The organism is Halorussus salinus, assembly GCF_004765815.2.
GTDB classification, from domain to species: Archaea; Halobacteriota; Halobacteria; order Halobacteriales; family Haladaptataceae; genus Halorussus; species Halorussus salinus.
Map to the genome: position 1 here is coordinate 54136 of NZ_SBIS02000008.1, position 111387 is coordinate 165522.

Sequence of the window (111387 nt, forward strand, 5' to 3'; positions counted from 1 at the left end):
CGCCACCTCGAACTCGTCGTCCAGTACGAAGATGCCAACGTCGGTGTTGTCCATCACGTCCTCGGTCATCGACCGGTGGCGCTCCTCGGTGCGCTTGCGCTCGGTGATGTCGGTGTAGATGACGTAGTTGCCGGAGTCGCCCGAGACCTCGGCGTTTCGGAGCAGGAAGTCCCGAACGCCGTCCTCGGCCACGCGCTGGACCACGGCGTCCACGCGCTCGCCCCGGCCGACGCGCTCGTTGAGTTGGCGCGCCTCCGCGAGGCTGTCGTCGGGCACCAGCAAGTCGTCCAACGACTCGCCGCGGGCCGCCGACTCGTCGTAGCCGAAGGTCTCCTCGAACGCCTCGTTGACCGACTGGACCAGCGGTTCGCCGTCGCGGAGTTCGTAGCGCGCGGTCGGTTCGGGGACGTTCTCGAACAGCGCGGCGAACCGGTCGCGCTCGTCGCGGAGCGCCGTCTCGGACTCGACGCGGACCAGCGCCTCGGCGGCGTGAGAAACCAACAACTCCGCGAGTCGCGCGTCCTCGCGGTCGAACTCGCCCGGCGATTCGGACCCCGCTTGGAAGACGCCCGCGTCGCCGAACGGGATGCTGAGCAGCGACCGGAACTGTTCGGTCACCACGTCCACGTCGGATAGCTCGTGGATGTCGCGGACGACGAACGACTCGCCGGTCCGGTAGGTCTCGCCCGCTAATCCCTCGTCGGCCTCCAGAACGTCGTAATCGGCCGCGTCGAGTTTCGACGAGGTCGCCTTCGGCACGAGGAGACCGTCCTCCTCGATGTCGATGCCACAGATGTCGAACTTCAGAATCTCCTCGGCGGCGTCCACCGTCTGGCGGTAGATTTCGTCCGGCGTATCACAGCCCTCCAACTTGACCGCGACGTGGTGAAGCTCCTCGATTTTGCCCTTCTCGCGGGTCAGGTCGCGCTCCAACTGCTTGCGGTCGCTGATGTCGGTGTAGATGACGTATCCGCGGTCCGCTTGGGCCGGAACGCCCGCGGTCCGGAGCAGGAAGCTCCGACGCCCCTCGGCGGTCGCACGCACCACCTCGGCCTCGACGTGTTCGCCCGCCCGCATCCGCTCGACGTGTTCCTCGGCCTGCTCGCGGTACTCGTCGGGGACGATGTACTCGAAGACCGATTCCCCGAACAGCGCGCCGCCCTCGTAGCCGAAGGTCTCCTCGAAGGCCTCGTTGACCGACCGGAACACGGGCTCCCCGTCGCGCATCTCGTAGTAGACGATGGCGTCGCGGGTGTTCTCGAACAGCGCGGCGAACCGGTCGCGCTCGTTCTGGAGCGCCGTCTCCGAGCGAATCCGCTGGAGCGACTGGGCGAGGTGGGAGGCCAGCAACTCCGCGAGTTCGGCGTCGCTCTCGTCGAACGCCGCCGACCGCTTCGAGACGGCCTGAAACACGCCCATCTCGCCGATGGGGACGGTCAGCGCCGACCGGTAGCCGCTCTCGGCCGGGTCCACGCTCTCGGCGTGGAGGTCCGCGGTCCGGAGCGTCTCGTTCTCCCGGTAGGCGCGGGCCGCGAGTTTGTCGTCGGCCGACAGCGCGGTCGTCGTGTAGTAGCCGTCCGTCGGCACGCCCTTCGAGACGGCCTGCGGGACGAGTTCGCGGCCCTCCACGGTGTCCACCGCGCAGAGGTCGAATTCGAGCAACTGCTCGGCGGTCTCGACGGCCAACCGACAGACCTCCTCGACGCTCTCGCAGTTCTCCAGCATCACCGCGACCTCGTGGAGTTCCTTCGTCTTTCGCTTCTCGGCTTCGAGGCGCTGTTTTAGCTCCTCGCGCTCGCCCACGTCCCGGACCACCGCCGAAAAGTAGTGTCGGCCGTCCCGGACGCTCTCGCGGAACGACACCGCCAGCGGAACCTCGCGGCCCTCGCGGTGACGACCCGGCAGTTCCACGTAGTCGCGGCGGACGAGGTCGTCGTCCGCGCACAGCGACCGGACCTCCTCGTCCACGCGGTCGTGGACCGACTCGGCGAGCAACTTCTCGACGGACTCGCCGACCACTTCGTCGGGTTCCCACCCGAAGACGCGCTCGACGGCCTCGTTGGCGAACGTCACCTCGCAGTCGTCGTCTATCGTGAGAATCGGGTCGGGCGACTCCTCGACCAGCGTCCCGAACCGGTCGGCGAGTCGGTCGCGCTCGCGTTCGACCGCTCGGAACTCGGTCGCGCGCTCGACCCGACGGCCGATGCGCTCTGGCAGTCCGGCCCGCGGTCTGGTCGGGACGAACGCCACGTCAGCGGGTGCCTCCTCGACCGACTCGGCCACGAGGAGCCTCGCGATATCGGGATAGAGCCGCCCGACCGCCCCGAGGAGTTCCCCGCCGCGAACGTCGTCGAGTTCCTCCTCGGCGACGATGCAGTCCACGTCCCCCGATTCGAGTCCGTCGAGCGCGCTCGCTCCGTCGCGCTCGGCCCTCACCTCGGCGTCCGGTAGCCTCGCGGCGAGAGACTCCCCGCGCCCCTCCTCGCCGACGTACAGTATCCTACGCGCCGCCCCCGTCGCGCTGCTCGCGTCCCCCTGCGGCCTGAGCATCGTTCGCACGACAGACACTCCGTCGTTGTTAGCGTTTCGCCTCTGCTCTCTGACCGTTTCCTATCTTCCGTGACGGTATCTGTTGGAATTGCAGTTTAGGGTTTAGACTTTTTGATTTCTCGGACCTTTAATATCGTATTTGAAATATCGGCGCGCTTCGCCGGTGTCGGTTCGCGCTCCCGCCGTGGGGCACGAGGCACCGTCGGACAACCCGCGTCTTCCGAGCCGCGCCGTCCGTCGAGTTCCGGCGAGACGACGCTTCTGCAACCATTAAGAGCCGGGGGCCTCACGTCTCGGGTATGCGACTGGAGGAGTACTGGGGCGTCGGGCCCAAGACGCGCGAGCGGTTGGAGGCCGAACTCGGGACCGAGCGCGCCGTCGAGGCCATCGAGTCGGGCGAGGTCAGGTCGCTGGTCGCCGCGGGACTCTCCCGCGGGCGCGCGACCCGCATCCTCCGCCGGGCCAACGGCGGCGAGGGCATGTCCGTGCTGGCGACCCGCGACACCCGCGCCGTCTACAAGGAACTCCTCGACGTGGCCAGCGGCTACGCCGTGACCGAGGACGCGGCCGACCGCATCCGGGTATTGACCCCGCTCATGGAGCGCGAGGAGGCCGAGTCGCGGCTCGATTCGGTGATGGACGCGGCCTCCTCGTGGGCCGGAATCGACGGCGAGACCCGCGAGGCGGTCCTGTCGGCCTTCGCCGAGTACGCCGAGGACGACCGCATCGGCGACGACGAGGCCGCGGTTCGGACCGTCCTCGCGTTGCGCGAGGCGGGCCTCTCGGAGGGCGCGTTCTCGCGCGTGGCCGACATCGACCGCGCGGACCTCGACGCCGCGGCGTCGGCGCTCGCGGACCTCGACGGCGGCGACGTGGCCCGCGGCGTGGACGAGGAACTGGACTCCCTGCGCGACGCGCTCTCCGGCGTGGAATCGCTGTCTGCCGACTCGCTCGACGCCATGCAGGAGATACGCGAGGAGGCCCGCGCGGGAGCCGAGTTCGGCGAGGTCGTCGTGGACTACGTGGCCAGCGAGACCGACGCCGGGTTCCGGCGCGTCCGCGACGCGACGCCCGACGAGGCGGTGGACGCGACCGACTTCGTGAACGCGACGCTCCGGGAGTTGGCCGACGACCTCCGGGAGTCCGTCGAGGAGCGCGAGCGGTCGGTCGCCCGGCGGCTCCGGGGTCGAATCGCGGAGAACCAGTCGGCCATCGACGCCGCGACCGCCGCGGTGTCGGACCTCTCGTTCAACCTCTCGCTGGCGCGCTTCGCGGTCGATTTCGACCTCACTCGGCCCGCGTTCGCGGACAACGGGTTCGCGGTCCGGAACGCCCGGAACGTCTCCATCGAGGCCGGGGACGAGGCGGTCCAACCCGTGACCTACGCCGTCGGCGACCACGAGGTGCCGGGCAAATCCGGTTCTGGAGGGCCTGTCCCGCCGAGCGGCGACCGCGTGTCGGTCCTGACCGGCGCGAACTCCGGGGGGAAGACGACCCTGCTGGAGACGCTCTGTCAGGTCGCCCTGCTGGCTCAGATGGGCCTGCCGGTCCCCGCCGACGAGGCCGAGGTCGCCATCTCCGAGGATATCGTGTTCCACCGCCGCCACGCGAGTTTCAACGCGGGCGTACTGGAATCGACGCTCCGGAGCATCGTCCCGCCGCTGACCGAAGGCGAGAACACCCTGATGCTGGTCGACGAGTTCGAGGCCATCACGGAACCGGGGAGCGCCGCCGACCTCCTGCACGGACTCGTCCGTCTGACGGTGAATCGCGGTGCCTTGGGCGTCTTCGTCACGCACCTCGCCGACGACCTCAAGCCCCTGCCCGAGAAGGCCCGCAAGGACGGCATCTTCGCGGAGGGACTGGACGACGACCTCGAACTCGAAGTGGACTACCAGCCCCGGTTCGGCACGGTCGGCAAGTCCACGCCGGAGTTCATCGTCTCGCGCCTGCTCGCGGGCGCGGACGACCGCACCGAGCGGTCGGGCTTCGAGACGCTGGCCCGCGCCGTCGGCGAGGAGGCCGTCCAACGCACCTTGGACGACTGGCCGCCGGAAGCGAACGCCGACGACTGAGTACCTGTAGCTCCCACTTCCACGCCCCTACCCGTGACTCCACCCCGAAACCCCACCGACGCCAGAATCGTCCTCGCTTCGGGTGTCCTGCTGGGCGTCGTCGGTCTCGTCTCGACCGCGCTCCAGCACCCGACGCTGGTCGGCATCGACCTACAGGTGTACTACTTCGCGGCGAAGGCGGCGCTCGCTGGCGGCGACTTCTACGCGGTCTCGCCGCCGATGCACCCCCAGTACGGCTACGTCTACCCGCCGATTTCGATTCTGTTCTTCTATCCCTTCGGTCTCCTCGGGAGTTGGCAGGCCGCCTTCGCCGCGTTCACGCTCCTGAATGTCGCGGCGGCGCTCGGCGTCGCAGTCCTGCTGGTGCGGACCATCGAGGAGCGCCGCCCCGAACCGCTCCCGCGGCTCGACCGGGGTCTCGTCGCGGGGTTCTGCCTGCTGTCACTGCACTCGGCTTCGACGCTCCTCTACGGCGAGACGAACTTCCTGCTGTTGCTCGCGCTGGTCGCTGGCTTTCGGTGGCTGGACCGGAACCGCGGCGTCGCCTCCGGCGTCGCGTTCGCGCTCCCGGCGTTCGTCAAGTTGTTCCCCGCCGCGGTCGGCGTCTGGCTCCTGCGCGAGCGAGCGTGGCGCGCGGTCGCGGCCGCGACGGCGACCGGCACGGGCCTGTTCGCGCTCAGCGTCGCGGCCTTCGGCGTCGAGAGCCACCTCACCTACGTCGAGGTGGCGATTCTGCCGCGCCTGTCCAGCGCCGAGTTCGCTGGCGGTCTCCCGGCCGGGACGGCGATGCTCACGCTCCGGCGACCCATCTCGGTCGCCCTGCCGGGACTGAACCCCTCGCTGTACGGCCCGCTCGCGTTCGCCCTCCTCGCGCCCGCGGTCGGCTACTGCTACCGGGACGTGTCGGGAGCGGTGGACCGACTCGTCGCGGTCTTCGCCACGATGGCGGCCATCGTCCTCGGGTTCCCGTCGCTGTTGCTCTACGCCGTCTTCCTCGTCTTCCCGCTGGTGCCCCTGCTCTACCTGCTGGAACGCAGCCCGGCCCGGAACCTGTTCGTCGCGGGGGCGTTCGTCGCCAACTTCGCGGTGACGCTGGCGAACGTCCGGAGCGCGCTCGCCGGGACGACTTTCGAGGGACTCCTCGGCGTCCTGCGCCCGGTGTTGACGCTCGGGACGCCGACGCTGTACGGGACGGTCCTGATGCTCGCGGGGTGTCTCTGCTGGGCGAGGAGGTCGTCGGTCAGAAGAACATGACCCACGCGATGAGTCCCATCGTGAGGAGGGCCAACAGCGCGGGAAGCAGGGCCAACAGCGCGTTCGTCAGGCTACCGAGGCGCTGTTCGTTGTCTACCGGTCGAAGGACGCTGTAGCCACATTCGACGCACTGCTTGCGGTCCGTGCGGTGCTTTCGACCGCAGTCCTTGCACTCCCACTGCTTTGGCCCGATACCCATGTCGCGTTGCCCGATGCCACGAACCGGGGGGTGTTAGCTCTTGCGACCTCTCTTGGGACCGCTTTCGAACGGTATTTCGCGTCTGTTGGCGGCTCTCGACGCTCTCTGCGGGAGTCTCTCCTCCGAACGGGTCTGCTAAATTTTAAATAGCCCGCTGTCGATATTTCCAGCGTGGCACGTTCACAGTCCTCTCCCTCCAACACGCTGTTGGAGGGTCCGGTCTCGCCCGAAGACGTGACGCCGGAGGTGTGCGACGTTCTCGGCCGCCCTGCGGAGACGAATCTGTTGGTCATCTCCTACAGCGACGACCCCGACGCGTGGCTTCGTAACTGGCGACGCACGGCGGGCGAGCGCCCGGCGGAGTTCGGGTTCGTCAACGTCGGCGTCACGACTCGCTCGACGGCGTCTGCGAGCAGTCCGAGTTCGACTTGTCGCTCAGCCCCGACCGCTCGTTCGCCGTCGCCGGACGACACCCTGCCGGTCGCCGCCGCCGTCTCGGACCCGGCGGACCTCGCGACCGTGGGCGTCAGAGCCAGCGAGTACCTCGAAACGTGGCGCGAGGAGGACCGGCGGTCGGTGGTCCTGCTGGACTCGCTGACCGCACTGCTGGACGCGGTTGCGCTCGAACGCGCCGCCCGCTTCGTCCACCTCCTCGGGGGTCGGATAGAGAGCGTGGACGGCCGCGGCTACTTCCTCGCGGACCCGGCGGACCACGACGACGCCGCGCTCGGCGTCCTCCGCGAACACGTCGATAGCGTGGTGACCGCGGACTCGTCGCCGCCGACGTAACCCGAGCCAGTCCGTCGCTGATTTCCCGTTCTCCTCACGCCTCGGGAGGGAACACTTATCCGACAGGCGCGACACCCCGGCGTACGAATGGCAGACGGCGAAGCGGAATCCGGCGAGCGCGCAGGAGACGAGAGCGAACGCGCGGACGACGGCGACGAACACGCGAACGGTGACCAGCGCCGCCAGCGAGACCGCATCGCGACGCTCCGCGAGGAGGCCCGCGAGCGGTGGGGCCGGGCCGACGACGACGTGGAGTCGGCGGCGGCCGACCTCGCCAGCGACGACCCCGAGGAGCGCGCCGCCGCGGCGTGGACGCTCGCCGAACTCGCCGAGGACCCCGACGACTCGCGGCGCGTCCCGGTCGAGTCGGGCCTCGCGCCGCTGTTGACCGACGACGACGAGTGGGTCCGCCGGGGTGCCTCGTGGGCCGTGGCGAACGTCGCCGACCACCATCCCCACCGCGCCCGCGGCGCGCTCTCGGCAGTTACCGAGAGTCTGGACGATTCGGACCCGCTCGTCCGGGAGAACAGCGTGGTCGCGGTTGCCGACGTGGCCCGCGAGTACCCCCACGCGGTCGAACCCGTGCTGAGTCGCCTCGCGGACCTCGTGCGCGACGAGGACGGTCTCGCCCGCCGACGCGCCGCCGAGACGCTCCGGCGACTCGTCACCCGACTCGACGAGGACGGCTTCCCCGAGACCATCGAGGCGACGCCCGACATCGCCGACCTCCTCGGGGGCGACGCGGGCGTGGTCGCCGCGACCGACGACGGGGGCGAGGGCCGACCGGTTCGAGTCGGCGGCGCGGACGACTCGCCGGACGACGAGGGCGAGAACGCTCGCGGCGGTCGGAATCGCGCGACGACCGACGACCGCGGCCCGCCCGACCAACTCCCGGCCCCGCCCGAAATCGACGCGGCGCGGGGCGACTTCGAACACCTCGCGGACTTCGGCGACGGCCCGCTGACTACCGCGGCGAAGGTCCGCGCGCCGTCGCTGTCGGAGGGCGGCCAGCGCGTCGTGGTCGTCTGCCGGACGCTCCGGGCCGACGCGGGCGTCTCCCCCGCCGACTTCGAGGAGGCCCTGCGCGCGTGGGCGGCCGTGGACGACCATCCGCACGTCGCGCCCGTCCTCGCTCGCGGCCCGACGCCGCGGCCGTGGCTCGCCACGGAGTTTCTGGACGGCGGGAGCCTCCGGGACCACGTCGGCTCGGTCGGCTTCGAGCGCGCGGTCTGGTACGCTCACTGTCTCGCCACCGCGGTCTCCCACGCCCACGCTCGCGGCGTCGTCCACGGCGCGCTTCGCCCGAGCGCGGTCGGGTTCTCCCGGACGCTCGGCGCGTGGCCCGTCCCGAAGGTCGGCGAGTGGGCCTTCGGCGACCTCCTCGGGGCGGTGCAGGAGCTTCCGGCACCGCCCGCCTTCGCCGCTCCGGAACACCTCGCGCCCGACGAGTTCGGCGGGCCGGACTCCTCGACGGACGTGTACCAACTCGGCGCGCTCTGTTACGCGCTGTTCGCTGGCCGCCCGCCCTTCGTCGGCGAGACCGAAGCCGTGGTTCGGGAGGTCCGGGTGTCGGACCCGCCGCCCGCCAGCGCGTTCGCCGACGGGGTGCCCGACGAGATAGACGCCCTCCTCTCGCGGGCGCTGGCCAAAGAGAAGCAGGCGCGCTTCGAGACGGCCGAGGACTTCCGGCGGGAGTTGGAGGTCGTCGCGGGGAACCTGTCGCTGTCCTTCGAGTTGTAGACCGCCTTTCGAGTTTCAGAATCCGGATTCGACCCTCTCGCTCGGAGACGCGACGCTCTCGGGGTCGGCGCGGTCGCCCTCGCTATCGTCCGCCCGCCGGGCCGTCGTCGTGGAAGTACAGCACCCGCTCGCCCTCGCTTCTGGCGCGCTCCTCCTCCACGTCGTACCGACTCGCGCACCGCCGCGCGTACTTCGTCAGGGCGGAGAACGGCGGCCCGCCGAACACGTCCGCCCAGCGGTCGCCCCGCGAGACGACGACGCGCTGGTCGTAGGCTTTACCGCAGACCGGGCAGGGCGTCTCGTCCGGGTCGTGGGAGTGCACACCAAGCGATAGGTGCGCCGAGGCTTTCAATCTCCCGGCGCTGGCGGGGACCTCGCCTCCCGATTCGGACCGAATTCCGCCCGTATTTAAGTATCCTCGATTCGTCGCCCCGACACGAATGGCGCTCGCGCCCCTCACCGCGCACGCCTCCGGCGACCCCAGCGCCGCGGTCGTCCACTTCCTCGCGTCGGTCCTCGTGACCGCGGCGGCGGCGTTCTTTGGCTACTACGCCGTCCTGAACCTCCGGCTGAATCGGTTGGACTCCCAGACGCCGTTCTGGCGCTACCTCGCGGCGGTCGGAGCGACGGCGGGTATCTACGGTCTCCTCGGTATCGCGGCGACCGTGGTCCACTCGCGGGCGCTGACCGCGTTCGGTCACGGGGCCTTGCTGTTCTGCATCGTCTTCCTCGCGTTCTCGATGCGAGAAGTGTACTATGAGTCGGCGCTCGCGCCCGCCCCGGACGAACAGCGGTTCTCGCTGGAGACGCTCCGGCGCGTCGAGGCCGGGTTCGTCGTCGTCATCCTCGTGGAGTGGGTCGCGGTCCTGCTGGTCGAGCAGTCGCTCGTCGCGCAACTCGTCAAGGGCGTCGGGAGCGTGGCGTTCGCGGCCTACGGCGTCGTCTTCGCCGAGAAATTGGAGGCGATGGCGCGCGGGACCGCGCTCGACACCATCCGGCGACACCTCCTGCTCGTGTTGGTCGCGCTCGGGGTCCTCGGCGTCGCGGACCTCGGCGTCGTCGCGGGCCTCAGCCCCGTCGTCGTGCAGGCGACCGAGAGCGTCTTCGTCGTCCTCGTGGCTGGCTTCCTCGTGACCGCGACCGTCCGCCTCCAGCAGAACGTCGAAGGATTGGCGCGGTAGTTCTCGTCGGGCGTCTCTTTCGCCGAACTGGTCGGAAACCATTAGTATCCGTGCGTGGTGGCCAACTCCGGGGGTTGACAGATGGGAACACACGACGACACGCTATCGAGACGCACGTACCTCAGAGCGACTGCCGGGGCGAGCGCGGCGGGACTCGGGAGTCTGACGGGACTCCTCGGCCAACAGATGAACACCTTGGAGGTCCAGCACTGGTGGACCGGCGGCGACGGGGCGGACGCCATCGGGGCCTTGTTCGAGGGGTTCCAGCAACAGTATCCCGACATCCAAGTGAACCAGAACCCGGTGTCGGGCGGCGCGGGCCAGAACTTGCAGACAGTCATCAAGAAGCGCGTGCTGAACGACAACCCGCCGAGTTCGTGGCAGGCGTGGCCGGGGGCGAACCTGTTACCGTACACTCGGGCGAACAAACTGGAGGACATCGAGGAGTCGGTGTGGTCTCGAAACGGCATGAAAGACGCCTACCTGCAGGGGCCGAAAGACGCCGCCCAACCGTCGGGCAACTACGTCACGGTGCCGCTGAACATCCACCGCATCAACAACCTGTTCTACAACGTCTCGGTCGTCGAGGAGGCTGGCGTGGACCCCGCGTCCATCTCGAAGCCGAGCGACCTCGTGGGCGCGTTGGAACAGGTCAGCAACAACACCGACGCCGCGGGGATGGCTCACCAGACCCAATCGGGGTGGTCCACGCTCCAGCTCTGGACGACCGTCCTGCTCGGCGAACACGGACTCGACACCTACACGGCGTTCACGCAGGGGAACGTCCAACAGAACCAGCAGGCCATCAAGAACTCGCTCCAGATAGTCAAGGACTACCGGCAGTACTTCAACGAGGACGCCGGGTCGGTCGGTTGGACCGAGGCCAACACCAAGGTCATCGACGGGAACGCCGGGTTCTTCCATCAGGGCGACTGGGCCGCGGGGATGTACCGCGGCCAGAGCGGGTTCGAGTTCCCGGACGCGTGGAACCACGTCACGTTCCCCGGCACGGAAGGCCAGTACATGCTCAACATGGACTCGTTCCCCTTCCCGACGAACAATCCATCACCGGAAGCGACGACCCGGTTCCTGCGCTACGTCGGGAGCGTGGACGCCCAGCGCCGGTTCAACCCGAAGAAGGGGTCGATTCCGCCCCGGACCGACGTGCCACAGGACGCGTTCGGTCCGTTCCTCCAAAGTCAGATGCAGGAGTTCAAGAACTCGGAGGCACAGCCGCCCTCGACCGCGCACGGATTGGCGGTAGACCCCGAGACGCTGACGAATCTCGAAGACGCGATGGCGACGTTCATCTCGTCGTGGAACGTGGACCGGACGTATCAGGCGATGACGCAAGCGTTCTAGTAGCTCGACGGCTTTCTTTTTTCGACCGCGGCCTCCGCCTCTCCGACCGGAGCAGTCGCTACGCGAGTAGAATCAGGGCGGCGGAGACCGCCCCGGTTGTCAGAGGCACAGTTTGAGTACGACTCCCTGCCTGCGACGCCGGGGCGTCTGACAGGCGTCTCGAAATCCGTCCAACAGACGGTTAGGTGTACTGCATGGTATGCCGCTTCTTTAAGTACTCCGCCGGGGGTCACGCCGGGAGGTCGGCCTCCTCGGGAGCCTCGACGGACCGCCGCTCGTACAACCGCTTGCGTGCGTCGGGGACGTACAACTGTTCTACGACGAGTCCTTCGTCTTCGAGTTTACTCAGCGCGTCGCGGGTCGTCCGTGCTGGCAGGAGTGCCTCCTCGCGTATCTGGCCCTGCGTCAGCGGCGCGTCGGCTTGCTCTAACACCTTGTAGACGAGTTTCGAACTCGGCGGCAGGCTCAGAAGGCGCTCGAAGCGTTGCTCCGGTGTGGTCTCCGGGTCACTGCCCGTGGCAAAAACGATCACTGGTCTTCGACATAGCCAACCTCTGCTATCGTCTCTACCGACTTAGTTGTTCCGCAAACGATATCGAAAAAAGATGTTGTGCGTCCGACTCGTCCTCGTAGTTGTGGGGGTCGCGGGAAATACGACACGTATCTGATTAGAGACGGTTCGAACGGGTCGTCGGCCCTACGACCCTGCCGTCTCCGATTCGAGACTAGCGTTTTAACGCGGTGTAGCTGTCCTGAGTCCACCGATTTCTGTCGTCGGGATGGTTTCGAACGCGTAACCACAAGATATAAGTCCATCTTGTTGCATGATTCAGTCAGTAACCAGAGGCGACACGACTTCCGCCCATTACCATGTCTCCCGACCAATCGACCGTTCTCGTCGTCGACGACGAGCAAGACGTTGCCGACCTCTACGCGATGTGGTTGCAAGACGACTATCGCGTGCTGAGTGCCTACGAGGGCGACGAAGCACTCGAAGTCCTCGACGACACTGTGGACGTGGTTCTCCTCGACCGCCGGATGCCCGGCCAGTCCGGCGACGAAGTACTTGAGGTCATCCGCGACCGCGACCTGAACTGTCGCGTCGTCATGGTGACGGCGGTCAAACCCGACTTCGACATTCTGGAGATGGGTTTCGACGACTACCTCGTCAAACCGGTCTCGAAAGACGAACTCCACGAGATAGTCGAGCAGATGCTCACGCGCGTCGATTACGGCGCGCAACTACAGGAGTACTACTCGCTGGTCTCGAAGAAGGCGGTCCTCGAAGCCGAGAAAGACTCCGAGGAGCTACAGAAAAACGACGAGTACGCGGCACTCGAAGCCGAAATCGAAGATTTGGGGGAGGAAGTTGACGACACCCGCGAGCAGTTGGACGACCACGACGACTTCGTGGGCGCGTTTCAGGACCTCTGAGTGCCCGAATTCGACGTTTTCTCCTACTCCTCACTGCCGCCGGACGCCTGCTGGCCTAACACTTCCGACCGACTCCGCAGGAGCGTCGTGAGGTGGTCCTCGTCCTCGAAGACCGTCGTCTCCGCGTCGGGCAACCGCTCGCCCAGTCGTCGCGCCCCCGCGACCGGGACGTTCTCGTCGCGGGCACCGTGCCAGAGTCTGACCGGCACCGTCACGTCGGCCAGCGAGAAGTCCCACTCTTCGACCGCCTGTGCGCTCTCGGTCCGCATTCCCTCGCACCGGTCGCCGAGCGCGCGAACGAAGTCCCGCCGGACGACCGCGGCCTCCTCGTCGGGTACCTCGTCCGTATCTGCGGTGTACTGTCCGACAACGACCGAGGAGGGCCCGCGCTCGGCGACCCACGTCTGGACGCCAACGAGACCCCGGAACGCGCGCGGCGTTCGCTCGGCCAGCGTCCCCAGCAGGCGAATCGCCGCGGGGGTCTCGTCGGCGAGCGACGGCGGGGCCGCGCCCGACACGAGGTCTATCTCCCGCACTAACTCGTCGCAGGTTGCGCCGACCGCGAGCGCGTGGGCCGCCCCGCCGGAGAACGCGACGAGGCCAACATCCGAGACGCCCGCGTCGTCCAGCACCGCGCGCAGATACTCGGCGGCGTCGGTCGGCGTCCGGTCGGGCCACGGCGTCGAGTCGCCGTAACCGGGTCGCTCTATCGCCAGCAGTCTGACCCCGCGCCGCCGGGCCTCCTCGGCGTACAGTTCCCCGAGGAGGTGCGACCCCGGCGTCCCGTGGAACAGCGCGACCGGCGTGGGGTCGGTCTCGTCGGCGGTCGCTCCGGTTCCCGTCCCCGAGTCGTCCGACGCTCTAGCGGTCGCGCCGTACTCGGCGTACGCGACGGTCCGCCCGTCGCCGACCGAGACGGTCTCGACCCTCGGCTCGGCGGTCTCGTCGTCGGACTCCTCGGCGGTCGCTCGCTCGGCGGGTTCCGCGTTCATGGTCGTCGCTTGGAAGCCGAGCCCGGTGTATATTCTCCCGGATTGAGACGGTTATTTATAAATACGTCGCGTGGGTTTCCTCGGTCGTGAAGCGCGTCTCCTTCGGCGTCCGCTACTCCGGCGAACTGGCCCACCCGATTCACCGTCGGATGATGGCGGGCCACGCAGTCTCACGGATGGAGCTGCTGATGTGGGGGCCGATGTCGTCGGTGCGGACGCTCTCGTGGTTCGACGCCGCCCCCGACGAGACCGCCGACGTGCTGAAATCTGCCGAGTCGGTCGTCTCGACCCACCTCGTCGCGGGCGACGGTGGCACCTACGCGTTCCTCGGTCAGTCCGAGTACGAACTCGGCGGGCCGGTCCTCGAGTTGGTCGCGCGGTCGCGGGTCGTCTTCCTCCCGCCGGTCGTGTTCCGGGACACCGGCCGGGTCACGTTCGAGGCCGTCGGCCAGTCCGACCTCCTCGGCGCGTTCTACGACGACCTCGCCGGGACCCTCGACGCCGAAATCGAGGCGGTCCACGACTTCTCGCGGTGGTCGTCGCCGACCGACGTGACCGACCGCCAGCGCGCCGCGCTGGAGGCCGCCGTCGAAGTCGGCTACTACGAGGTGCCCCGGACCGGCACGGTCGAGGAGGTAGCCACAAAACTGGACTGTGCGAGCAGTACCGCCGGAGAACTGCTTCGACGCGCGGAATCGGCGGTGCTGACCGCGTTCGTGGCTTCGGGGTGATGCTCCGCGGACCTCCGGAGTGAGGCTGGTCCCGTTACGACTGCTCCGGATTGTCCAAGTGATAGAGCAGGTCGTAGTCGCCGACGTTCTCGCCGTTTTCGAGTACTTCCCGCATCACGCGCTCGTGTTCTCGGTCGATGGCGTGCGAGGAGTTCTCGTAAACCTCGTAGACTCGCTCGATGTCGTCGGCTTTCATGTAGTACACCAAGAAGTCGCCCTCGTCGGTGTGTTCGACGAACGCGGTCTCGGCGTGCATCCCCTCGTCTCGCAGCGTCTCGACCGCTTCCTCCTCGCGCTCGCGGATTTCCCGCGCCCACTCTTCGAGTCGTTCGGTCTTTCCGGCCGCTATCTTCTGTTTCGAGAGTACTACGTCCGCCATATACTCTCTGGAACTGACACGATTATAAACGCTCTCGTCCGAGAGGTTCGATTCTCTCCTGCCTTGTCGGTGACGCCCGACGGTCGAAATTCGTCAAGCAGTCGGGTTCAATAGATGGTAGTCGAATTCCGGTCTGTGCGCCCGTACCGTATCACGAACAACCCCGAAGCGACGAGAACCGAGCCACAGAGCGCGAGAACGCCCCCGAGAATCGCATCGAGGGTTCCCCCGAGCGTACCGAGACCGTAGCCCGACACCACGAGTTCCGTTCGTCCGGTCGCGACGAGTCCCAGCGGAACGGCACCTATCGAGATTGCAGTCACGCCGAGAACGACATCTCCGATTCGCTCCCGGTTCACGAGTGAGACGACGGCTGGCTTTCGGTTGTCTCTTTCGCTGTCCTCCGTTAGCTCTGGTGGCCGTTCTCGGCGTTCCGACTCGCGGTTCTCGACGTTCCGGACCGCAGTTCTCGGCTTACCGTCCCGCAGTTTCCGGAGGTCCGTATCACAGGATGCGATTTACGAACTGACTTCCGGTTCGCCGACCGTCACCTCGAACGTCCGCCGAATCGCGTCGGCCTGTACGTCCAGTGGGAGACTCGGCTCGACGCCGCCGCCGCTGGTCGCCTCGCCGTCTCGGGCTTTCTCCGCGGCACCCTCGGGCGTCAGCGGCAGATGCACGAATCCCATCGGCACGTTGTCGCGGTCCTCGGCCTCCAACTGCGCGCGGGTCCGGTAGAGGATGTTGTTGCACAGGTGCGTCCCGGCGGTGTTGGACACGCGGGCCGGAACTCCCGCGTCGAGGAGTTCCGCCACGACCTCGACCACCGGGAGCGTGGCGAAGTAGGCGGCGGGCGCGGCCTCGTCGGTCAGGATACGCTCGTTTCGGGGGACCTCCTCGGCGTTGTCCGGAATTCCGGCGCAGTCGGCGACGTTGACGCCGACGCGCTCGACACTGACCGCGGCTCTGCCCGCGGCGAGACCAGTGGCGACGACGGCGTCGGGGTCGTGTTCCGCGAGGAGGGCGGCCATCTCGTCGCCCGCGCGGTCGAACTCCACGGGGAGGACTTCGCCGACGACCTCGCGGTCAGCGACGGTCTCGCCGTCGAGCCTGCGAGCGAGTTCCGCGCTCGGATTGCGGTCGTGGTCGCCGAACGGTTCGTAGCCGGTGAGCAGGAGCGTCATATCGGGTGGTGGTTCGCGCCGGGTCTTGGTTCTTGGCTCTCCGGCACTCGATTTTCCGATTCGTCCACACGATATAAATTCTATGGCGATATACGAAGGTTCGTGCAGTCGTTCTCTACGCCTCTCTGAACGTCGGTTACTCGTCGGTACGCTTCACGCACGGCCGCCAGTAGACTTTCCCGCTGGCGCTCGCCTTCTTCGAGTCGAGGTCACCGACGAACACGAGGTCTTCCAGTTTGTTCCGAGCGGTGTTTCGATGGCAGTTCAACTCCTCCGCCAACTCCGGTGCGGTGAACGGTTCGCATCGGTCGTCGTTTTCTTCGAACACGTCGAGTACGTCGTCGGTAGTGATTCGCGGTTTCCGACCAGCCATTTGTTGCCGCTACGCACAATTGTGTGTTGTCAGTGCAGGAAGCGGAGAATCGAATGTGCATAGCGATATGAATGCCTGATTACGGTGTGTAGATGGCCCAATCAAAGGATTTATGATTAATGTGTGTGACGACAAGAATGGAGGAAGCCATGAATACTCCCACAACAGTCCGACGACGACTCGAACACGTACAGGCAATCATCGACACTGCAACTGAACACATCGACTCCCCCGGCGACGAGTACGCACTCACTCGGGCGCAAGGTCTCTTAGAGCAGACTTTCGCCGATTTAGACGACTTTGAATCCGACCAGAACGCCGATTCGAACTCGGACGAGTAAACGACCCAGCGAGTAGACCAACGGCAAGTTAAGTGCCTGTAGCCACTGTAGAGGAACCTATAGTTATCTCAAGCAACGCTATATGGTTCTCTCGCCGACCCCGTCATCCACTCGGGAACAGCAGGAGGTGCCCGGCGAGGAAGACGAAGTAGCCGACGACGAACCACGTCGCGTGGTGTCGGCGAAGTTCGCCGTCGGCGACGCGCGCGACGTAAACCGTCGCGGCTAGCGCGACGAGGAGCATCACCGGCAGGTCCCACAGCACCACCGCCGGGGGAACCCGGTAGCTCGAAATCGCCGCGCCCAGTCCCACCGCGACCAACAGGTTCACCACGTTGCTCCCGACCAGCGTCCCGAACGCCAAGGTGGGCCGTCGCCGCCGAATCGACTCCCCGACCGTCGAGAGTTCCGGGAGCGCCGACCCGACGCCCAGCGTGACGATGCCGACCAGCGACCCGCCGAGGCCGAGACTCGCCACCAGCAGTTCGAGCGCCGAGAGCGCGACGAACGCGCTGGCCAGCACGACCGCCAGCGCGGCGACCGCGACCGCGGCGTCGATGCGCACGTCGCCCACCTCGTCTTCCCACTCCTCGGGAAAGGTCACGCGCTGGCCGCGGTCGTAGGTGTAGTAGAGGTACACCAGAAACGCGCCGACCAGTAGCAGTCCGTCGGCCCGCGATACCGTGCCGTCGGCCGCCAGCGTCAGCGCCAGTCCGATGGCCAGCACCATCGGTACGTAACTCGACCGGACGAACGCCCGCGAGACGGTCACTCGGCCCGCGCTCAGCAGGAGGACCCCGACCAACAGCAACTGCTGTGTCGCCGACGAACCGACAGAGCCGCCCAGCACCGTCGCCGAGGCGACCTCGTAGTCCAGCGTCCCCGAGAGGATGCCCAGCGACGCGATGACGTGCGAGGAGATTTCCGGCAGACTCGTCCCGACCGCGACGACCGTCAGGCCGACGACCTCCTCGGAGACGCCGTAGCCCTGCGCGACGTTCACCGACCGCTCGACGGCGACGCGCGCGCTCGCCACCAACAGCGCGAGCGCGACCCCGCCGACCAGCACCGCGCCGATGGTCTCGGCCGTGACCGCCACGCTCCTCGGTTCGACGGACGGAGGGGTAAGCGTTCTCGTCGGCCGAAACCGGCCGGTCTCTCGTCTGCTGGTCTACTCGCTGACGAACTGACCGAGACCCACCCGGCCGACCAGCGCCAGCGCGACGAACGCGACGAACCCCACGGCTATCCACGACCACGACGCGAGTTCGAGCGCGACGACGCCGAACGCCTCCCGAACCGGCGTGTAGAGGATGGCCAACTGGAGCGCCAGCGTGAGACCGATTGCGCCCAACAGCCACCGGTTCGAGAGTGCCGAGAGGTCGTAGCGCGACCGGATGAGCTGAATCCGGACCAACTCGATGACGACGAGGAAGGTAAACAGCGTCGTCTGGGCGACGACGAGCGTCGCCAGTCCCAGCCCGTAGAAGAACACGCCGAGACCGGTTACGGTCATCAGGACGCCGATGAACCCCACCGAGGCCAGCACCCTGTCGTTGACGACGCGCTCGCTGGCCTCGCGGGGCGGGCGCTCCATTACGTCCTCGGCCTTGGGGTCCGCGCCGAGCGCCAAGGCCGGGAGACCGTCGGTGACGAGATTTATCCACAGGAGCATGACTGGCGTCAGGACCACCGCCTCCGCGCTCCCGGCGAACGTCTCGGGGAACAGCGCGGCCCCCACGAGCGCGCCGACGAACACCACCAACACCTCGCCCGCGTTCGCCGACAGGAGATAGTTGACGAACTTCCGCACGTTGTCGAACACGCCGCGGCCCTCCGCCACGGCGTCCCGAATCGTCCGGAAGTTGTCGTCGCGCAACACCACGTCGGCGGCGGTCCGGGCCACGTCGGTCCCGCGCTGGCCCATCGCCACGCCCACGTCGGCGCGCTTCAGCGCGGGCGCGTCGTTCACGCCGTCGCCGGTCATCGCCACGGTGTGGTCGTTGTCCTGTAACGCGCCCAGTATCCGGACCTTGTGGCTCGGCGAGACCCGCGCGAACACCTCGACCTCCTCGACGCGCTCGGCCAACTCGCCTTCGGACAACGCCTCGACCTCCGGGCCAGCCATCGCGCCCGCCGGGTCGAAGCCCAACTCCGCGCCGATGGCCTTCGCCGTCTCGACGTTGTCGCCGGTCGCCATCACGGTCCGAATCCCCGCGCCGCGACAGTCCGCGACCGCCTCCGCTACCTCGGGTCTCGGCGGGTCCATCAGTCCCTGCAACCCGAGAAACGTCAGTCCCTCCTCTAACTCGTCGTCCGGCGCGTCGAGGTCCACGCCCGTCTTCCGGGCGAACCCCAGCACGCGGAGCGCGTCGCTGGCCAACCGGGCGTTCGTCGCCAGAATCTCGTCGCGGCGGTCGTCGGTCAGCGCCACGACTTCGCCGTCCGCCAGCACCGAGTCGCATCGGGACAGAATCTCCTCCGGTGCGCCCTTGACGTGGGCCGTCGGGTCGGCGTTCGACGCGGAGACGCTCCCACTATCGTTTCCGTTTACGCCTACGTTTACGCTTTCATTTACGTTTCTGTCAACGCTTTCGTTTTCGCTCATCCCCGAATCGGCGGTATCGTTCTCTCCTTGGCCACCCGCTTCGCGGCCGTCGCCGCGGGTCACGACCGTCATACGCTTTCGCTCCGAGGAGAACGGAATCTCGCGCACCCGGTCGCCGTCGAAGGCGACGCCAGCCTCGTCGGCCGCCCGGCGGAGCGCCACCTCGGTCGGGTCTCCTCGGTAGCCCTCCGGCGTGCGCTCGGCGTCGTTGCATATCGCGCCCGTTCGAAGAAGCGCCGCGAGCGCGGGCGGGATTTTGTCGCTCGTCGGTGACGCGCCGTCGGTCCGCGCGTCCGCCTCCACCTCCGCGTGCGCTTGTTCGCCGCTCGACAGGACGTACGTCTCGCTCCCCGCGTAGGCCCGCCGGACGGTCATCTCGTTTTCGGTCAGCGTCCCGGTCTTGTCAGTGACGATAACGTCCACCGAGCCGAGGCTCTCGACCACCGGCAGTCGCCGGACTAGCGCGTCCCGCCGGAGGAGTCGCCGGGACCCGAGCGCGAGCGTCAGTGTGACCACGGCGGGCAGTCCCTCGGGTACCGCCGCGACCGCGAGCGTGACCGCGACCAGCAGGACTGCGATGGGCGACGATTGGGTGAACACTAACTGGACCACGGCGACGAGCGCGATGACGCCGAGTGTCAACCCCGCGATTCGCCTGCCCAGCGCGTCGACCTCCTTCTGAAACGGGGTCGGCGGCTCGTCGGTCGCGCCCAACTGCGCGGCGATGGCTCCGACTTGGGTCTCCATCCCGGTCGCCACGGCGATGGCGGTGCCCCGGCCGTCCACCGCGTGAGTGTTCATGAACACCATGTCGGTCCGGTCGGCAGGTGGTGCGTCCGCGGGGACCTCCTCGGTCGTCTTCTCGACGCTCGCGCTCTCGCCGGTCAGCGCCGACTCGTCGGCCGCGAGTCGCTGGGTCTCGACGAGTCGCCCGTCGGCCGGAATTACGTCACCCTGCTCGACGACGAACACGTCGCCGGGAACGACCTCGCGGGCGTCTACGGTCCGCTTCTCACCGTCCCGAACCACCGTCGCGTCCGGCGTCGAGAGCGACCGGAGCGCCCGAATCGACTTCTCCGTGCGGTAGTCCTGCACGAACCCGAACAGCCCGTTTGCCAGCAGGATAGCCGCGATGAGTCCGGCCTCGGCGTACTCCGGCGTCTGGCCCGGCAGGAAGCCGACCGCCAGCGACAGCGCCGCCGCGACCACCAGCAGGTAGGTCAGCCAGTTGCGGAACTGGGCGACGAACAGGCCGAGCGCCGACGCGCGCTCGGCGTCCCGTATCTCGTTGGGGCCCCACTCGTCGTACCGTCGTCTGGCTTCCTCTTCGCTCAGGCCTGCCTCGTCGGCGTCGAGACGCTCGAAGACCTCCTTCGGGGCTCGGGCGTGCCAGTCCATCGAACGGTTCTCTCCTCGAACGGTGTCCAGCGTCGAAAGTGTACGGGACGGCTCGTCGGGTCCCGGCACGTCGAATTTCACCTCGGAAAACTGGCGTCTTCGGCGTTTGCGCTTTCGTTTACGCAATCGAAAACGTAAACGCTTTTTTAGCAAGCTTAGTCGCGTTCGTTCCGACTACGAGAGTGGCGTCGCTCGTCGGTAGCGTCGAAAGAAAACACCTCGTGTACCCCTACCCGAGGTGTTTCGTTCCTCACACGGATTCTATAAATGCTTTGTGTTCGGGACCGCCGGACGAAACGCTCACCAGTTCAGCCACGACAGCCAGCCGGTCGATTCGGCCTCCGGGGGCTGGCCCTCGAACACCAACTCCGTTCCGGGACCGACGCCGGTCCGGTTGGCGAACCCGCGCGGGAGTTCCACGACGTACTTGGCCTCTCCGTCGCTCGGGTAACTCTCTAACTCGCTCGTGGAGGCGTTGGGCTGTGTCCGGGCGTGCTGGACGTTCAACACGGTGTTGTCGGGACCCACGAATATCATGTCGAGCGGAACGAGGGTGTTTTTCATCCAGAACGACACCTGCTGGGCGTTCTCGTAGACGAACACCATCCCGGTCCGGTTGGCTAACTCCTCGCGGTGCATCAGCCCCGACTGGCGCTCGCCCGGCTCGTCGGCGACCATCAGTGAGACGGTGACGTTCTCGCCGTCCTCCACGACGAACGTCGCGTTGACGGTCCGCTCTACGTCGGTCGTGGTCGGCGGCGGGTCGGTCGTCGTCCGGTCCGCCGTCTCAGGATTTGCTGTCGGCTCTACGGTCGTCGCCGTCTCCTGTCCGTTGGTGTCGTCTGTCGCCGTGCCGCCGAACCCTCCGGCGCATCCCCCGAGGAGTACCATGACCCCCACCAGAACCGCGGCGTACCTTCTCATGTCACGCTACTACTTCCCGGTCGGACAAAAAGGTTGAGCGCGACGGGCGGTGCGAGCGGGGACGCGAGACCGACCGGCGCGTCAGAGCGCGACCAGCAGGAACCCGCCCAGTAGCGAGAGTGTGACGACCAACTGGACCACCGCGGACCCGAGGACCCCGACCGCGGCGAACACCGCCGCCCGTGCCCCCTGTCCGGCGTTCCGCGTCCGGTAGTACTCCGCGGCGAAGACGGTGACCGCGATTCCGACGACGAGCGCGGCGGGACCCGCGACGAAGAACAGCGGGATGCTCACTACCGTCGCCAAGAGCGTCGTCTTCTTCGAGGCTCCTCCGGCGCTCGCGGCGAGCGCGCCCCCAAGCTGGTCGGCGAGGATGGCGGCGAGACCGACCAGCGTGAACGCGACCAGTACGAGGAGGCCCGGCGTCGCGAACCCGCTCGACCACCAGTAGAGGTAGACGCCGACGAGCGAGAGGCCAGCACCGGGGACAGCGGGAACGACGCTCCCGACGACGCCAGCGAGCAGTAAAACCACGGCGGCGACGAAGAATAGGTCCATGCGCGTCCGTAGACGCTTCGCGAGGTTAGCGGTTGTGGCTCGGTACGCGAGCGACCGGGACGCGAACCACGCGCATTTTCGTTTGCGTAAACGCATTCGAAAACGCAACCGTAAATGTTCTTTCTCCAACACTCGTCTGACGAAGGATTAAATACGTCGTTTGCGTTTGCGCAAACGCAAATCATGTCTCGGTCCATCCGCGCCTGCACCTTCCTCGACAAGGGAGGGACGGGCAAGACCACGACGGCCGCCCACCTCGGCGTCGCGCTCGCCGAACGCGGCCACGACGTGTTGCTCATCGACCTCGCGGGCAAACAGGGCGACCTCGTCAAGCACTTCGGGCGATGGGAGACCGTCGAGCGCCAGATAGACGAGGACGACGACTGGCCGAACATTTCGACGGTCTTTCAGGACCAGTGGGACGCCATCGCCGAGAAGTTGGGCGACGCCGCAGTCGAGGACCTCATCTTGGAGACCGACGAGGGCGTCGATCTGATTCCGGCCCATCCGGGCCTCGACAGCCTCGACGCCGAACTCGGCAACATCGACGACGCCCACGACCGCTACTCCCGGCTCGACTCGTTCTTGAACGAGTACGTCGAACCGCTGGGTTACGACGCCATCCTCATCGACCTGCCGGGCCTGACGAACAACGTCAGCTACAACGGCTTGTGGGCCGCGCGGAACGTCATCGCGCCGGTCGAGATGGGACCGTTCGAGTCCGAACAGGCCGAAGCGTTGCGCGCGGACCTCGACAAGATCGGCGCGAACTTCGACGTGGACGTGAAACTGGCGATGGTCCTCCCGAACAAGGTGGACACGCGAACGACACTCGCCGAGGAGTACCTCGACGCCTTCGAGGAGGCCTACCCCGAGGCGTTCGTCTCCTCGCACGTCCCCGTCAGTCAGGACATCCGGAACGCCGCCGAGTCGGGCCGGACCGCGTTCGCGCTCGAAGAGCCGTCCACGACCGCCCAACGCGCACGCGAGTCGTTCCTCGACAACGCCGAGACGCTGGTCGAGCGACTCCGGGAGCGCGAGCGCGCCGCCCCGGCGGGAGGTGAGGTGGCGTGAGCGACCCCGACCTCGAAGAACTCCGCCAGCAGACTCAGCGCACCGACCGCCTCGCGGAACCCGACGCCCGCGAGGACGGGACCGAAGACTTGGTGGAGGATTTGGTCGAAGCCCTCGGCGCTATCGACTCGGGCGAACAGGCCAAGACCTTCGCCGCCAGAGACGAGTCGGTGACGGCGCTTCTCTCGACGCTGGACGACCGCCAGCACGACCTCGAAGCCGTCGGCACCGCGCTACAGGGCGCGCTCGGCCGCGAAATCGAAACCGACTCGCTGGACCGGAGCGAAATCGTCCGCCTCGCAGTCCGGCTCGGCCTCCGAGAGGCCGCGCCGGAGTACCTCGACCTCCTCGCCGACGCGTCCGGCGAGTACGCTCGCAGAAACGTCTGACGGGGCTTTCTTCTACTGTTCACGACAACGTTTTCGCAATCGTTTACGCTTCTGTTTTCGGCTACGTTTTCGTTTTCGAAATCGGAAACGTCTCCGAGTCCGAAAACGACGGAGGGGATTCGTTCGTGACGACGCTATCGACGCCGGTTTTCGGTCTCAGTCGCGCGACGCGAGTGACTGCCCACCGCTCTCGCGGACACGTCTCTCGACTATCGGTGCGGACGGGTCCCTTACTTGACAGAAACGTTTGCGTAAACGATAGCGAAAACGCAATCGTAAACGAACTCGGTCGCCGAGGTCGCGTTCCGAACGTGGCTCGCTCCTGACACGCGGCGTGGTGATTGATAACGCACGAGGGCGTAGCGCGGGTCGTGACCGACGACGCGCCGACGTTCGACATCCCCCGGCGGCCCGAACGGGTCTACCCCCGCGAGGGCGGCGTCGAATACGAGGGCGGGACGGTGTTCCGACTCTCGCCCGACGCCGAGGTCTCCGAGGAGACGTTGGCGTCGCTCGTGGAGGCGGTTCTGGAGGGCGAGCGATACACCTACGGCGACTGGTTCGAACTCCCTGCCCCGGTGTATCTGGTCCACGACGAGCGCCACTCGACGGCGTTCCGGGTCGTGGTTCGCTACGGGGACGTGGAGTTTCACGTCCTGCCCAACACCGCCGCCGAGGCCCTGCGAGGGTTGTACTCGCGGCTTCGGGAGTCGAGCGACTTCGATTGGCGCGTCGATTGCGAGACGACGCGGCCGGAGTGAGCGTCCGGATAGAGCGAGCGAAGGAGCGGAGCGCGGTACCTTTTTATCGCCACCGCGATACCCCCTCAGTAATGACGCTTCCCACGACCGACGACGCGACCTTGCGGACGCGCGATACCGAGGAGCAGATGTGGGACCTCGCCGAGGAGGACCCCGCGGCGGCGCGCCGGGCCTACCCGAGCGGGTGGCTCTGGCTCACCGGCGAGGAGGCCGTTCGGTCGCTGTTGGCGGCGCTGTTGGACGCCGACACCGACGCTCGCTACGGCGTCGAGGACCTCGCCTCGCGCTCCGGACTCGGCGAATCGGCGGTCGAGACGGCCATCGAGGCGCTCATCTCGGTCGGCGTGTTGGTCGCCGACGAGGGCGCGTATCGCATCAACGACTGCGCCATCGTCTATCACGCGGCGACGGAGCTATCGGCCGCGGTCGAGGCGACCGGCGCGCCCGACGACGAGTCGGGCTTCGAGTATCTCGCGCGCCTCGAATCGGTGCGCCTGATGCTCGACGCGCTACTTGACGTGGACCCGGACCAGTCGCTCGAACAGGAGGACATCCACCGGTTGAGCGGCGTCTCCCGAAAGCGGGTGTGGCACCACGTCGAGAAGTTGGTCGATTTGGGCGTGGTCGAGGAGTCGGGCGACGAGTACGCCGTCGGCGGCGCGACCCCCGTGGTCCGGTGGATTCAGTCGCTCGACGCGGCGGTCGTCGGTGCGACGCTCGCTCCGTCCCACCCCTGAGTGCGGTCCCACTTTGCGGTCCCACTTCGCGGTCCGCTGAGTCGGTTACGCGGTCGCTTCTCGGGGCAAATCCACGTATTGGGTCTCCCACTCGCGGCGCGCTTCTATCTCTCGGGTTCCGCGGCGAGTCAGCGTGTAGTAGTTGGTCCGGCGGTCGCGCTGGCCCTTCTCCACGAAGCCCTTGTCCACGAGCGTATCGAGGTTCGGGTACAGTCGGCCGTGATGAATCTCTTTCTCGTAGTACGATTCCAGTTCGTCTTTGATAGCGAGGCCGTGCGGTTCGTCGAGGCCCGCGATGACGTACAGCAAGTCCCTTTGGAAGCCTGTCAGGTCGTACATCTTCTCCCCTTTTAGACCGGAATTTCCGTACCGGCAAAAGGATGATGGCCGAATCGAACGACCGGAACTGTCACGGCCGGAAGATAGCAAAATCGCCGGACGTTATCGGTCCGCGGTCGTTAAGCATTCCATACTCACGGATTCGAGCCACGTCTCCGCGACCGACGAGTCGCCGGTCCGGCTCGCACGAGGAATGGCAACGATGCGCATTTCGTCGCCGTCCGACACGCCGTCGGCCAAGTCGTGTTCGAGCAGTAGCGGGACCGCCGTCTCACCGGTAGGGTCCCGGAGGCGAACCTCTCGGGCGTCCACGTACTCACTAGCGTCTGGCGCGAACGAGAGGTAGCCGACCGAACTGCACCGCGGGCACTTGGCGTGGCTCCGGAACTCGCGCCCGCGCTGGGCGACGTATCGCGTGACCTCCTCGCACTTGGCACACCGGAACCCTGCGCGAACGACCTTCGGCCGAAGCTGGCCGGTCTCGGCGACGACTCCTCGGGTGGTGTGGAGTTGGTTCAGGTGTTCCGCCCGGAGGTCTCCGAGCGCGAGTTCGCTCTCGGCGGGGAGGTCGCTGACCCGGAGGTACACGTCCCGCATCTCGCGGTCCGCGTCGTCGGCCAGAAAGCGCCCGAGCGCGGCCTTCCCCGCCCGGAGCGCCTCGTCGGGGTTCGTCAGGAGCGGCCGGACGAACTGGTAGTCGTGGCCGAATCGCTCGCAACTCACCGACAGGGCGCGCTCGTCGGGGTACCGCTCCACGAACCGGCGCACCGACTCGCCGCGGTCACGATACACGTACTCGTACCACTTCTCGGTCAGGTCGCCGCTTCGCGCCGACATGGGGTGGCGTTCTCGCGTTGCGGCCTTTGTTACACGGCTCCTGTCGAGCGATGCGTCCGGTTAGCGCCGCCCTGTGGTCGCGGCCTCCTCGGGCGATTTCCCCGCATTTCGGTCATATCTCCGTTTTCGTTTACGTTTACGAATCCGTTTCGCAATCGTTTTCGCAATCGGCTCCGGATTCGTTTCGGGGGCGTTCCCGGTTCGTCTTCGGCTCGGTCTCCGGACCGGCGAGCGCGAGCGTTCACACTGCACCCGTAATTTATGACTCTTCACGTGTCATACGGTGTCATGTCTTCCCCTCCCGCGGACGCCCCCGACTTCGAGTCCTACCGGGACTCGCTCGGTATCGAGGTACCCGACGACCCCGACCACGCCGAACTGGCGGCCGACCTCCGGCGGGCCTGCGAGGGCGCGGTCCGGTTCGACGAGTACAGCCAGATTCTCTACGCCACCGACGGGAGCGTCTACGAGGAGCGTCCCGCGGGAGTCGTCTTCCCGACGGACGCCGACGACGTGGCGGCCGCGACCGAAGTCGCGGCCGCCCACGACGCGCCGGTCCTCCCTCGCGGCGCGGGGTCGTCGCTCGCGGGCCAGTCGGTGGGGTCGGGCTGTGTCGTCCTCGACCTCTCGCGGCATCTGGACGCGATTCTTGAGGTGGACCCCGACCGGAAGCGCGCGGTCGTCCAGCCCGGCGTCGTGCAGGACGACCTCGACTCCCGGCTGGCCGACGACGGCCTGAAGTTCGCGCCCGACCCGGCCTCCTCGAACCGAGCGACTGTCGGGGGCGGCATCGGCAACAACTCGACGGGCGCACACTCGGTCCGGTACGGCATCACCGACGCCTACGTCGAGGAGGTCGAAGCCGTCCTCGCGGACGGAAGTCGGATTCGCGCCCGCGAGGTCGAACTCGACGGGCCGGAGTGGGAGCGAATCGTGGCGAAGGACGACCGCGAGGCCGCGATTTACCAAACGGTTCGGTCGCTGGTCGAGGAGAACGAAGCCGAAATCGAGGACAAGTACCCGAAACTCAAGCGGTCGGTGTCGGGCTACAACCTCCACAAGTGTATTTACGTAAACGAAAACGGAAACGAATGCGTAAACGTTGCCAAGCTGTTCGTCGGCGCGGAGGGGACGCTGGGCACCGTCACGGAGGCGACGCTCTCGCTGGTCTCGCAACCCGACGAGACCGCGCTGGCGCTGTACTGCTTCTCGGACCTGCTGTCGGCGATGGAGGCCGTGCCGGTCGCGCTCGACTACGACCCGAGCGCGGTCGAGTTGATGGACGACGAGGTGTTCCGACTGGCCCGCGAGTCCACCGAGTACGCGCAGTACGCCGAGCCGATTCCCGACGACGCCGCGGCCGCGCTGATGCTGGAGTTCGATTCGGAGGTGAAAGTCGATTTGGAGGAGGCCGTCGCGGAGACGAATGCCGAGTTCGTCCACGCGGGCGCGGCCTTCGACGTGTTGGAGGCTTACGACGAGGAGGCCCAGTCGAAGCTCTGGAAGCTCCGGAAGGCGGCGATTCCCCTGCTGATGAGCATGGCGGGCGACCCCAAACCCTATCCCTTCATCGAGGACGCGTCGGTTCCGCCCGACGAGTTGGCCGAGTACGTGCAGGGTTTCGAGGGAGTTCTGGAGGCCCACGACACCTCGGCGGCGTACTTCGCCCACGCCGGGAGCGGGACCCTCCACGTCCGCCCCGTGCTGAACCTCAAGGAATCGGCGGGCGTCGAGAAGATGCAGTCCATCGCCGAGGACGTGACCTCGCTCGTGTTGGACCACCGCGGGTCGTTCTCGGGCGAACACGGCGACGGCCTCGCACGGACGCAGTTCAACCCCAAATTGTACGGTCCGGAGCTGTGGGCCGCGTTCAAGCAACTCAAGACCTCGTTCGACCCAGACTGGCGGATGAACCCCGGCAAGGTCGTCTTCCGGGACTCGCCCGACGACGTGGGACCGACCGGTCCCGGCGCGGCCGCCGAGCGCGGCGTCGGCGCGGACATGCGCGAGAATTTGCGCTACGGCCCGGCCTACTCGTCGCTGGAACCCGCCACCGAGCAGGACTTCTCGGCGGAGGGCGGCTTCTCGCACCTCGTGGAACTGTGCAACGGCTGTGGTACCTGCCGCCAGACCGACTCGGAGGTGATGTGTCCGTCCTACCGCGGGATGGACGACGAGATGGCCACGACCCGCGGCCGGGCGAACATGCTCCGAGCCGCGATTTCGGGCGAACTTCCGCCCGACGAAATCTACAGCGAGCGATTCCAGAAGGAGGTGCTGGACCTCTGTCTGGGGTGTAAGGGCTGTCAGAGCGACTGCCCGACCGGAGTGGACCTCGCCAAACTCAAGGCCGAGGTCAAGCACCGCTACCACGAGGAGGAAGGCGCTGGCCCCCGCGAACGACTCTTCGCCGAGGTTGACCGCCTCGCTCGCGTCGGCTCTGCGCTCGCGCCGGTCTCAAACTGGCTGGCCGACCTCCCCGGCGCGGGCCTGCTCGCCGAGAAGACGCTCGGCATCGCCCGCGAACGCGACTTCCCCGAGTTCGCGGGCCAGTCGTTCGCGTCGTGGTTCGCGGCCCGCGGCGGCCCACGGATTCCGGCCTCGGAGGCCGCGGACCGGGTTCTGCTCGTGCCCGACACCTACACGAACTACGTCTACCCCGCGACGGGCCGGGCCGCGGTGCAGGTCCTCGAAGCCGCCGGGGTCCGCGTCGAGGTGCCCGACGCCGACCCGAGCGGTCGCCCGGCGTACTCGGAGGGCTTCCTCGACGTGGCCCGAGAGCGCGCCGCGGCCAACGTCGCTCGGTTCGCGCCCCGCGTCCGCGAGGGCTGGTCGGTCGTCTACCCCGAACCCTCCGACGCCGCGATGGTGCAGGACGAGTACCGGGACCTCCTGCCCGACTCGTCGGCCGCCGACCTCCTCGCCGAGAACGCTTACGGCGTCTGCGAGTACCTCGACGTGACGCGCCGGGACGACGCCATCGACTTCGACGCGCCCGACGTTCGGCTGGCGTACCACGGCCACTGCAACCAGAAGGCGCTGGGTACTGCTGGTCACGCCGCGGGGCTCCTCTCGCGGGCGGGCTACGACGTGGCCGCGCTCGACTCGGGCTGTTGTGGCATGGCCGGAAGCTTCGGCTACCACGCCGAACACTACGACCTCTCCCAGTCCATCGGCGACATCCTGCGCGACCGGATTTCCGAAGCGGACGCCGACGAGGTGGTCGCGCCCGGCGCGTCCTGTCGGTCGCAACTGGACACCGAGCGCCCGACCCACCCCGTCGAGGAGTTGGCCGCGGCGCTTCCACGCCGATAGCGAGCCACGCGGTCGGACTCCGGCTCCCCCCTACAAATTTCATCTATATATCTCAGAAAACAAACGGTCCAGTTATCTCATTTGATAACGACCGAATAGATTTAAATCTCCAGCACGTGTCAGTTCCTACAGTAACGAAATGCAACCGATGGAAGTCGCCTACGTCGTACTCAGTGCCGTCCTCGTCGTCGCGGGTCTCACGCTGGTCGCGAAGTCGGCCCGCGCGTATCTAGAGACCGATAGTCGGTCGATGCTCCTGTTGACCATCGGGTTCTCGCTGGTCGTCGCCGCGGCGGTGGCGACGACCTACAGCGCGTTCGTGACCGACTTCGAGCGGAGTCGCGTGTTGCTCACGGTCAACTACGCGGTGACGACGCTCGGGTACGTCTTCATCGTGACGAGCGTTCGGGCGCAGTAACTGGGTTTTCTGTCTCTGATTTCCACTCGCCTTTCGCCTCCCGACACCGCCCTGCCGACTCGGAAACCTACTTGCCGGGCGACGCCCACCGTGTTCGTATGTCAGATAGCTCCACGCTCAGGCGACGACTCCGCGACGGCGACTCGGTGGTCGGCCACTGGCTCTCGGTCGCCCACCCCGCGGTCGCGGAGGTCTGCGCCCGCGAGGCCGACTTCGCGGTCGTGGACACCGAACACGCGCCGACCGACCTCGCCGACGTGGCGAACGTCGCTCGCGCGGTCGAATCCGCGGGCGAGGCGGCCCTCCTCGCTCGCGTCGCGGACAACGACCCCGTGCGAATCAAGCGCGTGTTGGACACCGGCGTTTCCGGTGTCTTGGTCCCGATGGTCGAGTCCGCCGAGGAGGCCCGCCGCGCGGTCGAAGCGACGCGCTACCCGCCGGAGGGCGTCCGGGGCATCGCGGGGTCGCGGGCCAACGACTACGGCCGGAACCTCGCCGCGCAGGTCCGCGGCGACGAGGGGACGCCCGCCGTGGTCCTCCAAATCGAGACCGACGAGGCCGTCGCCGAGGCCCGCGACATCGCCGCGGTCGAGGGCGTGGACGCCCTGCTGGTCGGCCCGGCGGACCTCTCGGGGTCGCTGGGCGTCTTCGGCGAGTACGAGAGCGACCGCTTCCGCGAGACCGTCGAGTCGGTCCTCGCGCGCGCCCACGACGCCGACACGCCGGTCGGTACGTTGGCGACCGACGAGAGCGAGATTCGACTGTGGGCCGACTACGGCTACGACTACCAAATCGTCGGCACCGACGCGGGCTATCTCGCCGACGGCGCGGAGCGCGCACGACTGACCTACGAGGACGCGATGCGATGACGGACTCGCCCGAGACCGCCCTCGATTCGCTCGACCTGACCTGCTACCGGTGCGGCGCGACCGCCTCCTTCCCCGACCGCAAGCGGTGCGACTGCGGCGAACCGCTCTGGTTCGACACCGACGGAGCCGCCGCCGAGTTCGCGTGGCCCGACGCCGAGACGACCGCGGGAGCGAAATCGGCCGTCCGGCGCTACGCCGACCTCCTGCCCTTCGACTCCGAATCCGGCGGAGCCATCGAGGGCGTGAGCGCCGCCGCGGGCGCGACGCCGCTGGTCCGCGCGTCGGGACTCGACAACGACGCGGGATGCCGACTCTGGCTCAAAGACGAGAGCGAGAACCCGACGGGGAGTTTCAAGGACCGGGGGAGCGCGGTGGGCGTGGCGTGGGCCGCCGAGGCGGGCCGCGAGTGGGTCGGTACCGTCTCGCACGGAAACATGGCGATGAGCGTCGCGGCGACCGCCGCGGGAGCGAGTTCCGGAGACCCCGACGCCGACTCGCCGCGCGCGCTCGTTCTCGTGCCCGACGACATCTCCGGCGAACGACTCGCGGCCATCGCGCAGTACGACCCCGCGCTCGTCCGGGTCGCGGGCGACTACGGCCGTCTCTACCACGAGACGCTGGCCGCCGACGCGCCCGTGGAGTTCGTCAACTCCGACACTCCTCTGCGCGTGGCCGGGCAGAAGACCACGGCGCTGGAAATCTGCGAGGCGTTCGCTCGCGGGGCGTCCGCCCGCGAAATGCGCGGTCGGCGGGACCGCGCGCCGGACGACTCCTCCGCGTCCGAGGTCCCCTCAGTGCCGGACGCCATCGTCCTCCCCGTCTCCAGCGGCGGCCACGCCAGCGCGACGTGGAAGGCTCTGCGGGAGTTGCGGGCCGCGGGTCTCCTCGCCGAGGAGGCCCTCCCGAGACTCTACTTCGTGCAGGCGGCGGCCTGCGACCCCATCGCGGCGGCGTTCCGCGACGAGCGCGAGTCGGTGACGCGAGCGACCGAGACCGGCGAGACGGTCGCCTACTCCATCGCCAACGCCGACCCGCCGAGCGGGACGCGGGCGCTCGCGGCGGCCCGCGCAACCGGCGGCGCGGTCCTCTCGGTGCCCGACGACGAGATTCTGGACGCGAAAGCCACCCTCGCTCGAAACGCGGGCTTCTGCGTCGAACCGGCCTCGGCGACCGCGCTGGCCGGGATTCGACGACTCTCCGACGCGGGCGAACTCGCGGCCGACGACGCGGTGGTCGCGGTGCTGACCGGCACGGGGTTCCGGGAGTTGGACGCCGCCAGTGCGGACCCGGAGACGGTTGCACTCGCCGACCTGCCTGACCGACTGGCGGCGCTCACTCGGTAGCGTCGCGTGGTGGCGCTCACCGGGCGACGCCGCGTAGCGCCGCGGCCTACTCGTCGGCGAAGATTATCTCGGCTATCTCGCGGCGCTCGCCGTCCGGGTCGTCGTTCTCGTACTTGTAGCGGACGCCGGACTCCTCGTCCTCGGCGGCCCGGTGCGAGCCGTCACAGAAGGGGTAGTTCTCCGAGAGACCGCAGAGACAGACCGCGACGTTTCCTTTCTCGTCGTCCAAGTCCTCCTCGTCCAGCTTGAGCGGGCCGGTTGCGTCGTGGGTGATTTCGCGGGCCATGCCGTCGGGTAGGGAGCCGAGACGCCTAATCTTTGTTCTCCTCGTCGTCTCCTCGCGGATTTTCGTCGCGGTCGTACGCGCCCTCGCGTCGCAACTCGCCGCGCTCGGCCAGCACCGCGGGCGTCCGGCAGACGCCGTTCGCGCCCGTCACTTGCGGGACGGTGCAGTTGTTGCAGTTCTCGCAGACGACCGCGGCGCGCTCCGAGTCCAGAATCCGGGCGGGCAGGCGCGGCTCAGCGTAGAAGGGCCGTCCCATCCCCACCGCGTCGCAGGCGGGCGATTTCTCTCCGTCGCTCTCGAGGAGACCGTCGATTTGCTCCCGCGAGCGAATCCCGCCCTCCAGCAGGACCGGCGCGGCCACGCGCTCGCGGACGCGCCGGGCGAGGTCGGCGTTCCACGCCGGTTCGAAGTCGTAGAGCGCGCCCTCGACGCGGTTGGCGGCCGCGACGAGCGCGGCCTTCCAGCGACTGCCGAACGCCGCGACGTACCCCTCCCTGAACGTCGAGTCGCGCCACGCGCGCTCGGGAAATCGCCCGCGGACGATGCTCATGTCCCAGAACGTCGAGACGCGGACCGGGACGAGCGCGTCGTAGCCGATGCGGTCGAGTCGAACCGAGATTTCGACGGCGTCGTCGGCCGAGAGGGTGGGACCGATACCCGGCGGAGCCTCGGTCTCGGCGGGCACCTTGGCGATAACCGGGAGGTCGCCAGCGCGTGCGCGAATCTCGTCGTACACGACCTCGAAGAAGCGCACGCCGTCGGCGAACTCGTCGTCCCGGTCGTTGTAGAACGGCGAGAGGAACTGCTGGAGAAGCCCCATGTTCGCGCCCGCGAGGTGGATGCCGTCGTAGCCAGCGTCGGCGGCGTTCGCCGCCGCGCGGCCGAACTCCGCGGCGAGGTCGTAGACCTCCTCGGTCGAGAGGACCCGCGCGTCGTAGTCGAGCAACCCGAGGCGGTCGGCGGCCCGGAGCGGCCACGGCGGTTTCGACACCGCGAGCTGGCGGAGGTCGGGGTTCGCGCGCCGGTACTCGGCGTGCCACGTCTCCATGCTCCGGAGGCCGCCGGTGTCCAACTGCGCGAAGATGCGCCCGCCGTGGGCGTGGATTCGCTCGGGCACCGACGAGAGTCCGGCGACGAACTCCGGATCCGCGAACGGCGTCATCCCCGGCGCGACCCGGCCGCCCGACTCCCGGACGGGGGCCGCGCCCTGACAGACCAACCCCGCGCCAGCGGCCGCCGCGGGTTCGAGTTCCGCGCCGAGGAGGTCGGCGGCGTCGGCCTCCTCGCCAGCACACTCCAACAGCGGTGCGCGGTAGAGTCGATTCGGGAGTTCCACGCCGCCGATGTCGAGGGGAGTTTCGAGTTTGGGCACGTTCGCGTCTCAATTCGGTGGGTCTCGGGGAAAGTGTTTGGCCGACGGTGCGTCGCGCTCGGAGGCGCGCCCGCGGCCGCCGGTCGGATAGCGAGCGGACTGAATCGCCGGTCCACCGATTTCGGCCACCTGACTGAGATAACTGTATTCGCTCTTATGTAGAAACGACACCAAAGGGTGACGTGAACTGGCCGAACGAGTTCTCTCTGAGGGGACCCTGATTCCTATGTATAAAGTACATCCAACCGGTGCAGACGTATATGGTTGAAGCGGTGAGGACTATTTTGGGGGTGATTCTACTTGCTAGCTCTTTGTGGTTGGGCTACCGAGCCATCACGGCCGGGATACTCTACCGATTGGTGTCGGCATCCGAAACCGAGAGTCCATCAACGCTCGCCGGTGGCGAGACCGTCGCCATAGAGGGGACGGTGAACGTCAAGGACTCGCCGCCACTAAGCAACTCTCTCCCGACCGATGAAGCGAAGTCGATTGGTGCGTACGTGTGGCGGCTCAAGGAATCCGAGTCCCATAATTACAATCTCGATGCCGAAGAGCCCGGAGCGGATACGAATATGGTCACGTATGCATCCGGGATCGAGTCCGGGACGTTTTCCGTTGACGACGGTCGGCGCGAGATTCGTATCGACACAGACTGGTTGGCCGAGACCCACGACAGCGCCGATATCACGACAGTGTCTCCGGATTGGACCGTATCGACCTTTCTGTCGAAGCGTAGCTGGAGATCGCAGTACATCCATCTGGAGGAACACGGGACTGTCAACCCCATTCCCATTATGAAGTACATCTTCGATGCGGACGCACCCGAGGAGATCCCCGACGACGAGTATTTCGAGGCGAGAACCATTCTCGACGGCGAGATGCTGGCCGTCTGCGGGGAAGTCACGATTGCTCAGGGGACCCCCGTGGTCCGGGGAAGCGACGAGACGCCGCTACTGCTTTCTGATAAAGGGTTTGATGAATTCAGCAGTAATCTTCGCAGGCAACTCCTAAAGTACGGACTGGCCTCGGGTGGGTTTGTGGTTATCGCCAGCCTCACGCTGGCAAACGGATTGGGGCTCGTATGAGATGCGCCGCCGTCGGTTGCTCAGCGAGAGACGGTTACAGAGGAGCGACACACACGGATGGTACATACGCGGCTGCTACTGGTACTGATATCGTCTCTCACGATTTTACTACCCTCACAGTCCGCGCTGATTCTTCATAGACTCTGTACTGACTGCATCGGGAGGGAACCCGTCACATTCTGTGGATTTCAACAGATCCGGTCTTTCCGCGGTTCTACATAAGAGTGACTGTATTTGTGTGTACAACAACTCTATATTGCTAAAGAAACGAATTTCAATTCCCTACCCAAACACTTATTACCTCCCGCAACTAATTATTACATGTAGAAAATACACGAAACAAAATCGCCGCTTTTTTCTATCAGTTTCGCGTAGCTTCTGCTCCGGCGCTCGAATCCGCGAGGTTCGGGTGCGCTCGCAGGCGAACTCGTTCCGACTCGTCTCGAACAGCCTCGCCTCTCGGTTTCGCGGCCGGACCGGTGGCTCGCCGCCGTCCGACCCGCCGAGGAGGTGTCCTACCAGTTGCGACCACCGACAGCAACGACTCTCGACAGTCACGACTCCACCATGTCCGACGACACACCATCGACCGACCCGGCAGTGACCGACGACCGACCGCCCACGGACTCCTCGGCGACCGACGCCCCGGCCGCCGACGACGCCTCGGCCGACGACGACGACCCGACGCTCGACTCGCTCGCCGACCCCGCGAGCCTGCACGACCGCGAGGAGGTCCCGTTCACCGACGAGACCGCCGTCCACGACGACCGCGACCACTGCAACATCGACGTTGACGGCAGAGCCGTCGTCGGCGTGACGAACGACGCGGGCGAGGTCTTGCTGGCGGTCCACCGCGAGGAGGCCGTCGCCATGCTCCCGCACGGCCCCGTCGAGTCGGGCGACGACTGGCTCGCGACCGCCCGCCGGAACGTCGAGACGACGACCGACCTCCCCTTCGAAATCGACGGCGTGGAGGCCGTGCGCGAAATCGACCACTTCGTGGAGGGCGAGGAGGAACCGCACGCCACGACCTACGGCGTCGTCTTCCGCGCCTCGCTCGCTGGCGACCCTGCGGACGCGGACGACTCCGCGGACGACCCGGCGGACATAGCCGACCCCGGTACCGACGACAACGACCACTGGGACGCCGACTGGTTCGACGCGGTTCCGGAGAACACGCCGCCGGGGTCCGGTCTCGTGGCCGACGACATCCGACTGTTCGTGAACTGACCGCGGCCTTCCACTCTCGCATGACAGACTCGACCCGCGACGACCCGACTCACCACGACCAAACACACGACGCGACCATCGACTGGCACCGCTTCTGGACCGACGCCGAGGGCGACCACCGCGAGAGCGCCCGCCCCGGCGAGACCCACGGCATGGCCGACCTGCTTGACCGCTTGTTCGAGCGGACTAAATATCCGGACTCGTTTGCGGCGGTGGGGTGCGGCCCCGCCGACTGCCCGCTCGAACTCGCCGAGCGCCACCCGGACCTCGACGTGTTCGCTTACGACGCCACCGAGTCGGCGCGCCGCGAGGCCCGCGAGCGCGCGGCCGACCACGACCTCCCGAACGTCACCATCGAGGAGGCCACCCTGCCCGCGTTCGACCCCGACCGGTCGTTCGACGCGGTGTACTGCTACGCGGTCCTCCACTACGTCGAGGAGGCCGCCCGCGCCGTCCGGAACCTCTACGACGCGGTGGCACCCGGCGGCCTCCTCGTGTTCAACTACCCCAACCGCTTCACGCGGGCCGAGTGGGACCGCGAATCGACCGGCGACGGCGTCCTCGCGGACCGCCCCGACTTCCGCGAGCGATTCCAACTCCTGCTGGAGGGGCGCAACCTCCTGAGCTACGACCGCATCGAAGCCGAACTCGGCGCGCGTCCGCGGAGTTTCTGGTCGGCCGCGGACGCCGAGGAGTACTGGTCGCGCGAGGAGACCCCGCCGGAGGTCCGGACCGGCCTCACCGACGCCGCCATCAACCCCTGCGTCTGCGTCCCGAAGTAGCCGTTTCGGGCGCTCTCGACACCGTTTTCGATTTCGTAAGCGTTCTCGTTTTCGATAACGAAATTGTTCGCGTTTTCGTTTTCGATTGCGTAAACGTATTCGTTTCCGCAAACGTTTACGTTTTCGAAAACGAACTGCCCCCTCGCGCCGACGCTCCGCAAAAGCCCCGAAAATCGAGGTTGCACTCAGGCCGACCCGCACGAGCCTTCGTACAGCTTCACCCGATTCGTCGGGTCTGGCCCGTCGAGCCGAATCGGCTGTTCGACGTAGTAGAGCGCGACGCGCTCGACGCGCTCGTCGTGGTTCGCATTCCACTCCTCGCAGAGGTAGTCGGCGAAGTGCGGTCGGAGCGGTTCGGCCGCGCTCGCCCGGAGGTCCATCGTGTACTTGAACCACCTGACGTTCCGGTAGCTCGCGGCCACGTCGGGGGGTTCGTCCCACCTGACCTCGCGGTCGTGGAACACGTCGACGCGCTCGCCCGACGCCAGTCGTCCCGGCGCGACGTACCACCCGTCAGCGGTCCGCGGCTCGGGCGCGAACATGTCCCAGCGGTACTCCTTCGGGTCGGCCGACTCGCTCACGCCGTCGGGCAGGGCGACGTACCCGAGCGCCGCCGCGTTCCAGACGAGAACTAGCGCCAGCAGACTCCCGACGACCGGTCCGCGGAGTCTCCGCGCCCGCCGGCGGACTCCTCGGCGCACGCCGAGAGAACTGCGTCGCTCCGGAAGCAGGGGGTCGATTCGCGCGCCGAGGTCGGCGTCGTCGGCCCAGTCGTCGAGTCGGGTGCCGAGACGCGACTGTCGGAGCTTCGCGCTCGCGGCGTCCCAGAACACCGGCGGGAGGAACGGAATCAGGCCCGCGATGGACAGGAACGGGAAGACGCCGAGGCGCATCGTCAGCGCCATCCCGAGGTGCATCCCGACGAACAGCGCGGCGAACGCGGCCCGCGCCCACCCCGTCAACAGCAGGAGGCCGACCGACGTGACGACTAACCCGAGCCACACTCTGTCGAAAGCTCTGAGCAGGGTCGGATACTGGGCCAGCACGCCGCCGAGTCGCACGGTCAACTGGTCCAAGCCGAACACGTACAGAATCGCGTCGCCGTTCAGCCACAGGTCGCCGCGGAGCTTGTAGACGGCGTTCGTGGCGTAGACCAGCACGACCTGCACCAACAGCGCGGCCGACGCGACGTTGGCGATTCGCCTCAACGCTCCGGTCGTTCGATTTCGGTCGCCCTGCGCTCCGGCGCGCGTCCGTCGGAGCGCGTCCACGGACCACCGACTCCCGAGGGGCAGGAACGCGCCCCACAGCAACAGGCGGCGGAGCATCGAGTCGCCGCCGTTCAGCAGGACCGGGTTCCGCGCGTGGAGCGAGACCACCAGCACGAACGAGACCACCGTCGCCAGTCGCGTCCGGTAGCCGACCAGTAGCGCGACGGCGAACGCGCCCGAGACGAGAAAGAGCAGGCCGACCGCCCACGGCGACCCGACGTGGGCGTGAATCGAGAGGGCGGCGATGCCGCCGAACTCCTCGCGGAGGACCGACCGCGGCAGGACCCCCGCGTCGGTGTAGAACGCCACGAGGTCCCGCGACCTGAGCGCGAGGTCCGCCAGCAGGAGGAGTCCCAGCGAAATCCGGAGCGCGGCCAGCGCCCGCGGGTCCACGCCGAACCGGCGAGCGAGCCACCTCCCGCCCCGGTCTCCGAGTCGCGCCGCGAACGAACGCGCGTCCATGATACGCCGCGTTATCAGCTACGACTTGTAAACGTAGCGAAGCGAGCGCCCGCGAGCGGAGGGCGACGGCGGACGGCGACCGAAGTTAAGTCCGGAGCCGTCGTAGAACGCGGTATGACGGTCTACGAGACGGACCTCCCCGGCGTCGGGCGGAAGTTCGAGTACGAGATCGACGGCGAGGACCGTCTCGTCGTCCTCATCCACCACGACGGCAAGCGCGAGGTGTTCCGGCGACCGTCCCCCGAGGCCGACAGCGAGAAGCTCTTCGAACTGTCCGACCAGCAGGCCCGCGAGTTCGGCACCCTGCTAGAGGGCGCGTACTTCCAGCCCGTGGACTTGGAGCGCGCGCAGGTGCCCCTCGGCGACGAACTCATCGAGTGGCACGACGTGGGGGCGGACTCGCCGGTCGTCGGCAAGTCGTTGAGCGACTGCGGCATCCGTCGCCGGACCGGCACCACCGTCCTCGCGGTCCAGCGCGACGACGAGACGGTCGGCAACCCCGAGCCGGGATTCGAGTTGGCGGCGGGCGACGTGGTGGTCGCCTTGGGGACGCGGGCCGAACACGAGACGCTGACCGACCTTCTGTCCGAGTGATGGCGGGGGTCTTCGCGGAATCGGATTGATGATGGAAATCCTCACGGAGGCCGACTGATGGCGGAAGTCCTCGTGGAGTTGGGCATCGCCTTTACGGTCCTCGCTATCGCTGGCGCGCTCGCGGCTCGCCTCGACCAGTCGGTCATCCCGGCGTACATCCTCGCGGGCGTCGTCGTCGGCCCGAACCCGCCCCACTCCCTCGGCCCGGTAGACCTGACGTTAGTCTCGCGCTGGCAGATTCTCGACGTGGGCGCGGAGTTGGGCGTCGTCTTCCTCCTCTTTTTCCTCGGGTTGGAGTTCAGCCCGGACCGCCTGCTCGCCCGGCCGACGAGGCTCCTCGGCGTCGGCGCGACCGACTTCCTCGTCAACTTCGGCGTCGGGGCGGCCATCGCGGCGCTGTTCGGTTTTCCTCTACTCACTGCGCTGTTCCTCGCCAGCATCGTCTACATTTCCTCCAGCGCGGTCGTCACGAAATCCTTGGTCGAACGCGGGTGGATAGCCGACCCCGAGAGCGACGTGATACTGGGGACGCTGGTCTTCGAGGACCTGCTCATCGCGGTCGTCCTCGCCGTCCTGACCGCGGTCGCGCTCGGCGGTGGCGGCGTCGGCGCGGTCCTCGCGTCGGTCGGCACCGCCGCCGCCTTCCTGCTCGTTCTCGCGGCCGTCGCGGTGTACGGCACGCCCTACGTCGAGCGCCTGCTCTCGGTCGAGGCCGACGAACTCTTCTTGCTGTTCGCGGTCGGCATAACCACACTCGTCGCGGGCGAGGCGCTCGTGCTGGGCGTCAGCGAGGCCGTCGCGGCCTTCTTCGTGGGCATCGCCTTCGGCCAGACCGACCACGCCGAGCGACTGGAGACCGTCGTCGGCCCGACCCGCGACCTCTTCGCCGCGGTCTTCTTCTTCACCATCGGTCTCTCGACGGACGTGACGACGTTCCTCGACGTGGGGTTGCTCCTCGTCGTCGCCGTCGTGGCGACCGGTCTCTCGAAGGTAGCCAGCGGTCTCCTCGGCGGTCGATTCTACGGCCTGAACCGGCGGCGCTCGCTCCGTGTCGGTGTCGGCTTGGTCCCCCGAGGAGAGTTCTCGCTGGTCATCGCCTCGCTGGCGACCACGGCGGGCGCGACCATCCCGCGCACCGACGAACTCGCGTCGTTCACGGTGGGGTACGTCCTCGTGATGAGCGTCCTCGGGACGGTGGCGATGCGCTACGCCGACGAGTTCACCGCGTTCACGGGCGGCGAGTAATCAGGAGCCCCGCGTCACTTCCACTTGATGGAACATCCGCGCGAGGGCATGAACTCCAAGTCAACGTCGTCGCCCGCCAGCACCGCGTCGATGGCGTCTCGAATGTAAATCTCGGTCGGCTCGTCGTCGGGGTTCAGCGCGTCGTCCAGTCGGCCGTGGTACGCCAGCGTGAACGTGTCGCCGCCGTTCCTGAGCAAAAATGGGTCGGGCGTACACTCCGCGCCGTAGGCCTCCGCGACTTCTTGGGTCTCGTCGCGGAGGTAGGCGTCGTAGCGAACGGTTCCGTCCTCGACGTACTCGACCATCTTCTCGAACGAATCGTCGGGGTACTCGTCGGCGTCGTTGGGGTTGATACCGACCACCGCGGCGTCGTCGTACTCTGCGGCCACGTCGTTCAGCAGGTCGAACTTGGCCTGCGCGTAGGGGCAGTGGTTGCAAGTGAACACCAACAGCACGGCGTCGTAGTCGGCGAAGTCCGCGAGCGTGTGGATCTCGCCGTCGGTGCCCTCCAACTCGAAGTTGGGGACCGGTTCGCCCCGCTCCAACTTCTCCGTGGATTCTTTCATGACCATGCGAGGAGGTTCGCGCGCGCCGAAAAAATAGGTTCCCCTCGCGGTTCAGTCGGTCGAGACGCTGGCCTCCTCGGCCAGTCCGCCCGGCAGTTCGTCGCGGTCGTGGGGTGTCTCGAAGTCCACGTCGGGACCCTTCGGCACGATTTGCTTGGGGTTGAGGTCGGTGTGGCTCCGGTAGTAGTGTTCCTTGATGTGGTCGAGATTCACCGTCTCGGCGACGCCGTCGGTCTGATAGAGGTCACGGAGGTATGGCCACAGGTTCTCGTAGTCCGCGATTTGCCGAACGTTGCACTTGAAGTGAGTGTGGTACACCGCGTCGAACCGAATCAGCGTCGTGAACATCGCCACGTCGGCCTCGGTGAGTCGGTCGCCGACGAGGTACCGTTGGTCGGCCAGCAGGTCGTCGTAGCGGTCCAGCGCGTCGAACAGTTCGGTGACGGCCTCGTCGTAAGCTTCTTGGGTCCCGGCGAACCCGGCGCGATAGACGCCGTTGTTGATGGGGTCGTAGATGTCCTCGATGGTCTCGTCCACCTCGTCGCGGTAGCCCTCGGGGTAGAGGGTCACGTCGCGCTCGGCCACCTCGTCGAAGGCCGTATCGAGCATCCGCATTATCTCCTCGGATTCGTTGTTCACGATGGTCTCGCGCTCTTTGTCCCACAGGACGGGAACCGTGACCCGGCCCGTAAAGTCGGGGTCGGCGGCGACGTAGGTCTCCCGGAGGTAGTCGAAACCGTTGATGTGGTCCTCGGTGCATCCCTCCTTCTCGGGGCTGAACTCCCAGCCGTCGTTCTCGCGGTAGGGGTCCACGACCGACACCGAGATAGCGTCTTCGAGGCCCTTGAGTTTGCGCGTGACGAGCGTCCGGTGCGCCCACGGGCACGCCAGCGAGACGTAGAGGTGGTAGCGCCCGGCCTCGGCCGGGAACTCGGCGTCGGGGTCGGCCTCGACCCACTCGCGAAAGCTCGTCTCCTGTCGGTCGAAGTTGCCCTCCTCGTCGGTGGATTCGTAGGCGTCGGTCCGCCACTCGCCGTCCACGAGCATGTTCATACCTTCGGGTAGGTGCCGACGTTCAAAAGGGCCACCGCTCGCGGCAGTCGAGACCTGAAACCGATTTCACCCGATGGATTCGATTCACGCGGCTCTCCTCAGTTTCAAAGAATAGGCCCAACCTTTCTTGGAACTGTAGCACTCAGAATCTTCTATGGTCGAAGCAGGACAACTCGTACTCACCGCCGTCATGGGCGTGCTGTTGTTCGCAGTCGCCGCCTACATCCTGCGAATCGAGGACTGGCGGTCTTACACGCCGCTTTCGGGAGGAGGCGGCGGTGCGTACCGCGAGGGCGCGGAGGTGACACACGACGAGAAACCCGGCGGCTTGGCGCGCTGGCTGACCACCGTGGACCACAAGGACATCGGGCTGATGTACGGTCTCTACGGCCTCGTCGCGTTCGCGTGGGGTGGCATCGCCATCCTGTTGATGCGGACCGAACTGTTGACGCCCGAGTCCGCCATCATCGGCGCGAACTTCTACAACTCGCTGCTGACCTCCCACGGTATCACGATGCTGTTCCTGTTCGGGACGCCCATCATCGCGGCGTTCGGCAACTACTTCATTCCCTTACTCATCGGCGCGGACGACATGGCGTTCCCGCGGGTCAACGCCATCGCGTTCTGGCTGTTGCCGCCCGGCGCGCTCCTCATCTGGTTCGGCTTCTTCGCCGCGCCGCTGGGCGTCGGTATCGACCCCTCACAGACCTCGTGGACGATGTACACGCCGCTGTCGGTCGAGCAGACCAACCCCGGCGTGGACCTGATGCTGTTGGGTCTCCACCTCACGGGGGTCTCGGCGACGATGGGCGCGATAAACTTCATCGCGACCATCTTCACCGAGCGCGGCGAGGAGGTCGGCTGGGAGAGCCTCGACATCTTCTCGTGGACGATGCTCACCCAGTCGGGACTCATCCTGTTCTCGTTCCCGCTGTTGGGGAGCGCGCTCGTCATGCTCCTGTTGGACCGCAACTTCGGGACCACCTTCTTCGCGGCCGAAGGCGGCGGACCCCTACTGTGGCAACACCTGTTTTGGTTCTTCGGCCACCCCGAGGTCTACATCCTCGTTCTGCCGCCGATGGGGCTGGTGAGCCTCATCTTGCCCAGATTCTCCGGGCGCAAACTCTTCGGGTTCAAGTTCGTCGTCTACTCGACGCTGGCAATCGGCGTCCTCTCCTTTGGCGTGTGGGCACACCACATGTTCGCCACCGGAATCGACCCCCGGATTCGCGGGAGTTTCATGGCCGTCTCGCTCGCTATCGCGGTTCCGTCGGCGGTCAAAGTGTTCAACTGGATCACGACGATGTGGAACGGGAAGTTGCGTCTCACGGCACCGATGCTGTTCTCCGTCGGGTTCGTCCAGAACTTCATCATCGGCGGCGTGACCGGAGTGTTTCTCGCGTCGATTCCGGTGGACCTCGTGCTGCACGACACCTACTACGTCGTCGGGCACTTCCACTTCATCGTCATGGGTGCCATCGCGGTCGCCGGATTCGCGGGCATCTACTACTGGTTCCCGCTCTACACCGGTCGGATGTACCAGCGCACCCTCGCCAAGTGGCACTTCTGGCTGACGATGGTCGGGAGCAACGTCACGTTCTTCGCGCTCCTGTTGCTCGGCTACGGCGGAATGCCCCGGCGCTACGCGACCTACGCGTTCGGCAACCCCGAAATCGTCCAAACGTTCACGAATCTCCACCAGATAGCCACGCTCGGCGCGTTCATTATGGGCTTCGGCCAACTCATCTTCGTCTGGAACATCGTGACCTCGTGGCTGGAGGGCCGCCGCGTCGAGAGCGGCGACCCGTGGGACCTCGAAGACGACGGCCTGAAGACCAAAGAGTGGGCGTGGTTCGAGCGCAAGCGCGAGACCGCCATCACCGACGGCGGTGAGGACGAAGCAGTCACGGACGGCGGTGAGGACGACGAGCCGACCGGTCCCGAGTCGGCCGACGACTGACCTCCGACCTACTCCCCGCCAGCGAACGGCCCGACCTCGTCTACCGGAATCACGGAGTAATCGACCGTGAGGGTGTCTTGGGCCGCCCGAATCTTGCCGACGAACGTCGAGATGTCTTCGAGTTGGCCTTCGAGGATGAACAGTTCCATGCAGTAGTGGTCGCCGACGTGGTTGTGAACGTTCGAGGCGACCAGTCCGTCGTACTCGTGGCGCAGTTCCATCATGCGCTGTTCGACCGTGGAGTTCTCGTAGTTGAACAGCACGGTGACGACGCCCATCAGGTCGCGGTCTTCGAGTTTCTTGTCCTCGAACTCGCCCAGCAGATTGCGCCCGGCCTCCCGGAAGACCTCGCTCCGGCCGGTGTAGCCGTGTTCGTCGGCGAACTCGTCGATTCGGTCGAGCAGTTCGTCCGGCATCGAGATACTGACGACTGTCATGTATTAACGGAGTGGTCGGAAAATAATAGCTCTTAGCATTCGAGTCCGCTTCCGACCTCCCGAGTTGCTAACTCTACCGACGGTCACTGCTCCTGTTTCGGCGTCGTGAACGGAATCGTCGCCGCGGTGCGCTCGGTCACGGTGGCGATGCGGACGATGAACGCCAGCAGGAGTGCCAGCGGGAGGAACGCGATACCGACCACGACCGGCATCAGGACGTTGCTGTGGTGGGTCAGCGCGGTGCCCTCCGCGGCCGTGAACCCGAGCAACGCGAGGACCAGCGCCACCTCCGCGGGGAACCCGGCGTAGAGCAACACCCGCGAGAGCGACGATAGCTCCTCCTGCAAGTACAGCGATTTGAAGTACTGGCGCGCCACGTCCACCTTCTGGAGGTGGTCGATGAGGTTGTCGAGCGCGTCCATCACCGTCTCGGGTAACTCGTCGCCGTGAGTCGCCCGAATCCGCCGGATGCGGTTTATCTGCTGGGCGTAGTTCGTCGTCAGCGTCACCGACAGCACGCGGAACGTGTCGGGGTCGGACTCGTCGAGGATGTGTTCGACGTGGTCGGCGTGGTCGGTCAGCGCCTCGACCGTCTCGTCCACCTCGGTCCGGACCTCGTCGCCGACCGCGCCGAAGGTCATCCCGCCGATTCGCTGGGCCTCCCGGCGCGTGTTGGCGAACAGCAGTTCGAGGAAGCCCAGCGGCTTGACCGGCGCGACGCCGCCCGCGTGTTCCTCGACCTCCTCGCGGTACTCGATGACCTCGTCTATCTGCGAGCGGAGTTGTCCCGGCGTACTCAGCTCCCGCGAGAGGAGCAACTGGTTGATGGAGACGACCACCGTCACCAGCGTCAGGTTCCCGCCGATGAGCGAACTCATGACGTAGAACGCGGGCTGTTGGCGCGCCATCGGAATCAGCCCGAGGAGTTCGGCCGCGACCAGCAGGCCGACCGTCGCCGCCAGTAGCAAGCCCGCGACGACGAGTCTGCTCCCGTCCAGCAAGAGCCACTCCCGCAGGTTCCGCGCCTTCTCACGCAGTCCGACTCCGTCGTCGCCGCTCCCCGTGAGGTCGGTCAACTCGCCGTCGATTCCCCCGGATAGCTCGTCGGTCTCCGAGCGGGTCGAGTCGTCCTCGCGCCGGTCGCCCTCGCTCATCCACCCCCGATACGGGAGTGGGCGTAAAAACGGTGATTGCCGCGCTCCTACTCCGAGGAGGGTCCCCGCGCTTCAGGCCCGGTAGCGCGCCACCAGCGCGGCTCCTATCAGCGCGGCGACGGCCGCCCCGACGCCGAAGCCGGGGATGCCGGGCGCGGGGTTCCCGCCGCCGTCGCCCTCGGCCTGCGAGACCGCCAGTTCGGCCGTCCGCCCGTTCACGTCCACGGTGTAGTTACCCGCGGCGTCCACGCGCTGGACGAAGGTGACTTCCTCCGTCTCGCCCGCGGGCACGCGCACGGACTCGTTGGCTAGCTCCTCGTCGAACATCGTCAGCGCCACGGCCTCCTCGCCAGCCTGCCCGCCGGTGTTCTCGACCGTTGCAGTGACCTCGACTCGCTCGCCCGCCGCGATGGCCGAGGAGTTCAGCGTCACGTCGGTCACCGCGGTCTCGGCCGGGAGCGTCTCTTTGACTGTCAGACTCCCTGCCGTCGCGTCGCCGACCGTCGCCTCGTACTCGCCGGGCGAGGGCGCGGTCCCGGTCAGGGTCAGCGTCGCCGTCTCGCCCGCCCCGACCTCGACGCGCTCCGAGGCGAGCGAGTTCCCGTCAACGGTGAGGTTCACGGTCGCGCTCCGGGCCGCGGTCCCCGCGTTCCGGACGGTCACGTTCGCGGTCACGTCGTCGCCGGTCGCCACGGTCCCGGCCGCGAGTTCGGCGTCGGTCACCGACAGCGGTTCGGTCGCGCCGACCGCGAGCGCGCCCAGCGAGTCGGTCGTCGCCTTCAGTCGCACCGAATCGGTACTCGACCCGACGACCGTCGCGTCTATCTCCCGCCAGTCGCTCGTCTCGTCGTCGTACTGGTAGACCGATACGTCGTCGCCCGACGCCAGCGCGCCGAGCGCGGCCCGCTCGACGCCGAACTCGACGGTGGCCTCCTCGACCTCGGCGTCGAAGTACTCCGCGTCGAAGTCCAGATACGCCAGCGCGTCGCCGCCCGCGGTCAGCGCCGTGGTCTCCTCGGGCGCGTCGCTCCTCGCCGCGGTCCGGAAGACGACGTGCGCGTCGTCGCCGGTCGGGTCCACCGTCAGTCGCTCGAAGGTGACGCCGGACCCTTCGACCGCCACGTTCGCGGGCAGGTCGGCCGCCACCGTCTCGTCGTCCTGCCCGTTCCGCACGTCGATAGCCGCGGCGTTCTCGCCGGTCCGCTTCGTCTCGGTCAGCATCGGCGGCGGACCGAGGCTTTCGCCTCCGCCGCCTCCACCGCCACCGCCGCCACCGCCGGAGACGGCCTTCTTCTCGGGCTTGACCTCGATTTCGGTCGTCGCGTTGTCGCTGTTACCGTCGTCGTCCACGACCGTCACCGACGCGGTGTAGGTGTCGGAACTGCCGTAGGTGTGGGTCGCGGTGGCGTTCTCGGCGGTCGTGTTCTCCTCGTACTGTCCGTCGCCGTCGAAGTCCCAGCGGAACGCCTCAATGGCACCCTCGTCGGTCGAATTGCTCGCGTCGAAGGTGACGCTCTTCCCGACGCGGGTCTCGTCGGTCGCCGAGAGCGCGGCGCTCGGTTTGCCGGTCACTTCGACCGACCACTCGCTTTCGTTCTGCTGGCCCGCGGCGTCGGTCACGACGAGTCGGACCGTCGCGCTCCCCTGCTGGTCGAACGAGTAGTTCGCCCGCGGGCCGGTCCGTTCGACGCTATCGCCGTCCTGACTGAACGTCCACGCGTAGGAGACCGGTTGGCTCTCGTCGGTCGCGCTCGCCGAGACGCCGAGCGTCCCGGCCACGGACACCTCGCTTGGCACGTCTGCGCTCGTAATCTCGGGGGCGCTCGCGTTCGTCGCGGTGACGTTCACGCTGGCCGTGTCGCTGTTGCCGTTGTTGTCGGTGACGGTCAGGTCCACGCGGTACTCGCCAGCCGAGTCGAACGTGACTTCGGTCCGGTCGGCCGAGGAGTCCGCCACCGTCCCGCCAGACGCGCTCCAGCGGTAGGACGCGACGGTTCCGTTCCCGTCGCTACTCCCCGTCGCGTCGAGGGTTATCGGCGCGCCCGCCTCGACCTCGGTTGGGTTCGCCTCGGCGCTCGCCTCGGGGTCGTCCTGCGCGACGACCCGTATCGTCTTCGTCACGTTCGCGGCGTTGCCCGCGCGGTCGGTGACGGTCAGCGAGACCGTCTTCTCGCCGGTCGAGGAGAACGCCCGCGTCGGGGCCTCGTCGCTCGCCCCCGACCCGTCGATGTCCCAGTCGTAGCTCGCTATCGCCACGTTGTCGCTACTCGCGCCCCCGTCGAAGGCGACGGTCTCGCCGACGACGTGGGTCCCGCCGTCGCCCTCGCTCGACACCGCGAAGTCGGCGTTCGGCGGTCGGTCCGCGCGGACCTCGACCGTCGCGGACGCCGACACCGACCGCCCGTCTGCGGTCATCGTCACGGACGCCTGCGCCGTGGTGGCGTTCTCGTAGGTGTGGGCGACCTCGTTGGTCTGGGTGGTCTCCTCGGCCTCGCCGTCGCCGTCGAAGTCCCAGCGGTACTCGTCCGCGCCCTCGCCCGCGGTGAACGTCACGCTCGCTCCGGCCTCGACGGTCTCGGAACTCGCCGAGAGACTCTCTTCGAGGTTCACGCAGGACGCGCCGCGCTCGATGACGACCGGTTCGCCCATCCGAAGGTCCTTCATCTCGCCGTCCATGTCGTCGTGACCGGCGTTGTGGCGAACCATCCACTCCTCGATGTCGCCGGTGAACGAGGCGTCGATGGTGACGCTCTCTCCTCGGTCCAAGTTCTCGAACCCGCGGTACGCGCCGCCGTCGGTCCCGCTCGCGCCCCACGTCCAGAAGATGTCGAAGTACCCGCCGGTGAACTCACGCAGGGGCTGGGACTCGTACCGCGCTTCGCGGTGGCCGTACCGAACGTCACCGTCGGTGTAGTAGTCGTCCATGTCCTCGCGGGGGTACATGTCGTCGATGTACGCCCACTCGCCGCTGGGCAGGTCGTCGAAGGTCCAGTCGGCCGTGCCGCCGCCGGGTGCGGGCTCGAAGAACCCGTCTCCGGGGCCGTGTTCACCGTTGTACGGGTTGTGCGAGGAGATTCGGGTGTTCTCGTCCAGTTTGTCGTGACGGATGACGAGGCTCACCTCGCCGTTCGCGTTCTCGTAGAACCAGAGGTGGCTGTGGCCGTCGTGGGACCAGTTGTACTTCCCGTAGGTCCCGTACTCCCACGGCTCGTGTCGGAACTGGTTGTTGAGGTAGGGCGCGTAGTAGTCCGTCTGTCCCCAGTTGTCTACGCTCTCCCGGTCGTAGTCCCTGTCGTTGCGGTACCGATAGTCCATCTGCGACTCGATGGACTCGAACCCGTCCCAGTCGGGGTTCTCGAAGTCCCCGTACACGTCGGCGTCGGGATACTCTTGGACCTCCCGTAGCTCGACTTCGGGGACCATCTTCGGGTGGTCGTGAGCGTACGGACTCACTTCGTAACAGACCGACGTGCCGGGCTGTCGCACCGTGTAGACCGGTCCGTCGTCGTGGTCCGCTCGCGCCGTTCCCACCAGTCCGACGATGCTCGCGGGAAGCACCGACGAGACCATCAGTACCGCCAGCGTGATACTCAGAATCGTGGTTTTGTCGACGTTCATCTCACTGCTACCGGACCGTATTCGCGTATTTCCCTTTGTTATGGACTCTCTGGGCGTTTCTCTGGGAATTGCTACGCGTCTACAGACCGAGCGTGCGGTCGTTCAGGTCGCGTGTACCGTCGCGTAGGTGGCGGTTACGGGACCGAGCGCGGTCCGATTTGCGCGTCCGAACGGCGTCGGAACTACCGGACCGAGCGCGCCCCGATTTGCGCGTCCGAACGCAGTCCGAATCTCGGGATGAATCACGCCCCGAAAAATGCCTCAGTTCGCGCGCTGAATCCTGATGTCGTTGTCCGAGATGTCGTTGCCCGAGAGTTTCACCGTCCCGCCCGCGGCCGAGACACCGACGAGGTTGTCCGTGACGGTGCTGTTCTCGACGGTGGCCTCCTCGGCGTTCTCGACGCGGACGCCGTAGGTGTTCGAGAAGCTTTCGACGCTCTCTATCGTCGCCGTCGAACCGTTCGTCACGAGGAGGCCCGAGTGCCAGTCGTCCACCGCGACGTTCCGGACGGTCACACCCTGCGCGCCCACGACGGCGATGCCCTTGGTGTGGCTCACTCCTCGGCCGTCGATTTCGTGGCCGTCGCCGTCGAAGGTCACGTCGTCGGCGGTAATCTCGATGCAGGCCTTCGAGATGGCGGTCTTGCCGCCGTTCTCGATGTTCGTCGTGAGGACGTAGGTGCCCGGTTCGTCGATGGTCGTGCAGGAATCGACGGTCTGACGGGCCGCGTCGGTCGAACTCGATGCCGCTGTGTCGAACGGAGTCGCGCCGGGTCCGGTCGCGCCCGCGAACGCCGCGCCGCTCACGGCGACGACGAGCGTGGCCACGAGGAGGCCGACCCGACGAACGTCTCGGGAGGTCACGCTCCCGGCAACGACCGGCCGGTAGTTATACCCACGGTGCGGTTCGACCGTTTCCGCCCGGAAACGAAACGATAAGCAGGGGCTAATCGGTCGGAGACGCGACGCGAGCGTGTCCTTTGCTCGCGCCGTCGTCCCCGGTGCGGGTCGAGTTCGGCGGTCTCGACCGCGTTCCGCGGGTCGGGGTCGGTCTGGTTCGTTCGAGTCGGGGTCGTTGGCCGTTCGAGTCGGGTCGAGGTCGGTCGGGGGTCGGTTCGTCGGTCGAGTGTCGCTTCGGTCGGCGAGTCGAACTCGGCCGGGTTCGGACCGCGACTACCGGCCGTCGGTTCGGCACTCCTCGCAGACGGCCACCTCCGCGGCTATCGGCCCGTCGTCCGGACCGACCGGCAGGACCGTTATCGGAACGTACTCCCGGCAGTACGCACAGCGTTCGATGGCCGTGATGTGCGTGTCCATATGGCTTTCGTCAAACCCCCACTACTCAAATGTTACTCCGGCTGTCAACCTAACGAAATAAACCTTGTGGCCAGTTGTTGGAAAAACAACGACAGAATCGAACGGAACACAAGCCGTTTGTTCGTCGGTCCCGTACTGCTGTTCAGTGACCGACGCAGACGACGAGACCGACGAGGAGGTCCCGGACGAGACGGACGACGCGGACGGGGCGGCCGACGAGACCGTGGCGGTCGAGGACTTCCACGACGCGGTCGAGCAGTTCGGCCGCCCGGTCGTCACCGCCGAGGAGGTCGCCCGCGCGCTGGACTCCTCGCAGGCGGCGACCGACGACGCGCTGGCGGGTCTCGCGGAGGGCGAGGGCGTCGAACGCCTCGACGTGTCCAACGACCCCGTGGTCTGGTACCCGACCGACTGGGGGAAGTTGGCCGACCGCGAGCGCGTGGTCGTGTTCCCGAAGCGCCGCGAGTTGGTCGTGGACCAACCGACCCAGTTCACCCGCGCGCAACTCTCGCAGTTCGCTCACCTCGTGGACACCACCCGCGACGGCGGCTACATGTACGAGATTCGCCAAGAGGACGTGTGGGCCGCGCCCTTCGACGACTTCGAGGACCTGCTGGGCACCGTCCGGGACGTGCTTCCCGAGCGGTCTCCTCACCTCGAAGAGTGGATAGAGAGCCAGTGGAAGCGCGCCCGCCAGTTCGTCCTGACGACCGACGATGAGGACGGCTACGTCGTCCTCGAAGCCGCGAGCGAGGACCTGATGGGCAACGTCGCGCGCCAAAAACTCGACTCGGGACAACTCCGCGCGCCGCTCTCGGACACCGAGAGCTGGGTCGCCGAGGAGTCCGTCGCCGAAGTCAAGCGCATCCTCTACGAAGCGGGGTATCCGGTCCGCGACGAGCGGGACCTCGAAACCGGCGAGCAACTGGACGTGGACCTGCGGCTTCGCCTCCGGGACTACCAGCAGGGGTGGGTCAACCAGTTCGTGGAACAGAAGTCGGGCGTCCTCGTCGGCCCGCCGGGGAGCGGCAAGACCGTGGCCGGGATGGGTGCCATCGAAGCGGTCGGCGGCGAGACCCTAATTTTGGTCCCCGGCCGGGAACTCGCCAGCCAGTGGCACGAGGAACTGTTGACCCACACCACGCTCGCGCCCGAGCAAATCGGCGAGTACCACGGCGGCCAGAAGGACGTGCGCCCCGTCACCATCGCGACCTACCAGACCGCCGGGATGGACCGCCATCGACAGCTGTTCGACCAGCGGGAGTGGGGGCTGATTATGTATGACGAGTGTCAGCATATCCCGAGCCGGGTTTATAAAAGGTCCGCGAATCTCCAGAGCAAACATCGCTTGGGATTGACAGCCACACCGGTCCGCGAGGACGACAAGGAAGAGGAGATATTCACCCTCATCGGCCCGCCCATCGGCACCGACTGGGACGCGCTGTTCGAGGCCGGATACGTCCAAGAACCCGAGGTCCAGATTCGCTACGTGCCGTGGGACGACGAGACGTACCGTCACGAGTACGGGAGCGCGGAGAGCCACGAGAAGCGCCAAATCGCGGCGAGCAACCCCGCGAAACTGGACGAGATTCGCCACCTGCGCGCTGAACATCCCAACGCGAAGACCCTGATTTTCGTGGAGTACCTCGACCAAGGCGACCAACTGGCCGAGGAGTTGAACGTCCCGTTCATTTCCGGGGAGATGCGCCACGCGCGCCGCGAGCGCCTCCTCCAGCAGTTCAAGTCGGGCGAGCGCGATACCTTGGTCGTCTCGCGGGTCGGCGACGAGGGCATCGACTTGCCCGACGCCGAGTTGGCCATCGTCGCGTCCGGCCTCGGCGGGTCCCGGCGACAGGGCGCACAGCGGGCCGGGCGGACGATGCGCCCGACCGGCAACTCCCGGATGTACGTCCTCGCCACGCGCGGGACGACCGAGGAGGACTTCGCGCGCCGCCGGATGCAACACCTCTCGGCGAAGGGGGTCCGCGTGACCGAGCAGGGCGCGGAAGCGGTCGAGGACCGGCGGCCGTAACCCGACTTACCCGCCCGAACCGACCGAATAACGAGGTGTCCGGAGGTCGATTCGGCTCCCGTGTCTCGCGCGCTCGCGGTCGCCGTCGCGCTCTTGCTCGCTTCGACTCCGGTCGCGCCGAGCGTCGCCGCTGTACAGACCGACCTTCCCGATACTGCCCGACCCGCCCCGACGCCCATCGACGCCTGCACGACCATCGACGAACCGGGCCGATACGCGCTCACCGCCGACCTGCGGAACGTCTCTGCCGGGCAGTGTCTCCGGATTCGGGCGAGCGACGTGGCGCTCCTCGGCCGCGGCCACCTCGTGGACGGCCGAGGAGATTTCGGTACGGCCGGAGTCTCGGTCGGGACGTGGGCGCGCCGTCTCTCGAACGTCACGGTCCGCAATCTCACCGTCGCCGACTGGGACGACGCCGTGCGCCTGACCGCGGCCGACGGGGGCGAGTTGGCTGACGTGACCGCCACCCGGAGCCGCGTCGGGGTGCGACTCTACGGCGCGAGCGGGAACCGACTCCTTGACGTGCGCGCGACCGACAACGCGGTCCACGGCGTCTCGTTACTGGACGACAGCGACGGGAACCGCGCGCACAACGTGACCGCCGCCGGAAACGCGCTGTTCGGGGTCCACTTCGGGGCGGACTCCTCGGGCAACGCCGTCCGGAACGTGACCGCCCGAGGGAACGAGTACGGCGTCGTCGCAGTCGGCGTGGACGACAACCGCGTCGTCGGCGGGAGCGCGGTCGGAAACCGCATCGCGGGCGTCTGGCTCTCGGCGGCCGACGGCAACCGCGTCGCGGACCTCCGCCTCCGCAACCGCTTCTACGGCGCGTTTCTCGCCGACGGCGCGGCGAACAACTCGCTAGTGGGCAACCGCGCCGAGGAGACCCCGGTCGGGTTCCGCCTCCGGAACAGCGACGAGAATCTGCTCCGGAACAACACCGCCAGCGGCAACCGCGACGGGTTTCTGCTCATCGAGAGCGACCGGAACGCCGTCGTCGGCAACCGCATCGTGGACAACCGCCGCGGCGTCTCGCTGTTGGCCTCCGACGACAACCGAGTCGAGGGGAATCTCCTCCGCGGGAACGGCCGGGCGTTCGTCGTCGCCCGCGGGAGCGAGAACAACAGCGTTCCGGAGTGAGGTTCGCCGAGCGCCCGCTCTCGCGCTCGTTCTCACCGATTTCGGTCACGCCTCGTCACGCTCCACTCGTACACTCGACGTTTAAGTCACGCGCCGGTCTATCGTGTCCCATGACCGAAGACCTGTTCGAGACGACGTTTCGCGTCGGCGAAGTCGTGGACGCCGAGGAGTTCCCCGAGACGAACAAACCCGAGATGGCGAAACTCCGAATCGACCTCGGCGACGAAGAAGTACAGTCTGTCGCCCAGACGGGGTACAACTACGACCCCGCGGACCTCGTGGGGCGGCAGGTCCTCTGTGCGACCAACCTCGGGTCGGTGCGCATCGCGGGCGAGAAGTCGGAAGTCCTCACGGTCGGCGTGCCCGACGACGACGGGAATCCGGTCCTCGTCGGTCCCGACGAGGAGGTTCCCCTCGGCGGCCAGTTGTACTGATTCTCCCTCGCGCGCCGACCGGTCACTCGCTCCCGAAGGCGTGTCGCTTGACCTTCGTCGCCCACTCGGGCCACTCGCGGCGTTGCTTCACGTCCACCTGCGCGTCCCCGGACATCGCCTTGATGGCCTTCGCGTCGGCCTCGTTCCAGACCGCGCCGTCCTCGTGGAACAGACCGTTGATGATGCCGCGCTTGCGCATGTAGCGGACGTAGGCCGGTTTCACCATCAGCGACCAGAAGAAGTTGCCGACGCCGTGGCGGTGGATGGTCGGCGCGATGGAGGCGTAGTCGGGTTGCCACTGGTCTACGGTCTCGTTGCTTCCCCACCCGTAGTTGGCGATGCGTTGCCACTCGGTCAGGTACACCGGCATGTCCAAGTCCTCGCCGAGTTGGACCGCGTTCGGAAGCAGGTCGTCGTAGATGGCCTCGTTGCTCGGGAAGTTGTAGTGGAACTGGAGGATGTCCGCGCCCCAGTCTACGTAGTCGGCGTTGTTGGCGAGGCTGGTCGAACCGACTGTCAGCGGGACCGAACCCCGATTTTTCGCCATCGTCTCGAACATCCCGCCGGCGAAGTTCTTCATGTCTTCGAGCCAGCCCGGTTCGTTCATCGCCTCGATGGCCAGCAGTCGGTCGTCGTCCTTCCAGCGGTCCATGAACCAGCGGACGAACTCGCGGGGTTCATCCCACAGCGACTCCTTCTGGATGACCTCGCTCCGCGGGGACTGGACCGGCGGTGCGGTCAGCGGGTCGGTGTCGTGGAGGTTCTCCTCGGTCGGTTCCTTCCCGACGCTCTCGAACAGGCCGAAGAGGACCTCGATGCCGCGGTCGTCGGCGGCCGAGAGGAAGTGGTCGATGGACCGCTCCAACTCCCGCGGACTCTCCAACCACTGCTCGTAGCTGACCCACGTCCGGACCGCGTTGATGTTTATTTGCTCGGCGTAGCCCAAGTCGCGCTCGATGACCTCCTCGTCGTACTCGTGCCACATCTGGAACGTGTTCCACGCCCGCGCCGGGACGTAGAGGGCACCCCGAACGTCCACGGGTTCGACGTTCGACTGGGCCATCTCCTCGGGCGTCGTCTCGGTCGCGGTGGGGGTCGAAGTCGGGGACGAACCGGGGTCTCCGCCGCCGCTCCGTCGCCGATTCGTGTCGGTCGGGGCGGCACACCCCGCGATTCCCGCGACGCTGGCCAACGAACTCGCTCGTAAGAACCTCCGACGATTCATTGGACCGATTCACTACACCGACTGGTGTAAAAGTGTATCTACGTTGCGCGATAAGTCCGCGTTTAGAAACTGTATAAGCGCGTATTTCCGTCTTCTCGCCGACAGACGCTACCGCGCTCCTCGGAGGACGATTTCGGCGTCGCACTCGGGACACACGTCCCTGCTCGCGTCGAACTCGGTCTCGCAGAACGAACAGAGGAGGTCGTCCCCCTGCGACGAATCGCCCGCGGCCGCTCCGTCGGGCCGGGTTTCGTCCCCGTCAGCGACGGATTCGTCGTCCGGGCCGGACGCGGTGGTAGACCGCGCTACGGGTCCGCTTCCGGTCCCGGTGTCGTCGCTCTCGGCGTCGTCGAGCATCGAGTCGGCACCGTCGGCCGCCGAGTCGCCGTCGTCGGGTTCGTTGTCTCCTCGCAGTTCGCGCTTGATGTCCTCGAGTAGGTCCATGCCATCGGCTCCTCGGGACCACGTTTCCATTGTTATGGTCTCCCTTATCCGCCGTAAGAGACGCCTTCGACCGGTTTGGCTCCGCCTATACGGTTGCACGGCACGCGAAACGACGACGAAGCGGGCGACGCGCCCGCGAAACGAAGAATACGGGGTGGTTCCGGTCGTGGTCGGCGTCGAATCGAGGCTACTCGGCCGGTGAGACCGCGTTACGCCTCTCCGTCGAGCGTTCGGACCGCACGGCGGGCCGCGTAGAGCGCCAGCAGGGGCAGGGTCCGGGCGGTCACGACGACCGCCGCGGCGGCCGCCAGCAGGGCCAGCGGGTTGCCCGGCAGGCTCCCCAACAGGAGCGCGAGCGCGACGACGGCCGCGGTCGCACCCGCGGCGAAGGTCACTATCGCCGCGCCCGCGACGAGCGCGTGGACGCCCCACGCGCTGGCGGCGTCGCGGGTTCGCGTCGCGGCGGTCCGGAGTGTGGTTCTCGTCGGCAGGGTCGGTGGGTAGTTCGTGTATCGCATCGGTCTGCGGTCGGTGGGTGTCGGTCGGCGGGCGGTGCGTCGTGTCGCGTCAGGTCGCGCCGCGACGTGGCACGTCAGGTCGTGCCGCCACGTGGCGCGTCCCCGAGGAGCCAGCCCCCGGAGGCGACGCGGGCGGCGCGTGGGCTACGCCGAGCGGTCGGTCTCGACGGCCGAGACCGCGCGGACGCCGAACTGGTCGGCGACCGCCTCGCGGACGGCGTCGCGTTCGTCCTCGACGGCCTCCTCGACGTGGAGTCGGAGGCGAACCGAGGCGTCCACGCGCAGGTCGTTGAGCGTCGGCGTGACGCCCGAAACGTCGAGGACTTCGGTGCTATCGACCGCGGCGCTGCGGTCGAGGACGGTCACGATGCCGTCCTGTAGCGTGCCGTCGCCGCCGCGCGGGACGTGAACTTCGAGGTCGGCCGTCGCGTCGATGACGAGTGCGTTCATTGTCGTGTGGTCGTCGTGAGTGCGGTCGTCCGTGGTGCAGTGGTCGTCTGCGGTGCAGCGGTCGCGGTCGTCTGCGGTGCGGTCGTTGTCGTCTGTCGTACGGTCGTGGTCGTCGCGTCGCGCACGTTCGCGGTCTGCGTCGTCGTGCGTGGTCCGGATAGGTGTCATCGGGTCGTGCGGTGGTGTGGTGAGTGTCGTCGTGTGCTGTCGTTACGTGCTGTCGCCGAGCGGTTCGGCCGGTCGTCTCGACTTCGGGCGACCACCTCTCGCCGGGCGAGTGTCGTCGCTGTCGGCGCGGAGATGGCTCTCCGGATGGGTCGCCGCCGCGCAGAGACGCGCCGAACTACCGGGTCAGTGGGTCGGAGAAGGGCGTGGTCGAACGGACCCCTCCGACGCGCGGCGCTCGCTTCCGAGTGGTAGCATCGAGAGGAAGCGAGCCGACCCGGCGGTTCGGTCGGCGCGACCGTCGAGGAGAGGGTCGCGTCCGAAACGCCTTACGCGGTCGGGGTGGTCCGTTCGAGGTGATAGGTATTCTCACCCACGTCGCCCACCCAACCGGCGTGCTTGCGCATCGCCGAGAGAATCCCGGCGAGACGGGCGAACGCCGGGGTGCCGGAGCCGACACTTTCGGCGTCGCTACCGAAAGTGCGAACCCGGAGTGGTGGACAGACCATGGGTGAATCACCTCGCGCGCCCGGTCGGTCCGGGCGGCCGAAGTAATGCTTGCTATTATCGGTTATCTATTAAAACTGACTGAACTGTGTTGGCACGACACACGGAGAGGTCTCGGTCGCTCACGCCGGGTCAATCTTTATGCCTGTTACTGTCTAACAGAGTAACAGGAGCCGATAACGATGGCCGAAACGGCGTATCTTGCGAGCGCACTGGTGACTGGGGTGGCACTCCTCGCGGTCTGGGCGTTCGTCGTCCGGATGGAAGACTGGCGACACTACGACCCGGCGTCCGCCGGGAGTGGCGGGTCGGCCCCTGCCGACGCCACGCGCGCAACCGATTCGGTCGCGGCGTGGGCGGCGGGCTTCTTCCTCCTCGTGCTGGTCGTTGGCGGCGGCACCGTCCTGCTGGTCAGCGACGCGGCGCTCGTCGCGGGCGTCGGCTGGATGGGCCTCGCGCTCGCGTTCGGGGCGCTTCTGGTCGGGTTCCTCCTGTGGGGAACCTACAGCTCCGCGCGCTTCCGCGGGCTTCAGAGCGCGCAGGCCGCGCTCCTGAGCGCGTGGGTGTTCGGGTCGCTGTTCGTCGCGGCCATCGTGGCGAAACTCGTCCTCGCGGGGTGACTATCGGGAGATGAGTACCGCCGTCGCAGACGCCGAGGTGCGCGTGCCCGACGACGAGGAGCCTCCGCGCTGTCCCCACTGCCAGCGCCCGTTCCGGACCGACCAGTTGCGCGCGCTCCACGTCGGGGAGTTTCACGCCGCGGACTGCACCGACGACCAGCGCGAGGCGTACGACGAGGCCCGCGAAGCCGAGCGCGAGGAGCTATTCGTCTACCACCTGAAGGTCGTCGCCGGACTCGTGGCCGTCTACGCCTTCTTCTTCCTGACGTACCTCGCCGTCTCGATGGCCCAAGCCTGAGTCGGCGTGGCTCCGCTGGCTCGACCACGGTCCACCGGCTACGCCGGGTCGAAGGCGCGCAGGCGATGGTCGCCGTTCTCGCCTTCCGTGACGGCGAGGAGCGCGCCGTCCGCGACCGTCAACCCGCCGACCGGAACGCCGGGGAGGTCGCGCTTCCACGCGCGCTCGGGGTTCCCGCCGAGGAGTCCACCGCCCGCTCCGAGGGGGTACGCGGCCAGATAGCCGCCCTTCGAGTCGTCGTCGTACTCCCCGCCGACGTAGAAGCGGTCGCCCGCCGCGGCTGGCGCGCAGTTGTACGTCCCGGAGCGAGTCCAGCGTTTTTCGCCGTTCCGCTCCCCGAGAACGGCGAGCGACGAGAGATTCACACCGACGACGGTGGACTCCGTGACCGCGAAGTGGTTGGCGGTGAACTCCGTTCGCCATCGGTCGGACCCGGCGTGCGCGCCGTTCTGTAACCTGTACACGTAGTCGCCGAACACCGAGACGACGACCGACCCGCCGTTCGCGACGGCGATATCTCGGACACCGCCCGCCACGCGTCGCCGCCAGAGCGGATAGAACGACTCGCCGTCTTCGTACAACTCGTAGACTTGTCCGCCGTTCGTGCCGACCATGACGGTTCCGCGCGTCCCGGCTAGCGCAGTCACCGCGCCCACCGCGTCGTACGTGTAGACGACCGTTCCGTCGCCGGTCAGCGCGTAGACGCGCCCGGTGTCGTCGCCCGCGTAGATTCGGTCTCGGTCGACCGCCGGGAGTATCTCGGCGTGGACCACTCCTCGGGTTTCGACCGACCACTGCTCGTCGCCCGTCTCCGCGTCGAGCGCCCGAAGAGTCTCGTCGGCGGAGAATCCTACGTAGACCGTTCCGTCGACCACTGTTGGCGCGACTATCGCGGGTCGGTCCGAGGGTGCGAACGACCACAGCTCGTCGCCGGAAGAGAGGTCGTAAGCGGCGAGACCGTCCGCCGACGCGACGAAGACTCGGCCGTCGGCGACGACCGGACGGCGGGCCTGCCACCCGATTTCCGTGTTCCAGCGTTCCGAGACGCCGGTTCGTGGAGCGACGGCCTCGGGAGCGTACGCCGTCGATTGACGGCCGCGACCGGGGAACCGCCACTCGGTCTCCGCGTCGGTTCCGGGCGAGTACTCCCGTCGGTCGTCGGCGAGACCGCTACAGCCAGCGATAGCTCCGGCACAACCGGCGGCGAGTCCGCCGAGGAGTTCGCGTCGAGAGGAGGGCATGGCCGGACGATTACGTCACCGATACAAAACGATTGTGAACTGCCGACCCGCGCGAACGCCCTTTTCGTGCCGAGACGCCGCGCGCTCGGTCGCCTACTCGGAGGGCCTAATCTCCGCGCCGTTCAGGTACACCGACGCGGGGCCGGTGACGCTGAACGACTCCATCTCGGTGCTGAACTCGTAGCCGTCGGCTCCTCGGACCGGGCCGACGTGCCCTCTCGCGGTCCGGCCTTCCACCTCGTCGCCCGCGGCCGATTCGAGCTTCCCGACGTAGCGACTCGCGGTGAACTCGTAGGCGGCCATCCCGCCGCCGTCGCTTCGGATTTCGAGTACGTCCGACCCCGGCCCGCCGGGAACGTCGTCGGCCGTCACCGCGCCGGGGAGCGCCGGGTAGTCGTCGTCGGTGACTTGGCTCCCGTCGCGGGTGATTCGGGCCGGACCGTTCAGTTCGAGCGCCGTAATCTCCCCGGAGTACCGGAAGGTGTCTACGCCGCGCTTCGGGCCGACCCACCCGTAGGCTCTCGCGCCGTCCACGGTGTCGCTCCGGGAGCTTTCGGTCTTCGAGAGCGACCCGGTCACCGCGAACTCGTAGACGGCAACGCCGCCGCCCTCGCTCTCGACGGTGAGTTCCCGCCGGTCTCCTCGGAGGCTCCGTCTCAGCGTCTCGCCGCCCAGTACGCCCGCGACTGCTCGTTTCACGAATTTACGGCGCGTTCGCGGTCCCCTACCCATGCCCTGTCTCACGACGACGAGGAGGTTAACGCTACGGAACTGGCAGGTCCCGGAGAGGAGTCCGACGCCGACCGGACCGCTCAGAGTATCGAGTACGCCGCCGCCATCGTCAGCGCCAGCGCCGCCAGCAGGCCGACGAACATCGTGAACGTCACCGAGCGCGGTTCCCACTTCAGGTGCTGGTAGTACCACGCGACCAGCACCGCCTTCACGAACGACAGCGCGATGATTATCCAGAAGGCGGTCCAGTAGGGGAGTCCGCCCGACTGCTCGACGAGGAGTTGCACCGTGGCGAAGGCGAACAACACGACGTAAATCGCGGTGTAAAGTTTCGTTCGGGTCATGGGTTCGTGATGGTGGTTAGGTCGGTGGTGGTTGGGTCGGTGATGGTTGGGTCGGTGATGGTTGGGTCGGTGATGGTGTTGGGTGTTCGTCGTAGTTCGAGGGCTACAGGATGTAGAACAGCGGGAACAGGAACAGCCAGACGATGTCCACGAAGTGCCAGTAGAGACCGAAGTACTCCACCGGTTCGTCGTCGCCGTCCAGATACGCGCCGTTCCACGCGCGCACGAGGAGATATAACGTCACGACCAACCCCGCGACGACGTGGAGTCCGTGGAGGCCCGTGGTTAGGTAGAACGTCGAGGAGGCGACGTTCGTCCCGATGTCCCACCCCTGTGGGAACGCCTCGGTGTGGACGTGGAACAGGTGGAGCCACTCTAAGGCCTTGTTCACGAGGAACGCGACCCCGAGGACGAGCGTCGTCGCGAGTGCGCCGACCAGTCCCCAGCGACTCCCCTTCTCGGCGGCGACGAGCGCGAGGACGACCGTGAAACTGCTCGTCAGCAGGAGGTAGGTGTTGATGAGTCCCGGCAAGGGGACGTGTGCCGCCGGAATCAGGTGGTGCCAGTCGGTCCACCCCTCCGCGACCCGGATGAAGGCGTACGAGCCGACGAACGCACCGAACAGCACCACGTCGCTGGCGAGGAATATCCAGACGCCCAGCTTGGTGTTCCCGACCGCCTCGAACGGCCAACTCTCGCCGAAGGGACCGGTCGGCGCGTGGAATCGCTCCGCGGCCATCTTCACCAGCGCGGCGAGACCGCCGACCAGCCCGCCGACCGTGAGCGCGACGTAGAATCCGCCTTCGAGTCCGTCGGGGTAGCTCGCGCCCTGCATCCCCGAGAGACCGAGCAGGAGGACGAACGACGCGACGCCGACCGCGAACGGCCAGACGCTCGCGTGGCTCTCGCCGTGGTCGTCGTCGGTCAGCGCGGCGGAGGCGTGGCCCTGCGCGACCCCGCCGCCGTCGGCCTCGACGCCACTCCCGTCGGCCTCCAACTCCCCGCCGTCCGCGGCTCTCCCCGACCGCAGGAACTCCAGCGACCCGCTGGCGAACGAGGGTCTGCCGGGGAAGTTTTCGAGGGGCGGCGGCGAGGGAATCGCCCACTCGGTCGTGGTCGAGTACTGCCACGGGTTGTCGTCGGCCTCCTCGCCCGCCCAGAGGCTCGCCGCGAGGTTGTAGAACATCACGAGGAACGACGCGCCCAGAACGAACCCGCCGACGGTGGCGAGTTGGTGCCACGTCACGAACGCCTCGGGGTAGACGAAATCGCGCCGAGGAGTCTCCCACGCGACGAACATCGGGAAGTACAGCAGATTGAACCCGACGAAGTACAGCGCGAAGTGGACCTTCCCCAAGAACTCGTCGTACATCTTGCCCGTCATTTTGGGGTACCAGTAGTAGAGACCACCGACCAGCGCGGTGACGCCCCCGACCATCACGTAGTGGAAGTGCGCGACGACCCAGTAGGTGCCCCGGAACTCGTAGTCCAACACGACCGCGCCGAGGAAGACGCCCGTGATGCCGCCCAAAATGAACAGGACGAGCGCGCCGAACGAGAAGAGGAACGGCGTCGTGAATCGCACCTTCCCTTTGACGAGCGTGTAGATGAGCGCGAACACCATCAGGTCGAACGGGAGGGATATCCCGATGGTCGTCGCCATGAACAGCGTCTTGATTTCGAGGTTGATGGAGGTCAGGAACATGTGGTGCATCCAGACGAGGAAGCTCTGGAGCGCGACCAGCACCATCGCGGCGATGAACCACTTGCGGCCGACCAGCCGTTTCCCGGTGAACGTCTGGAAGCACTCGGCCATCACGCCCAGCGCCGGGAAGAAGACGATGTAGACCTCCGGATGGCCGAAGAACCAGAACAGGTGCGCCCACAGTAGCGCCCCTGCGTGGCCCGTCGCCGCGAAGTACTGGGTGCCGAGCAGTCGGTCCGCGGACAGAATCATCAGCGCCGCCAGCAACGCGGCGAACGCGAACAGCATCATCCACGTCGTCAGCAGGATAGTCCACGTGAAAAGCGGCATTCGGCGCAGGGTCAGCCCCTCGGCGCGCATCCGGTGCATCGTCGTCAAGAAGTTGACCGACCCTATCGTCACCGACGCGGTGAACAACACGAGCGCCAGCACCGCGGTACTCGCGCCGATGTTGGGCGTGTAGACGGGTAGATTCAGCGGCGCGTACATCGTCCACCCGCCCGCGAAGGTGCCGCCTTGGAAGAACGAGACTCCCAACAGAACCCCCGAGAACAGATACAGCCAGTACGACAGCGCGTTGAGTCGCGGGAAGGCGAGGTCCTTCGCGCCGATTTGGAGCGGCACGACGTAGTTGGCGAACCCGAACGCGAACGGCGAGAGGAACCAGAACACCATGATGAGACCGTGCGCCGAGACGGCCTGATTGTACTGGAGCGGCTCCAGCAGACTCACGCCGGGCGTCCAGAGTTGCAGGCGCATCAACAGCGCCAGCACCCCGCCGAACACGAGGAAAAACAGCGCGGTGACGGTGTAGAGGACGCCCACATCCTTGTGGTTGGTCGTGACTAGCCACCGCTTGACGCTCGCGGGGTCGGGCAGGTCGTGGTGGTGGTCCGCGCCGTGGGTCGCGTCGGCGTAGCCGCCGTCCCCGGCGGGGTCGACTCCGTCCGTAGCCGCGTCCTCGACGCTCTCGTCGCTCATGCGGTCACCCCCTGCGATTGCTGTGCGTTCGCGGGTGCAACCTGCGCGCTCGCGCCCGAGGAGACCGCCGACGCGTTCCCGGCCCCGGCCGACGCGTTACTCGACGCCGACGTGTTCTCGTACCACGCCCGGTACTCGTCGGGTTCCATCACCACGATGTCGGCGGTCATGTACGAGTGGCCCGCGCCGCACAGCTCGAAGCATCTGGCCTCGTAGGTCCCCGTCTCGTCGGCGATGAACCACGTGTCGGTCTCTTGGCCGGGAATCGCGTCGGTCTTCACCCGTAACTCCGGGACCCCGAAGGTGTGGAACACGTCGTCGGAGGTCACCGTGAGGTTGACCGCCGCTCCTCGGGGCACGCGCAGGGTGTTCGCGGTGTGGCCGTTCGGGTAGACGAACTCCCACCCGAAGCGAAAGCCGACGACCTCGACTTCGAGGCCCTCCTCGCCCTCGGTCGGGGGACTCTGCTCGACGTACAGCAGGGTGCCGTACGTCCACGCGATGAGCGAGATGACGATGATGGCGCTCAGACCGAACGAGTAGAACAGCTTTCGTCCGCCCCCGCTCCCCGACGGCAGGTCGCCCAATCGCGGCGACTCGGCGTCGTCGGCCGCTCGCCCGCTCCCGTCGCGGTACTTGTAGGCGTTGTACACCATGTATCCCACCACGACGACGCAGACGAGCGTCCCCAGCGCCAGAAACACCGTGAATATCTCGCGGAACACTTCCACCCGCGACCCTCTCGGTACGAGCCCGGACTGGGCCGAGACGAGGTCGCCGACTGCGACGAGTGCCGCTCCGACCGACGGTGTCATGTACGTTGGTAACATTACCCGAATACTTATCTATTTCCCATAAATGTTCGTGACATAAGACGCAACGTTTTTCGCTTGGTAAGTGGTATCGTATTCCATGGAAAACGACGAACCGGAAGTGACGACCGAGTTTCCCGAGGAGATGACGGAGGGGACGGAGCCGGACTTCGACAACTTGTGGGGTATCGTCACCGACGGACTCATCGGTGCGGTCGGGGGGTTGGTGGGTACCGGGTCGCTGACGGTGGGCCTGCTCATCGCGGCGTCGCTGGGGGTCTTCGACATCAACGAGTTCGCCACGCTGGCCGAACTCACCGGCCTGAACGCGCTGTTCGAGTCGAACCCCGCGGCCGTCGGCTACGTCCTGTTCCTGCTGGGCGGGATGGTGATGTGGCCGCTGTTGTTCGCGTCCATCGGGTCGTACCTCCCCGGCGACAGGTTCGCGCTGAAGGGTCTCCCCTTCGGCTTCGTGCTGTGGACCGGGTTCGCGCCCGCCTTCTACTCGGACTACACCGGTCTCGCGCTGGTGCTGTACCTCCTGTTCACGCTCGGTGGCCACTTCGCGTACGGGTTCACGCTCGGAGCCGTCTTCGACTACCTCGGCGACCGACCGGAGACGCTGGTCTGACCCGGCCGCCGGACAACACTTATCCAACTGCTTCGCGTACGTGGGTCGGTACCATCTCTCCGACGAGGTGGTCCTCCCACGCGACCACCGGACGGGGATGGGCCTACGACACGACAGGGAGCGTCCGAGATGACCGACACCTACTACTTCGTCAGCGACCTCCACATCGGCGGCGACGAGCAGTTAGAACACGTCGATTTTCTGGACGAACTCCTCGCGTTCCTCCGTGACCTCGAAACGACCGACGAGGAGGCCGAGCTAATCATCAACGGCGACGCGTTCGGCCTCTGGGAGTTCACCGAGGTCGAGGGTCCCGCGAAGTTCGACGCGCTCGTGGATAGCTACCCCGAACTGTTCGAGCAGTTGCGCGCGACCGGCGAGGAGGTCCCCATCACGCTCATCCCCGGCAATCACGACTACGAACTCGCGGCCTACGACGAGTACGTCGAGCGGTTGGCGGCGTACAACGTCACGTTGGAACAGGAGGTGTCGCTCACCCGCGAGGTTGGCGACTACGAGGTCTACGTCGAACACGGGATGCAACGCGACCCGAACAACCGCATCCCCGACTTCGGCAACCCCTACGCGAACCCGCCGGGCTACTTCGTGAATCGCCAGATTACGAGTCGCGCGGGACGCCTCTCGGGGCGCGGGAAGTACAACTGGCTCAAGGACATCCAAGCGGTGACGCCGATGACCCGGATTCCCGACTGGATGATGTCGAACTACTTCTACCGCGAGATGAGCGCGTGGCTCCGGTACGCCGCGGTCCCGTTTCTCCTGCTGTTCAACTTCGGACTCCTCTACGTCGCCGTCTTCGTCCTCGCGGAGACCGGCGTCTGGTCGCTCCCGATGCGGACCGTCGAGGGCGCGCTCGGCCTCCTCGGGCCGGTTGGCCGACTCGTGGACCTCTTCCTCGCGGCGAACCTCGTCCTCGTCGGACTGCTGGTCGCCGTTTCGATTCCACTGTACGTGTTCGCCAGAGACGTGCGCAAGACGCTCCGGCGGTTCGGTCTCGTCCGCTCGGACGACGAGACCGACGCCGCCGAGGAGTACGGTCCGGCCGGGAAGTACGTCGAGGGTGCCAGAGCGGTGTTCGCGGAGTCCCCCGAGACCGCCGTCTTCGTCTATGGCCACACCCACCGCGTCTCGCTGACCGAGGTCGAGGACCGCGTGATTCTCAACACCGGGACGTGGCTCAAGCGTCTCCACCGGAAGAATCCGGTGGTCGGTATCCTGCCACCGGTGTTCTACTCGTCGTACCGACTCAACTACTTCCGACTCTCGCCCGCCGAGGACGGGCGCGTCGTCGTGGAGTACGAAGTCGTGGACAAGGAGAATCCGAGCGAGGAGACCCTGCTTCAGCGGTTGGTCACGCGCTCGCCGACGCGCCGGGAGTCGATACCCGACCGGACCGTCGTCGGTCCCGACGCCGGAGAGCGAGGAGCGACCAGCGAGTCCACCCCCGGTCGGGAGGGCGAGACCGTCGAGGAGAGACAGTCGGGACGCAGTTAGCGGACACGTGTAGCGTTCTGAGAGAACGAAACGTATTTGCGGGAAACGACGCGGATGCCTTCGAGCGGCGGAACGACCGGGTATTCGAGCGTTGCGTCAGCGAGCGACGCCGGTCGCGTCGTCGCCGACCTGCGCTACTCTACTCCCGTTCCCGACGGTAGTATCCCGTTGACGCTCCGCGTGCGAACTGAACGAATCAGAACGATAGGCGCTATTTTTGCTCCGAGACGGCGTCGTAACCTTCGAGAATCATGAGTTCGAACACCACTTTCGGAGTCGAATCGACCCGCATCGGAAGCCGCCGCGCCGCGACGGTCGGCGGAATCGTCATCGCCGTTCTCGGCCTGTTCGCGGTGGTATTCCCGTTTTTCACGGGCCTGTCGCTGTCGATACTGCTCGGCGCGCTCCTCGTGGTCGGCGCGCTCGTCCACGCCGCCCACGCCTTCTCCGCGGGGTCGCTCGGAAACTTCGTCTGGCAGGTACTCCTCGCTGGCCTCTACGCCGTCGCTGGCATCTCGTTCATGGCGAACCCGGTCGTCGGACTGGCCACGCTGACCGTCCTCGCCATCGGGTTCTTCCTCGCCGACGGCGTCGTCGAACTCGTGTGGGGGTTCCAGAGTCGAGGAGAACCGGGGAGCAAGTGGCTCCTCGCCAGCGGTGCCATCTCGCTCCTGTTCGGCGGCCTCCTCTGGACCGGCTTCCCGACCACCGCGTTCTGGGCCGTCGGCGTACTCCTCGGCGTGAACCTGCTCGCCACCGGCGTCTCGCTGATCGTGGTCGGACGCGGAGCCGGAGCGGCGAGCGACCCCGAGGTCTCGACCGGAAAGCAGGGCCAGCAGATGTGAGGGCGAATCGACCATCCGGCCGCGACGGCGGTCGCTATCGCGGCCGGAAGACGGAACGACGCGATTTCTTCGCTGTATCGTACAGCCTGCGCGACCCGCCCTCTCGGTCGGCGAGAGAGTCGCCCGGCGGTTGCTCTCGTTCGGGTCGTAATCCCCAGTAACACGGCTCCGTGACGGCTTGAAACTGTCAACCGTACCACGACTTATTGTCGAGACCGTCGTCCACGCGCTATGCGTCTCGTACAGGTGTTGATACCCGAGGGCAAGCGCGAAGGCGTCCTCGCGGCGCTCGACGACGAGGGTATCGACTACGCCGTCTTCGACGAAGTTGGCCGTGGCGACTTCGAGGCGATGGCGCAGTTTCCCGTGCCCCCGAGCGGCGTCGAACCGGTGCTGGAGCGACTGACCGATGCGGGGGTCCGGGAAGACGCTTACACCATCGTCTTGCCGACCGAAACCGTCGTCTCCCAGCGCCTCTCGGAGCTGGTCGAGCGGTTCCCCGGCCTGCGAATCTCCCGCGAGGAGCTGTACGCCAGAGCGCAGGACCTCGCGCCCGCCAACTCCACGTTTTTCGCGTTCCTGATTCTGAGTACCGTCATCGCCACCACGGGGCTACTGCTCGACTCGGCGGCGACCATCATCGGCGCGATGGTCGTCGCGCCCCTGATGGGACCGGCCATCTCCGCCAGCGTCGGGACGATTCTGGACGACCGCGAGATGGCCGCCCGCGGCGTCAGATTACAGGTCGCCGGTCTCGTGGCGGCCATCCTGACCGCCGCGTTCATGGGGTGGATGCTTCGGGAGACGATTCTCGTCGCGCCGGGACTCGACATCCGGACCATCCCGCAGGTCGCCGAGCGGACGAGTCCGAACTTTCTCTCGCTGTTTCTCGCGGTCGGGTCCGGTCTCGCGGGGGCCATCAGCATCATGCGCGGCTCCGGTTCGACGCTCGTCGGCGTGGCCATCGCCGTGGCGTTGGTTCCCCCGGCGGCCACCTCCGGCCTCGGCGTCGCGTTCGGGAATCCGGGCGTCGCCGTCGCCGGGGCCGTCCTCGTCTTGGTCAACCTCCTCGCCATCAACCTCTCGGCGCTCGTCCTGTTCTACTGGGCGGGGTTCAGACCGCTCGACGCCGAGCAGTTCGAGGGCGTCAAGTCGTCGTTGTTCTCGCGCGTCGCGGCCATCGCCGTCGGCATCGCCCTCCTCTCGCTGGTCCTCGGTGCGGTCACGTGGACCACGTTTCAGACCCAGTCGTTCGAGCGAGAGGCACAAAACGACTTCCAGCGGATATTCGACGACGTGACCACCGAGGGCGTCGAACTCGTCTCGGTCACGGTCGAGTACGAACCCGTGGACCTTCTCCTCGGGAACGAACCGCGGGTGGATGTCCTCGTCGCGGTGCCCCGCGACCTCGACGTGCCGCCCGACCTCGCCCAGCGATTCGACGACAGGCTGACCGACCGACTCGGCCGTGACGTGGTCGTCCGCGTCGGATTCGTGGAAGCTCAAATCTCCGAGGGCGAGCCGCGAGGGTCGCCGTTCGAGGCCGCCGAAGCGCCCCGACCGGTGACCGGTTGGTCACTTCGAGCCGCGAGTGCGTGACGAAACGGACTCCGGAACCCCGCCCTCGAACGAGGGCATTCCGGACTCCCGAACGAGGCTACTTCGGAATCGTGACGACGTTCAACGCGTCCGTACCCCTCCGAAACCCCGGTTATTTCGCGGAAGAGTATCGTTTTCGGCCTGAACGCTCGACACCGTATAACACGACCCTCGTAGAACGGTAGCCGGGGAGACAGACCGTGAGTGAACTCGTTGTGCTAAATTTCGAAGGAAAAGAACGGGCGTTCGAGGCCCGAGACAAGCTGTTCGAGTTGCAGAAACAGCAACTGATAACGCTGAAAGACGCCGCGGTCGTCTTTCGCAAGGAGAACGGCAAGGTAGACGTGAAGCAGGCCCAGAGCCTCGTCGGTGCTGGCGCGCTCGGCGGCGCGTTCTGGGGGATGCTCATCGGACTGCTGTTTTTCATGCCGTGGCTGGGGTTGGCCATCGGTACGATTACCGGCGCACTCAGCGGCAAGGTCGCCGATTACGGCATCGACGACGAGTTCATCAAAGAGGTCGGCGACACCATCGAACCCGGTGACTCCGCGCTGTTCCTGCTGGTCGAGGATGTCGTCGCCGACCGCGTCGTCGAGGAGATGAAGGAGTTCGACCCCGAGGTCGTTCGGACGAACCTCTCGACGGAGGACGAGCAGAACCTCCGCGACGCGTTCGCCGCCGAGGAGATAGAGGCCTGACCGCCGTCGTCCGCGTCTACTGCTGTCGGCGACTCTTCGAGCGACGGTCGCGGCGCGGACCGGCGATGTCGGGAGTCGGTCCGCCCGGAAAGCGACCGTTTCTCCGCTCCTCTCGCCGTGGCGATAGTTGGACGATAGCAACCGTTTTTCGGACTCTCGGCCGAACAGCGCGTATTCAGGGGACTCGTCGCGCCGACGCGACCGTCCTCTCGGGGGACGCTCGACCATGAGTCAACAGCTACCGGAGGAGTGGTTTATCAAAGACACCAGAGTCAACGCCGCCATCGCGTGGCTCCTCGTCGGCCTGCTCGTCGCCGTGGCGATAACCGCGCTCTTGGAGTTCCTCCTCGTCCGGATGGCGCTCGCGGCCGTCGCGGCGTTCGTCGCTATCGCACCCGCGCTCGTTCGCCGGACGTGGACCCACACGATACCGTGGCCGCTCCTGTTAGTTTGCTCGCTCCCGCTGGCCGCCGGAGCAGTCGGACTCGGGTTCTTCGCCGACTTCGTGACTGGACTGAGCATCGCCGCGCTCGGGATGCTCGTGGTCGTCGCGCTCCAACTGACGAGTTCGGTGCGCATGACGCCGAACTTCGCGGTGTTCTTCGTCGTCCTCGCGACGATGGCGACAGCCGGGTTCTGGGCGGTCGGGTCGGCGGCCTCCGCGAAGTACCTCGGCACGGCGTTCGTCGAGACCAACGACGACCTGATGGAACTGTTCACCGCGGCCACGCTCGCGGGGGTCGTCGCTGGCGGCCTCTTCAGGCTCTACTTCCGGCGGCGACTCCGGGCGAACCTCGAACGCGCTGGCGGCGAGGAGGTGACCGCTCCGTGAGCATCCGGAACCGCCTCCACGTCTCCGACCGAGTGCAGGCGAGTCTCGTTAGAATCCTCCAAGCGGTGATGGTCGGCATCTTCGTCGCAGGGTTGTACCTCGGTAATCCCGGCATCGCGGTCAACGCCGCCGTCGGGCTTCTCGTCACGCTCCTCCCGGCGGTGTTAGAGCGGCGATACCAGTTCACGATGGACGTGGCGCTCGTCCTCTGGATCACGCTCGCGATGTTCCTCCACGCGCTCGGGACGCTCCCGCTTCCCGGACTCGGCTTCCTGAGTCCCTACAAGGCCGTGTGGTGGTGGGACCACATGACTCACGCGCTCTCGTCGTCGCTGGTCGTCGGGTCGGCCTACGCGGTGACACGAGCCTTGCAGGAACACACCGAGTACATCCACATGGGACCGAAGTTCACCTTCGCGTACCTGCTGGTGTTCGTGATGGCGTTCGGCGTCTTCTGGGAACTCATCGAGTTCTACATCGCCGTGAGCGCCCAACTCCTCGGCATCCCGCGAGTCCTCACGCAGTACGGACTCGACGACACGATTTTGGACCTCTTCTACAACACGCTGGGCGGTCTGCTGGTCGCCATCTTCGGGACGGTCCACCTGACCGGGGTCTCCGACCAGCTACTGGGGCGGCTCGAATCGGGGTCTGCGAAACGATGAGGAATCGTCTCTCAGGCACCTTGTCCGCGCTCGCCGCCGGGTAGCTCGTCGTCGGCGGTTCGTCCGTTCGACATCCCGAGCGCGACCAACGAGATACCGGTGACGAGGAGGTTCACCCCGAAGAGGAGGCCGACGGCCCACAGCGCGGTCGAGGGGAATCCCGCCCAGAGGAGGACCGCCGCGAGCAGTGACGCGACGCCGCTCGCGAGGAGCCAGAGCCACCCGTCGTTGCCGCGGCCAGCGAGCGCCCACCCGACTTCCACCGCGCCGTTCACGAGGAAGAACGCGACGACGAGGAGGGTGAGCGTAGCCAGTCCGACGACCGGGTTCGCCATCAGCGAGATGCCAGCGAATCCGTAGAGGACGCCAAGCGCGACCTGCCAGACCGCACCCCAGAGACTCCCGGCCGAGAAGGCGTGACCCACGTGGACGATGGCACCGACGACGAGGAGCGCACCGAGCAGTATCGACAGCGAGAGACCCGTGACGAACGGGAACAGAATCGCGAGGACGCCCAGTACCGCGACGATTGCACCGGCGGCGACGCCGCCGCGTGGCCGTTCTCCTTCCATCTCGAAATTCGTAGTTTGGTTCATGATGGTTCCCGTCTCCGGTTCCACGTCCTCGACCAAAAAGACCGCAAATCGTTCTAGAATCGTTCTAGCGTTCTCCGATACGGTTTCGAGCCTTCGAATCGACGTAGGCTTCGTTGAACCGACGGTGCTGTCGGCGATTCGACCAACGACGCTCCGGTCGCTCGCCGACGAGTCCGGCCGAACGGACGCGTTGAACGCCGCGTCGCGTCGATTGCTCGGGACCGCTCGGGCCACCGCCGATTACCGTTCGACAACTGTCACCCACGAGTCTGAAGTCGGCGGCGGGATACGAGTTCGTCCGACCGAGACGTAGTGACGTAGGGGTTCCGAGACGCGCTCCCGTAGAATTTTACATCGAGACACGTAGCGTGCAATCGACGGACGAATCGACATCGACGGTGCGCTCCGTCCGAGCGTTGGTGGTGAAATTTCGGTCCGTTTCACAAAGACTACTTTTCTGCCTCACCAACCGTCAGAGTCGATGGACGCATCCACGCTCACGGCGGCATTCGAGGCCAGTACCACACTGTACACTGTGCCCATCGTCGGTATCGAGTTGGGGCAGATGGGAGTTACCGTGGCCGGTATGCTCCTCATCTTACTGCTCCTCATGGGGTCCGGATTCTTCTCGTCGTCCGAGATCGCCATGTTCTCGCTCTCGCCCCACCAGATCGACGCGATGATCGAGAAGGGCGAGCGCGGTGCGCGAGCGGTCAAATCGCTCAAGGACGACCCCCACCGCCTGCTCGTGACGATTCTCGTGGGGAACAACATGGTCAACATCGGGATGTCCTCGATAGCGACCACGCTCGTCGGCATCTACGTCGAGAGCGCGGGCGTGTCCGTCCTCATCTCGACGTTCGGCGTCACCTCGATGGTCCTGCTGTTCGGCGAGAGCGCGCCCAAGTCCTACGCCGTCGAGAACACCGAACTGCACGCGCGGCGCGTCGCTCGAGGGCTGACCGTCGTCGAGAAAGTGCTGTGGCCGCTCATCACCGTGTTCTACTACCTGACGAGCCTCATCAACAAGGTCACCGGCGGCGACTCGTCCATCGAGTCGTCGTACGTCAGCCGCGACGAGATTCGGAACATGATAAAGACGGGCGAACGCGAGGGCATCCTCGACGAGGAGGAACGCCAGATACTCCAGCGCACCTTGCAGTTCACCGACGCCAGCGCGAAGGAAGTGATGACTCCTCGGCTCGACATGGCGGCCATCTCCAAGGACGCGACCGTCGAGGAGGGCATGCAGGAGTGTATGCGGGCGGGACACGCTCGCCTGCCGGTCTACGCCGGTTCGCTGGACAACGTTATCGGCGTCTTCGACATCCGCGAGTTGGAGGACTCCGACTACGACACCTTCGCCGACCTCGAAGTCGAGGACGTGGTCAGCCCGACGCTCCACGTCCCCGAGTCCAAGAGCGTGGACGACCTCCTCTCGGAGATGCGCGAGAACCGGATGCACATGGTCATGGTCCTCGACGAGTTCGGTGCCACCGAGGGTCTCATCACGATGGAGGACGTGCTTGAGGAGATCGTCGGCGAGATACTGGTCGGCGACGAGGAACACCCGATAGAGGTCATCGACGACACCGAGGTGGTGGTCCGCGGCGATGTCAACATCGACGAGGTCAACGAGGCGCTGGACATCGACCTCCCCGAGGGCGAGGAGTTCGAGACCATCGCTGGCTTCATCTTCAACCGCGCGGGTCGTCTCGTCGAGCAAGGCGAGGAGTTCGAGTATCGCAATGCGACGCTACGGCCGGAGCGAGTCGAAGACACGCGCATTCAGAAGGTCCGGGTGACCGTCGAGCGCGACACCGCCAACCTGACCGAAGATGAGTCGTCGGTCGGTGGCGCTGGACCCGACTGACCGGGAGCGTCTCGGCAGTCGAGACCCGCGCTCGATACGTGGCGACGCAGAACCGTGGACCGCGAGCGACCTCCGGCGCTCGGGGGTCGCTTCCGGGAGCGGTGGAAACCATTAGGGGCCTGCCGGACGTAGCCCGCCCTATCGAGTCATGTACGATACCATTCTCCTCCCGTACGACGATAGCGATGGCGCGTCCGAGGTACTCCACCACGCCGCCGAAATCGCCCACTGGTCCGACGCGACGATTCACCTCCTCTACGTCGCCGACACGGCACGCGATAGCGTCACCGTGGTCGAGGGCCAAACTGTCGATGGACTCGTACAACAGGGCGAGGAGATCGTAGAGGAGGCCGAAAAGACACTGGAAACGCTCGGGGTTTCGTACGAAACCGACATCGTTCAGGGCAATCCCGCCCCGACGATAGCCGACTACGCCGAGCGGTACGACCAAGATTTGGTCGTGATGCCGACCCACGGCCGGGAAGGCGTCTCGCGATATCTCATCGGAAGCGTCTCCGAGAAGGTCGTCCGCCTCTCGTCGGTTCCCGTCCTCACGGTCCGCATGCAACCCGACGAGACGCTGGAGTTCCCCTACGAGAACATCCTCGTCACGACCGACGGGAGTTCCGCCGCGACGTACGCGTCCGACCATCTCGTGGAACTCGCGGCGTCGCTCGACGCGACCGTCCACGTCCTGTCCGTCGTGGACGACTCCGCGCTCGGATTGGACGTTCGCTCGTCGGTTTCCGGCGAAGAAAACGAAGACGCCGCGACCGAGGCCGTCGAGGCCGTCGTCTCGGAAGCCGAGGCACGCGGGGTCGAGAGTACCGTTCGCCGCGTCGAACACGGAACGCCCGTCGAGGTGATTCTCGACTACATCGAGTCGAACGACGTACACCTCGTCGGGATGGGCACGACTGGGAGACGCGGCACGGACCGCATCCTGCTCGGCAGTGTCGCGGAAAAGACCGTGCGTTCGGCACCGGTCCCCGTCATGACCGTCGCGGAACCGGAGTGACTTCCTTCGATTTGCGACGCCGCCGTCGATAGACGTGGCCGGTCATCAGGTAGCGCGACCGTTCGACTTCTCGACTGAACTCGATTCCCACCTCGGAGGCCGTCTTCTCCCCAGTGCCATCCCCTTCGATTCCGCGTCGCGCTCCCGCGGACTCCACTCGGACCTGTTCAGGCCGATGCCGACCTGAGGAGTCGTGGGTCCGGTAGCCAGTGGGTCTTCCCGACGATTCGGCCGAGCAGTATCGGTCTCCGAACTCCTCGTCGTCTCACCCTCCAATCGAGAAGTTCTATATAGCGAAATACAATTTACGAGTCGAACCGGCGACGACGCCGAATCTTCCGTGGGTACAACAGTCCACAGCGGACCGTTATCCCCACAGAATTATAAGCAAAGAGTAAGAAAACGCGAACCGCCAGAATATGCCGGACTCAGATTTACGTCGAACGAAGCTCGCGCGCTTCCCCGCCGAAATTCCGTCGCCGGAGGGACGAGCGTGACCGAAATCGCCGAATCGACAACAGAGGAAACGGCGGACCCCTTCGCGGACGTGCGCTGGACGACCTGCTCGCTCGGGGACTTCCGGGACCTCTACCGGGAGGTCGTCGCGCCTCGACTCCGCGCCGAAGGCCGGGACCCCGAAACCGACCGACCGACTCACCAGTGGTTCCGCGACGAGGAGCTTCGGGCGTTCCTCGCGGCGCTCCGTCGCCATCACGACCTGTCGTTCGGCGAATTCTGGCGCGAGGAGGTCGCTCCGGGCGGCGACGAAGGGTACGACTGGGCGACCGACGACGCCGACACGCGCGAGGCGCTGGAGACGTTCCTCGACCGGCGTCGGAGTCGCCACTCGCTCCGCGACTCGACCGTCGAGGCCAAGCGCCGCCGACTCAACCTCTACGTCCGCGCCTACCGCGAGGCCAACGGCGAGACGGACCTCCTCGCGCCCGTGCGAGCCGATTCCGACGTGCCGGTCCACGAGGCAGTCCACGCCTGCTACGCCGCCTTCGACTGGCTCGACGCCCGCGACTACAACCCCCGAACGAAGACCCGCGTCCGGAGCGTCGTGGACGGGTGGTACCAGCATCTCGTCGGTCGCCGACTCGCCGCGGTCAACCCCGCGACCGGACTCTACGACGAGTTCAAGTGGCAAGCCGACCCCTCGGACCCGGCCCCGCTCTCGCACGCGCACGTCCGGAAGCTGGTGGAGGCCGCGGACTCCTCGCGCGAGGAGTTACTGGTCGTCGCGCTCGCGGCGTGGGGACTCCGCGCCAACGAGGTCGCCAGCCTCCACGTCTCGCAGTTCGTGCGCGACGTAGGCGAGGACGAAGCGCCCTACGTCACCTTCGCGGAGCGAAAGAACGGGCCGGGCGAGGTCAACCTCGTCTACGGGTTGGACGCGCTCGACGCGCGCCTCGACGAGCTTTCGGGCCGCGAGGAGTGGTCGGGCTACCTCTTTCCCTCGCCGCAGGGCGCGGAGCCACACGTCGCCCGCGAGACGGTCTGGTCGTGGTTCCGCGAGTTGGCCGAGCGCGCCGGGCTTCCCGAGAAAATCGACGGCGAGCGCCCGAGTCCACAGCTCTGTCGGCGCTACTGGTACGACACCTACACGTCGGTCCTCGAAGCCGTGCTGGAGGGACTGGAGGACATCGCCGCCGAGCAGGGGAGCGACGACCCCCGCGTCCTCCTGTCGAACTACCTCTCGGACGAACGCTCGCGGAAGGTGCGACGGGAGTTCATGCGCGCGGAGTTGGCCGAGGCGTTCGAGCGGGAATAAATCCTATCTCGATATACAGAACTCTCTCGTCGGCCGGTCGGCGTCGAGAAAACGAGACCGTCAGTTACGCGTCTGTACGTCCGGAATTCAGGCGTCGTTCATCCGCTTGGCCGTCGTCTCGCCACACTCCATGCACTCGGTCACGCGGTAGGGTTCGCGCGAGAACTCGGTGTTCTCCTGTTTCTTGCTCTCGGTCTGTATCTCGATAGTCACGTCGTGGGGCGTCGATTCGTCACATCGTTCGCAGATTTCGGTGGTCTCCGCGAACGTCGAATTTTGCGTTGCCATTTGTCTTCGCCCTAAATTAGGAAATCCACCCCTATCAACCGGTAACTCGGTTGAAATGCGTTCCGCGAGTTCGAACGGTTGCACGCCGTGTAACGATGGATTTCCCGTTTGAGGTCGGCTCTTTCCGGACCGTTCCCGCTCCGTTCGGACCGTTTTATTCGCCTTCCGGCCGACGATAGCGCCGAACGGTTTCGGGACGGCTTCACGCTTTTAGCCTCCCGTGTCGTACCCCGGTTCGTGTCCGATACCGTCCCCCGTGGCATCGTGACGCGACGACGGAACGCCGCGCTCACGTGGACCGCAGTGGCGGCCGTCGTAGCGAGTTCCGCGGCGAGCGCGAGCGGCGGCGACCTCCTGTGGGCGGGTCTCGGTCTCGCCGCGGTCGGGGTCGCGGTCGTCCCGGTGGCCGCCTACCGCGACTGGTCGGCGACGCTCCCGTGGGAGGTCGTGGCGTTCCTCGCGGTCCCGTACGCGCTCCAGTCGCTGGACCTCCTGCTTCCGCGGTCGGTCGCGGCGTTTCTGGTCGTCCCGGCGCTCGCGCTCGCGCTCGCCGTGGAGTTCGACGCGTTCACCTCGGTCGAGATGTCGGCGTCGTTCGCGGTGCTGTTCGTCGTGACCGCGACGATGGCCGCCGCGGGCGCGTGGGCACTCGTCCAGTGGGTGATGGACCTCGCGCTCGGGACCCAGAACCTCCGCGGGCTGTCGGCGGTGATGTGGTCGCTGACCGCCGCGGCCGGGGCTGGCGTGGTCGCGGGCCTGCTGTTCGCGGGCTACTTCCGGCGCGTGGACCGCGAGCGACTGGGGTTCTGGACCGCGAGCGCGTCCGGGCCGTCGGTCGCCGACCGGTCGCGGTCCGCGACCGGTCCGGCTTCGTTGGCTTCGGACTCGTCGGCTTCGTCCGTCTCGAACTCGTCCGCTCCCGGCGACGACTGGCTTCACCTCTCTCCGCGTCGGCGGAGACAGGTCGTCCGGGGGCTTCAGCTCGCGCTGGTGGGTCTCCTCGGGGTCGGCCTCTATCGGCTGGATGTCGGCGTCGTCGTCAACGTCGCCGTCGCGCTCGCGGTGATGGAACTCCCCGCCCTCCTCGAACGCGACTACGGCCTGCCCATCGACACGCGGTTGACCCTCTGGATAGTGATTCCCGTCTTCCTCCACGCTATCGGGTCGTTCGGTCTCTACGGCGTGATTGGACTGTGGGACAACCTCACCCACACGCTCTCGTCGTCGCTGGTCGCGGCCGCCGGGTACGCGACCGTCCGGGCGTTCGACGTTCACGACGACGACGTGGTTCTGCCCCGGAAGTTCGTCGCGGTGTACATCCTGATATTCACGCTCGCGTTCGGCGTTCTGTGGGAGATTCTGGAGTTCGGTCTCGACGGACTGTCGTCGTGGACCGGCACCGACAGCGTCCTCGCACAGGTGAGTCTGGCGAACACGATGTCCGACATCTTCTTCGACCTCCTCGGCGGGGTGCTTGTCGCGATTTGGGGCGCGGCGTACCTCGCGGGGGTCTCGCGGTCGCTGGCCGACAAACTCGCCGCGGGAGAAAAGTCGGATTGACCGCCCACGTCTTCGGCGTCGGTTCGTCTCTCGCTCGTCTCTCGCTCGCGTCGTCCCGCCTTTCCCGTCGCTACTCCCCTTCCGCTTCGTCGTCGGGCAGGTCGCTCAGACTCGGTACGTCGGCGGGGGTGTCGAAGTCGTGGAAGTGTTCGCCCTTCTCGTTGCTCAGGATGTCGAGAGCGGCCGCGCCGCCGTCGCCCGCGGAGATGACCGCCTGCCACTCTTGGTTGCGAATCATCGCGCCGGTGGCGTAAACGTCCTCGACGCTGGTCTGCATCGAGAGGTCCACCTCCACGAGACCGTCGTCGTCCACCTCACAGCCGAGCGATTCGGGGAGTTCCGTGTCGGTCCCGGTGGCGAAGACGACGTACTCGGCGTCGTAGTCGCCCTCGTCGGTCGTGAGGCTGAAGCCGTCGCCGGTCTCCTCGACGCCCGTGACCTCCTCGCCCATCCGGAGGTCCACGCCGCGGTCGGTCGCCTGCCCGCGGGCGATAGTCATGAACTCCTCGCCGTCGATTGACCGGATGCCGAGGTAGTTGAACAGGTGGGCCTTGTGCATCCACGTCTCGTCGGTGTCGAAGACGACCGTTTCGAGTCCGTTCTTCGCCGTGAACAGTCCGGCGCTCAGTCCAGCCGGTCCGCCGCCGACGATGGCTACCGTAGACATATCTTCCCCCACGACGCTACGAAACGTAAACGTTGGTCCTGCGGTGAGTTCGGCCGGTGGCCGAGGAGTCCGCCCGGTTCGACCGCGCCGAGGAGCCTACTCGCCCAGTTCGACCGCGCCGAGGCTGGCGAGCGCGTAGCCGACGAAAAGGACCGCCCGGTTCGGCGTCGCGAAACACCGGTGGTTCGACCCGTCGGTGTGTTCGCCGAACGAGAGGGTGTTGCTCGCCCAGTCGTAGGTCGCGCCGTAGTCCGCGCTCGGCGGGTACTCGACGCCGTAACACCCCATCGACCCGCCGGTGACGCCGAACGCGAAGGCGAAGACGCCGACGGCGAGGCCGAGGGGCGCGAGTCGCCGTCGTCCGTCGAACCACCACGCGGCCGCGAGCGCGCCGGTCGCGGTGACGGCGACCAGCAGATTCAGGAGACTCCACCCCGCGAATCGCTCGACGCCGAAGTCGAGGTACGCGACGCCGACGAGGAGAACCGCCATGACGCCGAACGAGACGGGAACGCGCCGAATGTCGGAGGGCATATCGGGAGCGTCGAAGCCCGGCCTCAAGAAAGTCCGGGCACGGCTTCGGTCGAATCGCTCAGAAGTCGTCCAGTCGCGTCTGGTCGCCTCACAGCGGCCGGGCGTCGTAGTCGTACGTCGTCGCGAGATGGTCGGCGAACTCCTCGGCCGTCGCCGTCGTCGCTCGGCGTCACCCCGGTGTTTCCGCTGTTTCTCTCCCGCGCACCACACCGTCGCTTCCGCTGTCCGTCACACCGACCTTTCCGCTGTCTATCACACCGGTCTTTCCGCTGTCTATCACACCGGTCTTTCCGCTGTCCCGGCCGGTGCCTGCATGCGATTCGTCGGCTTCGTCACACCGGAATTTCCGCTGTCTTGCGCGGCGAACTGGTCGCGTCGCGTGTCCCGACGGGTCGCCGCGTGGTCGTCGGCCACGGGCGTCCCGCGGGCGACTCGCTTTTCTTCGTCGCTCCCGTCTCTCTCGACGTGATTCGACTCTCGATTCGGCGGTGTCCGAACTGCTGGTACGTCGGTCCGACCAGAAAGTTCGTCTCCGAGGAGGGCGCGCGCTTTCGGTGTCCCCGGTGCGACACCGAAATCGAGGCTTCGGACCCGCGACTCGCCTGACGCCCCGAGCGACGCGCTTTGTGTCGCGGAGCGGCGGGCGCTCCTCGGGTCACGTCCGCGCCGCGGGGCGTCCCCGACGCCCCACGTCACACCGGCGTTTCCGCTGTCGCTCACGCGCCGACGAGCGGTCGGGTCGCGTTCGCCGCGGAGTCGTTTCCGGCGGTCCCGTTTCCGCCCGTGGCGTTCGCCGCGACGAACCGAATCGGTGCCGTCGCGTTGCTGTCGAACGCCTGCACCGAGTGGGTGTAGGTGCCCGGCGAGTCGGGCAACGTCGCCGACGAGACTTGGAACGTCACGTTCGTCGAGGCGTTCGGCGCGAGTCGGACGACCTGTCGGCCGAGGCTCACGTCGCCGAACTCGTAGCGCACGATTTCGGTGCCGTTCTGCCCGCCGGGGTTGGTGACGCGCGCGCTCACGGTGTACTGCTCGCCCACCGGGACGGTCTCCGGCCCGGTGAAGTTCGTCACCGTGAAACTGCTCCGGTCCGCGCCCGGTTCGGTCGTCTCGTTCGCCTCGGTCTGCGCTGGCGCGGCCCCGAGGACTCCTCGGAGGACGGCGGTGCCGGGCCGGTATTCGAGCGACCCGACCGCGACGCGACCGACCGAGACGGCGTACTGCGCGCCCTCGAATCCCGACGCGCCGCTCGCGAGTCGCCGGACGAACCGCTCGCCGACGGCGACCCGGAGGTTCGTGACGCTCGCGTCCTCGTCGGGGTTCTGGCTCGTCAGCGTCTTGACGAAAAGCGAGCCGGTTCCCCGCCTGACCGTCAGGAGGGCCTCCTCGACCCCGACCCTCGTGTCGCCGACAGTCACCGCCGCGCTCCGGACTAGCACGGACCGCCGACTCTCGTTGCCCGAGTCGTTTTGCGCGCCGTCGGCCTGCGCGAGCGCCGCGGCCCCGGCCGCGCTCCCGTGGGCCGCGCTCGCCGCGCCCGCGCCGCCGTCCGCGACTCGTTTCGCCCCGGTGTCCGCCAGCACCGCGCCCGCGCCCCCTGACGCGACTACCAGTCCGAGTACGCACAGTACGACTCTCAGACGCCCCGCTTTCGGTACGTTCATTCCGCCCGCTCTACCTCGCCCGCCGGAATAAAAATCGACAACTGTTCACATCGTTCACAGCAATTCGCTCGTGCGCCGCGAAATCGGCCGTGAGCGGTCGTCTGTTGGATTATTCACGGCCCGTTGTATCGTGTTAGATCGTGACTTTCGTGCCGTAACTCGAATTGCGCGTGAGAAACCGGGTGGAGAAAATGTTGGACGAAAAGAAAACGAATCCGTAATATGTGAAACGGTAACAACAGACGTACGGTATTAATTCGGTCTCCCTCTCACCCCGAGCGGGGGAACTTTCGTGCGAGACCAACCGAACGACGAGGAGGAACCGCGATTCGACTTCACGCGACGCTCGTTCATGGGCAACACCGGACTGGCAGGCGGTGCCATGATGCTGGCCGGGCAGGCGGTCGCGACCGCCAGAGGAGAGGAGGGCGATCGAACTCGCGCACAGGAGACGCCGGGCGGTGACGCGGGCGTGGACGAGGAGGGCTTGGAGTTTTTCGACATCACGCAGGCCAGACTCGTGCAGGCGATGGCCGCGCGCATCATGCCCGCCGACGAGGTCGGTCCGGGCGCGGTCGAACTCGGCGTCGTCTACTTCATCGACGAGCAACTCAACAGCGAGTTCGGCGTCGCGTCGGACTGGTACATGGAGGAGCCGTTCGTGAACCGCTACGACGGCGCGAAGCCCAATCAGGGGTGGCAGTCGCGGCTCACGCCCGCCGAGGTGTACGAGTACTCCCTCGACTGGGTAGAGGAGTACACCAGCGAAGAGTACGGCAAGAGCTTCCTCGATTTGACCGACGAGCAGAAAGACGAGGTGCTGGCGGCCTTGGACGACAACGAGGTCGATACCTTCCGGTCCATCGAACCGGAGGAGTTCTTCCGACTGCTCCGGTTCAACACCTTGGAGGGGATGTACTGCGACCCGATGTACGACGGCAACCGGAACATGGACGGCTGGCGGATGAAGCGGTTCCCCGGTTCGCCCGGCGCGCTCGGGAGCTATCGGGACCTCATCGACCGCGGGGAGTTCATTCGCATCCCGCCCCGCGACGTGGAGGACGACGTGGAGTCGCTCGGCATCGAATCGGGGACCGACTCGTCGGAGGGCGTCCAGTCGAGCCACAGCCACGGCCCGCGCTACGAACTCGAAGACGGTTCCGACGAGGACGACGAGGGCCACCACGAGCGCGACGACGATTCGGACGGGGGCGGTAGCTGATGGCGACCCAACTCGACCCGGTGGACGTGGTGACGGTCGGCGCGGGGTGGACTGGGAGCATCGTCGCCAAGGAACTCGCGGAGGACGGCAATCAGGTTGTCAGTCTGGAACGGGGCGGCGAGCGGAGTCCGCAGGACTACCTCACGATGCACAACGAACTGCGGTACGCGCTCCGCTACGAACTGATGCAGGACCTCTCGAAGGGGACCGTCACGTTCCGCAACACGCCCGACGAGGAGGCCCTGCCGATGCGCCGCCTCGGGTCGTTCCTCCTCGGGAAGGGCGTCGGCGGCGCGGGCGTCCACTGGAACGGCCAGACGTGGCGGTTCCTGCCCTACGACTTCCAGATTCGGTCGAAGACCATCGACCGGTACGGCCGGGACAAGATTCCCGAGGACATGCTCCTGCAGGACTGGGGCATCACCTACGACGAGTTGCGGCCCTACTACCTCGAATTCGAGAAGCTGTGCGGCATCTCGGGCACCGCGGGCAATCTCGACGGCGAGATACGGGACACCGGCAACCCCTTCGAGGGACCGCGCGCGGAGGACTACCCGACCCCGCCGATGAAGACCACGCCGCCCTTGGAGCGGTTTATGGACGCGTCGGCCGACCTCGGCTACCATCCGTTCATGTCGCCGTCGGCGAACCTCTCGGAGGCGTACACCAACCCCGACGGCGTGTCCCGCGGGGCCTGTCAGTACTGCGGGTACTGCGAGCGGTTCGGATGCGAGTGGGGCGCGAAGGCCGACCCGACGGTCACTGCCCTGCCGGTCGCCAAGGAGACCGGCAACTTCGAACTCCGGACGCAGGCCGACGTTCGGCGGCTCCTCTACGACGCCCGAGAGGGCCGAGTCAGGGGCGTCCAGTACGTCGATACGGTGACGGGCGAGGAGTACGTCCAACCCGCCGAGACCGTCGCGCTCACGGCGTACGTCCTGCACAACGTTCGACTCCTGTTGCTCTCGGACATCGGCGAACCCTACGACCCCGAGAACCCGCAGGACTCGGGCAACGTCGGGAAGAACTACTGCTATCAGAACTTCGGCGGGAGCGCGACCGGCTACTGGGACGACGAGCAGTGGAACCTCTACATGGGGGCGGGCGCGCTCGGCGCGGCCGTGGACGACTTCAACGGCGACAACTTCGACCACACCGGCCTCGACTTCCTCCACGGCGGCAACATCGCCATCACCCAGACCGGCCGCAGACCCATCGTCAACAACCCGGTGCCGCCGGGCGTCGAGCGAAACTGGGGGTCGGAGTTCAAACGGGCCAGCGTGAACTACTTCAACAGTTCGCTGTCCATCTCCGCGCAGGGCGCGGTGCTTCCCTACGCGGACAACTACCTCGACCTCGACCCGACGTACACCGACGAACACGGCGACCCGCTCTTGCGCATGACGTTCAACTGGAAGGAACAGGACCGCAAACTCGCGGAGTACGCTGGCGAGAAGTGCCGCGAGATAATGGAGGCGATGGACCCCGACCGGATGAGCTACAGCGACGAGGTTATCGGCGAGGGCGGCGACTACGACATCCGACCCTACCAGTCCACCCACAACACCGGCGGGGCCGTCATGGGACCGAACCCGGACGTGTCGGTCGTGAACAGCTACCTCCAGTGTTGGGACGCCGAGAACCTGTTCATCCCCGGCGCGTCCGCGTTCGCGCACAACAGCGGCTACAACCCGACCGGGACCGTCGGCGCGCTCGCGTTCCGCGCGGCCGACGGGATGAAGCAGTACCTGCAACGCCCGCGGATGCTCGACTGAAAGAGGTCGTCGCGGTTCTCCGTGGTTCTCCGTTCTCCTACTCGTTCTCGCCCGACCCGCCGACCACCACTTCGCCGACCATCCGCTCGGGATGCACGACGCAGAGGTACGTCGCTATCTCCGGGACCGCGACGAACCGAAACGTCTGGTCGGCCCCCTGCTGGCGGATTATCTCGGTCTGCTCGATGCCGTTCTCCGGGAGCGCGACCGCGCTGTCGCCGGTCGTCGCCGTTCCTGTGGTGTCTCCTCGCGTCGTCCCTCCTTCGGCGGTCGTCGCGTCGCCGCCGGTCCCGGCGTCGCCGGTCGCGTTGCCGCCGGTCGCGTTCTCGACCGGCGTGGCCTCGGCGTCGGCCCCCTCCGGCAGGATGACCGGGAGGTAGCTCCCCTCGGCGTCCCGGAACGCGAAGTTGTGCGGTAGTCCGTCCAAGTTCTCCCACGTCACCTCGTACACCGCGCCGGGTTCGAGTCGGAGCGTCGGATTCGCCACGCCAGCCACCGACTCCCTGTCGATGGACTCCGGCGCGCGACCGTACCAGCCCTGTTCGCGGCCGCCGAACCGGAAGGCTCGCCTCGCGCGCACGCCGCCTTCCTGTCGCTTCGGTCGAGGCTCGTCGCCCGCCCCGCGAACGCCGAGGCTCCCGAACGCGCTCGTCGTCAGCGCCGCGGCGACGCCCCCGAGGAGCGCCCGTCGTGACCGCCCGTCCGAATCGGTTGGTTGGCGCGTCATTCTCGTCTCCACGGACGCGCTTTCGAGGGTTAAACGACCGACATCGTTCGATTCGGCGAACTGTTCCGAACGCTCACAACCCGCGATTGCGGCCGAAAACGCTCGCGTTCCGAAGTTCAACGCCACCCACCCGCGGCGCGAGCAGAATCGGTAAACCGCTCGGGCGAGTAAGCGACTCTATGCAACGACCACCGGTATCGCCGACGCCCCTCGCGGCGGGTCACGGCGGGGTGGACCTCGCGTTCGTCGCCCTCCTCGCGCTGGCGGGGGTCGGGTCGGCCGTCCTCGTCGGTCTCGCGCTGGCCGCGCTCGTCCGGCGGCGCTCGCGGTCGTACCTGCTGGTGACGCTCGCGCTGGGGACCCTGCTGGCCCGCACCGGCGTCGCGGCGCTGTCGCTGACCGGCGCGCTCGCGGAGGGTTCGCACCACTTGCTGGAACACGGCCTCGACGCGGCGATGGCCGCGCTCGTCGTCGCCGCGGTGTACGACGCCCGGCGCGTGCGCCGGTCGGCGGACGCCGGGAGCGACCGCGACCCCGCCGACTCGTCGCCCTCGCTCCGGAGCGACGGCGGCACTCCTCCCGACGAGCGCCGGACCGAAGACCGCGATGAGAATCCCCCCACCGAGGAGGCCGACCGATGAACGCGACGCGTCGCACCATCGCCGACCACGTGCGGGCCAACCCCGGCGTCCACTTCAACGCGGTCGTCCGGGCGCTGGACCTCGCGCCGGGGCAGGTCCAGTACCACCTCAAGCGCCTCCGCGCCGACGAGTCGGTCGTCGCCGACGAGATTCGGGGCCGGACCCACCTCTACCCGCCGGGGTACGACGACTGGGAGCGGTCGGCGCTCGCGGTGTTCCGGCGCGAGACCGCCCGCGACTTGCTGGCCCACCTCCTCGACGCGGGCGAGACGACCCCGGCCGCGCTCGCCGACGAACTCGGCGTGGCCCGGAGTACCGTCGAGTGGCACCTCGACAACCTGACCGACGACGACCTCGTGAAAAAACGGCGGGAGGGCAACCGGGTCTACCTCGAACCCGCCCGACCTGACGAAACTGCCGCCCTCCTCCGGGAGATTACGCCGTCGCTCCCCGAGCGCATGGTGGACCGGTTCACGAAGTTGGTGGACGGACTGGTCGAGGAGGGGTAGCGCGACCGGTCGCCGACCGGACCGACCGTCTCGTTCGTCGCCAGTCCCTCTCGTCCCTCCCAGTTCCTCTCGCTCGTTGTCGGTCCGTCCCGCTCGTCGCCAGTCGTTTTACGTCGTCCGTCGTACCCCGCGGCATGACTCGGAGTCCGAAGCGCCGCGTCGCGGCCGCCTTCGACCCCGCGACCGACAGTCGGGCGAGCGGCGCGGTCAACGGCGTCGTCGGCGCGCTGATTCTGCTCAACGTCGCCGCCGTCGTCCTCCAGACCGTGGACCCGCTGTACGCACGCTACCGGACGGCGTTCCGTCTGTTCGAGGCGATTTCGGTGGCGGTGTTCGTGGTCGAGTTCCTACTGCGGTTCTGGTCGTCGCCCGCGAGACCCGGTTACGAGGGACCGATTCGGGGGCGTCTCGCGTTCCTCGCGAACCCCTACGCCGTCGCCGACCTGCTGGCGATTCTGCCCGTTCTCCTCGGCATCGCGGCGCTTGACCTCCGGTTCGTCCGGGTCGTGCGGCTCTTCTGGTTCCTCCGCCTGTTTCGGGAGTCGGCGCTCTGGCGGTCGCGCCAGCGGTTCGTCCGGGTCGTGCGCGCCCGGCGCGCCGACCTCCAAATCGCGGTCCTCGTCGCGGCGCTCGTTTTCCTCGTCTCGTCCAGTCTGATGTACTACGCCGAACTATCAGCCGACACCTTCGCGTCCATCCCCGACGCGATGTGGTGGGCGGTCGTCACGCTGACCACGGTCGGCTACGGCGACGTGGTGCCGGTCACGCCGCTCGGTCGTCTCCTCGCGGGCCTGACCGCACTCGGGGGCATCGGCCTGTTCGCGCTCCCGGCGAGCATCCTCGTGTCCGGCTACGAAGAAGTACGGAATCGGCCGGAGGCCGTCGCCGACTCGGACTGCGAGTGTCCGAACTGCGGCCACCGGTTCGAGGAGTCGGACTGACTCGCCGCCGGGCGCGAAGCGGACGCGGCGTTACTGCTCGGCGCTCGCTGTCGCCTCCGGAAGCCGACGCTGAAGGAAGTCGTCGAGCGTCCGGAACGTGCGTCTCTTCTGGTCGATGTCCGACGAGGAATGGCCCTCCTCGCCCAACTCGACGTACTCGAAGTCGCCCTCCTCGCCCTCCTCGAAGTCAGCGTCCAGTAGCGCGTCCCGGAAGATGCGGGCCTGCGAGACCGGAACCCTGCTGTCGTTGACGCCGTGGAGCATCAGGAGGGGCGCGTCCAGATTCTCGGCGTACTCGACGGGACTGCGCTCCCGATAGAGGTCCGGGTTCTCGTCGGGAGTGCCCAGATACTTCTCCATCAGTTCGGTCCGGAAGTGGGGCATCGTGTTCTCGTACATCTCTTCGAGGTCGGTTAGCCCGATCCACGCGATGCCCGCGGCGTAGAGTTCCGGGTACTGCACCATCTGCCAGTAGGCCGAGTACCCGCCGTAAGAACCGCCGAAGACGACCACGCGGTCCTCGTCTATCCAATCCTTGTCGGTGACTTGCCGGGTCGCTTCGGCGATGTCTTCCTGCTCGCCGCCGCCCCAGTCGTCGTAGAGTCGTTCCACGAACTCCCGGCCGCGCCCGGTCGAACCGCGGTAGTTGACCTTCAGGACGCTGTAGCCCCGCGAGACGAGGAACTGGGTGTAGAGTCCCCACCCGCGCTTGTCGGCGTGGCGCGGGCCGCCGTGAGGGTTCACGACGAGCGGCGACGGTCGCTCGCCGGAGTCGTACAGTAGCGCGCCGATGTCGAGTCCGTCGTGCGATTCGAACTGGAAGTAGTCGGCGTCGGCGAACCGGTCGGGGTCGAACGCGCCGTACTCGGCTTCGACCAGCGTCTCGTACTCGTCGGCTTCGAGGTCGTAGACCAGCAGTTCGGGCCGACTGTCGGGCGTGGCGTGGATGACGAGAACCCGGTCGTCGCCGAGGAAGGGGTTCGTCTGGTCCAAACTCGATAACACCGCCACCCCGTCGGGCAGGTCCAACTCGCGGCCTTCACCGGTCTCCACGTCGTAGACGACCGGCACGTCGGCGGCGTCGCGCGTCCGCTTGGCGAGAATCCGCTGGCCGTCCGGGAAGAAGCCGACCGGCCTCTCGTCGGCGTCGGCGTCGCCGAACCACGTCACCGCCTCTGCGTCGAGGTCGTAGACGCCGCATCGCTCGAAGTTCTCGGTATTGTCGCCGACCAGCAGGCGCTCGCCCTCCGGTCCCCAGTCGGCGGGGGACGCCTCGGCCCCGGTCTCGCCGATGTCGAGGTTTCGGGGGTCGCTCCCGTCGGCGTTCGCCACGTACACGTCCGCGTTGGCGAACTCCTCGGACTCGTTGGTCGTGTAGGCGACGCGCTCGCAGTCGGGCGAGAGCGTCCCCCCACCGACCGCGCGCTCGTAGTCGGTTATCTTGGTCGTCTCGCCCGATTCGAGGTCGTGGCGATAGAGGTTCATCTGGCCGTCCGCCGACGAGCCGACCAGTAGGGTCTCGCCGTCCTCGCCCACGTCGGCGAGACGCGTCTGGCCGTCGAGTTCGACCACGGATTCGACCTCGCCGTCGCGGTCGATGGCGAACACGTCGTTCTGCTCGTCGCCGCCCTCGTCGTCGTGGTAGAAGATTCGGTCGCCGTCGGCGCTCCACTTGAGGTACCACTGGGCGTTGCGCGGCACCTCGCCGTCGCTGACCTGCCGCATCTCCCCCGTCTCGACGTTCACGAGGTGCAACTCGTTGCGTCCCGAAACGTCGTAGTACAGCGCCACCTCGTCGCCGTCCGGCGACGCTGTCGGGTGGTAGAAACTCGGGAGTCCAGCGAGTTCTTCGAGTACGTCATTGTCTCTATCTGTCACGAACCACACTATATATCTGGAGTATAAAAATATTGGCAAAACGATACTCCTGTCGGAGGGTTCTGTTATCCGGCGCGGGACCTACCTCGCTCGCGCTGGCCCGAAGGGCTTACACGCAGTCCGGCGTCTTCCGGGTATGCGACACGACATCGAATCCGGCCCCGCGTACTCGCTGTTGAACGTCACGCTCGAAGACGGCGAGGAGATACGGGCGGAGGGCGGCGCGATGGTCAGTCACGGGGAGAACGTCTCGATGGACACGAACGCGACCGGCGGGTTCCTCACGTCGCTCCGTCGGAGCGTCTTCGGCGGCGAGAGCTTCTTCCAGAACACGTTCGCCGCGTCGGGCGGCGAGGGCGACCTGACGCTCGCGCCGCCCCTGCCCGGCGACGTGGCTCACGAAGACCTGTCCGACGAGACCGTCTACGTCCAGTCGGGGTCGTACGTCGCGGGCGACACCGGACTCGACGTGGACACCGAGTTCGGCGGCGCGAAGACGTTCTTCGGGAGCGAGGGCCTCTTCTTGCTCCGGGTCTCGGGGTCCGGCCCGCTGTTCGTATCGAGTTACGGGGCCATCAAGGCGGTCGATTTGAGTGACGGCGAGAGCTACACCGTGGACACGGGCCACATCGTCGCGTTCGAGGCCAGCGCCGACTTCGCGGTTCGCCGGGTCGCGGGCCTGAAATCCACGATTCTCTCGGGCGAGGGACTGGTCTGTCGGTTCGAGGGGCCGGGCCGGGTGTGGCTCCAGACCCGGAGTCCCGACGCCTTCCTGTCGTGGCTCCTGCCGAAGATTCCACAGACGACGTACGCCAACAACAACCCGTGAGGCGCGCTCTCTACTCCCACTCGTCCACGAGGATACCGAACACCTTCCGCTCGGCGGCCCGGAGGTGCTGTGAGAACGTCGTGCTGGTGACGCCGAGTCGTTCGGCGACCTCCTCGCCGGACTCGCCGCGGGGCCACTCGAAGTAGCCCGCGACGAACGCCGCCTCCAGTACCTCGCGCTGGCGGTCGGTCAGTCGCTCGGAGACGGCCGTCGCGAACTCCCGGCGGGTGAACACCGGCACGTCGTGGTCCTTCTGGCGGCGCGCGACGACCTCCGCCGACGGGTGGGTCTCCAGAAAGGTCTCCACGACCGTCGAGACGCGATAGACCGTCGGCACCTCCGCGACAATGCGGGCCTCGCCGTCCCGACTCCGGAGTTCGCGGGGAATCGCGCCCGCGTCGGTCAGCGTCACGACGAAGTGGTCGGCGGGTTCGCTCACGACGACTTCCACGACGCCGCCGTCGTCGCTGGCGTCCATCGTCCGCGCTTCGAGACTGTCGTACTCCTCGATGCAGGCGAGGACTTCCGCGGCGGTCGCCCCCGAGAAGCAGTGGAAGATGGCGTAGGTGTCGTCTCCTCTGGGGACGATCTGCTCGACGCGCGTCCGGCAGTCGAGGCGCTCCGGTATCGAGACCAGCGGGTACCGGTCGTCGGTGACGCGGAACTCGACCTCGACGACTGCGTCGCTCTGTGGCTCGGACACGGTGGAGACTCGCCGAACCAACTCGGCGAACTCAGTTGAACGTTTGGTTACCGGAGAACTCCTTCGAACCGCCCGCACGCTTTCGACGCCGGAACCAGAATCCCCTTTTGGGTCGGGTCCTAAGTTCTCGCCGATGAACGACACCGGACCCACCGACGCCGACGAGCGCGAAGGCGACGCGCGGGAGGCCCCGACCCGCGAGGCCGACGGGGCCGACGCTGGTGCGCCAGACACCGGTACGTCGGACGCCGGTTCGCCGGACGCCGGTGCCTCGGATACCGGTTCGCCGGATGCCGGTTCGCCGGATGCCACCGGAGGCGGCGAACGGGGCATCTCCCGGCGGGACTTCGCCAAGGCGGCGGTCGCTATCGGGGGCGCGTCGGCGCTGTCGGCCTGCCTGAGCCGCGGCGACGACCTCGACGTGGCCACCGGACCGGACGACCTCTCGACGCTTCCCGCGCGCCAGCACGCGTGGGACGGGTTTCTGGCCCGCGACGACCACGGCAACGTGAAAGCGCCGCGCCACCGCGTTCTCCTCTTGCTGAACTACGCGGGCGAGGGCGCGCCGAGCGACGCGGACCGCCGGACCGCCGAGTCGGCCTTCCGGAGCCTCGAACGCGCCTACGAGCGCGGCGGAAAGGGACTGCTCTTTACCGTCGGCTACTCGCCGTCGTACTTCGACCGATTCGACGCCGACCTGCCCGACTCGGTGGACTTGCAGGAGCCGAAGGCGCTGGCCTCCTTCGAGGACCCGAAACTCGACCGACAGGACGCCGTGGTTCACCTCGCCAGCGACCACGCCGAGGTCGTGCTGGCCGCCGAGGAGGCCCTCCTCGGGAACAGCGACAAAGCCAACGGCGTCGAGATGGAAGCCGACCTCTCGGGAGTCTTCCAGAAGGCCGACCGCCGGACGGGGTTCATCGGCGAGGGCCTGCCCGCCGACCATCAGGACGTGGACGGGATTCCCGACTCCGAACCCGTGGACGAGGAGTCCCCGCTCTACATGGGCTTCAAGTCCGGGTTCCAGAAGAATCAGGCCAGCGAGGACCGCGTGACGATTCGGGAGGGTCCGTTCTCCGGCGGCACCACCTCGCAGGTCTCGAAGATTCGGCTGAACTTGGACCAGTGGTACGGCCAAGACAGTCGCTACCAGCGCGTCGGCAAGATGTTCTGCCCGGTCCACGCCGAGGAGGGCCTCGTGGAGGGCGCGGGCGACAACTTGGGGGACTCCTCGAAGATGGAAGCGACGGGCTGTCCCGCCCACGCCGAGGACCACGCGCGGACGAAGGGGATGGTCGGCCACTCCCAGAAGACGGCCCGAGCGCGGGACGACGACGACTCGCCGCTGATGATCCGCCGGGACTTCGACTCGACCGACGACGGCAAGGCGGGCCTGCACTTCGTCTCGCTCCAGCGCACTATCTCGGACTTCGTGGACACCCGCGACGCGATGAACGGCGAAGACCTCGCGGAACGCTCCGCCGTCGGCCAGATGAACAACAACGGCATCCTGCAGTACATGGACGTGGTTCGGCGCGGGAACTTTCTCCTCCCGCCCCGCGCAAAGCGCGCCCTACCGACGCCGAATCCGGAGAACTGAAGCGTCTCGTTTGACTCGTCGGTTGTCTTCCGATGTCGTTACCTATTAACAAAAGATACGGCCCTTACGATCAATCGAGTCGGCGCTGTCGCTCTGCCCAAAACATGAGTTCATCCCGCATTTCGTCGGGTACGTCTCCAAAGAGACAACCGAGACGGTTGCCAAGGTTCTGCCAACTCAACCTATTGAATGTTCCCTCGTTGTACGGGCCGCTTTCGAGTGCGTCTTGCCAGCCTTGATGGAATGTACGCTCACGACTACTATCGAGTGGTTTCCGGATGTCTTCTTCGTACATCGAAAGAACATCTTGTGAGACCATGCCTACAATTGTCATCATGAAGGGCCATAAAACCCATCCAGACTCCCACGCTCAGCGGAATACTCGGAAGCAAACGCGAATAGTGTACTGAACGCAACCTCTCACGTACTCTCGAAGTCCATTATGTAGTCAATTTGCTGAGGTCGATGGTTTCGTTTCACGAAACCCCCACGTCGTTGCGGATTCCTGAACCTCTTTATCCTGCCCCGACACACCCACGCACATGCGAACAGTCAGATTCCGCGACCCCGCTGGCTCCACCCGAACCGGCGAGTGGACCGACGAGGGCATCGAGGCCGCCGACCGAACCTACGACGAGTCCGAGGTCGAGATTCTCCCGCCCTGTGACCCCTCGAAAATCGTCTGCGTGGGGCTGAACTACGCCGACCACGCCGCCGAGCGCGACAAGGACGTTCCCGAGCGTCCACTCCTCTTTCTCAAGCCGCCGAACGCGCTGTCGGCCCACGGCGACACCGTGCCGCTCCCGGCCGGGAAAGAGCGCGTGGACCACGAAGCCGAGTTGGCGGTCGTCATCGGCGAGCAGGCCCGCAACGTCTCGGCCGACGAGGCCATGAACTACGTCGCGGGGTTCACCTGCATGGACGACGTGTCGAACCGCGACGACCAAGACCGCGAGCAGAACTGGGTCCGGGGCAAGGCGTTCGACAACTCCGCGCCGCTCGGTCCCGTCCTCGCCACGCCCGACGAGGTGCCCGACGACGCCAGCGTCGAACTGCGCGTCAACGGCGAGACGAGGCAGGCCTCCTCGCGCGAGGAGTTCATCTTCTCGGTCCCGGAACTCATCGAGGAGATAACGACCTATCTCACGCTCGAACCGGGCGACGTGATTTCGACCGGCACGCCCGGCGGGGTCGCACCGCTGGAAGACGGCGACGAGGTCGAGGTAGAAGTCGAGGGCGTCGGCGTGCTTCGCCACGGCGTCCGGCAGGCCTGAGGAACGCTCCGGCACGGCGTTCGGCAGGCTCGACCGCCGCGAGCGAGAAGATTTTACCGACGACGCGCCGTAGTTCCGGACGATGACCGACCAGCGCGCGACGGTGACGTGTCCCGACTGCGACCTCCACGAAGCGTTTCGGAAACTCGGCGCGGCCCGCGAGCGAATCGAGGAGCATCGCACCGAGACCGGCCACGAGGCAATCTGGGACCTCGGCCGCCTCGACGCGGGCGTCGAGCGAGCGGGCGACGAGGCTGGCGTCTGCGGTCGCCCGGAGTGTACCGACGAGTCGCCGCTGTTCCGCGACGACGTGTGACCGCGCTCGGAGCGAGGACCGCGCTCGGACCGAGTGCCGCGACCGCGGCGCTACGGCCGCCCCGACTCTGTTTCCGCCGACGCCGACGAGTAGCACCGCTGACACCGCTTTCGACTACCGAACCAGAACCCGTATTTCCCCGACGCCGCTAGCCTCGACCGATGAGAAGACGCGACCTCCTCCGGGCCGCGGGACCGCTCGGCCTCGCCGGTCTCTCGGGATGCGTCGGGATGTTCGAGACTCAGTCGGCCGCCCAGAGCCGGTTCACGACCGTCGAGGACCGCAAAGAGAAGGTGTACTACCCGACCCACATCGACGGGATGACGATGGTTGGGATGGGCGGGCAGGGCCGGTACAAGGTCGGCCTCATGTACAGTCTCCCCCACGCGTTCTGGACGATTACCGGCCGGAACCTGAACTTGGCGCGCGTCGGCGAGGACGCTACCGCGCACCTGATGGCGACCATCTGGGACACGAAGACGAAGACGGTCCTGCCGACCTCCAGAATCGACGCGACGATTCTGAAGGGCGGCGAGGAGGTCGATTCCACCAAGATGTGGCCCATGCTCTCGCAGAACATGGGCTATCACTTCGGCGACAACGTGCAGTTGGACGGGAGCGGCACCTACACCGCGGAACTCTCGCTGTCGCCGATGCAGGCCCGCCGGATGGGCGAGTTACAGGGCGCGTTCGGCGACCAGACCACGATGGAAGTCGAGTTTGAACACTCCCGCGAGGAGTTGGGCAACCTCTCGCTCGAACAGTTGCCCGACAAGCAGGGCGACCCCGGCGCGATAGAGCCGATGGACATGAAGATGCCCATCGCGCAGGTGCCCGAGCGCGGCGACATGCCCAACGTCCTCGGGCGGGGCGTTAGCGGCGACGCCGACTTCGTGGCGTTCGCGCCCGACGAGTCGCCCCACTTCGTCCCCGACGGGCAGTCGTATCTGGCGGTGTCTCCTCGGACGCCGTACAACCGCTACCCCCTGCCGTTCATGTCGCTGTCCGCGAAACTGACCCGGAACGGAAACGCCGTCTTCGACGACATCCTGCGCTCGGCGCTCGACCCGGAACTGGGCTACCACTACGGCGCGGCGGTCGAGAGCGTCGAGTCGGGCGACTCGCTGACGGTGACGGTGGACGCTCCTCCGCAAGTCTCGCGCCACGAGGGCTACGAGACCGCGTTCGTGAAGATGCCGAAGATGCAGATGTCGGTGTAGGCCGCGAGCGGTCGCGTGGGCTACTCCTCTACCTCCTCGGCGTCCATGAGGTCGAACAGGTCCGCGTAGTCGTCGGGCAGTTGCGCGCGGACCTGCTCGATTTCGCCCGCCGGGACGTGTTCGCTGACCAGACCGACGACGACCTTTCCGTAGTAGGCGGCGTCGGCGCGGTCCGCGTTCGCGCGGTCGGCGACCCGGCCGACGAACTCGTCGTAGTCGAACCGCTGGCCCGACTCGGCGACGTGCAGGTAGAAATCGACCTCCATCGGGAGCGGTCCCGCGAGGTCCTCGGCCTCACCTTCCTGCAGGCGCTCGCCGAGCGTCTGGAGGACGGCGCGAGTCGCCCGGACCGCCCGGCCGGTGTCCGGCAGTTCGAGTCGATTCTGGACCTGACCCATGAAGTCGTCGTACTTCATGTCCGGGCCTAACACGGACGCCCGAAAATACGTAACGGGTGACGACGATTTTCGGGTCTCGAAGGCCGGAAACTCGCCGGAGTACTCTTGTCAGTCCCAATCGAAGTTCCGCGCATGTACGACCGGATTCTGGTGCCGACCGACGGGAGCGGCCCGGCCGACCGCGCCTTCGAGCAGGCGCTCGATTTGGCGGCGACCTACGACGCCGCGCTCCACCTGCTGTACGTCGTGGACGTGTCGTCGCTGGCGGGCGAGTTCGACGCCGTGACCGTGGTCGAACACCTCGAACGGAGCGGCCGCGAGACCGTCCGGGGACTCCGGAAGCGCGCCGAGGAGGCGGGCGTCGAGGAGGTGACGACGAAAGTCGTGGAGGGGACGCCGTATCGGACCATCTTGGACTACGCCGACGACGAGGAGATAGACCTCGTGGTGATGGGCACCCACGGCCGGACCGGACTCGACCGCTACCTGCTGGGGAGCGTCACCGAGCGCGTCGTCCGGACCGCGGACGTGCCCGTGCTGACGGTCCGGGGGTCGGGCGAGTCGGACGCGGACGAATAGAACTGCACTGCCGCCGGATGGAATCGAACGTCACCCCGGCAGGAAGACGTTGACGAGCGCCACGACGATTCCCGCGAGGCCCATCCGGAACGCCGCGACGTACCACCGCTGGCCCGACATCGACCCCATGTACGCCCCGAAGGAGGCCAACACGCCGACTCCGAGCGCGACCGCGACGACGGCGGCCTGCCAGAGCGTGAAGACGACGCCCTCGAAGAGAAACGGGAGGAGGGGCAGGAGGATGCCGATGAGCGGGCCGAGACCGCTGGCGAGCGCGTGGACCGTCCGGGCACCCTGCTGTCTGCGCTCGAAGCGCGTGTCGTCCAAGTCCGTGAGCATCGCGCGCTCGGTCCGGCGAATCTCCGCCTTCGTCTCGGCGCGCTCTATCTCCCAGACGCTCCAGACGCCCGAGGTGCCGAGACCGACCGCCGCGCCGACGCCGATTTTGACCACCGTGAGTCCGTCCGGGACGCCCGAGAGGACCGCGCCGACGACGACGCCGATGCTCGTCAGGGTCCCGTCGAACCCGTTCGAGACGAAGTAGCGTCTGGCGATGGCGAGGACTTCCGGGTCGCCCAGCAGGTCCCGGACGCGCGCGAGGAGGCGGCGAAGCGACGCCATCAGTCCTGTGGCGTCGGGCGCTCCTCGACGACGTACTCCCCGCACGACACCTCGTCTACGGAGTGGAGGCTCCCGCCGATGTCCTCGATTGCGCTCTCCAGTTGCTCGGGCGACACCTCCTCGCCCTCGGCGGTCACTTTGACGTTCTGGACCTCCTCGTCGCGTTCCACGAGCGTCGCCGTCGCGCCCTCGACGCCCTCCACGGCGGCCATCTGACGGACGAAGTCGGCCAGCGAGGGCTGGTGGGGCTTCAACACGTCGGCGACGACGCGGCGGACTGGTGGCATCTTCTCGACCCACGGTACCGTAGCGCAAAGGTCTGGTGCCGGGGCGGGCGTCCGGTAACGAGGCGAGTGTCAGTCCTCGGACGCCTCCGCCGTCGCCGACTCGCCGTGTCGGACCTCGGTCCCAAGCACGTCGAGGAACTGGGAAATCCACTCCACGTGGTCGCTCCAGTCGCGGCCGGTCACGAGGTTGCCGTCGGTCGTCACGCCGTCGTAGTACTCGCCGCCAGCGCCCTCCACGTCGGACTCCAGTGCGGAGTACGCCGAGCAGGTCCGACCCTCGATTACGTCCGCGGCGGCCAGAATCTGCGCCGCGTGACAGATGGCCGCGACCGGCTTGTCCGCCTCGAAGAAGTGCTGGACCGCCTCGATTACCTCGTCGTGGGTCCGGAGGTACTCCGGCGCGCGCCCGCCGGGCAGGACGAGACCGTCGTAGTCTGCCGGGTCCACCTCGGCCATCGACGCGTTCAACTGGAAGTTGTGGCCTCGGGTTTCCATGTAGGTCTGGTCTCCTCGGAAGTCGTGGACCGCGGTCTTGACCGTCTCGCCCGCCTCCTTCTCCGGGCACACCGCGTCTATCTCGTGGCCCACGGCCTGTAGGGCCTGAAACGGCACCATGATCTCGTAGTCCTCGCCGAAGTCGCCGACTATCATCAGGAGTTTCTGTCCGGGCATCGGTGTCTCACCGCACGCTACTACGGCGGGCAACAGAAAATAGGTATCGCCGGGGTCGGAGTCGCTCGGCCATCGAACACCTCTCGGAACCGAATATCTTCTCGAAACTCACAAGAGGTTCCGCTGTGAGACAGGCTACAACGAGTACTTTCACAGAATGAGCGCGCACGAGGAGATTCTCGATCGGATGACAGATGCCTTCTTCGCGGTGGACGACGACTGGCAGTTCACCTATCTCAACGAACGGGCCACCCGGATTCTCGGCCGGGCCGCGGGCGACGAGGAGGACCGCGCGGACCTCCTCGGCGACTCCATCTGGGAGGCTATCCCGGCGGCCGTAGACACTAACTTCTACGAACAGTACCACGAGGCGATGCGGACCCAACGTCCGGTCTCGTTCGAGGAGCGATACGAACCTCTCGACGCGTGGTTCGAGGTCCAAGCCTACCCCTCGGAGACCGGCCTCTCGGTCTACTTTCGGGACATCAGCGACCGCAAGCGCCTCGAAGCGGACCTCCGACGACGCGACGAGGTGTTCCGTCGCGTCTACCGGGCTATCGCCGACAAGTCCGCCACCTTCGAGGAGAAAGTCGAATCGCTGTTGGATATCGGTCGGGACGCCCTCGGCACCGACTACGGGGCGCTCTCTCGGGTCGAGGACGACGAGTACGTCTTCGAGGTCGTCCGGGACTCCTCGGGGGAGACCCGAGCGGGCGACACGACGCCGTTGAGCGAGACCAACTGCGAGCGCGCGGTCGTCACCGAGGAGACGCTCGTCGCGGGCGACATCGCCGAGGACGCGCCGGACCTCGCGAACCGGGCGGGGTTCACCGAACAGGGAATCCGGTGTTACGTCGGGACGCCGTTGCTCGTGGACGGGCAGGTCTACGGGACGTTCTGTTTCTACGACGACGCGGCCCGCTCGGAGGGCTTTTCGGACTGGCAGGTCACGCTGGTCGAACTCATGGGCAACTGGGTCAGTTACGAGCGGGAGCGCGAACGGCGGGAGGCCGAACTCTCCCGACAGCGCGACCGATTGGACGAGTTCGCCCACGTCATCTCTCACGACCTGCGGAACCCGCTCAACGTCGCCGCGGGCCGACTGGCGCTGGTCCGGGAGGACATCGACCACGAGCAGTTCGACGCCATCGAGGACGCGCTGGACCGCATCGAAGCCATCGTGGACGACACGCTCACGCTGGCCCGCGAGGGCCGAACCGTCTCCGAGTCGGAACCGGTCTCGCTCGCGGCCCTCGCCGAGGAGTGCTGGGGGATGGTGGCGTCGGACCGGGCAGAGGTCGAGGTCACGGACTCGTTTCGGGTCCGAGCCGACCCCGACCGACTGCGACAGGTGTTCGAGAATCTGTTCCGCAACTCGGTCGAACACGGCTCCGCGAGCGGTTGTCCACCGACTGACGATGACGCGGAGTCCCACGAGGAGGGCGTCTCGGTCCGCGTCGGTCTCCTCGACGGCCGGGGCTTCTACGTCGAAGACGACGGCCCCGGAATCCCCGAGGCCGACCGCGAGAGCGTCTTCCAGACCGGATACACGACGAGCGACGACGGAACCGGGTTCGGGTTGGCCATCGTCGCGCGGATAGCCGAGGCTCACGGCTGGCGGGTCGGCGTCACCGAGGGGACCGACGGCGGCGCTCGATTCGAGTTCGAGAACGTCGAGTTCGCCTGAGTTCGACGCGTCGCTCACGACCGATTCGATGCCGAAGAAAAGCCGACTTAGGCCGCGACGGAACCGCTCTCTGAGGCTTCCAGCAGTTCGTGGTAGCGGTTGCGAATCGTCACTTCGCTGACCTGCGCCACGTCGCTGACCTCCGACTGCGTGACCTTCTCGTTGGTCAGGAGCGGCCCGGCGTACACCGCGGCCGCCGCCAGTCCGACCGGCGACTTGCCGCTGTGGATGCCCTGCCGCTTGGCGTTCCGGAGGAGTTCGCGGGCGCGGCGCTCGGCCTCGTCGGAGATGCCGAGTTCGCTGGCGAAGCGCGCGACGTACTGCTCGGGGTCGGCGGGCTGAATCTGGAGGTTCAGCTCGCGGACGATGTAGCGGTAGGTCCGCTTGAACTCCATCTCGTCGATGCGGCTCACGTTGGCCACCTCGTCGATGGACCGGGGCGTCCCGGTCTGGCGCGCGGCGGCGTACAGCGCGGCGGTGGCGACGCCCTCGATGGAGCGTCCGGGCAGGAGGTCCTCGTCCAGCGCGCGGCGGTAGATGACCGAGGCGGTCTCGCGCACGTCCTCGGGGAGGCCGAGCGCGGAGGCCATGCGGTCGATTTCGCCGAGGGCCTGCTTGAGGTTGCGCTCCTTGGAGTCGCGGGTGCGGAACCGCTCGTTCCACTTGCGCAGGCGCTGCATCTTCTGGCGCTGGCGCGAGCCGAGCGACCGGCCGTAGGCGTCCTTGTCCTGCCAGCCGATGTTGGTCGAGAGACCCTTGTCGTGCATCATCTTGGTCGTCGGCGCGCCGACCCGACTCTTTTCGTCCTTCTCGCTGGAGTCGAACGCGCGCCACTCCGGCCCGCGGTCCACGGTGTCCTCCTCGACCACGAGACCGCATTCGGTACAGACCGTCTCGCCGTGTTCTTCGTCGCTGGTGACCTTGCCGCCACATTCGGGACAGACCTGCTCGTCTTCACGTTCGGTCGCGTCAGTCTCGGTCTCTCGCTCACTGGTTCGTTCCGATTTCTGTACGCCGGTCTCCTCGTCGTAGCTCTTGATTCGTGTACTCGTCATGATGGGTGGGTCGGGTGAGACTCGTGGAGGGGAGAGAACCAAACAAAGCTCCACCGTCTCGCTTCCTAACCATGAGTTAGGCCGTTAAGTACTTAAAGATTTCGCCGACGTGTGAACGTACCGCACATAGATGCGGCAATTCCGGCCGAAAAATATCCGTCGCACTTAGACGCCGATAAACGGGACTACAGAAGATATGAGCGGAATCTTTCTCCGTTCAAAAATCTTCGTCTGTCGGAGGTAGAATTTCTCTTTTCTCACAATACTATCGCTCGCCGAATCGGGATTTTCGCCGACGAAGCTCGGGTCGAGACTCAAAAGTATCACGGTCGGCGAACCGCGACGGCGACCTCCTCGGCGAACTCGTCTCCGACACGTCCGGCCAGCGACCGTCCGAGTCAGTCCTCCAGATACCCCATCGCCTCGTCGTCGGAGACCTGTTCGAAGGAGTCGTAGAACTGCCCGACAGACCCGAAGTGCGGCGGTGTCTCGACCGCCAACACCTCGTCGGCCTCCGCGCGAAGTCGTTCCACCGAGTCGGGCGACCCGACCGGCACGCCGAGGAGAACCGCCTCCGCGCCAGCGGCGCGCACCTGTCGGAGCGCCGCCACGGTCGTCGCGCCGGTGGCGAGGCCGTCGTCCACGACGAGGACGCGTTTGCCGGTCAGGTCCGGCGGTTCGTCGGTGCCGCGGTACCGCTCCAGTTTCTCGCTGGCGGCCTCGGCCTCCGACTCGCGCTCGCGCTCGAAGTACTCGTCGGTGACGCCGAGTCGGTCGAGTAGCTCCTCGTTCCGCCAGACCGACCCGTCGCTGGCCACCGCGCCGACCGCGAGTTCCGGGTTGTTCGGCGCGCTAATCTTCGAGGCGACCACCACGTCCAAGGGCACCCCGAGGGCGTCCGCGACCGGACGCGCGACCGGGAGGCCTCCTCGGGGTATCCCCAGCACCACGTCGGCGGTCACGTCGTGGTCGTCCAGCAGGTCGGCTAACTGTCGTCCGGCGTCGGTTCTGTCTCGAAACATCGGTCCCCCAGAGAGGGGCGTCGCCAGCGTGCATAAATCTAGCTCGCACCGTCCGCGACCGGGGATTTCCCCGACTCGCCGCGGGCCATAATTCGACCGAGAGAACTCTTAGTTTGCCCTCGCCGTCTGCAGGAAAGAGGACAAAACCCATATATCTCGCCTCACTGTATAGCGGTTGTATGTCGAACGAGTCGAAGTCGCGACTCTCGCGGCCTTGGTTGGTACGCGGCGTGGTGCTTTTGGTCATCGCGTCGCTGCTCGCCCCCTCCGCGGTCTCCGCTCTCACGTACGAACCGAGCGATACGGACCTCCAGAAGGGAACTATCGAATCGCCCGCCAACGGAACGACGGTCATCTCCATTCAGGGCTTCAAGTTCCAAGGGCAGTCCAACGGGAAGAAGCCCGCCCGCCTCGTCGGCGTCGGTCCCCGCGGCGACGTGCAGTGGATTCACGAGGGGTCCGAACTCGACGTGACGTGGTTCTACGACGTGGACCCCGTCAACGGGAGCAATCTCCTCGTCACCGGCACCCGCAAAGGCGGGACGACTATCTACGAGTACAACCCGCAGACCGACGAAATCGTCTGGAGGGAGCGATTCGACGAGGCTCACGACACCCACGACGTGGACCTCATCAACGGCGACCAGTTGCTCGTCGCCAACATGCGTAACTACGACCCCGAGAAGGGGGTCAACGAGGACCGCATCTTCATCTACGACCGCGGGACCGACGAGGTGGTCTGGGAGTGGCAGTTCCGCGACCACACCGACTGGACGAAAAAGCAGGGCGGCACCTTCGCCGCCGAGAAGGCGAAGAACTCCGACTGGACCCACGTCAACGACGTGGACAAGATAGCCGAGGGCCAGTATCTCGTCTCGCCCCGGAACATGGACCAAGTGATGGTCATCAATCGCTCCACGAAGGAGATCGACATGCGCCTCGGGAGCGACAACGACTACAGCGTGATGGACGAACAGCACAACCCGACCTACATGGAGAGTGACAACGGCACGCCCACCATCCTCGTCGCCGACAGTCACGGCGACCGCGTGGTCGAGTACGCCAAGCGCGGCGGTGAGGACGGCGAGTGGAAACGCACGTGGGAGGTCGGGTCGCGCCAGAGCTTCAACTGGCCGCGGGACGCCGACCGCCTGCCCAACGGGAACACGCTCATCGTGGACTCGAACAACCACCGAGTCATGGAGGTGAACTCGCAGGGCGAAATCGTCTGGGAGTTCTACTCGCCGTGGGCACCCTACGACGTGGAGCGCATGACCTACGGCGACGAGGCGATGGCCGCCGACGACCGGCCCACCGCCGCCGACATGAACGCCGAAGGCGACTACGACCTCACCGGAAGCGCGGGTCTCACGCCCGGTACCGGCGACAAACTGACTTTCTCCCAGTGGCTCTCGGCCGCGTTCGCCGGGACGCCGATTTCCGGGCCAGCCGAGTCGTTCGCCACCCAGTGGTCGAAGATAGCGCCGTGGGTCCGCCCGGTCTGGATGGGACCGTGGGACTTCGTGGGTGCTGTGGTCGCCGGACTTCTGCTGGTCGGCTGGACCGTCGGCGAACTCGTCTACAACCGCAAGCGCATCTCGTCGGGCGTCAGACGGCGTCTCGCCTGAAGCTCGCTTTCTTTTCTTTCGCGTCTCTCGTTACTCCCCGGTGTCGCGCTGGCGCTTCCACTTCTGGCGACAGTCGTCGCTACAGAAGTGATACGTCCGGACCACCACGTCGCCGACCTCCGAGACGGTCTCCTCTTCGAACATGGGATGCTGGTCGAACAGGTCGAGGGTCTTGCCGCAGACGATGCAGGCCGCGTACTGCACGTCGCTGTCGCCGTCGTACTCGCCGTAGACCTCTGGCATGGACCCCGATAGGTTCCCGAGGAGCGTAGGTGTACCGCCCGAAACTGCCGCGAAACGCACCCGGCCGCGCCCGCTCGCTCGGCCGACGACTTGAACTGCTCGGCGTCGTACGACCGGCATGAAAGCCATCACGGTCGAGGGCGACCGAATCGAGTGCGACCAACTGGAGGAGGGCCGCCACGGCGTCCTCCTCTCGCACGCCGACCGACTCGTCGGCTACGTCCCCTACGAGCGACTGGCGCGGGTCGCCGAGACCCGGACCCCGGTCGCGTCGAGTTCCGTCCGGTCCATCGGCTACGACGCCGACGAGAACGTGCTGGAAATCGAGTTCCAGAGCGGCGGCATCTACCGCTACGCCGACGTGCCCCGCTCGACGTACGAGGAGTTCCTGAGCGCGCGCTCGCAGGGGTCGTACTTCCACGAGAACGTGCGCGGGCAGTACGACTACCACCGAGTCAGGTAGGTCTCCGAGTCGGATGGCTCGGTCGGCGGTCAGTCCCCGCCGCTCGGCGCGGTCAGCACGGGCGGCCCGTCGCCGTCCTCCTCGATTCGGACCTCGAAGCCGAACTCGCCCACGAGGTCCACGCAGGTCCGGACGTGACCCGTCACCGCGGGAATCGCCACGCGGCCGCCAGCCAGCGCGAGGACGACGACGAGTTGGTCGGCGGTGTGGGCGTCCACCGCGGGCGCGACCGCGGCCGAGTCGTACTCCTCGACTCGCCTTCGAAATTCGACCGCCCGCGCGGCCGCCTCGCGGCCGACCGCCTCGGCGGGCTTGCCCTTCTCGCCCAAGGCGTCGAACCCGACCGTCGTCTCCTCGTAGTCCAGCACGACCGCGAGCGCCGACCCCGGCGAGGAGGTCGCGACCGACGAGTGGGTCTCCTCGGTGACGGAAACCTCGTCGGGAACGGTGGCACCGTCGCCCGCGCGCAGGCGCTCTCTCGCGCTCGCGGCCTGCCGCGCGGCCACGTCGGCGTCCGCGAGGTCGGCCGACTCCTTCGAACGGACGCGAACGCCGCGGAGGTCGCCGGGCGCGGTCAGGTCGAGTGCCGTCAGGTCGGACCGCGCGGCGGGCGCGAGCCAGAGGGTCGCCTCGCCGCCGCCCGCGGGGAAGAAGCCGGTCCGGTCGCACTCGACGGTCGCCAGCAGGCCCGCCTCCCGGACCAGCGGGAGTTTGACCCGGCGGTAGTGGGCCATCGAGGGCGACCACTTCACGTCGGTCCCGCCGGTCGCGGTGACGGCGAGCGGGCGGTCGAGAGCGACCGCGACCGGCAGGAGCGCGTCGAACAGCAGGGTGGCGCTCCCCGCGGTGCCGATGTCCACCTCGACGCGGCCGCCGTCGAACGTCGTTCGACGGGATTCGCGCTCGGCGGACTCGCGCTCACCGCCCGTCGGCGACCCCGGCCGGAAGGTTAGCTCCTCGGCCCCCTGCTCCGCGCCCTCGACCGCGGCGTCACAGACTTCGGCCGCGGCCCGGACCGCCGCGAGGTGCTGTGGCTTGAGGCCGGGCGTGGGTCGGTCGCCCCGAACGTTCGTCATCCGGAACGGTTCGTCGGCGACCATCGAGAGCGCGAGCGCGGTCCGGACCAGTTGGCCGCCGCCCGCCGCGCCGTCGAGTTCGAGCAGTCGGTCGTCCGCGTTCTCGGTCATACAGACGGGTTCTCCGGGACGGTCGGTCAAGTCTTCGGTCCGCCTCGATTCCCACGACATCGGCCGTTTCGCTCGCGGGGAGCGCGACCGGGAGTCACGTTCTCGGAGAGTGGCAGATAGAGCAACGATTAGGACTCCTCGCGGCGTATCCGTGGTCGTGTGAGAATATGACAACCGAACGAATCCGCGGGCGGACCGCTCGGCGGCGCGTGAACCGGATGCGTGAACTCGAAGGCAGGGTCGAGCGACTGGAGGAGGAACTTCGCTGGCTCCGGCGCGCGGTCGAAGCGAACGGCGAGCGCGTCGGAGCGAAAGCGGTCGGCCGGTGTCCGAACTGTGGCGAGGGCCTGCTGTCCGCCAGCGGGAGCGAGTTGCGGTGTTCGAGTTGCGGCTACGCCAAGTTCCTCTGAGCGGGCGCTCCGCCGACTCGGGAGCGACGCGGGACCGAGATTTATGCGCCCCGCCCGCGAATCGCCGACGATGATACGGAACCGCGACGAGTTGTTGGCCGACCGTCGGGCCGGTTCGGTCCGGGACCTCGCGCTCGATTGCGTCGAGGAGGCCCTCGCGGCCGCCCGGCCCGACCGAATGGTCCGGGGGGCGGTCGCCCTCGACGCGAGCGCACGGCTCTCGGTCGCGGGCGAGACGTTCGACCTCGGCGACTACTCGGAGGTGGTCGTCCTCGGCGGCGGCAAGGCGGCGGTCGGGGCGGCGAGCGCCCTCGAAGCCCTCCTCGGCGAGCGCATCGACCGCGGCGCGGTCGTGACCGACGACGCCGACGGTGCCGACGCGCTGGACCGAATCGACGTGCGCGAGGCCGACCACCCGGTGCCCAGCGAGCGCGGCGTCGAAGCGGCGGCGGAACTCCTCGACCTCGCCGACGCGGCCGCCGAGGAGACTCTGATTCTGGCGGTCGTGACCGGCGGCGCGAGCGCGCTCCTCCCGGCTCCGGCCGACGGTCTCTCGCTGTCGGACCTGCGAGCGACCACGACCGCGCTACTGGAGAGCGGCGCGACCATCGAGGAGATAAACGCGGTCCGCAAGCACTCTTCGGCGCTGAAGGGCGGCCGACTCGCCGAGCGCGCGGCCCCCGCGACGGTGGTCGGACTCGCCCTGAGCGACGTGGTGGGCGACGACCTCGCTGTCGTCGGGAGCGGCCCGCTCTCGCCCGACGACTCGACGTACGGCGACGCGCTCGCGGTGCTGGACCGCTACGGAATCGACGCGCCCGCGGCGGTTCGCGAGCGATTGGCGTCGGGCGCGCGAGGAGCGATTCCGGAGACGCCCAAGCCCGGCCACCCCGCGTTCGAGCGCGTCTCGGTCCGCGTCGTCGGTGGCAACCGCACCGCGCTCGACGCCGCGGCCGGGGCCGCCAAGGAGGCCGGTTTCGACCCGACGATTCTCTCGTCGCGAGTCCGGGGCGAGGCCCGCGAGGCGGCCAAGACCCACGCCGCGGTAGCCGAGGAGGTCCGGGCCACGGGCGACCCGGTGGAGGCTCCCGCGGTTCTCCTCTCGGGCGGCGAGACGACGGTGACAGTCCGGCGCGAGGGGACGGGCGGCCCGAATCTGGAGTTCGCGCTCTCGTGGGCGCTGGACCTTGACGCCTCGGCCGACGCGCCGGTCGCGCTCGCCGTGGTGGACACCGACGGCCGCGACGGCGGGACCGACGCGGCTGGCGCGCTCGTGGACGCCGGAACCGTGAGCGACTTCGCGGACGAGAACACCGAGGCCATCCGGCCCGAGACCGCCCGCGACGCGCTGGCCGCCAACGACGCGCTCGCGCCGCTCGCGGACGCCGACTGCGCGATTCGCACCGGCGCGACGGGGACGAACGTCAACGACCTCCGGGTGCTGGTCGTCGGTGGCGACGGCGACGAATCTGGAAGCTAGATATGTCATAGTTTCTTTGAAAATTATATACCTATGTTTAGCACATCTATGTCTGTCCAGACGCCAAGTAGCCGGGAGTCCGCGGTGCGGACTCCCCGCCGACGCTCGACTCGACGGACCGCGCGCGAACGCTCGTCCGGCCGAACCACCGGACGCGCTCGGCGAACCGTCCGCCGTGGTGGGACGAAGGGGCCGCCCGCTCGCGTTCAGTTCAGTCGCCGAGCGACCCCTCTCCGACGCAACTACGTCCGTCGGAGATGTCGGTCAGCGGCCGCGAGCGGGCGGGGGCTTCGGAAGCGACGTAGTTCGTCACCTCGACTGCGGAGTCGCTTCCCGGCAGTTGTACCCCGCAAACTTTCAAGTCCCGGACACGCGTACAATCGACCGATGTCACTCATCGAGCGACTGCTCGGCGACGGCGACGACGAGGAGAACCGAATTGCCGACGCCCGTCAAGCGGCCGACGACGCGCTCCAGAATGCCCTCGACCCGGAGGCCTACGGCATCGAGGAGGCGGCCGTGACCGGCGTCGCGGTGGTCAACGAAGGCCCAGACGAGGAGCCGGTCACCGTGCCAATCGCGCGCTTCTCGCTCGGCGAGGACGTGGAGGACCCCGACTTCGAGACGGTGTGGCGACTCGTCGGCGAGGCCATTGACGCGCTCGAACCGGCCTTCGATGAGGTGTTTGTGCGCCACTACGACGTGCAGTTCACCTTCGACGGCGACGAGCTGTTCGAGGCCGAGGAGTGTCGCCGCGTCGCGGTCTCGACCGACCTCGCCGACCGGTTCGCCTCCGACGCTGGTTTCGGCGTCGCGGACCTCCGCGAGGAGATGGAACGACGCCACGACATCGACGACGAAATCGCCCCCGTTGCGTGGGGCGAGTGCAAGGACTACAGCCAGAACGGCGGGATGGCGGTCGTCGCCGCGAGTTCGGCCGCGAGCGCCAGCGCCGCGAGTTGCGCCGGTGCGGGTGCCGGGGCCGCTGGCTGTGGCGGCGCTGGCGCGGGCGGGATGTAGGTCGCGCTTCCCTCCTCGCGTTCTCTCCTACTCGCTTTCTTTTCCCTCCGCGTTCTCTCCTACTCGCTTCCTCCACCGCCCGCTTCGCGTTCGAGGTCTGCCGCCCTCGATTTCGCTCGTTTCAGTACCGACTCCTTCGCCGCGAACTCGATTGCTACCTCGTCACTCCGGTAGGTCACGTCGGCCACGTCGGTGCGGTCGTAGAGCCACGAGACCAGACTCATCGCGTCGTCGCCGTTCGGGAGGAGAAGGGTCTCCTCGCGCAGGTCCGGCAGGGCGTCGGCGACCGCCGCACCGAGCGCGTCCACGTTCTCGCCTTCGACCGCGCTGACCGCGAGGCAGTCGGCGAGGTCCACCGCCGCGTCCGCCGCGACTTCGGCGGCGACCTCCTCGCGCGCTTCCAGTTCCTCGTCGTCCAGCAGGTCGGCCTTGTTCAGCGCCGCGACGACCGGCGGGTCCGCGGACTCCTCGCTGGCTCCGTCCTCGTCGCTGGCTCCGTCCTCGTCGCTGGCTCCGTCCTCGTCGCTGGCTCCGTCCTCGTCGCTGGCTCCGCCCTCGTCGCTCCCCAGCAGGTCGAAACTCGTCGCCAGTTTCCGGCGCAACTCGGCGGGCGGGTCGCTCGCGTCGGCGACCAACACCACGCAGTCGGCCGAGTCGGTCGCCGAGAGCGTGCCGTGGAACGACTCGACCAACTCGTGGGGCAGGTCGTCCACGAACCCCACGGTGTCGGTGGCGAGCGTCCGTCGCCCCTCGACGGTCGCCCGGCGCGTCGTCGTGTCGAGGGTCTTGAACAGTCGGTCCTCGATTTCCGCGGTGCCGTCGAGGTCGGCGTGGTCGGTAGCGTCGTCGGCGCGTTCGGTGGCGTCGTCCGTGCGTTCGGTGGCGTCGTCCGTGCGTTCGCCGTCCGTCTCGCCCTCGTAGTTGAGGTCGTCGGCGAGTCGGTGCAGGAGCGTGGACTTGCCCGCGTTGGTGTAGCCCGCCAGCGCGACGAACTCGAAACCCTCCTCGCGCCTGCGCTCGCGCCGGGTCGCCGCGTCGTCGGATAGCGCGGCGAGCTTGCGATTCAGTTCGTCTATCCGGTCGAGTACGTCGTAGTACCGCGTTCCCGACTCGGTGAACTTGTTCATCGCCTGTTCGTCCGCGTTCTCGCGGATGCGCGGCAGATGCCACTCCAACTTCGCGCGCTCGACTTGCAGGCTCGCGCGCTTGCTCCCGGACTGCTCCTCGAAGATGTCGAGGACGAGGCGGTGGCGGTCCAGCACCTCGGTCCCGTCCGGGCACAGGTCGGCGAGTTCGACCGTCTGAGTCGGCGTGAGTTCGTTGTCGAAGACCACGGCGCTCGCGCCGGTCGCCGCGACCGTTTCGGCTAGCTCCTCGGCTTTCCCTCTGCCGAACTGGAGGGCCGAGTCCGGCCGCCGGGTCTGGGTTCGCTCGGCGACGACCTCGTAGCCCGCGGCCGCGGCCAGTTTCCGGATTTCGGTCGTGTCCGGCGCTCGGTCGCCACTGGTCCGCTTGGCGACCACGGCGGTCCCAGAGCGAGCGGGTGCGGTCGGTTGCCGGTCGGATTCGGTTCGGTCGGCGTCGTCTCGCGGGCGGCTCGGGTCGTTTTGCTGGCAATTCGCGTCGTCTCGTGTGAATTCCGTGTCGTCCTGAGATTGCATGACTGCTCGTGGGTGTCGGTCCTGCGTGGAATCGCAGGGTCGGTCGCTGGTCGCTACCCCGACTTCGGCGGCGGTCGCTACGCGGCGACACTATCGTGAACCGAACCGGACGACGCCCCGCGAACGAGGAGGTCGCGTGGAGAACGGAATCGACGGCGCGGAGAACGGAACCGACGAGGCGGAGAGCGGGACCGACGGCGCGGCGCGAGCGACGAGTTTTCACTCGACGCCACGGTGGCGACGGCGGACGGGTCGACTCGCGTTCGCGGACGTGCGTCCGGTCAACGACCGAGGAGAGAGAGCGTCATTCGACTGCTACTACTGTTGTTCGGTATCTGGGATAAAACCTCGGATGGATTGATGTTCGATAACATGCCTCGATCCGGTCAGTTCGACGGCGAGAGTTGTTTGCTCGGGAGCGTCCTGATGACGATGCGACCGAAGTCCTTGACCTGAATCTCGTACTCGTGGTAGGTGAACTCGACGACGGTGTCCCGACTGCGCGGCCCCGGTTTCGGTCGAAACATCTCGTCGAGCGCGTCCGGGTCCACGCTCGCGGCCTCGTACAGCGGGTCGAAGTCGGTCACGTCCCTGCCCGTCACCTCCATCAGCGCGAGCGCGACGGCGACGCTCGGCGGTTCGGACGGGTAGTCGTAGGTCGTCTGGTAGGTCCCGTTCTCCAAGTCGAAGTCGATGATTTCGCGCTTTCGTTCGAAGCTCATCCTCTGAACAGTGCGAACTACGAGAAAGTTCTTCAAACGGCGGGTCGTTTCCGACCTTCCCGTAGCGCAACGACGAGTTTAGACGGCGATAGACCGCGTTTACGTCCCGAATTCGGCTAATACGTCCCGACCGGAGCGTGGGCGTCAGGTCGGCATCCGGTCGGCGTTCGGACCGCGAGCGTCTCGCCGAAAGTCGGAGACGACAGTCGAGTAGCGGTCGTTTTCGCAAATGCAGTGGTCGCTAATTGCTCTTTAACCGCTTGATAAGCCGGAACGATTATTTTCCTCGTCGCCGAGGAGGGACCGCTCGGAGTCGGCGTTCGGGGTCCGTGACGGGACGCCCCCGCGTCGCGGCGAAACGGTTCGAAATCGCTCGGCGGGGTCCGAATCGGCAATGGAACCTATGAGGAGCGAACCCGTATTCGGGTTCCATGAACACCGCAGAGGTTCTGGTCGCGGGACTCGAACGCGAGGGCGTCGAGTACGTCTTCGGCCTGCCGGGCGAGGAGAACGAGGCGACGATGTTCGCGCTCCGGGACTCCGACATCACCTTCGTCCCGGTGCGCCACGAACAGGGCGCGGCCTTCATGGCCGACGTGTACGGCCGATTGACCGGCGACGCCGGGGTCTGTCTCTCGACGCTCGGACCGGGCGCGACCAACCTCCTGACGGGGGTCGCCGACGCCAACCTCGACAAGGCTCCGCTGGTCGCCATCACCGGACAGGGCGGCCTCGAAAGCCTCCACGTCGAGAGCCACCAGAAACTCGACGTGGTGGACATGTTCGCGCCGGTGACGAAGTGGAACGCCCAGATTTCGGACCCCGGCATCGTCCACGAGTCGGTCCGGAAGGCCTTCAAGACCGCCCAGCACGAGAAACCCGGCGCGACTCACCTCGAACTCCCCGAGGACGTAGCGTACGACGACTGCGACGTGCGCCCGATGGAGTCCCGCGGGCGCGTCCGCAGGCCCGAACCCGACGTGCCCTCGCTCGACCGCGTGCGCGACCTGCTGGCGGCGGCCGACCGACCCATCGTCATCGCGGGCAACGGCGCGGTCCGGACCGACGCCAGCGAGGAGTTACGGTCGTTCGCGGAGACCTACGACCTCCCGGTCGCGGCGACCTACATGGGCAAGGGCGCGGTGTCGGACGACGACGACCACTCCCTGCTCACGCTCGACTCGGGCGAACACGAGGAGGCCTCCGACGCCATCGAGTCGGCCGACCTCGCCATCACGGTCGGCTACGACATCGCCGAACACGACCCCGCCGACTGGAACCCCGACGCCGACACCACAATCGTCCACGTGGACAGCGAACCCGCCGAGGTGTACGAACACTACAACCCCGACGTGGAAGTCGTCGCCGACATCGCGGCGGCGGTCCGGAAACTCGACGCCTGCTGTGACGAAATCGACGCCACCTTCGAGACCGACTGGTACGACGACCTGCGCGAACACATCCTCGCCGACGTGACTCCCGACCGCGAGTCCGGCGACCCCTTCACGGTCCGAAAAGTCCTGCCGGTCCTCCGCGAGGAGATGGCCGACGACGACGTTCTCCTCTCGGACGTGGGGAGCCACAAGATGGCCATCGCGCAGAACTACCCGACCTACGAACCGAA

At 66.9% G+C, this 111387-nt stretch carries 110 protein-coding genes (2 of these 110 cut by a window edge); 58 read left to right on the forward strand and 52 right to left on the reverse strand.

The window, feature by feature from the left end:
• Positions 1 to 2550, reverse strand: partial view of a GAF domain-containing protein gene (locus tag EPL00_RS17310; protein ID WP_135854295.1) — the 5' portion only. It extends 1983 nt beyond the left edge of the window; the window shows 2550 of its 4533 coding nt (coding positions 1-2550); its start codon is at positions 2548 to 2550; the stop codon falls past the left edge of the window.
• Positions 2551 to 2849: 299 nt separating this feature from the next.
• Here EPL00_RS17310 and EPL00_RS17315 point away from each other — a divergent pair, with 299 nt between their 5' ends.
• Together EPL00_RS17315 and EPL00_RS17320 are read left to right on the forward strand one after the other, a co-directional pair.
• A complete protein-coding gene (locus EPL00_RS17315) occupies positions 2850 to 4625 on the forward strand; it encodes a MutS-related protein (protein ID WP_135854294.1) in 1776 nt (591 codons plus the stop codon).
• Positions 4626 to 4658: 33 nt separating this feature from the next.
• Entirely contained in the window at positions 4659 to 5879 is a 1221-nt protein-coding gene (locus EPL00_RS17320) for a glycosyltransferase family 87 protein (RefSeq protein ID WP_135854293.1), read from the forward strand.
• Here the strand turns inward: EPL00_RS17320 and EPL00_RS17325 are convergent.
• Positions 5866 to 6078: a hypothetical protein gene (locus EPL00_RS17325; RefSeq protein ID WP_135854292.1), complete on the reverse strand. Its 213-nt coding sequence runs from the start codon at positions 6076 to 6078 to the stop codon at positions 5866 to 5868. The two genes, EPL00_RS17320 and EPL00_RS17325, sit on opposite strands and share 14 nt — an antisense overlap.
• Positions 6079 to 6249: 171 nt before the next feature.
• On the opposite strand from EPL00_RS17325, the gene EPL00_RS17330 reads away from it, so the two are divergent.
• Positions 6250 to 6867, forward strand: coding sequence for a DUF7504 family protein (locus EPL00_RS17330; protein WP_135854291.1), 618 nt, complete (start codon positions 6250 to 6252; stop codon positions 6865 to 6867).
• Positions 6868 to 6954: 87 nt separating this feature from the next.
• Positions 6955 to 8607: a HEAT repeat domain-containing protein gene (locus EPL00_RS17335; protein ID WP_135854290.1), complete on the forward strand. Its 1653-nt coding sequence runs from the start codon at positions 6955 to 6957 to the stop codon at positions 8605 to 8607.
• Positions 8608 to 8689: 82 nt separating this feature from the next.
• Here the strand turns inward: EPL00_RS17335 and EPL00_RS17340 are convergent, their stop codons facing one another.
• On the reverse strand, positions 8690 to 8929 hold the full coding sequence (locus EPL00_RS17340) for a hypothetical protein (RefSeq protein WP_135854289.1): 240 nt from the start codon (positions 8927 to 8929) through the stop codon (positions 8690 to 8692).
• A 118-nt stretch (positions 8930 to 9047) separates the two neighbouring features.
• Here EPL00_RS17340 and EPL00_RS17345 point away from each other — a divergent pair, with 118 nt between their 5' ends.
• Entirely contained in the window at positions 9048 to 9788 is a 741-nt protein-coding gene (locus EPL00_RS17345; RefSeq protein ID WP_135854288.1) for a hypothetical protein, read from the forward strand.
• Positions 9789 to 9869: 81 nt separating this feature from the next.
• The gene (locus EPL00_RS17350) at positions 9870 to 11150 is read left to right on the forward strand and encodes an ABC transporter substrate-binding protein (RefSeq protein ID WP_135854287.1); all 1281 of its coding nucleotides are present in this window, start codon (positions 9870 to 9872) and stop codon (positions 11148 to 11150) included.
• A gap of 229 nt (positions 11151 to 11379) precedes the next feature.
• On the opposite strand, the gene EPL00_RS17355 is transcribed toward EPL00_RS17350, so the two are convergent.
• Positions 11380 to 11682 carry a hypothetical protein gene (locus EPL00_RS17355; RefSeq protein ID WP_135854286.1) on the reverse strand — a complete coding sequence of 101 codons (303 nt, stop codon included), beginning with the start codon at positions 11680 to 11682 and terminating at the stop codon, positions 11380 to 11382.
• A 338-nt stretch (positions 11683 to 12020) separates the two neighbouring features.
• On the opposite strand from EPL00_RS17355, the gene EPL00_RS17360 reads away from it, so the two are divergent.
• Positions 12021 to 12584, forward strand: coding sequence for a response regulator transcription factor (locus tag EPL00_RS17360; protein WP_135854285.1), 564 nt, complete (start codon positions 12021 to 12023; stop codon positions 12582 to 12584).
• A 23-nt stretch (positions 12585 to 12607) separates the two neighbouring features.
• Here EPL00_RS17360 and EPL00_RS17365 read toward each other — a convergent pair whose 3' ends face one another.
• The gene (locus EPL00_RS17365) at positions 12608 to 13576 is read right to left on the reverse strand and encodes an alpha/beta fold hydrolase (protein ID WP_135854284.1); all 969 of its coding nucleotides are present in this window, start codon (positions 13574 to 13576) and stop codon (positions 12608 to 12610) included.
• 86 nt (positions 13577 to 13662) lie between these two features.
• On the opposite strand from EPL00_RS17365, the gene EPL00_RS17370 reads away from it, so the two are divergent.
• Positions 13663 to 14307, forward strand: a complete 645-nt coding sequence (locus EPL00_RS17370; protein ID WP_135854283.1) for a helix-turn-helix domain-containing protein — start codon at positions 13663 to 13665, stop codon at positions 14305 to 14307.
• Positions 14308 to 14341: 34 nt separating this feature from the next.
• Here the strand turns inward: EPL00_RS17370 and EPL00_RS17375 are convergent, their stop codons facing one another.
• The 3 genes from EPL00_RS17375 to EPL00_RS17385 form a co-directional block, all read right to left on the reverse strand.
• Positions 14342 to 14686: a DUF6176 family protein gene (locus EPL00_RS17375; protein ID WP_135854282.1), complete on the reverse strand. Its 345-nt coding sequence runs from the start codon at positions 14684 to 14686 to the stop codon at positions 14342 to 14344.
• A 518-nt stretch (positions 14687 to 15204) separates the two neighbouring features.
• Positions 15205 to 15870, reverse strand: coding sequence for a pyroglutamyl-peptidase I (locus tag EPL00_RS17380; RefSeq protein ID WP_135854281.1), 666 nt, complete (start codon positions 15868 to 15870; stop codon positions 15205 to 15207).
• A 136-nt stretch (positions 15871 to 16006) separates the two neighbouring features.
• Positions 16007 to 16243, reverse strand: a complete 237-nt coding sequence (locus EPL00_RS17385; RefSeq protein ID WP_135854280.1) for a helix-turn-helix domain-containing protein — start codon at positions 16241 to 16243, stop codon at positions 16007 to 16009.
• A gap of 149 nt (positions 16244 to 16392) precedes the next feature.
• Here EPL00_RS17385 and EPL00_RS17390 point away from each other — a divergent pair, with 149 nt between their 5' ends.
• Positions 16393 to 16584, forward strand: coding sequence for a hypothetical protein (locus EPL00_RS17390; RefSeq protein WP_135854279.1), 192 nt, complete (start codon positions 16393 to 16395; stop codon positions 16582 to 16584).
• Positions 16585 to 16687: 103 nt separating this feature from the next.
• Here the strand turns inward: EPL00_RS17390 and EPL00_RS17395 are convergent, their stop codons facing one another.
• The 4 genes from EPL00_RS17395 to EPL00_RS17410 form a co-directional block, all read right to left on the reverse strand.
• Positions 16688 to 17683: a sodium:calcium antiporter gene (locus EPL00_RS17395; protein ID WP_135854278.1), complete on the reverse strand. Its 996-nt coding sequence runs from the start codon at positions 17681 to 17683 to the stop codon at positions 16688 to 16690.
• Between the two features lie 72 nt (positions 17684 to 17755).
• Positions 17756 to 20590, reverse strand: coding sequence for a cation-translocating P-type ATPase (locus EPL00_RS17400; protein WP_135854277.1), 2835 nt, complete (start codon positions 20588 to 20590; stop codon positions 17756 to 17758).
• A 300-nt stretch (positions 20591 to 20890) separates the two neighbouring features.
• Positions 20891 to 21514 carry a DUF192 domain-containing protein gene (locus EPL00_RS17405; protein WP_135854276.1) on the reverse strand — a complete coding sequence of 208 codons (624 nt, stop codon included), beginning with the start codon at positions 21512 to 21514 and terminating at the stop codon, positions 20891 to 20893.
• A gap of 81 nt (positions 21515 to 21595) precedes the next feature.
• On the reverse strand, positions 21596 to 22072 hold the full coding sequence (locus tag EPL00_RS17410) for a DUF456 domain-containing protein (RefSeq protein WP_135854275.1): 477 nt from the start codon (positions 22070 to 22072) through the stop codon (positions 21596 to 21598).
• Between the two features lie 183 nt (positions 22073 to 22255).
• Here EPL00_RS17410 and EPL00_RS17415 point away from each other — a divergent pair, with 183 nt between their 5' ends.
• From EPL00_RS17415 to EPL00_RS17430, 4 genes are all read left to right on the forward strand, one after another.
• Positions 22256 to 23146, forward strand: a complete 891-nt coding sequence (locus EPL00_RS17415; RefSeq protein WP_135854274.1) for a ParA family protein — start codon at positions 22256 to 22258, stop codon at positions 23144 to 23146.
• Complete coding sequence (locus tag EPL00_RS17420; RefSeq protein ID WP_135854273.1) at positions 23143 to 23535, forward strand: hypothetical protein; 393 nt, start codon at positions 23143 to 23145, stop codon at positions 23533 to 23535. The genes EPL00_RS17415 and EPL00_RS17420 overlap by 4 nt, the downstream gene beginning before the upstream one ends.
• A 371-nt stretch (positions 23536 to 23906) precedes the next feature.
• Positions 23907 to 24296, forward strand: a complete 390-nt coding sequence (locus EPL00_RS17425) for a hypothetical protein (RefSeq protein ID WP_135854272.1) — start codon at positions 23907 to 23909, stop codon at positions 24294 to 24296.
• Between the two features lie 71 nt (positions 24297 to 24367).
• Entirely contained in the window at positions 24368 to 25033 is a 666-nt protein-coding gene (locus EPL00_RS17430) for a helix-turn-helix domain-containing protein (protein WP_135854271.1), read from the forward strand.
• 45 nt (positions 25034 to 25078) lie between these two features.
• On the opposite strand, the gene EPL00_RS17435 is transcribed toward EPL00_RS17430, so the two are convergent.
• Positions 25079 to 25372, reverse strand: coding sequence for a PadR family transcriptional regulator (locus EPL00_RS17435; protein ID WP_135854270.1), 294 nt, complete (start codon positions 25370 to 25372; stop codon positions 25079 to 25081).
• Positions 25373 to 25474: 102 nt separating this feature from the next.
• Positions 25475 to 26209 (reverse strand): minichromosome maintenance protein MCM, encoded by a 735-nt coding sequence (locus tag EPL00_RS17440; protein ID WP_135854269.1) that lies wholly within the window; start codon positions 26207 to 26209, stop codon positions 25475 to 25477.
• Positions 26210 to 26497: 288 nt separating this feature from the next.
• Here EPL00_RS17440 and EPL00_RS17445 point away from each other — a divergent pair, with 288 nt between their 5' ends.
• The 4 genes from EPL00_RS17445 to EPL00_RS17460 all read left to right on the forward strand — a co-directional run bounded on the left by EPL00_RS17445 (position 26498) and on the right by EPL00_RS17460 (position 32154).
• Positions 26498 to 29524, forward strand: coding sequence for an FAD-binding and (Fe-S)-binding domain-containing protein (locus EPL00_RS17445; RefSeq protein WP_135854268.1), 3027 nt, complete (start codon positions 26498 to 26500; stop codon positions 29522 to 29524).
• Between the two features lie 139 nt (positions 29525 to 29663).
• A complete protein-coding gene (locus tag EPL00_RS17450) occupies positions 29664 to 29942 on the forward strand; it encodes a DUF7521 family protein (RefSeq protein WP_135854267.1) in 279 nt (92 codons plus the stop codon).
• A 98-nt stretch (positions 29943 to 30040) separates the two neighbouring features.
• Positions 30041 to 30811: an HpcH/HpaI aldolase family protein gene (locus EPL00_RS17455; protein ID WP_135854266.1), complete on the forward strand. Its 771-nt coding sequence runs from the start codon at positions 30041 to 30043 to the stop codon at positions 30809 to 30811.
• Positions 30808 to 32154: a threonine synthase gene (locus EPL00_RS17460; RefSeq protein WP_135854265.1), complete on the forward strand. Its 1347-nt coding sequence runs from the start codon at positions 30808 to 30810 to the stop codon at positions 32152 to 32154. Before EPL00_RS17455 ends, EPL00_RS17460 begins: the two co-directional genes overlap by 4 nt.
• Before the next feature lie 46 nt (positions 32155 to 32200).
• On the opposite strand, the gene EPL00_RS17465 is transcribed toward EPL00_RS17460, so the two are convergent.
• Positions 32201 to 32440: a CDGSH iron-sulfur domain-containing protein gene (locus EPL00_RS17465; protein ID WP_135854264.1), complete on the reverse strand. Its 240-nt coding sequence runs from the start codon at positions 32438 to 32440 to the stop codon at positions 32201 to 32203.
• A 25-nt stretch (positions 32441 to 32465) separates the two neighbouring features.
• Positions 32466 to 33812 carry an oxidoreductase gene (locus EPL00_RS17470; protein WP_135854263.1) on the reverse strand — a complete coding sequence of 449 codons (1347 nt, stop codon included), beginning with the start codon at positions 33810 to 33812 and terminating at the stop codon, positions 32466 to 32468.
• A gap of 260 nt (positions 33813 to 34072) precedes the next feature.
• Here EPL00_RS17470 and EPL00_RS17475 point away from each other — a divergent pair, with 260 nt between their 5' ends.
• From EPL00_RS17475 to EPL00_RS17485, 3 genes are all read left to right on the forward strand, one after another.
• The gene (locus EPL00_RS17475) at positions 34073 to 34897 is read left to right on the forward strand and encodes a hypothetical protein (protein WP_135854262.1); all 825 of its coding nucleotides are present in this window, start codon (positions 34073 to 34075) and stop codon (positions 34895 to 34897) included.
• Between the two features lie 567 nt (positions 34898 to 35464).
• Positions 35465 to 36127 (forward strand): NUDIX domain-containing protein, encoded by a 663-nt coding sequence (locus EPL00_RS17480; protein WP_202932685.1) that lies wholly within the window; start codon positions 35465 to 35467, stop codon positions 36125 to 36127.
• A 20-nt stretch (positions 36128 to 36147) separates the two neighbouring features.
• Positions 36148 to 36909 (forward strand): class I SAM-dependent methyltransferase, encoded by a 762-nt coding sequence (locus tag EPL00_RS17485; protein ID WP_135854261.1) that lies wholly within the window; start codon positions 36148 to 36150, stop codon positions 36907 to 36909.
• 185 nt (positions 36910 to 37094) lie between these two features.
• Here EPL00_RS17485 and EPL00_RS17490 read toward each other — a convergent pair whose 3' ends face one another.
• Entirely contained in the window at positions 37095 to 38642 is a 1548-nt protein-coding gene (locus EPL00_RS17490) for an HTTM domain-containing protein (RefSeq protein ID WP_238398237.1), read from the reverse strand.
• Positions 38643 to 38756: 114 nt separating this feature from the next.
• Between EPL00_RS17490 and EPL00_RS17495 the strand changes: the two genes are divergently transcribed.
• Positions 38757 to 39236: a cation:proton antiporter regulatory subunit gene (locus tag EPL00_RS17495; RefSeq protein WP_135854260.1), complete on the forward strand. Its 480-nt coding sequence runs from the start codon at positions 38757 to 38759 to the stop codon at positions 39234 to 39236.
• 57 nt (positions 39237 to 39293) lie between these two features.
• A complete protein-coding gene (locus EPL00_RS17500) occupies positions 39294 to 40481 on the forward strand; it encodes a cation:proton antiporter (protein WP_135854259.1) in 1188 nt (395 codons plus the stop codon).
• A 14-nt stretch (positions 40482 to 40495) separates the two neighbouring features.
• Here EPL00_RS17500 and EPL00_RS17505 read toward each other — a convergent pair whose 3' ends face one another.
• Together EPL00_RS17505 and EPL00_RS17510 are read right to left on the reverse strand one after the other, a co-directional pair.
• On the reverse strand, positions 40496 to 41053 hold the full coding sequence (locus EPL00_RS17505) for a thioredoxin family protein (RefSeq protein WP_202932686.1): 558 nt from the start codon (positions 41051 to 41053) through the stop codon (positions 40496 to 40498).
• A gap of 45 nt (positions 41054 to 41098) precedes the next feature.
• Positions 41099 to 42100: a glutathione S-transferase family protein gene (locus tag EPL00_RS17510; RefSeq protein ID WP_135854258.1), complete on the reverse strand. Its 1002-nt coding sequence runs from the start codon at positions 42098 to 42100 to the stop codon at positions 41099 to 41101.
• Between the two features lie 190 nt (positions 42101 to 42290).
• Here EPL00_RS17510 and ctaD point away from each other — a divergent pair, with 190 nt between their 5' ends.
• On the forward strand, positions 42291 to 44060 hold the full coding sequence (gene ctaD, locus EPL00_RS17515; protein ID WP_135854373.1) for a cytochrome c oxidase subunit I: 1770 nt from the start codon (positions 42291 to 42293) through the stop codon (positions 44058 to 44060).
• Between the two features lie 8 nt (positions 44061 to 44068).
• On the opposite strand, the gene EPL00_RS17520 is transcribed toward ctaD, so the two are convergent.
• From EPL00_RS17520 to EPL00_RS17540, 5 genes are all read right to left on the reverse strand, one after another.
• Positions 44069 to 44497 (reverse strand): CopG family ribbon-helix-helix protein, encoded by a 429-nt coding sequence (locus EPL00_RS17520; RefSeq protein ID WP_135854257.1) that lies wholly within the window; start codon positions 44495 to 44497, stop codon positions 44069 to 44071.
• An 83-nt stretch (positions 44498 to 44580) separates the two neighbouring features.
• Positions 44581 to 45651, reverse strand: a complete 1071-nt coding sequence (locus tag EPL00_RS17525) for a hypothetical protein (RefSeq protein ID WP_238398240.1) — start codon at positions 45649 to 45651, stop codon at positions 44581 to 44583.
• A gap of 72 nt (positions 45652 to 45723) precedes the next feature.
• On the reverse strand, positions 45724 to 49269 hold the full coding sequence (locus tag EPL00_RS17530; protein ID WP_135854256.1) for a PKD domain-containing protein: 3546 nt from the start codon (positions 49267 to 49269) through the stop codon (positions 45724 to 45726).
• 261 nt (positions 49270 to 49530) lie between these two features.
• Positions 49531 to 50133, reverse strand: a complete 603-nt coding sequence (locus tag EPL00_RS17535; RefSeq protein WP_162224251.1) for a right-handed parallel beta-helix repeat-containing protein — start codon at positions 50131 to 50133, stop codon at positions 49531 to 49533.
• A 309-nt stretch (positions 50134 to 50442) separates the two neighbouring features.
• Positions 50443 to 50586, reverse strand: a complete 144-nt coding sequence (locus EPL00_RS17540; protein WP_162224252.1) for a hypothetical protein — start codon at positions 50584 to 50586, stop codon at positions 50443 to 50445.
• Positions 50587 to 50731: 145 nt separating this feature from the next.
• Between EPL00_RS17540 and EPL00_RS17545 the strand changes: the two genes are divergently transcribed.
• The 3 genes from EPL00_RS17545 (at position 50732) to EPL00_RS17555 (ending at position 54192) form a co-directional block, all read left to right on the forward strand.
• A complete protein-coding gene (locus EPL00_RS17545; RefSeq protein ID WP_135854254.1) occupies positions 50732 to 52618 on the forward strand; it encodes a DEAD/DEAH box helicase in 1887 nt (628 codons plus the stop codon).
• A gap of 60 nt (positions 52619 to 52678) precedes the next feature.
• Entirely contained in the window at positions 52679 to 53758 is a 1080-nt protein-coding gene (locus EPL00_RS17550; protein ID WP_162224253.1) for a right-handed parallel beta-helix repeat-containing protein, read from the forward strand.
• A 110-nt stretch (positions 53759 to 53868) separates the two neighbouring features.
• A complete protein-coding gene (locus EPL00_RS17555) occupies positions 53869 to 54192 on the forward strand; it encodes a tRNA-binding protein (RefSeq protein ID WP_135854252.1) in 324 nt (107 codons plus the stop codon).
• Positions 54193 to 54214: 22 nt separating this feature from the next.
• On the opposite strand, the gene EPL00_RS17560 is transcribed toward EPL00_RS17555, so the two are convergent.
• The 5 genes from EPL00_RS17560 to EPL00_RS17580 form a co-directional block, all read right to left on the reverse strand.
• Complete coding sequence (locus tag EPL00_RS17560) at positions 54215 to 55417, reverse strand: glycoside hydrolase 5 family protein (protein ID WP_238398241.1); 1203 nt, start codon at positions 55415 to 55417, stop codon at positions 54215 to 54217.
• Positions 55418 to 55525: 108 nt separating this feature from the next.
• Positions 55526 to 55861 carry a hypothetical protein gene (locus tag EPL00_RS17565; protein WP_135854251.1) on the reverse strand — a complete coding sequence of 112 codons (336 nt, stop codon included), beginning with the start codon at positions 55859 to 55861 and terminating at the stop codon, positions 55526 to 55528.
• Between the two features lie 209 nt (positions 55862 to 56070).
• The gene (locus tag EPL00_RS17570) at positions 56071 to 56379 is read right to left on the reverse strand and encodes a hypothetical protein (protein ID WP_135854250.1); all 309 of its coding nucleotides are present in this window, start codon (positions 56377 to 56379) and stop codon (positions 56071 to 56073) included.
• A gap of 144 nt (positions 56380 to 56523) precedes the next feature.
• Positions 56524 to 56997, reverse strand: coding sequence for a hypothetical protein (locus tag EPL00_RS23870; RefSeq protein ID WP_238398242.1), 474 nt, complete (start codon positions 56995 to 56997; stop codon positions 56524 to 56526).
• Between the two features lie 326 nt (positions 56998 to 57323).
• Entirely contained in the window at positions 57324 to 57503 is a 180-nt protein-coding gene (locus tag EPL00_RS17580) for a hypothetical protein (protein WP_135854248.1), read from the reverse strand.
• Positions 57504 to 57683: 180 nt separating this feature from the next.
• Between EPL00_RS17580 and EPL00_RS17585 the strand changes: the two genes are divergently transcribed.
• Together EPL00_RS17585 and EPL00_RS17590 are read left to right on the forward strand one after the other, a co-directional pair.
• Positions 57684 to 58121 carry a hypothetical protein gene (locus EPL00_RS17585; RefSeq protein WP_135854247.1) on the forward strand — a complete coding sequence of 146 codons (438 nt, stop codon included), beginning with the start codon at positions 57684 to 57686 and terminating at the stop codon, positions 58119 to 58121.
• A gap of 10 nt (positions 58122 to 58131) precedes the next feature.
• Positions 58132 to 58419, forward strand: a complete 288-nt coding sequence (locus EPL00_RS17590) for a DUF7410 domain-containing protein (protein ID WP_135854246.1) — start codon at positions 58132 to 58134, stop codon at positions 58417 to 58419.
• Between the two features lie 38 nt (positions 58420 to 58457).
• On the opposite strand, the gene EPL00_RS17595 is transcribed toward EPL00_RS17590, so the two are convergent.
• The 5 genes from EPL00_RS17595 to coxB all read right to left on the reverse strand — a co-directional run bounded on the left by EPL00_RS17595 (position 58458) and on the right by coxB (position 64237).
• Positions 58458 to 59660 (reverse strand): outer membrane protein assembly factor BamB family protein, encoded by a 1203-nt coding sequence (locus tag EPL00_RS17595; RefSeq protein ID WP_135854245.1) that lies wholly within the window; start codon positions 59658 to 59660, stop codon positions 58458 to 58460.
• A gap of 93 nt (positions 59661 to 59753) precedes the next feature.
• Positions 59754 to 60359 carry a hypothetical protein gene (locus tag EPL00_RS17600; RefSeq protein ID WP_135854244.1) on the reverse strand — a complete coding sequence of 202 codons (606 nt, stop codon included), beginning with the start codon at positions 60357 to 60359 and terminating at the stop codon, positions 59754 to 59756.
• 113 nt (positions 60360 to 60472) lie between these two features.
• Positions 60473 to 60736, reverse strand: coding sequence for a cytochrome C oxidase subunit IV family protein (locus EPL00_RS17605; protein WP_135854243.1), 264 nt, complete (start codon positions 60734 to 60736; stop codon positions 60473 to 60475).
• Positions 60737 to 60839: 103 nt separating this feature from the next.
• Entirely contained in the window at positions 60840 to 63422 is a 2583-nt protein-coding gene (locus tag EPL00_RS17610) for a cbb3-type cytochrome c oxidase subunit I (RefSeq protein WP_135854242.1), read from the reverse strand.
• Positions 63419 to 64237, reverse strand: a complete 819-nt coding sequence (gene coxB / locus EPL00_RS17615) for a cytochrome c oxidase subunit II (RefSeq protein ID WP_135854241.1) — start codon at positions 64235 to 64237, stop codon at positions 63419 to 63421. Before coxB ends, EPL00_RS17610 begins: the two co-directional genes overlap by 4 nt.
• A gap of 97 nt (positions 64238 to 64334) precedes the next feature.
• Between coxB and EPL00_RS17620 the strand changes: the two genes are divergently transcribed.
• The 7 genes from EPL00_RS17620 to EPL00_RS17650 all read left to right on the forward strand — a co-directional run bounded on the left by EPL00_RS17620 (position 64335) and on the right by EPL00_RS17650 (position 71019).
• Entirely contained in the window at positions 64335 to 64865 is a 531-nt protein-coding gene (locus EPL00_RS17620) for a DUF6789 family protein (RefSeq protein WP_135854240.1), read from the forward strand.
• 129 nt (positions 64866 to 64994) lie between these two features.
• A complete protein-coding gene (locus EPL00_RS17625) occupies positions 64995 to 66380 on the forward strand; it encodes a metallophosphoesterase (protein WP_135854239.1) in 1386 nt (461 codons plus the stop codon).
• A 251-nt stretch (positions 66381 to 66631) separates the two neighbouring features.
• Positions 66632 to 67225 (forward strand): HdeD family acid-resistance protein, encoded by a 594-nt coding sequence (locus EPL00_RS17630; protein WP_135854238.1) that lies wholly within the window; start codon positions 66632 to 66634, stop codon positions 67223 to 67225.
• A 231-nt stretch (positions 67226 to 67456) separates the two neighbouring features.
• Complete coding sequence (locus EPL00_RS17635; protein WP_135854237.1) at positions 67457 to 68824, forward strand: TIGR00341 family protein; 1368 nt, start codon at positions 67457 to 67459, stop codon at positions 68822 to 68824.
• Between the two features lie 200 nt (positions 68825 to 69024).
• Positions 69025 to 69522 (forward strand): DUF1269 domain-containing protein, encoded by a 498-nt coding sequence (locus tag EPL00_RS17640; protein WP_135854236.1) that lies wholly within the window; start codon positions 69025 to 69027, stop codon positions 69520 to 69522.
• 226 nt (positions 69523 to 69748) lie between these two features.
• Positions 69749 to 70354 (forward strand): hypothetical protein, encoded by a 606-nt coding sequence (locus EPL00_RS17645; RefSeq protein WP_135854235.1) that lies wholly within the window; start codon positions 69749 to 69751, stop codon positions 70352 to 70354.
• On the forward strand, positions 70351 to 71019 hold the full coding sequence (locus EPL00_RS17650) for a hypothetical protein (RefSeq protein ID WP_135854234.1): 669 nt from the start codon (positions 70351 to 70353) through the stop codon (positions 71017 to 71019). The genes EPL00_RS17645 and EPL00_RS17650 overlap by 4 nt, the downstream gene beginning before the upstream one ends.
• 11 nt (positions 71020 to 71030) lie before the next feature.
• Here EPL00_RS17650 and EPL00_RS17655 read toward each other — a convergent pair whose 3' ends face one another.
• Positions 71031 to 71615, reverse strand: a complete 585-nt coding sequence (locus EPL00_RS17655; RefSeq protein WP_238398243.1) for an HdeD family acid-resistance protein — start codon at positions 71613 to 71615, stop codon at positions 71031 to 71033.
• A gap of 481 nt (positions 71616 to 72096) precedes the next feature.
• Between EPL00_RS17655 and EPL00_RS17660 the strand changes: the two genes are divergently transcribed.
• The 3 genes from EPL00_RS17660 (at position 72097) to EPL00_RS17670 (ending at position 76280) form a co-directional block, all read left to right on the forward strand.
• Positions 72097 to 73488 carry a hemolysin family protein gene (locus tag EPL00_RS17660; protein WP_135854232.1) on the forward strand — a complete coding sequence of 464 codons (1392 nt, stop codon included), beginning with the start codon at positions 72097 to 72099 and terminating at the stop codon, positions 73486 to 73488.
• 148 nt (positions 73489 to 73636) lie between these two features.
• Positions 73637 to 74506: a universal stress protein gene (locus tag EPL00_RS17665; protein WP_135854231.1), complete on the forward strand. Its 870-nt coding sequence runs from the start codon at positions 73637 to 73639 to the stop codon at positions 74504 to 74506.
• A 502-nt stretch (positions 74507 to 75008) separates the two neighbouring features.
• Positions 75009 to 76280: a tyrosine-type recombinase/integrase gene (locus EPL00_RS17670; protein ID WP_135854370.1), complete on the forward strand. Its 1272-nt coding sequence runs from the start codon at positions 75009 to 75011 to the stop codon at positions 76278 to 76280.
• 87 nt (positions 76281 to 76367) lie between these two features.
• Here EPL00_RS17670 and EPL00_RS17675 read toward each other — a convergent pair whose 3' ends face one another.
• On the reverse strand, positions 76368 to 76568 hold the full coding sequence (locus tag EPL00_RS17675; RefSeq protein WP_135854230.1) for a DUF7835 family putative zinc beta-ribbon protein: 201 nt from the start codon (positions 76566 to 76568) through the stop codon (positions 76368 to 76370).
• Positions 76569 to 76805: 237 nt separating this feature from the next.
• Between EPL00_RS17675 and EPL00_RS23875 the strand changes: the two genes are divergently transcribed.
• Positions 76806 to 78128 carry a hypothetical protein gene (locus tag EPL00_RS23875; RefSeq protein ID WP_135854229.1) on the forward strand — a complete coding sequence of 441 codons (1323 nt, stop codon included), beginning with the start codon at positions 76806 to 76808 and terminating at the stop codon, positions 78126 to 78128.
• Positions 78129 to 78198: 70 nt separating this feature from the next.
• Here EPL00_RS23875 and EPL00_RS17685 read toward each other — a convergent pair whose 3' ends face one another.
• Both EPL00_RS17685 and EPL00_RS17690 read right to left on the reverse strand, forming a co-directional pair.
• Complete coding sequence (locus EPL00_RS17685; RefSeq protein WP_135854228.1) at positions 78199 to 78795, reverse strand: NAD(P)/FAD-dependent oxidoreductase; 597 nt, start codon at positions 78793 to 78795, stop codon at positions 78199 to 78201.
• Between the two features lie 96 nt (positions 78796 to 78891).
• A complete protein-coding gene (locus EPL00_RS17690) occupies positions 78892 to 79329 on the reverse strand; it encodes a hypothetical protein (protein ID WP_135854227.1) in 438 nt (145 codons plus the stop codon).
• A gap of 399 nt (positions 79330 to 79728) precedes the next feature.
• Here EPL00_RS17690 and EPL00_RS17695 point away from each other — a divergent pair, with 399 nt between their 5' ends.
• Entirely contained in the window at positions 79729 to 79935 is a 207-nt protein-coding gene (locus EPL00_RS17695) for a hypothetical protein (RefSeq protein WP_162224254.1), read from the forward strand.
• A gap of 110 nt (positions 79936 to 80045) precedes the next feature.
• Here EPL00_RS17695 and EPL00_RS17700 read toward each other — a convergent pair whose 3' ends face one another.
• Positions 80046 to 80993, reverse strand: coding sequence for a CARDB domain-containing protein (locus EPL00_RS17700; protein WP_135854225.1), 948 nt, complete (start codon positions 80991 to 80993; stop codon positions 80046 to 80048).
• A 292-nt stretch (positions 80994 to 81285) separates the two neighbouring features.
• Between EPL00_RS17700 and EPL00_RS17705 the strand changes: the two genes are divergently transcribed.
• Complete coding sequence (locus tag EPL00_RS17705) at positions 81286 to 82215, forward strand: gluconate 2-dehydrogenase subunit 3 family protein (RefSeq protein ID WP_135854224.1); 930 nt, start codon at positions 81286 to 81288, stop codon at positions 82213 to 82215.
• Entirely contained in the window at positions 82215 to 83990 is a 1776-nt protein-coding gene (locus EPL00_RS17710) for a GMC family oxidoreductase (RefSeq protein ID WP_135854223.1), read from the forward strand. Before EPL00_RS17705 ends, EPL00_RS17710 begins: the two co-directional genes overlap by 1 nt.
• A 37-nt stretch (positions 83991 to 84027) precedes the next feature.
• Here the strand turns inward: EPL00_RS17710 and EPL00_RS17715 are convergent, their stop codons facing one another.
• Positions 84028 to 84717, reverse strand: a complete 690-nt coding sequence (locus tag EPL00_RS17715) for a cupredoxin domain-containing protein (protein ID WP_135854222.1) — start codon at positions 84715 to 84717, stop codon at positions 84028 to 84030.
• Positions 84718 to 84896: 179 nt separating this feature from the next.
• On the opposite strand from EPL00_RS17715, the gene EPL00_RS17720 reads away from it, so the two are divergent.
• The 3 genes from EPL00_RS17720 to EPL00_RS17730 all read left to right on the forward strand — a co-directional run bounded on the left by EPL00_RS17720 (position 84897) and on the right by EPL00_RS17730 (position 86808).
• On the forward strand, positions 84897 to 85358 hold the full coding sequence (locus EPL00_RS17720) for a DUF7471 family protein (protein ID WP_202932687.1): 462 nt from the start codon (positions 84897 to 84899) through the stop codon (positions 85356 to 85358).
• On the forward strand, positions 85355 to 85867 hold the full coding sequence (locus tag EPL00_RS17725; RefSeq protein ID WP_135854221.1) for a winged helix-turn-helix transcriptional regulator: 513 nt from the start codon (positions 85355 to 85357) through the stop codon (positions 85865 to 85867). Before EPL00_RS17720 ends, EPL00_RS17725 begins: the two co-directional genes overlap by 4 nt.
• Positions 85868 to 86001: 134 nt before the next feature.
• Positions 86002 to 86808 carry an ion transporter gene (locus EPL00_RS17730; RefSeq protein ID WP_135854220.1) on the forward strand — a complete coding sequence of 269 codons (807 nt, stop codon included), beginning with the start codon at positions 86002 to 86004 and terminating at the stop codon, positions 86806 to 86808.
• A gap of 30 nt (positions 86809 to 86838) precedes the next feature.
• On the opposite strand, the gene EPL00_RS17735 is transcribed toward EPL00_RS17730, so the two are convergent.
• Positions 86839 to 88686, reverse strand: coding sequence for a S9 family peptidase (locus tag EPL00_RS17735; RefSeq protein ID WP_135854219.1), 1848 nt, complete (start codon positions 88684 to 88686; stop codon positions 86839 to 86841).
• A 136-nt stretch (positions 88687 to 88822) separates the two neighbouring features.
• Between EPL00_RS17735 and EPL00_RS17740 the strand changes: the two genes are divergently transcribed.
• Entirely contained in the window at positions 88823 to 89515 is a 693-nt protein-coding gene (locus EPL00_RS17740; protein ID WP_135854218.1) for a TIGR00266 family protein, read from the forward strand.
• A gap of 10 nt (positions 89516 to 89525) precedes the next feature.
• On the opposite strand, the gene EPL00_RS17745 is transcribed toward EPL00_RS17740, so the two are convergent.
• Positions 89526 to 90218 (reverse strand): bacterio-opsin activator domain-containing protein, encoded by a 693-nt coding sequence (locus EPL00_RS17745; RefSeq protein WP_162224255.1) that lies wholly within the window; start codon positions 90216 to 90218, stop codon positions 89526 to 89528.
• A gap of 133 nt (positions 90219 to 90351) precedes the next feature.
• Here EPL00_RS17745 and EPL00_RS17750 point away from each other — a divergent pair, with 133 nt between their 5' ends.
• From EPL00_RS17750 to EPL00_RS17765, 4 genes are all read left to right on the forward strand, one after another.
• Positions 90352 to 91818: a DUF7405 family protein gene (locus EPL00_RS17750; protein ID WP_135854216.1), complete on the forward strand. Its 1467-nt coding sequence runs from the start codon at positions 90352 to 90354 to the stop codon at positions 91816 to 91818.
• Between the two features lie 542 nt (positions 91819 to 92360).
• Positions 92361 to 93092, forward strand: coding sequence for a fumarylacetoacetate hydrolase family protein (locus EPL00_RS17755; protein ID WP_135854215.1), 732 nt, complete (start codon positions 92361 to 92363; stop codon positions 93090 to 93092).
• 82 nt (positions 93093 to 93174) lie between these two features.
• Positions 93175 to 93408: a DUF7542 family protein gene (locus tag EPL00_RS17760; protein ID WP_135854214.1), complete on the forward strand. Its 234-nt coding sequence runs from the start codon at positions 93175 to 93177 to the stop codon at positions 93406 to 93408.
• Between the two features lie 161 nt (positions 93409 to 93569).
• Positions 93570 to 94628 carry an iron transporter gene (locus EPL00_RS17765; RefSeq protein WP_135854213.1) on the forward strand — a complete coding sequence of 353 codons (1059 nt, stop codon included), beginning with the start codon at positions 93570 to 93572 and terminating at the stop codon, positions 94626 to 94628.
• 20 nt (positions 94629 to 94648) lie between these two features.
• On the opposite strand, the gene EPL00_RS17770 is transcribed toward EPL00_RS17765, so the two are convergent.
• Positions 94649 to 95044: a DUF2267 domain-containing protein gene (locus EPL00_RS17770; RefSeq protein WP_135854212.1), complete on the reverse strand. Its 396-nt coding sequence runs from the start codon at positions 95042 to 95044 to the stop codon at positions 94649 to 94651.
• Between the two features lie 114 nt (positions 95045 to 95158).
• On the opposite strand from EPL00_RS17770, the gene EPL00_RS17775 reads away from it, so the two are divergent.
• Entirely contained in the window at positions 95159 to 95605 is a 447-nt protein-coding gene (locus EPL00_RS17775; RefSeq protein ID WP_135854211.1) for a universal stress protein, read from the forward strand.
• Positions 95606 to 95635: 30 nt separating this feature from the next.
• On the opposite strand, the gene EPL00_RS17780 is transcribed toward EPL00_RS17775, so the two are convergent.
• The 3 genes from EPL00_RS17780 to EPL00_RS17790 all read right to left on the reverse strand — a co-directional run bounded on the left by EPL00_RS17780 (position 95636) and on the right by EPL00_RS17790 (position 97185).
• On the reverse strand, positions 95636 to 96226 hold the full coding sequence (locus EPL00_RS17780; protein WP_135854210.1) for a VIT1/CCC1 transporter family protein: 591 nt from the start codon (positions 96224 to 96226) through the stop codon (positions 95636 to 95638).
• Entirely contained in the window at positions 96226 to 96513 is a 288-nt protein-coding gene (locus EPL00_RS17785; protein ID WP_135854209.1) for a DUF211 domain-containing protein, read from the reverse strand. The genes EPL00_RS17780 and EPL00_RS17785 overlap by 1 nt, the downstream gene beginning before the upstream one ends.
• 69 nt (positions 96514 to 96582) lie before the next feature.
• Positions 96583 to 97185, reverse strand: a complete 603-nt coding sequence (locus EPL00_RS17790) for a DJ-1/PfpI family protein (protein ID WP_135854208.1) — start codon at positions 97183 to 97185, stop codon at positions 96583 to 96585.
• Positions 97186 to 97342: 157 nt separating this feature from the next.
• On the opposite strand from EPL00_RS17790, the gene EPL00_RS17795 reads away from it, so the two are divergent.
• Complete coding sequence (locus EPL00_RS17795; RefSeq protein WP_135854207.1) at positions 97343 to 98872, forward strand: sensor histidine kinase; 1530 nt, start codon at positions 97343 to 97345, stop codon at positions 98870 to 98872.
• A 47-nt stretch (positions 98873 to 98919) separates the two neighbouring features.
• Here EPL00_RS17795 and EPL00_RS17800 read toward each other — a convergent pair whose 3' ends face one another.
• Both EPL00_RS17800 and EPL00_RS17805 read right to left on the reverse strand, forming a co-directional pair.
• The gene (locus EPL00_RS17800) at positions 98920 to 99927 is read right to left on the reverse strand and encodes a transcription initiation factor IIB (RefSeq protein WP_135854206.1); all 1008 of its coding nucleotides are present in this window, start codon (positions 99925 to 99927) and stop codon (positions 98920 to 98922) included.
• Positions 99928 to 100325: 398 nt separating this feature from the next.
• Positions 100326 to 100949: a phosphoribosyltransferase gene (locus EPL00_RS17805; RefSeq protein ID WP_135854205.1), complete on the reverse strand. Its 624-nt coding sequence runs from the start codon at positions 100947 to 100949 to the stop codon at positions 100326 to 100328.
• Positions 100950 to 101128: 179 nt separating this feature from the next.
• Between EPL00_RS17805 and EPL00_RS17810 the strand changes: the two genes are divergently transcribed.
• Positions 101129 to 102577 (forward strand): arylsulfotransferase family protein, encoded by a 1449-nt coding sequence (locus tag EPL00_RS17810; protein WP_135854204.1) that lies wholly within the window; start codon positions 101129 to 101131, stop codon positions 102575 to 102577.
• A 30-nt stretch (positions 102578 to 102607) separates the two neighbouring features.
• Here the strand turns inward: EPL00_RS17810 and EPL00_RS17815 are convergent, their stop codons facing one another.
• The gene (locus EPL00_RS17815; RefSeq protein ID WP_135854203.1) at positions 102608 to 102820 is read right to left on the reverse strand and encodes a DUF7576 family protein; all 213 of its coding nucleotides are present in this window, start codon (positions 102818 to 102820) and stop codon (positions 102608 to 102610) included.
• A 118-nt stretch (positions 102821 to 102938) separates the two neighbouring features.
• Between EPL00_RS17815 and EPL00_RS17820 the strand changes: the two genes are divergently transcribed.
• Positions 102939 to 103283, forward strand: a complete 345-nt coding sequence (locus EPL00_RS17820) for a KTSC domain-containing protein (RefSeq protein WP_135854202.1) — start codon at positions 102939 to 102941, stop codon at positions 103281 to 103283.
• A 29-nt stretch (positions 103284 to 103312) separates the two neighbouring features.
• On the opposite strand, the gene rtcA is transcribed toward EPL00_RS17820, so the two are convergent.
• The gene (gene rtcA, locus EPL00_RS17825) at positions 103313 to 104470 is read right to left on the reverse strand and encodes an RNA 3'-terminal phosphate cyclase (RefSeq protein ID WP_135854201.1); all 1158 of its coding nucleotides are present in this window, start codon (positions 104468 to 104470) and stop codon (positions 103313 to 103315) included.
• Between the two features lie 167 nt (positions 104471 to 104637).
• Between rtcA and EPL00_RS17830 the strand changes: the two genes are divergently transcribed.
• The 3 genes from EPL00_RS17830 to EPL00_RS17840 all read left to right on the forward strand — a co-directional run bounded on the left by EPL00_RS17830 (position 104638) and on the right by EPL00_RS17840 (position 107380).
• On the forward strand, positions 104638 to 104880 hold the full coding sequence (locus EPL00_RS17830) for a hypothetical protein (protein WP_135854200.1): 243 nt from the start codon (positions 104638 to 104640) through the stop codon (positions 104878 to 104880).
• A gap of 70 nt (positions 104881 to 104950) precedes the next feature.
• The gene (locus EPL00_RS17835; protein WP_135854199.1) at positions 104951 to 106360 is read left to right on the forward strand and encodes a glycerate kinase type-2 family protein; all 1410 of its coding nucleotides are present in this window, start codon (positions 104951 to 104953) and stop codon (positions 106358 to 106360) included.
• A 387-nt stretch (positions 106361 to 106747) separates the two neighbouring features.
• On the forward strand, positions 106748 to 107380 hold the full coding sequence (locus EPL00_RS17840; RefSeq protein WP_135854198.1) for a hypothetical protein: 633 nt from the start codon (positions 106748 to 106750) through the stop codon (positions 107378 to 107380).
• Positions 107381 to 107439: 59 nt separating this feature from the next.
• Here the strand turns inward: EPL00_RS17840 and EPL00_RS17845 are convergent, their stop codons facing one another.
• Positions 107440 to 109041 (reverse strand): HflX GTPase family protein, encoded by a 1602-nt coding sequence (locus EPL00_RS17845; protein WP_135854197.1) that lies wholly within the window; start codon positions 109039 to 109041, stop codon positions 107440 to 107442.
• A 386-nt stretch (positions 109042 to 109427) separates the two neighbouring features.
• Positions 109428 to 109763: a HalOD1 output domain-containing protein gene (locus EPL00_RS17850; RefSeq protein WP_135854196.1), complete on the reverse strand. Its 336-nt coding sequence runs from the start codon at positions 109761 to 109763 to the stop codon at positions 109428 to 109430.
• 431 nt (positions 109764 to 110194) lie between these two features.
• Here EPL00_RS17850 and EPL00_RS17855 point away from each other — a divergent pair, with 431 nt between their 5' ends.
• Positions 110195 to 111387: the 5' portion of an acetolactate synthase large subunit gene (locus tag EPL00_RS17855; RefSeq protein ID WP_135854195.1), read on the forward strand. 394 nt of this gene lie beyond the right edge of the window; only the first 1193 of its 1587 coding nucleotides appear in the window; the start codon lies at positions 110195 to 110197; its stop codon lies beyond the right edge, outside the window.

Coding starts and splice junctions, on each gene's coding strand:
- EPL00_RS17315 (WP_135854294.1), top strand. CDS start 2,850: ATGCGACTGGAGGAGTACTGGGGCGTCGGGCCCAAGACGCGCGAGCGG.
- EPL00_RS17325 (WP_135854292.1), bottom strand. CDS start 6,078: ATGGGTATCGGGCCAAAGCAGTGGGAGTGCAAGGACTGCGGTCGAAAG.
- EPL00_RS17335 (WP_135854290.1), top strand. CDS start 6,955: ATGGCAGACGGCGAAGCGGAATCCGGCGAGCGCGCAGGAGACGAGAGC.
- EPL00_RS17345 (WP_135854288.1), top strand. CDS start 9,048: ATGGCGCTCGCGCCCCTCACCGCGCACGCCTCCGGCGACCCCAGCGCC.
- EPL00_RS17350 (WP_135854287.1), top strand. CDS start 9,870: ATGGGAACACACGACGACACGCTATCGAGACGCACGTACCTCAGAGCG.
- EPL00_RS17360 (WP_135854285.1), top strand. CDS start 12,021: ATGTCTCCCGACCAATCGACCGTTCTCGTCGTCGACGACGAGCAAGAC.
- EPL00_RS17365 (WP_135854284.1), bottom strand. CDS start 13,576: ATGAACGCGGAACCCGCCGAGCGAGCGACCGCCGAGGAGTCCGACGAC.
- EPL00_RS17375 (WP_135854282.1), bottom strand. CDS start 14,686: ATGGCGGACGTAGTACTCTCGAAACAGAAGATAGCGGCCGGAAAGACC.
- EPL00_RS17380 (WP_135854281.1), bottom strand. CDS start 15,870: ATGACGCTCCTGCTCACCGGCTACGAACCGTTCGGCGACCACGACCGC.
- EPL00_RS17385 (WP_135854280.1), bottom strand. CDS start 16,243: ATGGCTGGTCGGAAACCGCGAATCACTACCGACGACGTACTCGACGTG.
- EPL00_RS17390 (WP_135854279.1), top strand. CDS start 16,393: ATGAATACTCCCACAACAGTCCGACGACGACTCGAACACGTACAGGCA.
- EPL00_RS17400 (WP_135854277.1), bottom strand. CDS start 20,590: ATGGACTGGCACGCCCGAGCCCCGAAGGAGGTCTTCGAGCGTCTCGAC.
- EPL00_RS17405 (WP_135854276.1), bottom strand. CDS start 21,514: ATGAGAAGGTACGCCGCGGTTCTGGTGGGGGTCATGGTACTCCTCGGG.
- EPL00_RS17410 (WP_135854275.1), bottom strand. CDS start 22,072: ATGGACCTATTCTTCGTCGCCGCCGTGGTTTTACTGCTCGCTGGCGTC.
- EPL00_RS17415 (WP_135854274.1), top strand. CDS start 22,256: ATGTCTCGGTCCATCCGCGCCTGCACCTTCCTCGACAAGGGAGGGACG.
- EPL00_RS17430 (WP_135854271.1), top strand. CDS start 24,368: ATGACGCTTCCCACGACCGACGACGCGACCTTGCGGACGCGCGATACC.
- EPL00_RS17435 (WP_135854270.1), bottom strand. CDS start 25,372: ATGTACGACCTGACAGGCTTCCAAAGGGACTTGCTGTACGTCATCGCG.
- EPL00_RS17440 (WP_135854269.1), bottom strand. CDS start 26,209: ATGTCGGCGCGAAGCGGCGACCTGACCGAGAAGTGGTACGAGTACGTG.
- EPL00_RS17445 (WP_135854268.1), top strand. CDS start 26,498: ATGTCTTCCCCTCCCGCGGACGCCCCCGACTTCGAGTCCTACCGGGAC.
- EPL00_RS17450 (WP_135854267.1), top strand. CDS start 29,664: ATGCAACCGATGGAAGTCGCCTACGTCGTACTCAGTGCCGTCCTCGTC.
- EPL00_RS17455 (WP_135854266.1), top strand. CDS start 30,041: ATGTCAGATAGCTCCACGCTCAGGCGACGACTCCGCGACGGCGACTCG.
- EPL00_RS17460 (WP_135854265.1), top strand. CDS start 30,808: ATGACGGACTCGCCCGAGACCGCCCTCGATTCGCTCGACCTGACCTGC.
- EPL00_RS17465 (WP_135854264.1), bottom strand. CDS start 32,440: ATGGCCCGCGAAATCACCCACGACGCAACCGGCCCGCTCAAGCTGGAC.
- EPL00_RS17475 (WP_135854262.1), top strand. CDS start 34,073: ATGGTTGAAGCGGTGAGGACTATTTTGGGGGTGATTCTACTTGCTAGC.
- EPL00_RS17480 (WP_202932685.1), top strand. CDS start 35,465: ATGTCCGACGACACACCATCGACCGACCCGGCAGTGACCGACGACCGA.
- EPL00_RS17485 (WP_135854261.1), top strand. CDS start 36,148: ATGACAGACTCGACCCGCGACGACCCGACTCACCACGACCAAACACAC.
- EPL00_RS17490 (WP_238398237.1), bottom strand. CDS start 38,642: ATGGACGCGCGTTCGTTCGCGGCGCGACTCGGAGACCGGGGCGGGAGG.
- EPL00_RS17495 (WP_135854260.1), top strand. CDS start 38,757: ATGACGGTCTACGAGACGGACCTCCCCGGCGTCGGGCGGAAGTTCGAG.
- EPL00_RS17500 (WP_135854259.1), top strand. CDS start 39,294: ATGGCGGAAGTCCTCGTGGAGTTGGGCATCGCCTTTACGGTCCTCGCT.
- EPL00_RS17505 (WP_202932686.1), bottom strand. CDS start 41,053: ATGGTCATGAAAGAATCCACGGAGAAGTTGGAGCGGGGCGAACCGGTC.
- EPL00_RS17510 (WP_135854258.1), bottom strand. CDS start 42,100: ATGAACATGCTCGTGGACGGCGAGTGGCGGACCGACGCCTACGAATCC.
- ctaD (WP_135854373.1), top strand. CDS start 42,291: ATGGGCGTGCTGTTGTTCGCAGTCGCCGCCTACATCCTGCGAATCGAG.
- EPL00_RS17520 (WP_135854257.1), bottom strand. CDS start 44,497: ATGACAGTCGTCAGTATCTCGATGCCGGACGAACTGCTCGACCGAATC.
- EPL00_RS17525 (WP_238398240.1), bottom strand. CDS start 45,651: ATGAGCGAGGGCGACCGGCGCGAGGACGACTCGACCCGCTCGGAGACC.
- EPL00_RS17530 (WP_135854256.1), bottom strand. CDS start 49,269: ATGAACGTCGACAAAACCACGATTCTGAGTATCACGCTGGCGGTACTG.
- EPL00_RS17540 (WP_162224252.1), bottom strand. CDS start 50,586: ATGGACACGCACATCACGGCCATCGAACGCTGTGCGTACTGCCGGGAG.
- EPL00_RS17555 (WP_135854252.1), top strand. CDS start 53,869: ATGACCGAAGACCTGTTCGAGACGACGTTTCGCGTCGGCGAAGTCGTG.
- EPL00_RS17560 (WP_238398241.1), bottom strand. CDS start 55,417: ATGAATCGTCGGAGGTTCTTACGAGCGAGTTCGTTGGCCAGCGTCGCG.
- EPL00_RS17565 (WP_135854251.1), bottom strand. CDS start 55,861: ATGGACCTACTCGAGGACATCAAGCGCGAACTGCGAGGAGACAACGAA.
- EPL00_RS17570 (WP_135854250.1), bottom strand. CDS start 56,379: ATGCGATACACGAACTACCCACCGACCCTGCCGACGAGAACCACACTC.
- EPL00_RS23870 (WP_238398242.1), bottom strand. CDS start 56,997: ATGACACCTATCCGGACCACGCACGACGACGCAGACCGCGAACGTGCG.
- EPL00_RS17580 (WP_135854248.1), bottom strand. CDS start 57,503: ATGGTCTGTCCACCACTCCGGGTTCGCACTTTCGGTAGCGACGCCGAA.
- EPL00_RS17585 (WP_135854247.1), top strand. CDS start 57,684: ATGGCCGAAACGGCGTATCTTGCGAGCGCACTGGTGACTGGGGTGGCA.
- EPL00_RS17590 (WP_135854246.1), top strand. CDS start 58,132: ATGAGTACCGCCGTCGCAGACGCCGAGGTGCGCGTGCCCGACGACGAG.
- EPL00_RS17595 (WP_135854245.1), bottom strand. CDS start 59,660: ATGCCCTCCTCTCGACGCGAACTCCTCGGCGGACTCGCCGCCGGTTGT.
- EPL00_RS17605 (WP_135854243.1), bottom strand. CDS start 60,736: ATGACCCGAACGAAACTTTACACCGCGATTTACGTCGTGTTGTTCGCC.
- EPL00_RS17610 (WP_135854242.1), bottom strand. CDS start 63,422: ATGAGCGACGAGAGCGTCGAGGACGCGGCTACGGACGGAGTCGACCCC.
- coxB (WP_135854241.1), bottom strand. CDS start 64,237: ATGACACCGTCGGTCGGAGCGGCACTCGTCGCAGTCGGCGACCTCGTC.
- EPL00_RS17620 (WP_135854240.1), top strand. CDS start 64,335: ATGGAAAACGACGAACCGGAAGTGACGACCGAGTTTCCCGAGGAGATG.
- EPL00_RS17625 (WP_135854239.1), top strand. CDS start 64,995: ATGACCGACACCTACTACTTCGTCAGCGACCTCCACATCGGCGGCGAC.
- EPL00_RS17630 (WP_135854238.1), top strand. CDS start 66,632: ATGAGTTCGAACACCACTTTCGGAGTCGAATCGACCCGCATCGGAAGC.
- EPL00_RS17635 (WP_135854237.1), top strand. CDS start 67,457: ATGCGTCTCGTACAGGTGTTGATACCCGAGGGCAAGCGCGAAGGCGTC.
- EPL00_RS17645 (WP_135854235.1), top strand. CDS start 69,749: ATGAGTCAACAGCTACCGGAGGAGTGGTTTATCAAAGACACCAGAGTC.
- EPL00_RS17655 (WP_238398243.1), bottom strand. CDS start 71,615: ATGAACCAAACTACGAATTTCGAGATGGAAGGAGAACGGCCACGCGGC.
- EPL00_RS17660 (WP_135854232.1), top strand. CDS start 72,097: ATGGACGCATCCACGCTCACGGCGGCATTCGAGGCCAGTACCACACTG.
- EPL00_RS17665 (WP_135854231.1), top strand. CDS start 73,637: ATGTACGATACCATTCTCCTCCCGTACGACGATAGCGATGGCGCGTCC.
- EPL00_RS17675 (WP_135854230.1), bottom strand. CDS start 76,568: ATGGCAACGCAAAATTCGACGTTCGCGGAGACCACCGAAATCTGCGAA.
- EPL00_RS17685 (WP_135854228.1), bottom strand. CDS start 78,795: ATGTCTACGGTAGCCATCGTCGGCGGCGGACCGGCTGGACTGAGCGCC.
- EPL00_RS17690 (WP_135854227.1), bottom strand. CDS start 79,329: ATGCCCTCCGACATTCGGCGCGTTCCCGTCTCGTTCGGCGTCATGGCG.
- EPL00_RS17700 (WP_135854225.1), bottom strand. CDS start 80,993: ATGAACGTACCGAAAGCGGGGCGTCTGAGAGTCGTACTGTGCGTACTC.
- EPL00_RS17710 (WP_135854223.1), top strand. CDS start 82,215: ATGGCGACCCAACTCGACCCGGTGGACGTGGTGACGGTCGGCGCGGGG.
- EPL00_RS17715 (WP_135854222.1), bottom strand. CDS start 84,717: ATGACGCGCCAACCAACCGATTCGGACGGGCGGTCACGACGGGCGCTC.
- EPL00_RS17720 (WP_202932687.1), top strand. CDS start 84,897: ATGCAACGACCACCGGTATCGCCGACGCCCCTCGCGGCGGGTCACGGC.
- EPL00_RS17725 (WP_135854221.1), top strand. CDS start 85,355: ATGAACGCGACGCGTCGCACCATCGCCGACCACGTGCGGGCCAACCCC.
- EPL00_RS17730 (WP_135854220.1), top strand. CDS start 86,002: ATGACTCGGAGTCCGAAGCGCCGCGTCGCGGCCGCCTTCGACCCCGCG.
- EPL00_RS17740 (WP_135854218.1), top strand. CDS start 88,823: ATGCGACACGACATCGAATCCGGCCCCGCGTACTCGCTGTTGAACGTC.
- EPL00_RS17750 (WP_135854216.1), top strand. CDS start 90,352: ATGAACGACACCGGACCCACCGACGCCGACGAGCGCGAAGGCGACGCG.
- EPL00_RS17755 (WP_135854215.1), top strand. CDS start 92,361: ATGCGAACAGTCAGATTCCGCGACCCCGCTGGCTCCACCCGAACCGGC.
- EPL00_RS17760 (WP_135854214.1), top strand. CDS start 93,175: ATGACCGACCAGCGCGCGACGGTGACGTGTCCCGACTGCGACCTCCAC.
- EPL00_RS17765 (WP_135854213.1), top strand. CDS start 93,570: ATGAGAAGACGCGACCTCCTCCGGGCCGCGGGACCGCTCGGCCTCGCC.
- EPL00_RS17770 (WP_135854212.1), bottom strand. CDS start 95,044: ATGAAGTACGACGACTTCATGGGTCAGGTCCAGAATCGACTCGAACTG.
- EPL00_RS17775 (WP_135854211.1), top strand. CDS start 95,159: ATGTACGACCGGATTCTGGTGCCGACCGACGGGAGCGGCCCGGCCGAC.
- EPL00_RS17780 (WP_135854210.1), bottom strand. CDS start 96,226: ATGGCGTCGCTTCGCCGCCTCCTCGCGCGCGTCCGGGACCTGCTGGGC.
- EPL00_RS17785 (WP_135854209.1), bottom strand. CDS start 96,513: ATGCCACCAGTCCGCCGCGTCGTCGCCGACGTGTTGAAGCCCCACCAG.
- EPL00_RS17790 (WP_135854208.1), bottom strand. CDS start 97,185: ATGCCCGGACAGAAACTCCTGATGATAGTCGGCGACTTCGGCGAGGAC.
- EPL00_RS17795 (WP_135854207.1), top strand. CDS start 97,343: ATGAGCGCGCACGAGGAGATTCTCGATCGGATGACAGATGCCTTCTTC.
- EPL00_RS17800 (WP_135854206.1), bottom strand. CDS start 99,927: ATGACGAGTACACGAATCAAGAGCTACGACGAGGAGACCGGCGTACAG.
- EPL00_RS17805 (WP_135854205.1), bottom strand. CDS start 100,949: ATGTTTCGAGACAGAACCGACGCCGGACGACAGTTAGCCGACCTGCTG.
- EPL00_RS17810 (WP_135854204.1), top strand. CDS start 101,129: ATGTCGAACGAGTCGAAGTCGCGACTCTCGCGGCCTTGGTTGGTACGC.
- EPL00_RS17815 (WP_135854203.1), bottom strand. CDS start 102,820: ATGCCAGAGGTCTACGGCGAGTACGACGGCGACAGCGACGTGCAGTAC.
- EPL00_RS17820 (WP_135854202.1), top strand. CDS start 102,939: ATGAAAGCCATCACGGTCGAGGGCGACCGAATCGAGTGCGACCAACTG.
- rtcA (WP_135854201.1), bottom strand. CDS start 104,470: ATGACCGAGAACGCGGACGACCGACTGCTCGAACTCGACGGCGCGGCG.
- EPL00_RS17830 (WP_135854200.1), top strand. CDS start 104,638: ATGACAACCGAACGAATCCGCGGGCGGACCGCTCGGCGGCGCGTGAAC.
- EPL00_RS17835 (WP_135854199.1), top strand. CDS start 104,951: ATGATACGGAACCGCGACGAGTTGTTGGCCGACCGTCGGGCCGGTTCG.
- EPL00_RS17840 (WP_135854198.1), top strand. CDS start 106,748: ATGTCACTCATCGAGCGACTGCTCGGCGACGGCGACGACGAGGAGAAC.
- EPL00_RS17845 (WP_135854197.1), bottom strand. CDS start 109,041: ATGCAATCTCAGGACGACACGGAATTCACACGAGACGACGCGAATTGC.
- EPL00_RS17850 (WP_135854196.1), bottom strand. CDS start 109,763: ATGAGCTTCGAACGAAAGCGCGAAATCATCGACTTCGACTTGGAGAAC.